General features: G+C 42.9%; 103 protein-coding genes (2 of these 103 cut by a window edge). 59 read left to right on the top strand and 44 right to left on the bottom strand.

Features of this window, described 5'->3' with window-relative positions:
• Both EQO05_RS00195 and EQO05_RS00200 read left to right on the top strand, forming a co-directional pair.
• Window positions 1-281 carry the final stretch of a type ISP restriction/modification enzyme gene (locus EQO05_RS00195; protein ID WP_128502628.1) on the top strand. It extends 4,585 nt beyond the left edge of the window, so only the last 281 of its 4,866 coding nucleotides appear in the window; its start codon lies off the left edge, out of view; it ends in the stop codon at window positions 279-281.
• A gap of 184 nt (window positions 282-465) precedes the next feature.
• Window positions 466-897, top strand: coding sequence for a hypothetical protein (locus EQO05_RS00200; RefSeq protein WP_205793642.1), 432 nt, complete (start codon window positions 466-468; stop codon window positions 895-897).
• Between the two features lie 660 nt (window positions 898-1,557).
• Here EQO05_RS00200 and EQO05_RS00205 read toward each other — a convergent pair.
• Window positions 1,558-1,803 (bottom strand): helix-turn-helix domain-containing protein, encoded by a 246-nt coding sequence (locus EQO05_RS00205; protein ID WP_128502633.1) that lies wholly within the window; start codon window positions 1,801-1,803, stop codon window positions 1,558-1,560.
• A gap of 123 nt (window positions 1,804-1,926) precedes the next feature.
• Here EQO05_RS00205 and EQO05_RS00210 point away from each other — a divergent pair, with 123 nt between their 5' ends.
• Window positions 1,927-3,324, top strand: coding sequence for a homing endonuclease associated repeat-containing protein (locus EQO05_RS00210; RefSeq protein WP_128502635.1), 1,398 nt, complete (start codon window positions 1,927-1,929; stop codon window positions 3,322-3,324).
• Between the two features lie 1,025 nt (window positions 3,325-4,349).
• On the opposite strand, the gene EQO05_RS00215 is transcribed toward EQO05_RS00210, so the two are convergent.
• The 6 genes from EQO05_RS00215 to EQO05_RS00240 form a co-directional block, all read right to left on the bottom strand.
• Window positions 4,350-4,601, bottom strand: coding sequence for a DUF3006 domain-containing protein (locus tag EQO05_RS00215; protein ID WP_370273513.1), 252 nt, complete (start codon window positions 4,599-4,601; stop codon window positions 4,350-4,352).
• Entirely contained in the window at window positions 4,598-6,547 is a 1,950-nt protein-coding gene (locus EQO05_RS00220) for a lamin tail domain-containing protein (RefSeq protein ID WP_240664229.1), read from the bottom strand. The genes EQO05_RS00215 and EQO05_RS00220 overlap by 4 nt, the downstream gene beginning before the upstream one ends.
• Window positions 6,548-7,060: 513 nt before the next feature.
• On the bottom strand, window positions 7,061-7,354 hold the full coding sequence (locus EQO05_RS00230) for a tripartite tricarboxylate transporter permease (RefSeq protein ID WP_370273482.1): 294 nt from the start codon (window positions 7,352-7,354) through the stop codon (window positions 7,061-7,063).
• A gap of 891 nt (window positions 7,355-8,245) precedes the next feature.
• Window positions 8,246-8,392 carry a hypothetical protein gene (locus EQO05_RS15265; RefSeq protein WP_164888415.1) on the bottom strand — a complete coding sequence of 49 codons (147 nt, stop codon included), beginning with the start codon at window positions 8,390-8,392 and terminating at the stop codon, window positions 8,246-8,248.
• A gap of 23 nt (window positions 8,393-8,415) precedes the next feature.
• Window positions 8,416-8,691 carry a hypothetical protein gene (locus EQO05_RS00235; protein WP_164888416.1) on the bottom strand — a complete coding sequence of 92 codons (276 nt, stop codon included), beginning with the start codon at window positions 8,689-8,691 and terminating at the stop codon, window positions 8,416-8,418.
• Window positions 8,692-8,805: 114 nt separating this feature from the next.
• Window positions 8,806-9,717, bottom strand: a complete 912-nt coding sequence (locus EQO05_RS00240) for a pirin family protein (protein ID WP_128502644.1) — start codon at window positions 9,715-9,717, stop codon at window positions 8,806-8,808.
• A 138-nt stretch (window positions 9,718-9,855) separates the two neighbouring features.
• Between EQO05_RS00240 and EQO05_RS00245 the strand changes: the two genes are divergently transcribed.
• Together EQO05_RS00245 and EQO05_RS15270 are read left to right on the top strand one after the other, a co-directional pair.
• Window positions 9,856-10,764: a TIGR00269 family protein gene (locus EQO05_RS00245; protein ID WP_128502646.1), complete on the top strand. Its 909-nt coding sequence runs from the start codon at window positions 9,856-9,858 to the stop codon at window positions 10,762-10,764.
• On the top strand, window positions 10,761-10,910 hold the full coding sequence (locus tag EQO05_RS15270) for a hypothetical protein (RefSeq protein ID WP_164888417.1): 150 nt from the start codon (window positions 10,761-10,763) through the stop codon (window positions 10,908-10,910). Before EQO05_RS00245 ends, EQO05_RS15270 begins: the two co-directional genes overlap by 4 nt.
• On the opposite strand, the gene EQO05_RS00250 is transcribed toward EQO05_RS15270, so the two are convergent.
• Entirely contained in the window at window positions 10,878-11,783 is a 906-nt protein-coding gene (locus EQO05_RS00250; protein ID WP_128502648.1) for a hypothetical protein, read from the bottom strand. The two genes, EQO05_RS15270 and EQO05_RS00250, sit on opposite strands and share 33 nt — an antisense overlap.
• Before the next feature lie 339 nt (window positions 11,784-12,122).
• On the opposite strand from EQO05_RS00250, the gene EQO05_RS00255 reads away from it, so the two are divergent.
• Window positions 12,123-12,650, top strand: a complete 528-nt coding sequence (locus tag EQO05_RS00255) for a DUF523 domain-containing protein (RefSeq protein ID WP_128502650.1) — start codon at window positions 12,123-12,125, stop codon at window positions 12,648-12,650.
• 64 nt (window positions 12,651-12,714) lie between these two features.
• Here EQO05_RS00255 and EQO05_RS00260 read toward each other — a convergent pair whose 3' ends face one another.
• Together EQO05_RS00260 and EQO05_RS00265 are read right to left on the bottom strand one after the other, a co-directional pair.
• Window positions 12,715-13,401: a molybdenum cofactor guanylyltransferase gene (locus tag EQO05_RS00260; RefSeq protein WP_128502652.1), complete on the bottom strand. Its 687-nt coding sequence runs from the start codon at window positions 13,399-13,401 to the stop codon at window positions 12,715-12,717.
• 85 nt (window positions 13,402-13,486) lie between these two features.
• The gene (locus tag EQO05_RS00265; protein ID WP_128502653.1) at window positions 13,487-14,332 is read right to left on the bottom strand and encodes a molybdopterin synthase; all 846 of its coding nucleotides are present in this window, start codon (window positions 14,330-14,332) and stop codon (window positions 13,487-13,489) included.
• Window positions 14,333-14,551: 219 nt separating this feature from the next.
• On the opposite strand from EQO05_RS00265, the gene radC reads away from it, so the two are divergent.
• The 3 genes from radC to EQO05_RS00280 all read left to right on the top strand — a co-directional run bounded on the left by radC (window position 14,552) and on the right by EQO05_RS00280 (window position 18,689).
• A complete protein-coding gene (radC, locus tag EQO05_RS00270; protein ID WP_128502656.1) occupies window positions 14,552-15,241 on the top strand; it encodes a DNA repair protein RadC in 690 nt (229 codons plus the stop codon).
• 509 nt (window positions 15,242-15,750) lie between these two features.
• Entirely contained in the window at window positions 15,751-16,695 is a 945-nt protein-coding gene (mmp11, locus tag EQO05_RS00275; RefSeq protein WP_205793654.1) for a methanogenesis marker protein 11, read from the top strand.
• Between the two features lie 188 nt (window positions 16,696-16,883).
• Entirely contained in the window at window positions 16,884-18,689 is a 1,806-nt protein-coding gene (locus EQO05_RS00280) for an indolepyruvate ferredoxin oxidoreductase subunit alpha (protein WP_128502661.1), read from the top strand.
• 171 nt (window positions 18,690-18,860) lie between these two features.
• On the opposite strand, the gene EQO05_RS00285 is transcribed toward EQO05_RS00280, so the two are convergent.
• Entirely contained in the window at window positions 18,861-21,023 is a 2,163-nt protein-coding gene (locus EQO05_RS00285) for a PGF-pre-PGF domain-containing protein (protein WP_128502663.1), read from the bottom strand.
• 1,257 nt (window positions 21,024-22,280) lie between these two features.
• On the opposite strand from EQO05_RS00285, the gene EQO05_RS15275 reads away from it, so the two are divergent.
• The 3 genes from EQO05_RS15275 (at window position 22,281) to EQO05_RS00300 (ending at window position 27,705) form a co-directional block, all read left to right on the top strand.
• Window positions 22,281-22,445 carry a hypothetical protein gene (locus EQO05_RS15275; protein WP_164888418.1) on the top strand — a complete coding sequence of 55 codons (165 nt, stop codon included), beginning with the start codon at window positions 22,281-22,283 and terminating at the stop codon, window positions 22,443-22,445.
• A 388-nt stretch (window positions 22,446-22,833) separates the two neighbouring features.
• Window positions 22,834-25,215, top strand: a complete 2,382-nt coding sequence (locus EQO05_RS00295; RefSeq protein ID WP_128502665.1) for a DUF3160 domain-containing protein — start codon at window positions 22,834-22,836, stop codon at window positions 25,213-25,215.
• 114 nt (window positions 25,216-25,329) lie between these two features.
• Entirely contained in the window at window positions 25,330-27,705 is a 2,376-nt protein-coding gene (locus EQO05_RS00300; RefSeq protein ID WP_164888419.1) for a DUF3160 domain-containing protein, read from the top strand.
• A 161-nt stretch (window positions 27,706-27,866) separates the two neighbouring features.
• Here the strand turns inward: EQO05_RS00300 and EQO05_RS00305 are convergent, their stop codons facing one another.
• The 6 genes from EQO05_RS00305 to EQO05_RS00330 all read right to left on the bottom strand — a co-directional run bounded on the left by EQO05_RS00305 (window position 27,867) and on the right by EQO05_RS00330 (window position 34,448).
• Window positions 27,867-29,084: a homocitrate synthase family protein gene (locus EQO05_RS00305; protein WP_128502667.1), complete on the bottom strand. Its 1,218-nt coding sequence runs from the start codon at window positions 29,082-29,084 to the stop codon at window positions 27,867-27,869.
• Between the two features lie 470 nt (window positions 29,085-29,554).
• On the bottom strand, window positions 29,555-30,382 hold the full coding sequence (locus EQO05_RS00310; protein WP_128502669.1) for an NAD(+)/NADH kinase: 828 nt from the start codon (window positions 30,380-30,382) through the stop codon (window positions 29,555-29,557).
• Window position 30,383: 1 nt separating this feature from the next.
• On the bottom strand, window positions 30,384-31,190 hold the full coding sequence (locus EQO05_RS00315; RefSeq protein ID WP_128502671.1) for a bifunctional fructose-bisphosphatase/inositol-phosphate phosphatase: 807 nt from the start codon (window positions 31,188-31,190) through the stop codon (window positions 30,384-30,386).
• 181 nt (window positions 31,191-31,371) lie between these two features.
• Window positions 31,372-32,379 (bottom strand): type II glyceraldehyde-3-phosphate dehydrogenase, encoded by a 1,008-nt coding sequence (locus tag EQO05_RS00320; protein WP_128502673.1) that lies wholly within the window; start codon window positions 32,377-32,379, stop codon window positions 31,372-31,374.
• A gap of 815 nt (window positions 32,380-33,194) precedes the next feature.
• The gene (locus EQO05_RS00325; protein ID WP_128502675.1) at window positions 33,195-33,383 is read right to left on the bottom strand and encodes a CooT family nickel-binding protein; all 189 of its coding nucleotides are present in this window, start codon (window positions 33,381-33,383) and stop codon (window positions 33,195-33,197) included.
• A 183-nt stretch (window positions 33,384-33,566) separates the two neighbouring features.
• Window positions 33,567-34,448, bottom strand: coding sequence for a DUF89 domain-containing protein (locus EQO05_RS00330; protein ID WP_128502678.1), 882 nt, complete (start codon window positions 34,446-34,448; stop codon window positions 33,567-33,569).
• 255 nt (window positions 34,449-34,703) lie between these two features.
• Between EQO05_RS00330 and EQO05_RS00335 the strand changes: the two genes are divergently transcribed.
• A complete protein-coding gene (locus tag EQO05_RS00335; RefSeq protein ID WP_128502680.1) occupies window positions 34,704-36,260 on the top strand; it encodes a sulfatase-like hydrolase/transferase in 1,557 nt (518 codons plus the stop codon).
• 159 nt (window positions 36,261-36,419) lie between these two features.
• On the opposite strand, the gene EQO05_RS00340 is transcribed toward EQO05_RS00335, so the two are convergent.
• Together EQO05_RS00340 and EQO05_RS00345 are read right to left on the bottom strand one after the other, a co-directional pair.
• Window positions 36,420-36,677, bottom strand: a complete 258-nt coding sequence (locus EQO05_RS00340) for an acylphosphatase (protein ID WP_240664230.1) — start codon at window positions 36,675-36,677, stop codon at window positions 36,420-36,422.
• Window positions 36,678-36,882: 205 nt separating this feature from the next.
• Window positions 36,883-37,164 (bottom strand): GIY-YIG nuclease family protein, encoded by a 282-nt coding sequence (locus tag EQO05_RS00345; protein ID WP_128502685.1) that lies wholly within the window; start codon window positions 37,162-37,164, stop codon window positions 36,883-36,885.
• Window positions 37,165-37,461: 297 nt separating this feature from the next.
• On the opposite strand from EQO05_RS00345, the gene EQO05_RS00350 reads away from it, so the two are divergent.
• On the top strand, window positions 37,462-38,505 hold the full coding sequence (locus EQO05_RS00350) for a methionine synthase (RefSeq protein ID WP_128502687.1): 1,044 nt from the start codon (window positions 37,462-37,464) through the stop codon (window positions 38,503-38,505).
• A 66-nt stretch (window positions 38,506-38,571) separates the two neighbouring features.
• Here EQO05_RS00350 and EQO05_RS00355 read toward each other — a convergent pair whose 3' ends face one another.
• Both EQO05_RS00355 and EQO05_RS00360 read right to left on the bottom strand, forming a co-directional pair.
• The gene (locus EQO05_RS00355; RefSeq protein ID WP_128503108.1) at window positions 38,572-39,048 is read right to left on the bottom strand and encodes a universal stress protein; all 477 of its coding nucleotides are present in this window, start codon (window positions 39,046-39,048) and stop codon (window positions 38,572-38,574) included.
• A 225-nt stretch (window positions 39,049-39,273) separates the two neighbouring features.
• The gene (locus tag EQO05_RS00360) at window positions 39,274-39,456 is read right to left on the bottom strand and encodes a hypothetical protein (RefSeq protein ID WP_128502690.1); all 183 of its coding nucleotides are present in this window, start codon (window positions 39,454-39,456) and stop codon (window positions 39,274-39,276) included.
• A gap of 676 nt (window positions 39,457-40,132) precedes the next feature.
• Between EQO05_RS00360 and EQO05_RS00365 the strand changes: the two genes are divergently transcribed.
• Window positions 40,133-40,438: a hypothetical protein gene (locus tag EQO05_RS00365; RefSeq protein WP_128502691.1), complete on the top strand. Its 306-nt coding sequence runs from the start codon at window positions 40,133-40,135 to the stop codon at window positions 40,436-40,438.
• 72 nt (window positions 40,439-40,510) lie between these two features.
• Here EQO05_RS00365 and EQO05_RS00370 read toward each other — a convergent pair whose 3' ends face one another.
• The 3 genes from EQO05_RS00370 to EQO05_RS00380 all read right to left on the bottom strand — a co-directional run bounded on the left by EQO05_RS00370 (window position 40,511) and on the right by EQO05_RS00380 (window position 43,406).
• Complete coding sequence (locus tag EQO05_RS00370) at window positions 40,511-40,729, bottom strand: hypothetical protein (RefSeq protein WP_128502694.1); 219 nt, start codon at window positions 40,727-40,729, stop codon at window positions 40,511-40,513.
• A 185-nt stretch (window positions 40,730-40,914) separates the two neighbouring features.
• Window positions 40,915-42,873, bottom strand: coding sequence for an aldehyde ferredoxin oxidoreductase family protein (locus tag EQO05_RS00375; RefSeq protein WP_128502696.1), 1,959 nt, complete (start codon window positions 42,871-42,873; stop codon window positions 40,915-40,917).
• Window positions 42,874-42,878: 5 nt separating this feature from the next.
• Window positions 42,879-43,406: a 4Fe-4S dicluster domain-containing protein gene (locus tag EQO05_RS00380; RefSeq protein WP_370273485.1), complete on the bottom strand. Its 528-nt coding sequence runs from the start codon at window positions 43,404-43,406 to the stop codon at window positions 42,879-42,881.
• Window positions 43,407-43,752: 346 nt separating this feature from the next.
• Here EQO05_RS00380 and EQO05_RS15280 point away from each other — a divergent pair, with 346 nt between their 5' ends.
• A complete protein-coding gene (locus EQO05_RS15280) occupies window positions 43,753-43,929 on the top strand; it encodes a hypothetical protein (protein WP_164888420.1) in 177 nt (58 codons plus the stop codon).
• 1,528 nt (window positions 43,930-45,457) lie between these two features.
• Here the strand turns inward: EQO05_RS15280 and EQO05_RS00385 are convergent.
• The 4 genes from EQO05_RS00385 to EQO05_RS15285 all read right to left on the bottom strand — a co-directional run bounded on the left by EQO05_RS00385 (window position 45,458) and on the right by EQO05_RS15285 (window position 48,192).
• Window positions 45,458-46,375, bottom strand: coding sequence for a tocopherol cyclase family protein (locus EQO05_RS00385; protein WP_240664231.1), 918 nt, complete (start codon window positions 46,373-46,375; stop codon window positions 45,458-45,460).
• A gap of 445 nt (window positions 46,376-46,820) precedes the next feature.
• Window positions 46,821-47,210, bottom strand: coding sequence for a YidH family protein (locus EQO05_RS00390; RefSeq protein WP_164888421.1), 390 nt, complete (start codon window positions 47,208-47,210; stop codon window positions 46,821-46,823).
• A gap of 310 nt (window positions 47,211-47,520) precedes the next feature.
• Window positions 47,521-47,958, bottom strand: a complete 438-nt coding sequence (locus EQO05_RS00395; RefSeq protein ID WP_240664232.1) for a hypothetical protein — start codon at window positions 47,956-47,958, stop codon at window positions 47,521-47,523.
• A gap of 81 nt (window positions 47,959-48,039) precedes the next feature.
• Window positions 48,040-48,192 (bottom strand): hypothetical protein, encoded by a 153-nt coding sequence (locus EQO05_RS15285; protein WP_164888422.1) that lies wholly within the window; start codon window positions 48,190-48,192, stop codon window positions 48,040-48,042.
• Between the two features lie 519 nt (window positions 48,193-48,711).
• On the opposite strand from EQO05_RS15285, the gene EQO05_RS00400 reads away from it, so the two are divergent.
• Window positions 48,712-49,335, top strand: coding sequence for a PKD domain-containing protein (locus tag EQO05_RS00400; RefSeq protein WP_240664233.1), 624 nt, complete (start codon window positions 48,712-48,714; stop codon window positions 49,333-49,335).
• Between the two features lie 102 nt (window positions 49,336-49,437).
• Here EQO05_RS00400 and EQO05_RS00405 read toward each other — a convergent pair whose 3' ends face one another.
• The 3 genes from EQO05_RS00405 to EQO05_RS00415 form a co-directional block, all read right to left on the bottom strand.
• Complete coding sequence (locus tag EQO05_RS00405; protein ID WP_128502708.1) at window positions 49,438-49,923, bottom strand: hypothetical protein; 486 nt, start codon at window positions 49,921-49,923, stop codon at window positions 49,438-49,440.
• Between the two features lie 65 nt (window positions 49,924-49,988).
• Window positions 49,989-51,014 (bottom strand): glycosidase, encoded by a 1,026-nt coding sequence (locus EQO05_RS00410; RefSeq protein ID WP_128502711.1) that lies wholly within the window; start codon window positions 51,012-51,014, stop codon window positions 49,989-49,991.
• Window positions 51,015-51,064: 50 nt separating this feature from the next.
• Complete coding sequence (locus EQO05_RS00415; protein WP_128502714.1) at window positions 51,065-53,044, bottom strand: amylo-alpha-1,6-glucosidase; 1,980 nt, start codon at window positions 53,042-53,044, stop codon at window positions 51,065-51,067.
• 400 nt (window positions 53,045-53,444) lie between these two features.
• Here EQO05_RS00415 and EQO05_RS00420 point away from each other — a divergent pair, with 400 nt between their 5' ends.
• From EQO05_RS00420 to aqpZ, 16 genes are all read left to right on the top strand, one after another.
• Window positions 53,445-54,602, top strand: a complete 1,158-nt coding sequence (locus EQO05_RS00420) for an iron-containing alcohol dehydrogenase (RefSeq protein ID WP_370273486.1) — start codon at window positions 53,445-53,447, stop codon at window positions 54,600-54,602.
• A gap of 101 nt (window positions 54,603-54,703) precedes the next feature.
• Complete coding sequence (locus tag EQO05_RS00425) at window positions 54,704-55,228, top strand: LURP-one-related/scramblase family protein (RefSeq protein ID WP_128502716.1); 525 nt, start codon at window positions 54,704-54,706, stop codon at window positions 55,226-55,228.
• A gap of 18 nt (window positions 55,229-55,246) precedes the next feature.
• The gene (locus tag EQO05_RS00430) at window positions 55,247-56,137 is read left to right on the top strand and encodes a bile acid:sodium symporter family protein (protein ID WP_128502718.1); all 891 of its coding nucleotides are present in this window, start codon (window positions 55,247-55,249) and stop codon (window positions 56,135-56,137) included.
• Window positions 56,138-56,309: 172 nt separating this feature from the next.
• The gene (locus EQO05_RS00435; RefSeq protein ID WP_205793643.1) at window positions 56,310-56,450 is read left to right on the top strand and encodes a hypothetical protein; all 141 of its coding nucleotides are present in this window, start codon (window positions 56,310-56,312) and stop codon (window positions 56,448-56,450) included.
• A gap of 599 nt (window positions 56,451-57,049) precedes the next feature.
• Window positions 57,050-57,757 carry a mechanosensitive ion channel family protein gene (locus EQO05_RS00440; RefSeq protein WP_240664234.1) on the top strand — a complete coding sequence of 236 codons (708 nt, stop codon included), beginning with the start codon at window positions 57,050-57,052 and terminating at the stop codon, window positions 57,755-57,757.
• Between the two features lie 180 nt (window positions 57,758-57,937).
• Complete coding sequence (locus tag EQO05_RS00445) at window positions 57,938-60,295, top strand: arylsulfatase (protein ID WP_128502720.1); 2,358 nt, start codon at window positions 57,938-57,940, stop codon at window positions 60,293-60,295.
• Window positions 60,296-60,410: 115 nt separating this feature from the next.
• Window positions 60,411-60,533, top strand: coding sequence for a hypothetical protein (locus tag EQO05_RS16055; protein ID WP_255420813.1), 123 nt, complete (start codon window positions 60,411-60,413; stop codon window positions 60,531-60,533).
• Between the two features lie 364 nt (window positions 60,534-60,897).
• Complete coding sequence (locus tag EQO05_RS00450) at window positions 60,898-62,004, top strand: AI-2E family transporter (protein ID WP_240664235.1); 1,107 nt, start codon at window positions 60,898-60,900, stop codon at window positions 62,002-62,004.
• Between the two features lie 684 nt (window positions 62,005-62,688).
• Window positions 62,689-63,135, top strand: coding sequence for a DUF1269 domain-containing protein (locus EQO05_RS00455; protein ID WP_240664236.1), 447 nt, complete (start codon window positions 62,689-62,691; stop codon window positions 63,133-63,135).
• A gap of 173 nt (window positions 63,136-63,308) precedes the next feature.
• Window positions 63,309-63,797 carry a DUF1269 domain-containing protein gene (locus EQO05_RS00460; RefSeq protein ID WP_128502724.1) on the top strand — a complete coding sequence of 163 codons (489 nt, stop codon included), beginning with the start codon at window positions 63,309-63,311 and terminating at the stop codon, window positions 63,795-63,797.
• A 176-nt stretch (window positions 63,798-63,973) separates the two neighbouring features.
• Window positions 63,974-65,287, top strand: coding sequence for an anaerobic sulfatase maturase (locus tag EQO05_RS00465; RefSeq protein WP_128503116.1), 1,314 nt, complete (start codon window positions 63,974-63,976; stop codon window positions 65,285-65,287).
• A gap of 20 nt (window positions 65,288-65,307) precedes the next feature.
• Window positions 65,308-66,798: an arylsulfatase gene (locus EQO05_RS00470; RefSeq protein ID WP_128502727.1), complete on the top strand. Its 1,491-nt coding sequence runs from the start codon at window positions 65,308-65,310 to the stop codon at window positions 66,796-66,798.
• 454 nt (window positions 66,799-67,252) lie between these two features.
• Window positions 67,253-67,393 carry a hypothetical protein gene (locus EQO05_RS15290; RefSeq protein WP_164888423.1) on the top strand — a complete coding sequence of 47 codons (141 nt, stop codon included), beginning with the start codon at window positions 67,253-67,255 and terminating at the stop codon, window positions 67,391-67,393.
• A 119-nt stretch (window positions 67,394-67,512) separates the two neighbouring features.
• Window positions 67,513-68,556, top strand: coding sequence for an AI-2E family transporter (locus tag EQO05_RS00475; RefSeq protein ID WP_128502729.1), 1,044 nt, complete (start codon window positions 67,513-67,515; stop codon window positions 68,554-68,556).
• 365 nt (window positions 68,557-68,921) lie between these two features.
• A complete protein-coding gene (locus EQO05_RS00480) occupies window positions 68,922-69,476 on the top strand; it encodes a YqhA family protein (protein ID WP_240664237.1) in 555 nt (184 codons plus the stop codon).
• 399 nt (window positions 69,477-69,875) lie between these two features.
• The gene (aqpZ, locus tag EQO05_RS00485) at window positions 69,876-70,607 is read left to right on the top strand and encodes an aquaporin Z (RefSeq protein ID WP_128502731.1); all 732 of its coding nucleotides are present in this window, start codon (window positions 69,876-69,878) and stop codon (window positions 70,605-70,607) included.
• A 214-nt stretch (window positions 70,608-70,821) separates the two neighbouring features.
• On the opposite strand, the gene EQO05_RS00490 is transcribed toward aqpZ, so the two are convergent.
• Together EQO05_RS00490 and EQO05_RS00495 are read right to left on the bottom strand one after the other, a co-directional pair.
• Window positions 70,822-72,342 (bottom strand): aminoacyl-histidine dipeptidase, encoded by a 1,521-nt coding sequence (locus EQO05_RS00490; protein ID WP_128503120.1) that lies wholly within the window; start codon window positions 72,340-72,342, stop codon window positions 70,822-70,824.
• 433 nt (window positions 72,343-72,775) lie between these two features.
• The gene (locus EQO05_RS00495) at window positions 72,776-74,035 is read right to left on the bottom strand and encodes a hypothetical protein (RefSeq protein ID WP_240664238.1); all 1,260 of its coding nucleotides are present in this window, start codon (window positions 74,033-74,035) and stop codon (window positions 72,776-72,778) included.
• Window positions 74,036-74,530: 495 nt separating this feature from the next.
• Between EQO05_RS00495 and EQO05_RS00505 the strand changes: the two genes are divergently transcribed.
• The 3 genes from EQO05_RS00505 (at window position 74,531) to EQO05_RS00515 (ending at window position 79,354) form a co-directional block, all read left to right on the top strand.
• Entirely contained in the window at window positions 74,531-75,625 is a 1,095-nt protein-coding gene (locus EQO05_RS00505; protein ID WP_128502739.1) for a hypothetical protein, read from the top strand.
• A 165-nt stretch (window positions 75,626-75,790) separates the two neighbouring features.
• Window positions 75,791-76,912, top strand: a complete 1,122-nt coding sequence (locus EQO05_RS00510) for a hypothetical protein (protein ID WP_128502742.1) — start codon at window positions 75,791-75,793, stop codon at window positions 76,910-76,912.
• Between the two features lie 1,821 nt (window positions 76,913-78,733).
• Entirely contained in the window at window positions 78,734-79,354 is a 621-nt protein-coding gene (locus EQO05_RS00515; RefSeq protein WP_128502743.1) for a matrixin family metalloprotease, read from the top strand.
• Between the two features lie 814 nt (window positions 79,355-80,168).
• Here the strand turns inward: EQO05_RS00515 and EQO05_RS00520 are convergent.
• Window positions 80,169-80,435, bottom strand: coding sequence for a hypothetical protein (locus EQO05_RS00520; protein ID WP_128502746.1), 267 nt, complete (start codon window positions 80,433-80,435; stop codon window positions 80,169-80,171).
• Window positions 80,436-80,713: 278 nt separating this feature from the next.
• Between EQO05_RS00520 and EQO05_RS00525 the strand changes: the two genes are divergently transcribed.
• From EQO05_RS00525 to EQO05_RS15865, 10 genes are all read left to right on the top strand, one after another.
• Window positions 80,714-82,108, top strand: a complete 1,395-nt coding sequence (locus tag EQO05_RS00525) for a sodium:alanine symporter family protein (protein WP_205793656.1) — start codon at window positions 80,714-80,716, stop codon at window positions 82,106-82,108.
• A gap of 241 nt (window positions 82,109-82,349) precedes the next feature.
• On the top strand, window positions 82,350-83,669 hold the full coding sequence (locus EQO05_RS00530) for a COG1361 S-layer family protein (RefSeq protein WP_240664240.1): 1,320 nt from the start codon (window positions 82,350-82,352) through the stop codon (window positions 83,667-83,669).
• 54 nt (window positions 83,670-83,723) lie between these two features.
• Window positions 83,724-84,929, top strand: a complete 1,206-nt coding sequence (locus EQO05_RS00535) for an ABC transporter permease (protein ID WP_128503123.1) — start codon at window positions 83,724-83,726, stop codon at window positions 84,927-84,929.
• A gap of 12 nt (window positions 84,930-84,941) precedes the next feature.
• The gene (locus tag EQO05_RS00540; RefSeq protein WP_370273489.1) at window positions 84,942-85,793 is read left to right on the top strand and encodes an ABC transporter ATP-binding protein; all 852 of its coding nucleotides are present in this window, start codon (window positions 84,942-84,944) and stop codon (window positions 85,791-85,793) included.
• A gap of 285 nt (window positions 85,794-86,078) precedes the next feature.
• Window positions 86,079-86,951, top strand: coding sequence for a hypothetical protein (locus tag EQO05_RS00545; RefSeq protein WP_240664241.1), 873 nt, complete (start codon window positions 86,079-86,081; stop codon window positions 86,949-86,951).
• Between the two features lie 16 nt (window positions 86,952-86,967).
• The gene (locus tag EQO05_RS00550; protein ID WP_128502751.1) at window positions 86,968-87,975 is read left to right on the top strand and encodes a MoxR family ATPase; all 1,008 of its coding nucleotides are present in this window, start codon (window positions 86,968-86,970) and stop codon (window positions 87,973-87,975) included.
• Window positions 87,976-88,069: 94 nt separating this feature from the next.
• Window positions 88,070-88,951 carry a DUF58 domain-containing protein gene (locus EQO05_RS00555; protein ID WP_128502754.1) on the top strand — a complete coding sequence of 294 codons (882 nt, stop codon included), beginning with the start codon at window positions 88,070-88,072 and terminating at the stop codon, window positions 88,949-88,951.
• An 8-nt stretch (window positions 88,952-88,959) separates the two neighbouring features.
• Window positions 88,960-90,846, top strand: a complete 1,887-nt coding sequence (locus EQO05_RS00560) for a VWA domain-containing protein (RefSeq protein WP_128502756.1) — start codon at window positions 88,960-88,962, stop codon at window positions 90,844-90,846.
• A 16-nt stretch (window positions 90,847-90,862) separates the two neighbouring features.
• Window positions 90,863-92,047, top strand: coding sequence for a hypothetical protein (locus tag EQO05_RS15860; RefSeq protein WP_240664242.1), 1,185 nt, complete (start codon window positions 90,863-90,865; stop codon window positions 92,045-92,047).
• A complete protein-coding gene (locus EQO05_RS15865) occupies window positions 91,990-93,420 on the top strand; it encodes a vWA domain-containing protein (protein WP_240664243.1) in 1,431 nt (476 codons plus the stop codon). Before EQO05_RS15860 ends, EQO05_RS15865 begins: the two co-directional genes overlap by 58 nt.
• Before the next feature lie 1,366 nt (window positions 93,421-94,786).
• Here EQO05_RS15865 and EQO05_RS15295 read toward each other — a convergent pair.
• From EQO05_RS15295 to EQO05_RS00580, 4 genes are all read right to left on the bottom strand, one after another.
• The gene (locus EQO05_RS15295; RefSeq protein ID WP_164888424.1) at window positions 94,787-94,924 is read right to left on the bottom strand and encodes a hypothetical protein; all 138 of its coding nucleotides are present in this window, start codon (window positions 94,922-94,924) and stop codon (window positions 94,787-94,789) included.
• A gap of 234 nt (window positions 94,925-95,158) precedes the next feature.
• Window positions 95,159-95,458, bottom strand: a complete 300-nt coding sequence (locus EQO05_RS00570; RefSeq protein ID WP_240664244.1) for a hypothetical protein — start codon at window positions 95,456-95,458, stop codon at window positions 95,159-95,161.
• Between the two features lie 89 nt (window positions 95,459-95,547).
• Window positions 95,548-98,400, bottom strand: a complete 2,853-nt coding sequence (locus tag EQO05_RS00575) for a HEAT repeat domain-containing protein (protein ID WP_128502760.1) — start codon at window positions 98,398-98,400, stop codon at window positions 95,548-95,550.
• Between the two features lie 507 nt (window positions 98,401-98,907).
• Entirely contained in the window at window positions 98,908-99,282 is a 375-nt protein-coding gene (locus EQO05_RS00580) for a GNAT family N-acetyltransferase (protein ID WP_128502763.1), read from the bottom strand.
• A 402-nt stretch (window positions 99,283-99,684) separates the two neighbouring features.
• Here EQO05_RS00580 and EQO05_RS00585 point away from each other — a divergent pair, with 402 nt between their 5' ends.
• Window positions 99,685-101,097: a hypothetical protein gene (locus EQO05_RS00585; protein ID WP_128502765.1), complete on the top strand. Its 1,413-nt coding sequence runs from the start codon at window positions 99,685-99,687 to the stop codon at window positions 101,095-101,097.
• Between the two features lie 233 nt (window positions 101,098-101,330).
• Window positions 101,331-101,669, top strand: a complete 339-nt coding sequence (locus tag EQO05_RS15870; RefSeq protein ID WP_240664245.1) for a hypothetical protein — start codon at window positions 101,331-101,333, stop codon at window positions 101,667-101,669.
• A 166-nt stretch (window positions 101,670-101,835) separates the two neighbouring features.
• Here EQO05_RS15870 and EQO05_RS00595 read toward each other — a convergent pair whose 3' ends face one another.
• Window positions 101,836-102,015 carry a CsbD family protein gene (locus EQO05_RS00595; protein ID WP_128502768.1) on the bottom strand — a complete coding sequence of 60 codons (180 nt, stop codon included), beginning with the start codon at window positions 102,013-102,015 and terminating at the stop codon, window positions 101,836-101,838.
• 645 nt (window positions 102,016-102,660) lie between these two features.
• Here EQO05_RS00595 and EQO05_RS00605 point away from each other — a divergent pair.
• Window positions 102,661-102,855: a YwbE family protein gene (locus EQO05_RS00605; RefSeq protein WP_128502769.1), complete on the top strand. Its 195-nt coding sequence runs from the start codon at window positions 102,661-102,663 to the stop codon at window positions 102,853-102,855.
• A gap of 124 nt (window positions 102,856-102,979) precedes the next feature.
• Window positions 102,980-103,789 (top strand): DUF6544 family protein, encoded by an 810-nt coding sequence (locus tag EQO05_RS00610; RefSeq protein ID WP_128502772.1) that lies wholly within the window; start codon window positions 102,980-102,982, stop codon window positions 103,787-103,789.
• Between the two features lie 40 nt (window positions 103,790-103,829).
• Here the strand turns inward: EQO05_RS00610 and EQO05_RS00615 are convergent, their stop codons facing one another.
• Window positions 103,830-104,378, bottom strand: a complete 549-nt coding sequence (locus tag EQO05_RS00615) for a tetrahydromethanopterin S-methyltransferase subunit A (RefSeq protein WP_128502774.1) — start codon at window positions 104,376-104,378, stop codon at window positions 103,830-103,832.
• Between the two features lie 830 nt (window positions 104,379-105,208).
• Window positions 105,209-106,546 (bottom strand): MFS transporter, encoded by a 1,338-nt coding sequence (locus tag EQO05_RS00620; protein WP_128502777.1) that lies wholly within the window; start codon window positions 106,544-106,546, stop codon window positions 105,209-105,211.
• Window positions 106,547-107,203: 657 nt separating this feature from the next.
• On the opposite strand from EQO05_RS00620, the gene EQO05_RS15300 reads away from it, so the two are divergent.
• Window positions 107,204-107,347, top strand: coding sequence for a hypothetical protein (locus EQO05_RS15300; protein ID WP_164888425.1), 144 nt, complete (start codon window positions 107,204-107,206; stop codon window positions 107,345-107,347).
• Window positions 107,348-107,582: 235 nt separating this feature from the next.
• Here the strand turns inward: EQO05_RS15300 and EQO05_RS00625 are convergent, their stop codons facing one another.
• Window positions 107,583-107,909, bottom strand: a complete 327-nt coding sequence (locus EQO05_RS00625; protein WP_128502778.1) for a multidrug efflux SMR transporter — start codon at window positions 107,907-107,909, stop codon at window positions 107,583-107,585.
• Between the two features lie 462 nt (window positions 107,910-108,371).
• On the opposite strand from EQO05_RS00625, the gene EQO05_RS00630 reads away from it, so the two are divergent.
• The 6 genes from EQO05_RS00630 to eif1A (EQO05_RS00655) all read left to right on the top strand — a co-directional run bounded on the left by EQO05_RS00630 (window position 108,372) and on the right by eif1A (EQO05_RS00655) (window position 112,269).
• Complete coding sequence (locus tag EQO05_RS00630) at window positions 108,372-108,593, top strand: CxxC-x17-CxxC domain-containing protein (RefSeq protein ID WP_128502780.1); 222 nt, start codon at window positions 108,372-108,374, stop codon at window positions 108,591-108,593.
• Between the two features lie 309 nt (window positions 108,594-108,902).
• On the top strand, window positions 108,903-109,109 hold the full coding sequence (locus EQO05_RS00635; RefSeq protein WP_128502782.1) for a CxxC-x17-CxxC domain-containing protein: 207 nt from the start codon (window positions 108,903-108,905) through the stop codon (window positions 109,107-109,109).
• A gap of 497 nt (window positions 109,110-109,606) precedes the next feature.
• Complete coding sequence (eif1A, locus tag EQO05_RS00640; protein ID WP_128502784.1) at window positions 109,607-109,930, top strand: translation initiation factor eIF-1A; 324 nt, start codon at window positions 109,607-109,609, stop codon at window positions 109,928-109,930.
• 784 nt (window positions 109,931-110,714) lie between these two features.
• Entirely contained in the window at window positions 110,715-110,918 is a 204-nt protein-coding gene (locus EQO05_RS00645; RefSeq protein ID WP_128502785.1) for a CxxC-x17-CxxC domain-containing protein, read from the top strand.
• 488 nt (window positions 110,919-111,406) lie between these two features.
• Window positions 111,407-111,613, top strand: coding sequence for a CxxC-x17-CxxC domain-containing protein (locus EQO05_RS00650; RefSeq protein ID WP_128502787.1), 207 nt, complete (start codon window positions 111,407-111,409; stop codon window positions 111,611-111,613).
• A 326-nt stretch (window positions 111,614-111,939) separates the two neighbouring features.
• Window positions 111,940-112,269 (top strand): translation initiation factor eIF-1A, encoded by a 330-nt coding sequence (gene eif1A, locus EQO05_RS00655; RefSeq protein ID WP_128503130.1) that lies wholly within the window; start codon window positions 111,940-111,942, stop codon window positions 112,267-112,269.
• A 515-nt stretch (window positions 112,270-112,784) separates the two neighbouring features.
• Here eif1A (EQO05_RS00655) and EQO05_RS00660 read toward each other — a convergent pair.
• Window positions 112,785-114,176 (bottom strand): aspartate ammonia-lyase, encoded by a 1,392-nt coding sequence (locus EQO05_RS00660; protein WP_370273514.1) that lies wholly within the window; start codon window positions 114,174-114,176, stop codon window positions 112,785-112,787.
• 91 nt (window positions 114,177-114,267) lie between these two features.
• Here EQO05_RS00660 and EQO05_RS15305 point away from each other — a divergent pair, with 91 nt between their 5' ends.
• Window positions 114,268-114,411 (top strand): hypothetical protein, encoded by a 144-nt coding sequence (locus EQO05_RS15305; protein WP_164888426.1) that lies wholly within the window; start codon window positions 114,268-114,270, stop codon window positions 114,409-114,411.
• 2 nt (window positions 114,412-114,413) lie between these two features.
• Window positions 114,414-114,590, top strand: coding sequence for a hypothetical protein (locus EQO05_RS15310; protein ID WP_164888427.1), 177 nt, complete (start codon window positions 114,414-114,416; stop codon window positions 114,588-114,590).
• Window positions 114,591-114,847: 257 nt separating this feature from the next.
• Here EQO05_RS15310 and EQO05_RS00665 read toward each other — a convergent pair whose 3' ends face one another.
• Window positions 114,848-115,343, bottom strand: the 3' end of a protein-coding gene (locus EQO05_RS00665; RefSeq protein ID WP_128502790.1) for an acetolactate synthase large subunit. The gene runs 1,139 nt beyond the window's last position; the window shows 496 of its 1,635 coding nt (coding positions 1,140-1,635); its start codon lies beyond the right edge, outside the window; its stop codon occupies window positions 114,848-114,850.

A 115,343-nucleotide genomic window follows, 5' to 3' on the forward strand; every position in this document is an offset into this window, starting at 1 on the left:
ACCAAAAGGACACCATAATCTATAATAGCAAAATCACAATTTCCGAAATACCAGACAAGGCTTATCAATACATAGTAAATGGAAAAAGTGCTATTGAATGGATAATGGAGAGATACCAAATAAAAACTGATAAAGATAGTGGAATTACCAATGATCCTAACGACTGGGCTAAGGAAGCAGGTAATCCTCATTATATCTTAGATTTGCTTCTCAGTATTATTAATCTCAGTGTCCAGACTGTTGATATTGTTAATGGATTGCCAAAACTGCAATTTGAATAAAGGAGGTTTGAAGAGATCAATAAAAAGGCGAATTTTTTAATCACTCTTGCACACATGAGATAGATTGTAATTATTCATTCAGTTCATATTCAATTATTTGATTATATAAAAGCAACTGCTTTTATCTGAAGATAGAGATGTAAAAATATGCTCTTGGAGATATTGTAAGAAAAGTTGTGATATTGTGAATGCAAACAGTGATAACCCTATAGTAGGACGCATGTTTCAAGAACTGTCAACAGTGTTGTTGAGTGAATATTACAATAAACCATTTAGTGCTGACATTGCTATACTCATAGGCGAGCCTGCCAAACAACATAAATTCGATTGCGTATCAGAAGATAAGCAATATGTAGCGGAATGTAAATGCTATAGATGGACAGAAGCTGGAAATATACCTAGTGCAAAAGTGGCAGCCATTAATGAAGCGGTTTTGTATATGCTGTTTCTTCCTGCTGAAACAGTCAAGATAATTATTATGGAAAAAGCTACGCATGTTAAAAAGAATGAAACTCTAGCAGAATACTACGTTAGAACTTATAGACATCTGCTTAAAGGTATTAAAGTGCTTGAGATAGATACAAATAATAAAACAATAAGAGCTATCAAGGACTAAAATTATTTTTCATTATATCTGACATAAGAAATATTGTTAATCCAATTGGGACAAACTCCACAGATATGCTAGTTACTGTTTCTGAACCTGAATTTTAGGAAAATAGGTCCAGTAAGCTCATGTATTATTTGTATTACTGAGTATATAAAGGGTAATACATACTAAAATCAGTGTTTTCAATAGCAATAGACTTCTTTCTAATTCAAATAATACAAATAATACAAAATAATAATAGGTAATTTAAAATTTTAATCTAATATAACTCTATATAATATACTCTCTTATATTCGAAAATTGTATTAATTGTATTATTTTACCCAAAAAGAAGGCAGCCGATTCATAAAATATATTTTTTACCATGTATTTGGGCAAAAAACAAATCGTTATCACTAGACACTTCCCTAATAATACAGGGTTGTATTTTCTGTAATACAATTTATCTCAAACATTCTATACCCCAAACAGTTTTTTCGCTGAAAATACGAAATTTTTTATATTGTTAACCTCTAATTATATAATAGGGGTTTACATAACGGAGTTGCTTCAAGCTGTCTTAATTTATTGTATTTCCTCTTCTTCCCTGAATACATTCTCGAATTTTGATGATATGCGAAGGAATGAAAAAAATAAAAGAAAAATATTTACTCCACGAACTGATGTTTAAGTTGAATCTTCACCATACTCAGCAACTTTTTCTTCATATAATTTTAAAAGCTCAGAAGCTTTCATATCCAGCCCTTTGGCGAGTTTGCAGATGGATGTAAGTGTAGGAATTTTCTTTCCCGTTTCGATTGAACTGATAAATGTTCTATCTAAGCCAGTTTTTTCTGCTAATTTTTCCTGTGAAAGGGATTTATTTTTTCGGGCATCTTTTATTAAGACTCCAAATATTTCCTCATTTTTCATAGACATTTAACTTAGGAAGATATGATTAAATATTATCGACGTCTATAGACTACAAAGTTTGTAGCCTATTGACTACAAAATACATTATATCTATCACATCAAATCTCGTTGAGAGGGGGAAACGTGGACGAGAGAGAATTTTTGATTGCAGAGCTATTGAGGTTTAAAAAAGAACATAACAGGATACCGGGACAAAAGGATTTATGTGCATCAAACGGATATCCCAGTTTTCATAGATATTATAAAGTGTTTGGTTCTTTGCATATAATTAAAGAGACTTTTTATACACAAGAATATAAAAATAAAAAGAAAACTGAAAAAAGAGATTACTTAATTTCGGAAATTCAAAGATATTACAAAGAAAATGGTAGAGTACCTACACAAAGTGATTTTAATCCTAATAATGGATATCCTTCATATAGAACGGTTTCTGATTGTTTCGAATCATGGAATGAGGCTCTTGTATTAAGTGGATATGAAACTAATCGAAATTATAACAGGGACAAAGAATATTTAATAAATGAACTTTTGCGTTTTGAAGAAGAATTTGGTCGTATTCCTACACAAAGAGATATGGGTGCTAAAAATGGATATCCTGATGATTCAAAATATTATAAAGTATTTGGTTCTTTTTTAAATGCTTTAAAAGTAGCTTCATTTAAAAATAAAGTTAAATATTGGGATTGGTCGCCATATCTTACAGAGGAGTTCTTAATTAAAGAATTATTAAGATTTGAAAGGGAGAATGGAAGATTACCTTTACCTGAAGATATGACAAATCAAAATGGATATCCTAGTTCAAATGCTTATATAAAATTTTTCAGTTCTTGGTTAAATGCATTAAAGGAAGCTCCTTTTAAAAATAGAATAGATGAATATTTCTTTAGTTTTGAAAACATGAATTTAAAGAAATGGTATATCGTTGGCTATTTTATTGGCGATGGAAGTATCAGAGGCAATTGCACATCTGTTTCCACAAACAAAAAAGATAAAGATAATTTGATTGACATGTATAACCACATGAATATACAAACCAAAATCAGTATACATAAGTATGAACAGGGTTGGCATGATCGTTATGATATAAATGTTTGTAGTACACAATGGAAATCTGATCTTGCAAAATATGGTGTTGTGCCTAATAAAACCGGACATGAATACATTCCATTGGATTATCTTAAAACTCCCGAAGAGGAAGCTGCTATTTGTAGAGGTATATTCGATGCTGATGGAATGATCTCATATAAGAAAACAGATAAATATAAACCTAAATTTAATGTTGTTTCTGCTGGAAAACAATTATGTGAAAATTATGCTTATTTATTAAAGGAAAATTGTGATTTGGATATTAACGTTGGGAGACATAGTGGTATTTTTCATATTACAACTAGTGGATTTGAAAGGTGTCAAAAAATTTATGATTTTCTTTACGGACATGATAATTTCCACATTAAAAGAAAAAAGGAAAGATTTGAGAAATTGCTAAATGGAACATTTAGTTTAGAAAATGACAACTATTAATTTAATCATTTAGATAAATTTTAAATAGTTTGGAAACTGATAATATCTTGAAGAACCAATCGGCTGGTATCTTCATAAGGGACAGGTCTAGTTGTTTCGACCTGTCACCTCAAGCCAGGGCGGGACTTGTTTCACCCGCCCATCTACATCTTTTCTAAATAGTTAGGAATAATTCTTTATACCAGTGTACTGAGTACAACTGACTGATAAAAAAATTTAAGTATCTTTAGACCAATAATACATTGACGTTTTCATCAGCGTCTGAATTTTTGCATATAACGAGTAGGCTTAACTGCCTGCTCGTTCCCCAAACATGCCTTTACGTCCTAGCTAGTCTATGAATCTAAAGGTTTTTGCAGTTATGTATATAAGCTCGCAATTTACTCCACAAATTTTTTATAACCTTAAGTTCTATTTTTAACATGCCTTCTTCCAGCATTCCGGTGAGAATGTTATCCTATACTTTTGGGTTCATAATGACATGTAGTACTTTTATTTTCTTGATTCCTGGTTCGTTTTGGAAACTTCCTGAGTTGCTCGTTATAATTGGCTTTTGTGCTGTAGATACTCTATGGATAACGGTAGCTAACAAAATCAGGATTTATTTTGGAAGATAAATAGAATTAATATATTTTTGCCGTTGGAGAACCACAGAAATGTGAGACTCAATTTTATGATTATTCAGAATCATCAGCGTTTGAATTTTGCATATTGACGAATGGGCTGAACTGCCTGCTCGTTCCCCGAACTGACAGGTATATTTTTCATTCTGGCTATCTATTGTACTTCGAGCTGTTCATATTCACTTCTGATTCTTTACTTATAGAATTCATAAAATGATTGTATTAGTGCTATTATTTTTCTCAATTTTATTTAAATAAATGACACCGTTTTATTACTTATAGGGACGGGAACATATTCTCATTAATCTGTTAACCAATCCATAACATACACCATCAAGCCAGTTCCGAAAAACGGCTCTCGTTGTCTAGCTATCAAACTAAAATGATTCAAAAAAAGCTTTATTATTCATAGTCAAAATTTGCCTCATTTTTGTTTTTAAGCTTCTCAAGCAAATTGGATGCTCTCTCTTTTGCAGCTTCTGTATCTTTTGCATCTCTGGCAATGGTAATATCCAGAATGTCTCCTTCCCTGCTTCCTACAGGCAGTAAAAAAAGAGGGATATTAATTTTAATTGTTTCTTCATCCCTCACAAGCAAGACCGCAGTATCTTCTTCGATCCTGTCTAATGTAACTTTAAAATTCTCCGTTATTATCTCTCCAGCATGAAAACAAGTTCTCCAGCATTATCATAAAGATACGCAATATCTCCATCATTGTTCCAGACATGCGCATTTTCCGATCTTCCCCAATACAGCGTATTTGCAGTGTTTGTGCCTTTTCCACTATAGAGAGTCACTGTATTCTTAGATTTTAAGGTATAAGAAGACGGGAAAGAATAGGTATGCTTTGCATCTTTGTCTTCAATTTTCCAACCTTTCAGATTTACTGATGTTGTTCCTTTATTTGTAATTTTAACATATTCTTGATTTGCTGTTTGATGAGGAGCACCGACATACAAATCACTGATATAAAGTGAGTTAGATTCACTGCTCGTAGTTATATCTGGTGTCTTTGAATCTGGTGCTGTAACTTGTGCCTTTGCCGGTTCAGATGTTGATGATTCTGTCGGTATTACTTCACTTGTTTCTGTCAATGTTGGATTAGGACTTACAAATGGGGTATCAGATTTCTGAGTAGTTACAGTATAAGTAGACCCGTCCGTTGTGATCGTAACTGTGCCATCTAGGTCTGTTCTGTAAACTTTTGAGGCTGTCTGCAATCTCTCAAGAATCTCAGGATCAGGATGTCCGTAATCATTTTCTGCTCCAACTTCAATAATACCTACTTCAGGACTTACAGTTGAAATAAAGGTTTCACCACTTCCAGATTGGCTTCCATGATGTCCTACTTTAATAATGTCAGATTCTATGTCGTAGCCAGCTTTCATTATATTTTCTTCAGTCTCCAAACCTGCGTCGCCCATGAGCAGGAAAGAAGTATCCCCATAATTTACTTTGAGAACTACGGAGTTTTCATTCAGATCATCTGAATATGTAGTTCCAGGGTTGAGAACTTCAATATCAACAGCAGGATCAAAGTCGATTGTCTGACCGACCTGAGCTATTTCAAAAGGAATGTCTTTCTGATCAATTATGGTCAGCATATCTTCATATGTCTGAGTTGTATGAGGATAACCACTGTCAATGAAATGATCAATTTGGAAGCCATTTATAATATCGCTCATACCACCAATATGATCTGCATGCGGATGGGTTGCAACTATATAATCCAGCGTGGAAATCCCCTGGTCTTGCATGTAGTCTGAAACAATTTCTCCCTGATCACTTTCCCCTGCATCTATTAGCATGGTACTATTGTTACATTCTATCAGGATAGAGTCGCCCTGTCCAACATCAAGGAAATGTATGGTCAGGTTCTGGTCTGCTGGAGTACTGGCATTTTGAGCAGTTGTCTGTTCCAGAGTTACTTCGGAAGGGGTATCCCCATTAAACATATCGAGAATACCTTTAATAAAGTTACTCAGTGTATTCTCTTTTGGCTCATCAGTACTTGATATATTCACTTGCCCGGTTGTATCATTTACCTTTACACATGGATCAACAACTTGCGGGCTTGTCTCCACACATTTAATATCTTTTGCTGGAGTTTCGCATACAACTACATCTGGAGCTTCTTCGCAGACTTCTTCTGCTGGAGTTTCACATACGACTTCTTCATCCTCTTCATCAATTACTTCTTCTTCATCAATTACTTCTTCATCCTCGCCTGTCTGATCATTTGTGTCGTCTGCAATTGTATCATCCGTAGTTTCATCCGTAGTTTCATCCGTAGTTTCATCCGTAGTTTCATCTACATCTTCAGTTTCATCTTCAGTTTCATCCGTAGTTTCATCCGTAGTTTCATCTACAGTTTCATCCGTAGTTTCATCTACAGTTTCATCCGTAGTTTCATCTACAGTTTCGTCTACAGTTGTACCATCTGTAGTATCATCTATGGAACTAGAACTGACAGGATTATCATCAATAGTAGAATTACTGTCAATTGAGCCACCTGCAACTGCAGAACTTATACCAAAACCTGCCATCACTACGAGGAAGGTTACAACCAGAGCTATAAATCTATTTTTTAATTTCCACAAAGTAGAACACCTACACCAATTAATTTTTTAATGCCTTATAGAAAAATCAAATGAAAGAGAGTAAACTTTCTATCTGATTTATTGGTCTGACAATGGCATTAACGAGTGTTTAAGAATTAATTTTAAATATTCACATATAATACAATAGTTTATTATAAAAATGCTAAATCTTAATTATTAATTGAAACGTTCGTTATTATATTTGTGACTTTCTGCAGATAAGTCCTTGGGATATTATTGGTTTCGATTTTAAAAATTATAATTTTCTATAAAAATTGAAGTAAAATAATCATATATATTGGCAGATATAGAGAAACGTAAGGAGGGGAGAGAGTGTCTCTCCCTAGGTTGAGGATAGAAAGGTTCAAACAATAAAATCTGCCCGCCGTCTTAGACATTGAACTCTAAGTTCTGTCAGGGAAGTTTAAATTTTATTGAAAAATGAAAATTAGTATGGAACAAGCCGCCAGTTATATTTTCACAGTACTGCTATTTTTTGGCATACACCCAAACCTATAATATTACCTTATAACATAAATCATCATGAAAAGTCTGAGAGAGTGCATTAGAGAGAATAATCACGGCAATATAAAAGGGAGAAAGCCCTTTTTCAGCCAGGAAAGGTGCAAAGGCTACAAGCGCAAGCGCAAAATTATTGTTATGTATCCCGGGCAGGAGCCCGGAAATTATACCAAGCACGTAACCTCCCAAAACTGATAAAAAAAGTAAGAGTAAAGAGATGTCTTCCGTTGCACCACCACCCTGGGCTTGATCTAAAACTTTAGAGCCTATACCAAATAGATACAATTATTTCTATTTATAGATATTTTAGATCTGGCGTAAAAGTGAATATCTTTAATCAGGAAAAAAGTAGTATACCATAAAATTGTGCGCCAGTATAAACCTGCATATTTTATTGTAAATTTTGTATTATAAAGAAGGAGAAAATTTGGCTTTGTAGAAAACCTATCTAAATCAGCCTCAGGAGGCTAAAAATAAATAAACAAAAACATATCAGGCTACTAAGTTTAAATTTTTTAATACTCGCAATCTCATGGGATTTCTACAGAGCCGAAAATTTTATATTATAAAGAAGGAGAAAATTTTATATTACAAAGAAGGAGAAATTAAGACAGAAAAATTAAGTCAAACGGTCTGGTCAGGAAAGTCCAGTCAAAAAATTAAGTTGAACTGAATAATGGAAAGAAATATAACTCCAGTTGTTGGTGATTCATATTATAAATAGTTTCTGCCTGGAATCAGATAGTTTTTAAGAAAATTGGCTATAAAGGACAAATATCGTCTGACTTGACGATAAGCCTCTTAAAATTTTGCGTGTCCTTTATTACATCAAAGTAAAAAAAAAATCATTTCCACTTATGTTTTATATGTGACCTGTATTCTATATCATGCAGTTCTAAATGCTAATATTGAATGGGGTTCATGAGTAGCATTTAGCAAAAACGTAGAGCAAGGGACACGAGGTTCGCCATTCCTCAACCCTGCCCTTCATAAATCCGAAACCCCGCCGAGTAAAATTAAGACTTCGAGGTTTTTTGCCATTCCTCAAGTCTGTTTCGGGAGAGGTTTCAAAAAGGGAACGGAGACGAGGTTCGCCATTCCTCACTCCGGATTCCCGGAATATCAGAAGCAAAAGAGAAGTGAGAGGCAAATCCCTCTCTAAAGCTATTTTACCTCTCACTTCGAATTTCTTCCAAACTCTCTTCTAAACTCCCTTCTAAAGTTTCTTTTAAAATCCCTTCTAAAATCGGTTAAATTTTTCCCCGGCTGCAGCTCCTCCCTTAATACTGGGCCTTCTTGAGCCTGTTTTTTGTTTCCAGCCAATCTTCTCTTATAAGGGTTGTTTCTCAGCCACTCCCTCTTCCGGGAAGTTCTTCTTTTTTGTCACTACCCCGGTCAGGAGGCTGTTCTTCATCAGTTTCCTTTAACTTTCCTGACCTTCCATTACTTCCCCTATCAGGCTGTTCCTCTTCGACCTCTTCCGAATGCTCCTGCTTTCCATCACTCCCTCTCCGGGGCTGCTCGTGTTCAACCTCCCCCGATTGCGTCCGTTTTCCGTTACTTCCTCTTCGAGGTCGTTCCTGTTTTCTGTCACTTCCCCTTTCAGGCTGATCATGGCTCATGTAGTGCCTCTTTCTCGATGTTTTAGTCTTTATTTTCTTCGATTCAATTTTCCGTTTCTCTTCCGTGGTTTGTTTTTCCCACACCTTACTTTTCATTATTTATTTTTATATTTTTTATATATTCTCACCATTTGCAGGCACGTCAATCAACAGGAATTCCGAAAAGGAAGCCGTTTCCAGGTGAATTGTTTCTTCATCAAGACGGGCCTGGTCGCCCTGTCCGAGCCTTTGCCCATTGACAGAGAGTTCCCCAACCGAGACATATATGAAAACAAGCCTGCCCTCCTCCGTGTTAAAGTGAAGAGTTTTTCCTTTTTCGAGACTGGCGCGGTAAACGGTTGCATCCGCATTAATCTTCAGGGCATTTTCAAAACCCTGCCCTGAAGCCAGGGGGAACAGCCTGTTTTTCCAGCATGAAGGCTCGAATTTCTTTTTAGAATATGCCGGCTCCAGCTTACTTCTGGACGGAGAAATCCAGATCTGGTATAAACGGAGGGGTTCCTTTCCCATGTTAAACTCCGAATGTTCAATACCCCTGCCTGTGGTGATACACTGTATGTCTTCTTTTCCCAGAACCTCCCTATTTCCTATATTATCTTCGTGAGTAATTTCTCCTTCGAGCACTATTGTTGTTATTTCCATTTCGGCATGCGGGTGAGATGAAAACCCCCTGCCTGGCTCGAGAATAAATTCATTAAAAGCGCGCAGACCCCCGAACTGGAGATTCTCAGGATCGTAGTAATCCGAATAGGAGAAAAGAAAATAGCTTTTTACCCAGCCTTTATCCCTGTAGTACCTTGTTTCTCCCGGAATAATTCTTATTGTAAAACCTCCTTGCTGCTGCCCAAATATTATATAGTTAGTTGAATAATATGAAGATTTTACTGGCTCAAAAGGATAATACCCCTGGAAACAGAGATTCTGAACTACATTTATAGGGTCTGGAAGGGATAAACAGAAAATTAACAGAAAGTGAACAAAGAAACTATAAAAAACTGTTTTTCCGTAAAACACATAAAAAGCCATATATATGAACGGTCCCTTTCCTAAAAGAATTCTGGCACAGCAGAGTTAAAAGTAATTTAATCACTGCTTAACTAATATGGTGTATCAGGTTTAATTTTTCAATTGTTTTCAGATAACTGGCAGAAAAAAAGGATTTAAATGACAATCAAATGCAAAAAATGCAATAATGAAGCTATTATTTTTCAGAAGTATTCCGGGATGCACCTCTGCAAGAAGCATTTTGTAGAGGATGTCGAGAGGAAAATCAAACTGACAATCCGGAAAGAGTACAGTATCCGCAAAAATGAAGTGATAGCTGTCGCCCTGAGCGGAGGTAAAGACAGCTCGGTTGCCCTGTACATAATGCACAAAATCCTGGGTAACAGGCCTGACATCGAAATCGTTGCAATTTCAATTGATGAGGGAATACATGGATACCGCCCCCAGTCCCTCGAACTTGCAAAAAGTCTCACCGAGATGCTCGGGGTGCGGCATGTTATAAAATCTTTTAAGGATGTGCATGGGGTAACTATGGACGAACTGGCAGCAATGGACCGGGAAAAAGGAACATGCAGCTACTGCGGCGTCCTCAGAAAAAATATACTCAATAAAACCGCGCTAGAAATCGGGGCAACAAAACTCGTAACCGGGCATAACCTGGACGACGAAGCCCAGACAATCCTCCTCAACCACTTCCGCGGAGATATGGAGCGCATGGTCAGGCTTGCCCCGCCTGCAGCGGTTGAAGGTCTGGTCCTGCGGGCAAAACCCCTGAGGAATATCCCTGAAAAAGAAGTGGCACTCTACGCCCTTGTAAATTCCCTTCCTGTGGACTTCAGCGAATGCCCTTATGCAGGGGAAGCCCTGCGAGGGGAGATAAGGGAGCTTTTGAATAATTTTGAGACAAAACATCCGGGAACCAAGTATTCCCTGCTGAGAGGTTTTGATAAGCTTGTAGGAGCCCTTGCAAAGGAAATGCCTCCTGCAAAGATCGAGAAATGCAGAATCTGCGGCGAGACCTGCACTGAAGACCTGTGCCAGGCGTGCAAATTGCTCGGTCGGACTTGAGAGATAAAAATAAGCCAGAAGCAGGTAAAAACAAAGGAAAAAATCAGGGTAAAGATAAGAGAAAAAATAAAACAAAAAATGAAATAAAAAGTAACCTTTCAGAAACCGGCTTCTCAGAAACTATCCGGATCGGAGAGCAGATCTGAAGGGTTATAAAGCTTTCTTCCTTTCCGGGCCAGGTAGAGGCGTGTCCAGAGGACAGCCGTGAGAGGTTGCAAAACCGCAATCGGCACCAGCGATGTAACTGCTGCGACCAGAATGCTTCCCGAACCTGCAAATTCCGCGATAGAACTGTTGATTAGTGCCAGCCCTATAGTGATGATCCAGATAAGGAAAACATCCAGTTTATTTTTCATAAAAAAGCTGAAGCCTGCACTCAGTGCTTCAAGCGGTCCGAGTTCATCGATCACAAGGGCATATGAGCTCAGGGAAAGTACAAGATTTACTATTACTATGTACACTGCCCAGAGAATGAATCCTATAACCAGCGCGGTCATGCCGTGTAGCGACGTTTCCGGGTTTTCGACCAGTGCGCTCAGGTTCCCTACTGCAAGGGCTCCGGGTACCAGAAATATGATTCCTACAAGCAGGATAAGGGCAATCAGCAGGACTGTAAGGAATAGCTTGAAGATGTTTTTCGAACCCGAAACCAGCATGTCCGAAAGCCTTGCATCTCCTGTCTCGGAGGCTTTCTTTGCCATCCCTATTGCTCCTGCCGTGAAAAAGGACTGTACGAATGCCGCAAACAGGAAAACCCCGAGCAGAAGAAACACAGACAAGCCGAGATTTTTGGAAAATCCTTCCCACATCAGGGCAAAAATTTCCTCGTCTGAAAGGGTAGCAGGATCTATAATAGTCCCACTGCTTGAAGTAAAGAGCAGCAAGCCCATCAGCGCAAAGAAAAGGAAGTAAAGAATCAGGTTAATAAGAAAATTAAGGACATACGGAATACCGATATTTAAATTCCTGACCCAGCTTTTGAATCCTCTATTAATTATTGTTCCAAACTCTTCATGCATGTGCAGTGACCTTCCAATATAAAGGCAGTGCTCCTGCATCCCCTTTGCGACCAGATTCTAACAGATTGCAAAAGTATAGCTGGTATGCAGGGTCACAGATACCATTTTTGAATACATATACCGGAGGATAAATATAAAATCTCTTGTTTTCGCACGAAGAAATCTTCAGTGAATACCAGATGAGTATCGGAAATTACCGGATGAATACCGGAGTTGAAAGGAAAGCAATCAGTAAACATATAGAAGTCGAATAGTAGATACGAAGAGGGCGTACGGCAGACATATAAAAGGCAGATATAGATAGAAAGCGAATACATACGTAAGGCGAACACAGGTGAGATGAATACAGGTGATGACGTGAAAAAGCCGGATAATTACAAATATTCTCAGGTTCCCGAAAACTCCGCTACCGGCGGCGATAAAGAAGAGGTTCTGGTTATAGGTCACTGCCTGCTCAACCCCCTTGCAAGGGTGAAAGGCGTAAAACCAGCCCGGCCTATCGACACGCAGGGCGCAAACGTTATCCAGCTCCCCTGCCCCGAAGCCATGTTTTTCGGCACGCGGCGCCGGGAAATCACTAAAGACCAGCTCGACCATCCTGCCTACAGGCGCTTTTGCCGGGAAATCTTTACCTATATTGCAGACCTGCTCGAAGACCTTTCAGCCAGGGGCGTAAATATAAAAATTGTCGGCGTCCCGAAAAGCCCCTCCTGCGGCGTGGAAATCACATCCGTCGGCGGAGAGCCGGGCAAGGTAAAAGAATTCCACCACAGGCATGAAGCGGGACCAGGGGTGTTTATGGAAGAGATTGTGAAGGAGCTTAAAAAGAGGAATGTAAAGTTTGAGATAGAGGATGCGGGGAAATAAAGAAACTATATATCAACATAAAGTAGAAGGATATAAACGACATAATTTTTAAAAATAAATATGATTATGCCTTATTTCGCACTGCCGATCCAATCATACTTTCAATATCCTCAACCGTATTGATATTCGCAAAAGTCCTCAATTCAGGATCAATCTCCCGAATTTCCGAAACCTCAACAAACACCACATCCTTCATCTCAAAAACCGGCGCAAGTACAGAGCGTTTTCCTTTCTCAAAGGCTTTTTCGATTTCAGGAATCAGTCTTCTGGAATAAACCGCGTGCAGAGGTTCAAAATTCCCGTTTTCCCACCTCGGAAGAGCAGCATCGTGCCCGAGTGCTTTCTCAAACAGCAGGTCTACAACCCCGGAATCCACAAAAGGCATATCCCCCGCGCACACAAAGGAATATTCTGCCCTGGATTCGAGCAGCCCCGCCCGGATGCCTTCAAGGGGACCGGCATCTTCCAGAGTATCAAAACAGAAACGGATTTTGCGGGCAGGGAACTTTTCAAGCACGGACCTGAACTTTTCTTCCTGGGTTTTGTCCCGGACCGAAAGAATAACCTCGTCCACAGCCCGGAAAAGGCTTTCAAGCAGGCGCTCAAGGATTGTTTTTCCTTCAAATTCGAGAAGGGCTTTTTCGACCATGCCCATCCGCCTGCCCCTGCCGCCTGCCAGCACGACGGCGCTTCGGAGTTTTGTTTGTCCGCTTTCGGGTTTTGCCTTGCTAGTTTCTGTTTTTTCGCCCATCTGATCATTTCCGGGGTTTTATGGTTTCGGTTTTTTTCTCAGTTTTATTTCGGTTTTTATTTTGGTTTCAGACCTGCTTTTCATCTTATTCTCTGTCGTGTACCCAGAATTCTTCTTTTTCCGTGAATTCCTTCTTCCAGATCGGAGCTTCGGCTTTCAGGCGTTCTATGGCTTCGCTGAGGGCAGGGAAAAGTTCGGTCCTGTGGGCGGATGCGATAACGATGTATACTATATCTTCTCCGGATTTGATGATGCCTGTCTTGTGGTAGATCAGGACTTCTAGAATGCCTTCTTTTTGTTTGAGTTCTTCCCGGATCAGGTCAAGGGCTTTTGAGGCTTCGGGTTCGTATTTCTCGAATTCGAGCTTCGAGGTCCTCTCGTTTCCTGACAACTCGCGGACTATGCCTGTAAAGGTCCCGATTGCACCTGCTTTTCGAATAGCGGGATTTTTCCGGACTTTCTTTATAAGGGCTTCCAGAGTGTAGCGGTCTGGCTGGGCAAGGGCAACTCCTACAAGGGAAGCTGTAAGTTCCTCGTGCATATCAATATCGTTCGGCAGGCTGAAAACAATGTTGGAAACCCCCTGAAGGTCACCAATCACAATTTTCGGAAGATTGCTTTCCTTAAAGCCTTCCACCACGGCAAAATCAAGCCCCTGGTCGCAGAGCTGGTCAAGCGCATGCTCAAGGTCGGAATCCCTGGAAAAGCTAACAAGCTCGGTACCGGTTGCACCCGTACCTGTTATTCCTATTACTACTTCAGCCCCCGCATCGAAGTGCCTTCCCGTATCCGTATCTGCTGGATTGAGGCGCTGTTCCCCCATATGTTTTACAGTGCCTACGGTCCCGAATTCGGAAAGCTTCCTGACGAGAGCGGAAACAAGGGCGGTCTTGCCCGATTTTTTATACCCGACAACTGAAATGACTTTCATCAAAGAGCGTTATGCACTTTCCGGTATAAGTAAGGGCCGGCACTTTTTACTCCACTTATTTTTCTTCCTTTTTTCTTTTTTCTCATCTTGATTTTACAGGACATTCTGTGAAGATTCAAATACTGAGACTTTGATATTATCTATAGAAAGTCTAATCAATCTAATCTATTTAATCAATTTAAAAATTGTAAATAAGATGGGAAAAAGAGGGGGACACTTATGGAAGTAAATAAAGTCAGGATTCATGATATCCCTGAAGAAGAACGTCCCAGGGAGCGGCTTATTCGAAACGGGCCGGAATCGCTTTCAAATGCAGAACTGCTTGGAATTATCCTGAGGACAGGGTCAAGGGAAGAAAACGTTGTAAACCTGTGCAGCCGAATATTATCGGAATACAATATCAGGCAGCTCAGTCTTGCAAATATTACAAAGCTTACGCAGGTTCATGGAATTGGGAAGGCAAAAGCTGCCCAGATAGCTGCGGTTTTTGAGCTTGCCCGCAGGCTAGAGACTTTTGTGGAAGAGCCGAAAAGGAAAATCTGCTCCCCAAAGGACGTATATGTTCTTATGTACCCTAAAATGCGGGAACAGAAAAAAGAAAAATTTATAACGCTTTGTCTTGATACAAAAAACCAGGTCCTGAAAGAAGAAGTCGTATCCATCGGCAGCCTGAATGCTAGCATCGTTCATCCGCGCGAGGTTTTCAAGTCCGCCCTTCTGGAATCCTCGGCATCGGTAATTATGGTCCATAATCACCCTTCGGGAGATCCGAGCCCGAGCAGGGAAGATATAATGGTAACCGAGAAAATGGTAGAAGGAGGAAAGCTCCTTGGAATTGACGTGCTTGACCATATTATTATAGGAGACGGCAGATACGTAAGCCTTAAAGATGAAGGTTTTGTAAGGTAAAAACGACTTAAAACCCGAAGTTCTCATTGTAGGGCTCTCAAAAAGAGATTTTCATAGTCGTAGAGACCTTGGAAATAGTCGATAACTATTGATTTCCTGGTATTAACGGAAACCCGTGAGAAGATGATAATACCGGATAATAATACTGCAATTTTGGTCAGATCGTTAAAAGGAATGACAAAAGAAGGTATTAAAAACGCGCTCATCTAACTATCGGGAAAAGACCTCACCGGAGTGAGTGATTTTTAGACCGAAACCTGCAAATGTCGATTTCAGGGGCTATAGTCAAATATCAGAATCCAGACTTTATGTTCAGTTTATTATCCGGTCAAATCGATCGTATCGACTTTCATCGAGTTGAACTTACTAAAACTACGATATCTATATATATTTGTAAGAAATGGGCTTTTCGATCAAACGAATTTTCCCTCCCAGTCCCTATTCCCTTTAAAAAGGAGGTCTTTCGAATTACAAAACATATAAACGCCTGTGCACTGGACAACAGAGAGATTGAGGAAATAACCCTGGATGACCCTTATACTGTGCCTTATAAAGGCATTTATGCTATCTGTGATGCGGCAAATGAATATGCGGAGATCGTCGAGCACTCCAACTGTTACAGCGGGGCTGCCTGGTCTCTTTACCATTACGCAAAAGCGCCTCTTGTCCTGAAAGCCCGTTCGACCGGAAATATGATCCGCTATTTAATGAAAACAGGGTTCTCAAACCTTGAACTCAAACCGTCGGTTGCAGCCGCAGGCATTGAGTCCGTGGTCGTGCAGGGGGATGAGGTAGAAATCACTTATGCCGGATTAGGAGGAGGAGGCGTAGGCGCAACCCGCTGCAGAGCATTTGCGGATGGAGTACTTCGTTATAACATCTCCGAGTCCGGGGGCGAGAAGTGCGCAAGGGGAACAGTAACAGTTCCGCGCAGGGATCGTGTGCTCATAGGCATAGATGACACCGACTCAAAAGAAGTAGGAGCTACCTGGACCCTGACTCATAATATTGCAAGGGAACTTGACTGCCAGGAAGCCGTTTATCTTTCCCACGCGCTTGTCCAGCTTTTTCCGGTTCCTGAAAAGACCCAGAACTGCATGTCTACGGTACTCGAATTCGGCTGTGTGGACGAGAACGCAAAATCAAGGCTGGTAAATGCTTTCGAAAAAGCCCTTAAAAAGTACAGTGCTTCAGCTCAGACCGGAATGGTTGTACTTTCGGATTTCTATGCGAAAGGACTATATGAGTACAGCAACCGCTGCAGAACCGAAAGGATCCTGAAAGCTGAGGCTTTGCAGTGCGCCAGAGAAAACGGCGTGGAAGTCGTACTTGATGGCAACGGAGTAATAGGCGCGCTTGCTTCTCTCCCCTGGTTCGCAAGACCTGAAGAGTCTATAATCCCCGGCACGCAAATCAAGCCTCTTGCAATGGAAAAGATTAAAACCGATATCTAAAAAAGCAGGAAACTGTAAGGCAAGAATCCCTAAATATAGACCTCAAACCGAAATTCAAGTCACTAAATTTCAATTTATCAGATTTTTAAATTATCGGAATCTTAAGTATACAAAATTTTGAGCTAATAAAACTTATGTCATGGAATTCTGAATCGGGTATCCCTTAATTCCGGCAGTGTGGGGTCATTTTGAGAAAAGAAAAAGAAGCATTAGAATGCACCGGGTTTGAAGCCCTTTACTTTGCAGCCCTTGATAGTGATGTCAGCCTTATAACAGGTGTCCCCGGGTATCCTGTTACCTCCCTTATGGAACTTTTTTTGAAAAACCCCGGGGAGAAAGAGCCTGTCGAAGCCTCCGGGGCGAAAAACCCGGTTTCCAGCCTACCGGTTTCAGGAATTGTGCGGGATTATAGTGCCAGGTGGTTGACAAATGAGAAAGTTGCCCTTGAAATTGCTCTCGGGGCGTCGGTTTCCGGCAGAAGGGCACTTGTGCTCGTAAAGCATGTCGGGATGAACCTGCTTTCGGACCCTCTTATAACTTCGGTTACACACACCATAGGAGCCGGACTTGTTATAATTGCAGGAGATGACCCTGGCGCAAAAGGCTCTCAGAATGAGCAGGACTCACGCTGGTACGGCCGGATAGCAGAGATAGCAGTATTCGATCCGGCTAACCCCTATACTGCATACAGGGCTCTAAGGCGGGCTTATGAGCTTTCGGAAGAAACTAGAACACCGGTTATCCTGAGGGTCACTGCAGGCCTGGAAAAGAGTAAAGGGAAGATAAAACGCCATCCGGCAGCCTCAGCTCCCTATCCTGAATTCGACCGCGCAATCTGGAAAAACCGGATGGTGGAAAAACACCGCCTTTTTCACGCCAGAACCTACCCAATGCTGGAAAAGGAAGCTGAAGATACTGACCTGAATAAGATAAGGGGAAGAACAACCGAAAACACGGATCCGGGTGAGACAAAAGAAAGGACAGCTGGAAATACGGGGCACGGATCAGGCCGGGGATATGGACAGGTAGGGATTATTTCCTCAGGTTTCACATCCTCGATCGTTGAAGAAATCCTGGAAAGACGGATAAAAACCCGTGACTGGAGTTCCTGTCCTGAGATCTCTCACCTGTCGCTCTCCCTTGTGAATCCGCTTCCCCTTGAGAAAATCAAGGCTTTTCTGGAAAGTAACCGGAGGGTACTCGTTGCCGAAGAGTCCGAGCCCTTTATAGAGGAACAGATCAGGATCGCAGGCAGGGTTTATGGGAAAAAGACAGGACACCTTCCATATGGGGAGATCAGGACCGAAGACCTTGAATTTGCCCTTGAACATATGGGAGAAGAAATTTCAAGCCCTCCAGGTGCCGCTCTCGCCAGAACCGGAGGAAGAGCTTTAATTTGCAGCGATTGCCCCTATCTACCCCTTTACCGCTTGCTAAGCACGCTTGACGTGCGGATTGCGGGCGATATGGGCTGTTCAGTCCGGAGTGCACCCGAGCCCCTTGCGGCAGTAGATGTTAGCTTTGCGCTTGGCTCGGCAGTCTCGGTTGCCTGTGGTTTTGATAAAAAAGGCATTGCAGTAATCGGGGATTTTGCCCTGGCACATTCGGGCATTCTCGGGCTGCTGAGTGCCGCGACTACAGGCTGCAATATGCTTGTGCTCGTACTCCAGAATGAAGTTGCAGCAATGACCGGGGGGCAGACTGCTCCTGATCTCAGGAAAGTGGTTGAGGCAATAACCCCTGACGTTTCAATTTTCGATATCGACACAGACGAAGAGGAAGTGCCGGATAAGACCGGGAAAGAAATAGATAGAAATGAGAAAGTTACCGGTGAGACTGGGAAAATGGCAGATAAGACTGGACATGAGAGAGAGTCAGGGCACGAAATAGAAAACCGGATCCCGAATACCAGGCTCTCGGAACTGATCCGGGCAAAGCTTGAGCTTCCCGGGCTTTCTGTAATATTCATAAAAGGAAAGTGCAGAAAATATTGATCCTGAACTTTTTGTTAATCTATCCCTTGAGCTTTACCTGAAGGCAGGAAAGTTAAAAAAGGTCATGAAGCAGGACTACTGAAATTGTAAGTAAGATGTCTTTTAATAAGCAAAGGGTTTCCTGTCAGAGCTGATGAATAACCCTGGCTACCTGCAATAATTCACTCTTATTCATCTTACTTTATACAGGAATATGCCAAGCAGACCGACTATACAAGAAATTATTTCAAATCCAGGCACGCTCACGCTTTCTTTCCGGGGGATACCCGTGTTTCCTGTCTGCTCAGGCTTTTTTTCAACTTCGTACCCTATACTTTCATTGTTTTGTTCAGCACCCTGAGTGTCAGATTTAGGCGGCACTTCAGTCAAAATCTCGATTTCTGTCGCAGTACCCGTTATTGCAAAGGGAGAGAATCCAGGGGTTCTGGCTACGAAATACAGATACGTATCATCTTCCCCTGACAGGCTGGTTGAAAGCGGATTCCATGTAGTATCATTGTACCTGTTAAGGGTTATTGAGGACTGGTTGATCTTTCTATCCTGTATCCAGGATTTTTCAACTCTGAAACATACAACCGGGTTTTCGATATTATTTGACGTTCCATACCCGCCTTTCCCAACCCAGAGATTAAAGAATTCATAAACCTCTTCAGGAGGTAGGTCTGAAACCAGAGTAGATTTATTTTTTAGCATCTCTACAATGGTTGTTGTCTTACCAACTGTCTTTTTTGCTTCAAAGCCCAAGTAAACGACGCAGGTTGCGTTTTTTGGGAAATCAAACTTAGCATTTTTGTCGTTTGTAATAAATACCTGTGAAACTTCCTTAACCTCAACGTTACTTGCAGGTTCAGGAGAACTACCACTGCCGCCACTGCTGCCACGGCTACTGCTGCCACGGCTATCATGGCTACTGCTTCCGCTACTGCTATTTGACTCATCCAGTTCTGATTTTGAGGCACGCTCCGTATTCCCATACGGACCTATGTTAATTCTATTTCCATTGGGGTGAGGTTCTTTAGAATAATCCGATAAGGAATATCCGGCATCGATACATGGGGAACTTATGTTGTCATTCACCCAGCTACTCCCATCCCAGTGACCTGCTTTTGACTTAAGATGATAGTCGTGTTTATTTCTGTCCGCGTATTGAGGATCTGCTACTATATCCGATGGTGATGCCTGAACATCTGTATAGTCCCCACCTGCGTTGTTATAAAAAAGATTATTCTGAAGGGCAAAAGCGTGAGTGTCTGTGAGCAGGTTACATATTCCAGACCCATTTCCTCCAGCTTCTGATGTTCGGGTATTCGTTATTATATTATTTCTTACCGTAACCAAATACCCTGAACCGGGCGGATCCGAGAAATATGCATCATTCTGCACAATACCAGCCCCGTATGCGCCATCTATCATATTGTTTTCAATGGTAGCATTGAATCCATCGGATAAGATTCCGCCTATTACTTCGCTGCTTGAATCCGTTCCGGTATTATAAATCTGATTATGGTGGATGTGTATATTTGAAGGTGACTCGGAATACGAGCCCTGTGAGAAAATCCAGATTCCTGCAAGTGCAGTTTCGTATATCGTGTTATTATACACCTCAATATCATCCATTATAGGCGTTCCGTCTTTCTGGATTTCAATTCCTGCACCTCCGGAGCCCTCAGATGTTATAACATTGCCAAAGGCATTAACATGGTTTGTGTTATATATTCTCAGGCCACTGTTTGTCCTGCAGCTTATTTTGTTGTTATAAGCTTCCACGTTTGAACATATACTGGCATATAGAGCATCATGCCCTAATGAGTATGCTTCATTATTGTAGAATTCTACCTTAGAACAATTGTCAGTCTTTAAGCCGTCTCCATGGTTGTTGGTCAGGTACATATTATACACACTTATGTTTTGACAATCGCTCAGGTGGATAAGATTATAGTAGCCGCTTCCACTCCGCACATTGGTGTTCCCCTCCCGGTTTCCATCAATAGTAAAACCGCATATAGTAATATCCATACTGTTGGAACTTCTTTCCTTAATCAAGGGTTTGGTGGATGACCAACCAGCATTCCTTACCAGCTTTACTGTTGCATTGGAATCTCCTTCAAGAGTGGTATTGCTGCCGATCAAAAGAGTATCATCTATGACATATGTGAATGGGCCTTTAAGGTAAACAGTTGTATAATTCTGGTTTTCGGTCACAAATTCAAGAGCCTGGTTGATTTGAATGTGATCGTTTGTTCCACTGCAATTAAAATCACCACTACCATCTCCCGCAACGTAGACAACTGGCGGAGGTGTCATGCACAGAACAACAGGAATATGTGTAAGCATTAGGAAGCCCATAAGAGAAAAGATTTTTATTATCCCATTCAACAGCTTATCACCTGTAGATATCTGCAACTTGTCTTATATTCCATAGGTTACTCGGTTCAACTGCACGAATCCTGAAAAGTCTCAAATCCAAATTGAGATTAGATCAATAAGCTGGAATTTATAGAAATCCAAATGTGTGTGACGACCTGATCCCAGGTAAACGCTTAATGGCATATTTCATCCTTGTTAAGTTCAGGTGGGAGTCTCCCCTGTCAGGTGATATGCAACTATTTCAGGATTACGCTTTTTTCTTGAAACTTCAGTCTCAATATCTTCAGCGAACTTAACTTCCATTTTCATTGTCCTTATTCTCAAACACTGAAGATGGGGTGCTGTAATATTCGTTTAAATCCTTACTGTGACCCTGGAAATCAACAAAGATATCCTTTGAGTGGAGGTCTCTGAAAGCCAGGTAAGCAATATATTCATAAGGTTAAGTGTAAGAGTTTTTCCGGCTGAACTTGTTACTCTAATTTATATTTTTTCTCACTGTAGGGTTCTTTCATGTTTTTACTCCACTGTTCAGCCTGGAAGAAACGACTTCAATATCCGTCTTTTATAGGGTTCGGGGACAATTTTTTCATTAATTAGTTTCCATTAATTGCTGGCTAATGGCTTCGTTTTTCAATTCGGTGGCTGGTAATCGCACGTATCTGTTACGCCAGAATCAATAAAAGTCAGCTGGTTCAGGGCAGGCTTGATAGTTACATTTTTGGTTTAGTATAACTACGTCATACTTTATATAAATTTTTATCTAGTTGCGGTATTATACCGAACAATAGAAAAATATGTAAGCATAAGGAAAAAGATTTTTTGTATTCGATTCAGCAGTTCTACCCCCTGTAAATTATATAGGGCTTGAACTCAGTTCTGCTTATTCCTCAGTTCAAAGATAGTCCCGTACTTTTAGATCAGGTTGTGCGGCAATTCTGCAGTGCAAAGAACCTGGCTTTCCTGAAAAAAGTAAAAATTAGAAGATCCTGAACCTTCTCTATTTTAGATTCACATCTTTAGTCATGTAATTTTCCGGTTCACACGAAGATATGTAGAAATATTTTGCAATGTTTGCCGGAGTTTATAAGAAAAAGGCTCCATGTCAAAAAATAGATAATGAAGAAAAATCAATTAAGTTTAGGAAAAAATTTATGGGTGTTTTTAGCACCTGAACCAATATTTGAGAATTAATTACTCAAAAGGGAAACAAGGGGGAAAAATATGGAGAGAAGATCTCAGATATTACTGACAATAGGAGTTTTACTGCTGATAATGGGCACGCTCCTTAATCTTACCAGAAACCCGCTTTTATGGGGCACAGGGACTGTAACTGCACTATTCATGATTGTGCTTTTCAGGATAGATCCTCTAAGTCCAAACGATTAATCGGGAAATGAGGAAAAAAGGAAGAGAGAAATACCCTATTTTTCTTACAGACATAGAAAGTCCAGATGCCTGGACTTAAAAATATTTATTAATCGATCTTTAGCTTTGTTTGAGATTACAATAGACTACATGAAACTGCATATAAGAAAGAAGTAGCAGTTTCAACCGATCTGACCTGCTTCAACCGTTCTAACGTGTTGTACCTTTTATATTTCTAATTATTACTCTCAAACCTGTTTAATCTATTTTCTTAAGCCTGATACGAATTAATTAACAGATCTGAATAGATTAAAATATTTTGTTGTGCAACTCTCTAATAAAATTTATTTCTTGAAAGTCTTGACGCCTTATCCAGGGCTTCAGACGTAAGAGCAACCGGGATGAGACAATGAAACACCGAATAAAACCCTTTGTAACTCGATTAGTCCTTTTAATCCTTTTAGCTTCCTTCCTTACAGGAGGGTGCCTGGATAAGAGCTCCGGGCTAAGCATTGAAAATGAAACCGGAATGAAGGAAGAAATCGACACAGGCAGAATCTCCCCAGTGAGCCGCCTGGTAATCGAAGAGGTGAACCTTTCCGGACCCGGGGCAGAAAACACCTCTATTGCTGGAAATTACAGGCTTGAAGCTCTCGATATTGAGCTAAAAGCGCCTTCCTATGAACTGCCCCTGCACAGGGAAGGAATCTCGAATTATGAAAATTTCTTCGGCAGGATTCCTCTGGATGATTCAGCTTTTGAACTTCTGGAAAGTAAAGGTTTCGTAGTAATCGAAAATCCTTACAATCAAGGGGAAGAAGACATTACTTCAATGTATTCGACATTGAAAGAACAGGAGGTTCCTGTTTTCATTACCACGGATTCCCTATTGCATCTCTACCATATTCAGTTTGATGAGACTCTTCGTCAGATTGAAGAAAACGAGTTCTATAATACGCTCTGGGAGACTGATCTTGCTCTGTTAAACGCCTCGGTCGAAAAGTATAACACTGCTTCAGGGGAAGAAAAGGAAGCTGCAAGAAGAAACGCAGCCTATTTTGCTGTCGCCCTGAGCCTCCTTGAGCCGAAATCTGAACAGCTACAGGGTGCAGAAGGGCCTTATGGCTTTATTAATGAGTCTCTTTTCCCTGCAGGTGCTGAGAAGCAATATCAGTTTGTAATTCCCGATTTCGTAAAAAAAGAAGTTGAAGCCGAACTTGCCCTGATTGAAACTCATGAGGGGTTTGCGCTCTCTCCAATTTTCCTTTATGAGGAAGATTATTCCCAGTACATGTCACGCGGTCATTATAGCCGCTCCGAGAAACTGCAAAACTATTTCAGGGCTTTTATGTGGCACGGCAGGATGAGCATGCTTCTTAAAGGTGAACTGATCAAATCACAGGATCCTGTAAAAGATGCCCGTATCCAAACTATTCAGGCAAGCTTCATTGCTTCTGAACTCCAAAAAGAGCCTGAACTTCTTGGGCAATGGGACCGGATCTACAATATTACGGCTTTTTACGTGGGCTTTTCCGATGATCTCGGACCCTACGAATATATGGAAGCCATGGACTCAGTATTTGGCAGTGAAGAGAGAGTATTTAACGAATCGGCGGTTGAGGAGTTGAAGGTTAAGCTTGCCGAATACCGGGGCCCGAAAATTTACGGCGGCACGGGTAACTGTGTTCTTGAGCCCCCCCTTAGCTCCGAGCAGGCGGACAAGTGCCTTGAGAATACCACAGGCTTCCGCTTTATGGGACAGCGGTTTATTCCGGACTCCTATGTATTCTCAAACCTTGTAGGAGCTTATACAGGAGAATATAAGGAACAATATACTGAAAACGAGCCTCCGTTTACTCTTGTAATGTCAGAAGCCGGGCCTGTTCGCGGCTTCCCGCGCGGACTTGATGCAATGGCTCTACTGGGCTCGGCAAGGGCAGTTTACTGGCTCGATGAACTTAACGATTCAAGCTACGAAAACTACAGTGTGCAGTATGAGAAACTCGATTCGGAATTCTCGAATTTCAGTGCAGCCGAATGGAACAGGAACCTCTACTGGTCCTGGCTTTATTCCCTCCAACCTCTCCTGAAAGATTATGGGGCAGGCTATCCGACCTTTATGCGGACTGATGCCTGGCAGGACAAGGAATTGAGCACTTCACTGGCTTCCTGGACCGAACTCAGGCACGATACGATTCTTTACGCCAAACAGAGCTACACTATGGATGTAACCTCAGCGCCAATGCCTCCTGAAGAAAAACCTGTAGTGGGTTATGTTGAGCCTGTACCTGATTTCTACGCCCGCCTGCTTGCCTTAACAAGAATGACAAACCAGGGACTGGATGAAATGGGCGTGCTCGATCAGGTTTCAAAGGCAAGGCTTACGAATCTTGAAAATATTCTGTCGAGACTTCAGGATATCTCCGAAAAAGAGCTCGAAAATAAGGAACTGACAGCCGAAGATTACGAGTTTATCAAAAACTTCGGGGACCAGCTTGAAGGCACAATAGAGGACGTTGACGAGAAAGCCAGGAAAACCACAGTCGTAGCTGATGTCCATACCGACGCAAATACCGAAACCGTACTTGAGGAAGGAGTTGGATATGTGGACATGCTGGTGGTCGCATATAAGCTCCCGGACGGCAGAATCCTGCTCGGAGCCGGACCGGTTATGAGCTATTACGAATTCAAGCAACCCATGTCCGACCGCCTGACCGATGAAAAATGGAGAGAAATGCTTGAGGTAAATCCACCGGAAAAACCCGAGTGGACTTCCACCTATATTTTTTAATTTTTACCTCAACGGTTTTCCTTTTTTATTTTTTATTTGACTTCGAAGGTAAAACCCATCTTTTGAGCGAGCAAAGCTCGAATCAGACAGGTTCAGAGCGAACGGGATGAGACAATGAAGAAAATAGTGAAGAATCGAACTCAGACAACTGTAACCTTTTTAGTATTTTTTATTTTTTCACTTTCCCTTTTTACGGGAGGATGCCTTGAGCAGAGTTCGGGGTTAAGTGGGGAAAATGAGACAATGCAGAAAGGAGAAGCAGGTAAGAACAAAGACGACCCTTCAGGTCGCCTCCAAACCGAAGCCGTAAATCTTTCCGGTATTGAAGCAGGAAATTTATCGCTTTCAGGGAATTACAGGCTTGATGCTCTTGACATGGAATTGAAAGCTCCTCAATACGAGCTTCCCCTGAAAGAATCAGATATTACAAATTATGGTGAATTTTCGCAGAAGTTTTTGACAGATGACATAGCTCTGGAAAAATTGAAAGAAAACGGATTTGTGGTAATTTCCAACCCTTACAATCCGCGAGAAGAAGATATTACTGCTATGTATGACAGGCTTGAAAACGAAGGACAGCAGATTTTTATAACTTCGGATACGCTTCTTCACCTCTATCACGTTCAGTTTGACGAGAGTATGAGCCAGGTCGAGCAAAATGAATTATATGGTCTCTTGTGGGAACTTGATAAATCACTGCTTAATGCTTCAGTCGAAGAATATAACAGTGCATCAGGGGAAGAAAAAGAAGCTGCAAAAAGAAACGCAGCCTACTTCGCGGTTGCATTAAGCCTGCTCCAGCCCAGAGAAGAACAGATAAAGGAAATCGAGAGTTCTTACGACCCTGAGGCAGGAATGTATTTTGACCCTGCGTCAAAGGAAAAGTATCAGTTTGAGATTCCGGCGTTTGTAGAAGATGACGTCAAAACCGAACTGTCTCTTATCGAGGCTCACGACGGCTTTGATTATTCTCCTATTTTCATTTATAATGAAGACTATTCCCAGTATTTACCCAGGGGACACTATACTCACTCGGAAATTCTGAAGAACTACTTCAAAGCCTTCATATGGCACGGCAGGATGAGCATGCTTCTCAAAGGCAAATTAATCCCTGCAGAAGACCCGGAAAAAGAAGCCAGAATCCAGACTATCCAGGCAAGCCTGATTACTTCCGAGCTCGAAGACAATTCAGAACTCCTCAAGAAATGGGAAAGGCTGTATGCGATTACGGCTTTTTATGTTGGAGTTTCGGACGATCTTGGACCATATGAATATATGGAAGCAATGGAATCAGTATTTGGAAATGGGTCAGGGAATCTTGACGCAACAGCGATGGAAGAGCTAAAAATAGAGCTTGCCGGATATAGGGGCCCTGAGATCTACGGAGGCACAGGAAGTGGAGATCATGAGCCAATTCTAACCGCTGAGCAAGCTGATGAACTTCTTGAGGATACCAAAGGTTTCAGGTTAATGGGGCAGCGTTTTGTTCCGGATTCTTATATTTTCTTCAGGCTCATCGGCCCCTATACAAATGAGTACACAGGAAATCCGGAACAGTTGCCTTTTACCTATATTTATTCCGATTACGGAAATAACAGGGGCTTCCCTCGCGGGCTTGATACTATGGCTCTCCTGGGCTCGGAAAGGGCGGTTTACTGGCTTGATGAACTGGACGATTCAAGCTATAAAAATTACAGTCTCAGGTACGGGGAACAGGATTCCGAGTTTTCAAACTTCAGCGCAGCCGACTGGAACAGAAACCTCTACTGGTCCTGGCTTTACTCGCTCCAGCCTCTCTTAAAAGATTACGGTGAAGGCTATCCGACCTTTATGCAGACCGACGCCTGGCAGGACAAGGAATTGAGTACGTCACTGGCTTCCTGGACCGAACTGAGGCACGATACTATTCTCTATGCCAAGCAAATTTATTGCATAGCGACTTCACTTCCTGTTTTTGAGGACAACCCTGTGGGATATGTAGAGCCTGTGCCCGAATTTTATAACAGGCTGCTGGCTCTTACCAGGATGACAGCAGACGGGCTAGAGGAACTGGATGCACTTGATGAAGATACAGCAAGAAATTTTGAAAGCCTTGAAAGTGTGCTGAATAAGCTTATCGAGATTTCCGAAAAAGAACTTAAAAACGAGAAACTGACAGAAGAAGACAAATATTACATCTTCAAGTTTGGAGAAATAATTAAATTGAGCTTAAGTGCCGATGAAGAAGCCAGGAAAACTACCCTTGTTGCAGATGTCTACACCGAGCCAAATAATGAACTCGTGCTTGAAGAAGGGACAGGGTATGTGGATATGGTAATTGTGGCTTACAAACTTCCTGACGACAGGATTTTCCTGGCTGCGGGACCGGTTATGAGCCATTACGAGTTCAAACAACCCATGTCCGACCGACTGACCGATGAAAAATGGAGAGAAATGCTTGAGGTAAATCCACCGGAAAAACCCGAGTGGACTTCCACATACATTTCATAATATTTTTGGGTAAAATGGAATTAAAAAGTGCGAGCGACATAGAAGATAGTATTAAAAAATATTACAAAGGAATATTACAAATAATGAAAACTAACGAAAAAAATAGAATTGAAAAATAAATAAAAAGACTTAAGGGAGTTTTCAAACAGGTAGGGAAGTTTTTAAATCGAAAACTTCTCTTCTCCCTTTTCTGTTGTCTTCTGTTCCTGCCTGACCTGAGTGATCAGCCTTTCAAGCTGGTCCCGAGAGATGCTTTTATGCTTCTCTTCGGTGCAGACCTTGACTTTCTCGATCAGGGCGCAGAGTTCTTCCCGTTCAAGGCAGAGGCCTATGCTGTTAATAATGCCTTTCAGGGCTTTTTTGCCGGTGTGTTTTCCGACAACGAGGTTGCGTTTTCCTCCAACCATTTCCGGGAGGAAGAGCTCATAGGTACGAGGCTCTTCCAGAATTGCGGCAACGTGAATTCCGGACTCGTGGGTGAAGGCGTTCTGTCCGACAACAGCTTTGTTTACCGAGGGTATAATGCCTGAGTAATCCGAAACCATTCTGGAAAGGGCAGTCAGCCTTGTAGTATCATAGCGGTCGATTCCATACTGCACCCTGAGGGCAACCAGCACTTCCTCAAGGGAAGCATTGCCTGCCCGCTCTCCGATTGCGTTAACGGTTGTATGGAGTTGTTTTGCCCCGGCTTCGGCAGCAGCAAGGGTATTTGCAGTAGCCATGCCAAGGTCGTCGTGGCAGTGAATACAGATTGAGGTATTTACTTCTTTGAAAATTTCGCTAACAAGGTAATGAGTCGTCGTCGGGTTCAGGATACCAATGGTATCAGCAAGGCTTACGTACTGTACTTTATATTCGGCTTCAACTTCTTTAAAAGCCTTCTTCAGGCGGTCAATCGGGGTCCGGCTTGAATCTTCAGCTGCAAAACGTACTTTCAGTCCGTGATCGGTTGCGTACTCAATAGTTTCCTTGGCGCAGTGGAGCATCTCCTCAAAACTTCTGTGATATTTGTATTTGAGGTGCAGGTCAGACATAGCAATGAAAATACTTACAATATCGACATCGCACTCAAGAGCGGCATCCACATCCCCTTTTACTGCTCTTGAAAGGCAGCAGATCCTTGGTTTAAAGCCCTGATTTGCAATCTCCTTTACAATCTCCTTTTCGTTTTCCGAAACCACAGGAAACCCGGCTTCTATTACCTCAACACCCATGGAATCAAGCTCACTGGCAATTGCCAGCTTCTGTTCTTTGGAAAATGCAACGCCTGGAGTCTGCTCCCCGTCACGGAGAGTAACATCACAGATTTCAATATCCAGGGGGCGTTGTTGAATAAAGTCCATAAGATTATTTCTGGAATACTGCTCGCTCTCTAACATGGTTTGCTTCCTTTAGTTTCTTATTATTGTGAGGATTTTTGATTATTTTTAATGATATATGGGTAGTATAGCCAGAGACTAACTCAAAGGCTTGAATAGGGAGGTACCAGGGTTCAAACGCCCCTAAAAGTTAGAAAATCTTGTATCTCGTCAAAATTAAGCATAGCTTTACCTGCACATGTATAAATGTTTTCCTTGAAGGAAGAGAATTTCCGGTAACGGCTTCTCTAGAGAATAAATCAGGGTAGATTAAAATCAGCGACTTACCTTCAGTTCGGAGATTTGACTTGAAAAATACTACAAAAAGACTCAAAAACGCCCATAATAGAGAGGAAGGCTCAGATTAATGATAGAACTATAGGCTTTAAACAAAAAGCATTTTCGAAGTAGATAAAGCCTCTCTCTGTTAATGAATCAGGGCTTTTCTAAGGGAGTGATTAGAAGTTCATCAGGTAGAGATAAGGCTTTTCTCAGGTAAGTTTCCTCTGGACCCTTTCATAAAAACAGGTATCGGAAATCTTTACAAAGCGGGCTGGAAATTTGGATTTTCTAAGTTTGACAATATCATCGGGCCTGATCCTGTAGGATTTCTGCCCGTCAATTGCAATGACAGCTTCTTTTTTCGGAGCCGACAACCTTATTGTGATCTCGCTGTCCGACGGGATAACCCAGGGCCTTGAGGAGAGCTTAAAAGGGGCAACAGGAACAACCACTATCGCACTTACCCTGGGGCTTATAATGGGGCCGCCTGCGCTCATTGCATAAGCGGTGGAGCCAGTCGGGGTTGCAAAGACCACACCGTCCGCGCGCATCGAGTCAAGAAGGCAGTCCCCTACATAAACCTCAAACTGGATGATCTTTGCGGGCTTTGCAGACATTATTGCAATCTCATTCGTTGCAGTCTCAAGCATTTCCCCATTAAGGAAAACATCGACCCGCATTCTATCGATGTACGAAAAACCGTAAAGCACTTCCTCAATGGTTTCAAGGGCGTCTTCAGGCTCGACATCCACAAGAAACCCGAGCGTGCCCATATTAATTCCGAGTATGGGAAGAGGATCTTTCATCTTGGCAATATTACGGAGAACCGTTCCGTCGCCACCTACACTGATAATTAGTTCTACTCCTTCTTCCCTCATTCTTTCAACCGGAATTCCTTCTATTCCGAGCACATCAGCTGTAGGAGTGGCAACAAAGATTTTAACCTTCGAGCTGAAACGGGCAAGAATTTCCCGGACCATTTCAATTACTTCAGGCCTATCGCAGCGTGAAGAAACTCCTATTTTCTTTATCGCCAACTTATCCACCCGAGAGTAATTTTAAAAGCTTTTCGTGCACGCGTCCATTGGATGCGACCATTTCCACTCTGGCTGTAACATTATCAGGAAGCTTAAGGGGGTTTCCATATCCGTCCGTAACAAGCCCGCCTGCCTCTGCCAGAATCAGTTGCCCTGCTGCCACATCTGTTACACGCAAAGCTCTTCGGACATCTACACAAGCATCAAGTCGGCCTGAAGCTACATAGCACAGCTCAAGCGCTACACTTCCGAGCAACCGGACTCTTCGGACGCTGCTGTAGATCTTACGGGTCCTTGCCACATTTCGCCGGTAGCCGTACACGCTTACACACAGTTCCGTCAGTTCCGAGTTAAGGGAAGTCCTGATCTTTTTCCCGTTAAGATAAGCCCCCTTGCCTGCGTCTGCATAGTATTCCTCGCACAACGCAAGGTTACTCACATACCCGAACTTTACATCTGAGAGGTCGTAAGAAGAAACTGCCAGTGAAAGACTATAGAACGGAATTCCCACGGAAGAGTTATAGGTGCCATCAAGAGGGTCCAGCACGATAGAGAACTCCGGAGAGTCCCCCAGTATGAGCTCGCCAAGTTCCTCACTGATAATTCTCATGGACCTGCCATCGTTTCTAAGAACTTCGACAATAGCGTCCTCTGCTACACGGTCTATTCTGGAAGTCGGGGTTCCGTCGGCTCCCATACAAACAAAGCTACTCGCAGCATCCGTACCTCTGATGTCTGCAATCGAGTCGGATGTAGCTTTAAAAGCTTCCCGACATAATTTCAAAAAGCCTGAGTCTGTTGAATTCATATCCTGGTCATTTCTTTAAACTAAACCAGATTCTGCTATTCAGATAAGGAATTATCAGGATTCACAATTTCTGGTTTTTTGTGTTCCATATTTCTTATATAAAGCCGAGAATTCAAAAGCCGGACTCCGGATACTCTAAATAAGTTCCGGAGTCCTGATGGCTTCGGATTTCTCCGGAGCCTTACAGCCCTATGGCTTTATTCGTTTTCTCGATTGATTTCGCACCATCACTTTCCAGTTCCATCATGGCCCTTATAGCATCCACGTTTTCCGGAACTACAATCGATTCCTGATGGACGGCCTGGAAGAAATAAAGCTCCTTTTCGTGTACGGTTACGGAGTCAGGCCAGATGCAATTCTCCCACATGTCGTATCTGGGGCGCCCTATGTCCCGTGCAAATTCAATAATTTCTGCTGTTGACGACATGCCCTGCCCTACAAAGAAAATTCTCGACTGGGAACCAAAGATGTTTTTAACATCTTCTGCCGTACAATCGGTATTCACTTCCATATTCACGGTATGTACGTGCATCAGGGTTGTCGGAATCTTGAGGGCTGCACTTGTAATGTTGATCTGGGGAAGCACGCTTCGTACATCAGGCCCATGATGGGACGGAAGTTTGATAGGGTCGGGTACGATTGCGTTAATTGGCCCTTTCTTTACATCGTTGGGATCTGTTGCCCTCCTCGCAAGAATTGCCCTGACCTTTTTTACCCCCAGTTCCTTATCTATCGGGTAGATAACCCTGCAGAGGGCTGTGGTATTGCATGAGACAACCCTTACCAGGTCACGACCCACAGCCTGCTCGTAGTTGCAAACTGCATTAAACGAGAAACCTGCAAGCGGATGGCTCTCGCCTCCCTGCCAGATTGCCTTTACCCCGGCCTTTTCATACAAGGGCTTATTTTGTTCCCCGATTCCCCCGGGCGTGCAGTCCACAACAAGGTCAGCCTTTTCTACCATGTCCTCAATCGTGCCGGCAGCAGGTATTCCTGCTTTCTCGAAAGCACCGAGATTTGCAGCCGGGGCGAAAATATCATACCCAAGCTGGTGGGCTACTGCAGCTTCATAGTTCGGCTTTGTTTTGGAAACTCCGATAATTTCCATATCGTCCTGAGCCCTTACGGCATCTGCAACTCTTTTTCCTATGGTTCCGTAACCATTTACTGCGATTTTTGCTTTAACCATTTGTATCCTATCCTGTTTAGTCCTCTTCTACCCAACTCGATATATAGCCTAAATTACTAAAAATTCAAATTATTTCCGGATACTGGAATTCCGGAAGGCGGAATATATAAGTCCAGATTGTAGGCATGAATTTAAAGTGTATTCACAGGTTATAACTTTACCTATAATTTAAGCGGGTTTGTTGCAAGCTGCCCGACCCTGATCCAAAATACTGCTCTAGCCAAACTCATTTGAATCTCTTTACTGAATCTGAACCCCAGATCTTGGATTACATTGAGGTTATAGATAAAGACAGATAAATGCTTTTCCCGGGAAGATATAATTAATTAAAGAAACTAGAAGAGAGATTTAAAACTTCAAGAGCTTAAAGCCCCTTTTTCGACAGGTTATGCCTGAAAGCTGAGCAATAAAGAGATTTTAAAGGCAAAAGAAGTTGATTGAGAATCACAGTAACGGCTCGTGATAAAAAGAGTAAGGTATTATAAACCCTTTATACGGTTATCCGGATAATAAATTCAGTGCCATCCGGATAGTAAATTCAGTGCCAATCCGGATAGTAAATTCAGTGCCTTTTTACTATCTGGAAAAGGTCTATTCATATATTATAAGAAATCAGATAGGAACAGACAGGATATCCCAGAAAAGGTGAGAAAAGAGTCCCGGACCCGGAAAACGGGATAAAAAAGTAAAATAAGGAAATGAGAGGAATAATTTAAGAAAGTAAAATAGAAAAATAAAAGGAAATAAAGTGATGAAGTAAAAATAGGTAAATAAAAGGAGATAAAGTTAGAAAGTAAAATAAGAAAATGAAAGGTTCATTTTGCAAGGATAAGAGCTTCTCCGCGTGAGAAGTTAACTTCCTTGATTGAGCCCCCGACGGTCATTTTATCTCCAAGAATCCCTGTAAGCTGGATTGAATCACCTTCAACCAGGATCTTTGCTACGGAATCCATAATTCTCTCACGCTCATCTCCACGAAGCAGGAAGACATTGATTTCACACATCTTTTATTTCTCCTTGAAATTCATTCCGGTTTGTTCAGTTTTATTGATCTTATTCGGTATAAATTATAGTTATGCGCGGGTAGCATTTTACTGCACGGGTTGATTTATCTCTGCGCTATCCATAGACATAACCATTAGTGAGCCTGAGAAATAAGAAGCTTCCGAAAGCTCTCGGGATAAGCTTCAGGGATAGTTCATCAGTTTGGCAACGGATAAGCCCTGTTCAATCCCAAGGTCCTCGGCTACGCATTCACATTTCGTAAGAAGCATATAAGCGATGGGTCCGAAGTTATGCTCGGAAAGAGTCTCGTAATTTGCCATACCCTTGCTGATAATAAGGGTTGCATTTTTCATAGCTTCGAGCAGTTCGGCTGGAGCCTCCTCGATCAGAACACCTACGGCATTTGAGCCGGTAGTCAGGATTCGGTCAACCTTTTTATCAATTTCAAACTCATCTATTTCTTCCAGGGTCACATCTGTGAGAATCGGCCCGCCCCGGACTACAAGAGTAAGCTTTCCACCGAGTTTCTTTATGATATCAAAAACAAGCACATCAAAGAGAATTTCTCCGCAATTATCGGCAATGTAAACGACATCCTGCAGGAGCCCGAGCATTTTAGGCGTATCGTCAACATCAAGCCCGTGTTCGAAATATTTCAGAAAAGCAGCCTCAAACTTATCTTCACTGGCATCAAATCCCATAATTCCGAAATCAAAGTAATTCGCAACCACGGATGCCAGCACTGCCCGCCTGAAAAGCTCACCGTTGTCAGGAGAGCCTTCGTAAATCTTCTCTTTTGCTACGGGCAGGACCTTGAGTGCAGCCTGGCTAATAAGCTTCTTTGTTACTGCATAAGGGTCATTATCATTCAGGACTTCATAGCATTTCCTGTGGATTTTGGTGGCTACGGAGGCGGATACGGCTTCAGGGTCGTAATGCCTGTTCATGACTTCAAGGCACTCTTTGATGGTTTTGCTGATAAGGTCCTCATCATCCGTAGAAAGTTTGGACTGGAAGTGAACTCTTGATAGCAGGCAATAGGTACAGCGTGGGTTCATTTTCATAGGAATATTTCCTGTTTTTTTGATCCGGAAATAGGTTTTGCCAGAATGTTATTAATATTTGCGGCAAATGTAATAAGAACTTACTCTTCCTGATAGAGTAAATATTTAAAAAGGTAACTGAAATCATGAAACGGGACTGAAACCGCAAGAGTTAGAACCGAAACCTGCCTGTTCACCGAGCTGCTCTCAGAATATCCTAAAAAATAGATCCCAGGAAGATAAATTCTTTATAGCTTAAAGATAAAATAATTTACAATGATCCCGGCAATCCGAGCATACAGGGCTTTCCGAATACTATTTTTTCTTGCACTGCTTTCTGTTTTTTTCACTTTTGCAGCACCTGCCTCCGCACTGACCGAAGTGGAGGTAAACCCTGTTAGTACGCCCCAGGGCGCAGTCGTATTAATTGTGGATGGCCTGAGTGCCCCTTTTATCTATCCCGAGCTTACGCCATATGCACTTGACGGCACGCCCCTTGAGAAAGCTGAACTTGAGAATTTACCGGAAATAAACAAAGAAAGTGCCAGACTTCTGGAGTTCCGTGCCCCTCAGACTTTTACCGAAGGAGGGCATTCAGTTCTTGTCACGGGAAATCCGGGCGCTGACAGTGAGCTTGTAAGCTTCAAAGATGCAACCGTTTTCGATATTCTGCACAGCCAGGGTTATCTGTGTATCGCGGTTATGGAAAAAGGAGATTCCTGGTCGGTCTGTGACGAGCAGGATGCTATTCTGAGGGATGAAAATAACTCGATAAAGAACATGGAAATCGTGCTTGAGCAATCCGAACCCTTCCCCGGCACCCCCCGGGTACCTGACGGGCTTTTGCAAGTCATGGAATCGGCGGCTGGCAGAGCACCCGGATATGTTGTATTCAAAGAGACCCGGGACAGATATAACGGGTATAACAGGTGGGGAATCGACACCGCCTGTGAAATCGTGGAATATATGTCCGAAAACAGTCCGGGTCAAGAATACCTGCTAACCGTTAATGCCGGGGCTGTGGATATGAGCGGACATTACAGGGACAACTACGGGTATATAGATTGTATTGAATGCCTTGATTCCGAACTTCTCCGGCTCTACGAACTCTGCAAGAAGAACAACCTCGCTTTTGTCCTGACATCCGATCACGGGATGAGCTTTTCCAGAGCGGATTCCAAAGGAGGCCACCAGTCCGAGAAATTCTCGGTCACTGACGAGGCACAGCTCGTTCCCCTGATAGTACATGCTGAAGACGTTGAGACCGGAATTCTCAGGGAAGAATACTATCAGGAGGATTTTGCTCCGACCCTGCTTGGAATCCTCGACATTCCCGACAGGCCCAGGTTTGCAGAAGGAAAACAGATCCTCCTGACAGACCACGTAAACCTGAAAGTTGAACTCCCGGAAAAAGGCTCTGCCGAACTCCGGAAAGACGGAAATGTTATAGCTGCCCCGAAAAATGATGACCAGTTCCTCTTCCTGGGCCTCGAGCCGGGAAGTACCTGCACGGTCAGGGCTGCGCTTGACTCCGGAAAGAGCCTTGAGGAGCAGGAGAAAAAGATAACTCTTGAAACCGACTCGGTGGTGGAATTCACCGAAAAAGGGCTGAAAAGCGAAGAAAAAAGTGCAGAAAATAAAGAGTCGGGCATAGGTTCCGGAATGGATTCCACTTCTGCCGCAGGTTTTGTTAAAAAGAGCTCGGGAACTTCGGATACGGGTTTAAAGCATCTTATAGGATATCTTGCTATAGGACTGGTAAACCTTGCAGGACTTTTGATTATTGCAAAAATCCTGAAAAAAGCCCAGGCAACCGAAGAAGAGGAAAAATAAGAGTAAAATAGAGTAAAAATAAGAGTCGAATAGAGTAAAAATAAGAGTCGAATCGATATAAGAATTAAATCGATAACAGAATTAATGAATCAAACGGATTTAGGGAACAAAGGATTCAGTATATTTAATGGACTGGTGGATTTATTAATCTATGAAAAATTACATGTCGTATACATTCCCAAAAGCTTCCCTGAATGTGACATCGACATCTTCAACATGAGCGAACGTGGGCCCTCTTCTAAGTTCTTTTATAAAGAGCTTTACAGCTTCGGGTTTGCCTTCTGCAATGACAAAAACCCTGCCATCCCTTAAATTTATGGGATTGGATTCCACACCCAGACGCTCGCCAGCATTTCTTGCAAATCTCCGAAAGCCCACGCCCTGCACCCTTCCTGATACAATAATTTCCGCCCTCACAGTTTCTCCAGATGTCACAAATGGCTATTTCGAAAAACCCTGATTTATAGTTATGGTCCTCATAGTATCAAAAATTAGAGAAAGTAATTTCTGGATAGAAAAATATGGCAATTTTGGTGTACATATGCGGAAAATGGGATTAATGGATTTTTTCCCATAGATAAGGAAGTAATTAAGTGAGTATAGGAACTTAATTATAAACATATCACTTTTTAAATTTCGGTCTCCTGTTATAACCTATGTCAGGATCATTTGATTGAAACTTTTCTATGAACATTACCTCAATTCGATTAAGTTCTTCGATAGAGGAAGCTTCGGATTCCCATATAATTTCTTTCCTTATTGTGAAATCACTTTTTTGATCCCTGGTAAAATCCTTTTCAATAAGATCGTTACTGGCACTTCCAAAATAGTTAATGCTATCCGTCCTATCCTGTCCAATGTATATTTTACCATTAGGATATGTTATTTTGTAAATAACCTGCATACAAATACACCATCAACAAAGACTTTGAATCAAATCTGACGAAAAAGAAAGATAATATTTCTAAAAAGATTTTTCTACTTCTCCAATCGTTCCATGATATGAGCATTCAAAGTAAATGGTTTGTCGCTTCTGGTGTATTATTTTTATATAATTCTTATTTATGTAATTCTTATTTATGTAATTCTTATTTTATGTAATTCTCCATTTTCTGCAACTTTTTTTTCAGCAAGGGAAGCAGGATATGCATCAATTAGACATTCCAATATCTATAAAACTTCAGCTCTCTTAATATCAAGCATGCAGGAGATTGTTTTTATCGATGAAGGCAGCCTTCCCACACCTGAAGGTATCACAAGGGAGTGGGTAAAGGCTGCAGCCGAAAACCGAAATGAGGATGAAGAACTTTTTTCCTTAGTAAGGGAGGCTTTCCGCCGGAAAATCGATGTGGGAGTGCACGTTCCCACTTATCCTCAGTTCCGAGATATGATAGGGCAGTTTCTGGATGTTGTCAAGGATGAAAAGAACTGCTATGAACCTTACGTCCTGAAAGAAGAGAATGCAAAGATTCTTGAACTGGAAATAATTGAAGAGGTTGCAAAACAATACAGGGAAGAGACAGGAGAAACACTTGAAGTCAGGGTCTGTATCGCAGGTCCTACGGATATGTATCTTCAGGCTTTCGGAGCAACAGGTTTTGTGGACGCTTATAATATCCTTGCACTGGATATTGAGAAATTCATAAAACAGGCGTTTGAAACAGCAAAAAATTTCAAAATTAAAGTTATAGCTCTGGACGAAATCAGCCTGGGGTTAAATGATAAGATTCAGTTTTCGGATGCTGAGATCATGTCGGCTCTTACAGTTGCCTCTACCTTTGCCCGGCAGCAGGGAGCAGATATGGAGATCCATCTGTATTCTCCTTTGAAATATGAGCTTATATGCGAGACTCCTATCAATGTTATTGGATTTGAATATGCGGGAACTCCTTCCTACCTCGATCTACTGGACAGAAAAGTACTGGAAGATTCAGATACTTACGTAGGAGTCGGAGTCTCGAGAACCGATATTTTCAGTCTTATAAGCCTGATCAATGAAAAGTATGAGGTCAATGCCTGGAAGGAAAAAGAGTATTTGCAAAAAATTGTAACCGAACTCGAGACTCCGGAGGTTATAAAAAGGAGGCTTGAAACGGCTTATTCCATTCTTGGAGGCCGGATAAAGTATGCGAATCCGGACTGCGGGCTGGCTTTCTGGCCGGATCAGGAACTTGCTTTCAAGCTGCTTGAAAATACTGCAAAAGCCATTAATGAATTTAATGCAGAGAGAAGGAACATTAAATAAATTAGCCTAAAAAGAGCTTATATTTGACTCGTTATACTGATCTGTAACAATAAAATTGGCGGGATTTTATTTGATCTCACACTTCCCCCTTACAACCATAACAGGGACTTTCGAGTGACGGACCAGATTTTCTGCAACGCTGCCCAGAAGCAGCCTGTTCAGTCCTGTCTTTCCGAGAGTGCCCATAACAACAATATCCATCTTTTCCATTTCAGCATACCGGATTAGCTCGTAGGGGGGATTGCCTTCAAGAAGGACAGGTTCCACATTGATTTTTTTCATCTCTCCGAGGCTTTTTACATAACTTACAGCCTGCTGCCCCTGTGTTCTCCATCCTTCGTATACCGACCGCCAGTAAGGATCCAGGCCCAGAGATAAGGAATCTCCATCAATAGAAGCCAGGTTGGCTGTTGGCACGACATAGACTGCATAAACCGTCCCACCACTTAGTCTGGCAAGCTCTATTCCTCTGTCAACAGCCAGCCTGGAACAGTCCGAGCCATCGGTTGCAACCATTATTTTCTTAAAGTTAATGATTTCCATAGCATCCTCAATTACATTATTTCCTGGAAGAGATATAATAGTACCTGGTCTCATAAAGCAAGAAAGCTATGGAACTTTTTGATCTCTGGCAATATATGCTCATATTGAATCTGCATGATATTGAATCTGCATAACCGCACATTATAAACCGACAATTTTATAGGCTATAAGCAGGCTTGATTACGCGCTCGAAAATCATATAAATTGGATACAAATCCCTACAAGTTAGAAATTCAAGTCATATACATTCAGCTTGACCAGAATAGCAATTGTAAAGATATTCAACATTATAAAAATAACAATCGGTATTGCCATGTCTGCCAGCATGCGCGTCCAGGTTCTCTCGATTTTTTTATCCCAGGCAGCGAAATATTCCTGATTCTCACGTTTTGCAGGTTTAGATTGCATCTGTTTTCCCCAATTCCCAGGCACGTTTTGTTTATTTGACCCGGAACTGCTCCGTGATAAAACCAGCAAACAATGCTGTTTACCGGTTAATGCGAGTCATTAAACCATCCATGTTATATAAAGGTAAGGAGGCTGGTTTCACTCAGTTATGGATGAAAGACAACCTATAAATTCAAACACAAGAGTTTATTTAAAACTCACTATTTGCTTCTAGGAACCTCAGGTTCCAGAAGCAATAGAGTTCTGGATCATGTGAAGAACCTGAAAAATCTTAGATAATCCCCTAAGAAATTTAAAAGTTAACTCTCTTAAGCATTAACCTAGCCCTCCAAAATCAAGTTCTTCCTAAGCTTAATTCTCTACAAAGTATGGCTGTTAAGAGTAAAGTGCTTCTCATCTTTTTCTTTTTTTTCGATATAACGGAAAATTCTCCTTAGATCACTCTAACTTTTTCCAATAAAAATAGAAACATTGAGAATTATTTGTTTAATTTCATCGATGCACCAACTTCGCTTTTATTGACTTCCGTAACGTATCGATAAATTTATTATTTAATACAAATAAAAATACTATCAATTCCACTATTTAACTGATTGAAGAGGCTTGCCTTATAGTTGAGGAAAAACTGCTGAAATGAGGTTAATAAAAGGAATTTAACGTATGGGGGAAGAAAATAGTGACTACGAAAGAAGAGATAGACAGCCAGATTATGGATCTCTGGGATGAAATCTTTGATCTTGAAGATAAACTTGGTCAAGAGCTGGATATCAAGTATGCGGAATGGCGTAAGGTAGAGCCATTAATGGATAAGGGTATGGATGCCGAGGAAGTTGTAATACACTTCGATTCTATGAAAGGGGTCAGTGAAGAAAGCATGCTTATTTACAGAGAGGTAAAAACCATCAAAGGTAAATACAAACAGGAGATGGATGAAAAACACGCGAAAATAGACACATTAAATAAAGAAAAGAATATGATATAAAAAATATCACTTACTAATTTTTTAAGAGTTTAGTTTTCTGTTTTTGAGTAAACATTCATTGAAAGTTTACTCTCAGTAACGGATAGGGCTAGAACCATACCTTGTGCCTGTTCGCTTTTCCTCTTTTGCTTTTGTCTCATGTGGTGCAGTTGCACCAGCTGATTTTTCTTCTTCAACCTTTATTTTATGCCACCCACGCGAACTTTCTTTGCGATGCTTAATATGTTTTACAACATAAGCGGCTCCTAATGCTGCTACACCATAACCAACAACTTTCATTAATTGACTCATAATTATCTACCCCGGTCTATTATTGTACCTTATAGTTTATGAAGATACGCAAACAGGTAGAATCGTTGGAACAGGTAGAATCGTTGGTATACTTCGATAGGGGACTGAGAGTATCAACCTGCATATCTGCTTTTCATTTGCATTTCTCCTCCTCGTGAGTTCAAGCTACCCCAAATTTTTACAGCTTACAGCTTTTCCGCAGTCTGGACTTCTATCTGATTTTCCATCTGAACCTTTCTCAGGTATTTTTCACGGCAGGGCTCCAGATCTCTGGCAATGTCTTCCAGACCATATTCCATCAGGACCTCGGGAAGAGGGAAACCTGTCTTCCTATCCCAGCCGCGCACATCGTAGTAGCGGGGAATGAGATCCGCCTCAGGGAAGACCACGCCTTTGTTGGGACCGTCAGGCATTGGCTCCCGGGTAAACCTTTTTGGACAGCGGTCTTCCAGGCATCCTACAAGGAGCCGGTTCCAGTAAGCCCTCTCAAGATGTACAATTCTTCCGCCGGTCCTGAGCAGAGCATCGGCAGAGATATCCATACCCGTAGCTGCAGAGAGCAGCCTCGCCATATCTTCGGGCTGAACGGCAAAAGACCAGTTGTGCGTGAAACTACACTGTGTAAGGCTGTCACCTATTGCCTTGATGTCTTCGGAGTATTTCTCCATTTCCGGCTTTTTAACCGGTGATAAACGGTTTTCTGCTTCCCTGGTTCCCATGATCTTTTCTACCAGGCCGGGATAAAAGCCTCCAGTCAGTTCCAGGCAGGGCAAGCCCTGGAGATGGTCTCCGCCCCTGCGACCCGTGGCAAATCCTATCCCAAAGGCAAAGCCAAGCCCGCGGGGATCGTCCTGGGACATATCGTGTCCCTTTATAGAAATGGAAAAATCTTCACCCCGGTTCATAAGCCCGGCTGCCCTGCTGGACCCCTCAGCCAGAATGTTCCCGAAACCCTCTCTGAAAGCGATCATTCGGATGAGTCGGTCGATTAAGGTCTGGTCTCCCCAATCAAGGATAAGGCCGTCCGTATCTTCCCGGGTTAACAAGCCTTTCTCCCAGCACTCCATAGCCCAGGCGATAGCTCCCCCACAGGAACATGAATCCAGGCCCAGTTCATTGACAAGCTTACTATTGTGGACTACCTTGTCCATGTCAAGAAGACCGATGCGCGGCCCTACGGCTGTAAGAGTCTCATACTCCGGTCCGCCTGTGATTTCACCTGCATATTTGCCTTCCTTTATTTTGCTGAACCTGCCGCATGATATGGGACAGGCAAAACAGCCTTCCCGATGTGAAAGGAAATTATCCCTGTGGTTTTCACCGCTGAGCTTACTGGCATCAGGATGGAAGCCTTTCTGGAAATTGTGCCAGCAGAACCAGCCCTGCTCGTAGTTGGCGGGCATTGTTAGAAGCCAGGTGCCCTGATCATAGAGCATCTGAACCATCAGATCCCGCTTCAGTCTTTCGCGGATGTCAGCACAGACCTGGTAAAACTCATCCGGACGGGAAATAGTTACAGGTCTGGTGCCCCTGACGGCGACTGCTTTTAAATTCTTGGAGCCCATTACAGCGCCAATTCCTGCTCTTGCTGCCGCTCTGTAGACGTCATTCAGGATGCAGGCATATCTGACCAGGTTTTCTCCGGCCGGACCAATCAAAGCGATGTGGATCTCTTTTGATCCCAGTTCCTCTTTAATAATTAAATCCGCCTCCGGGACGGTCCTGCCCCAGAGGTGTCCGGCGTCCCTGACTTCCACATGCTCGTCATCGATCCAGAGGTAGACAGGTTTGTTTGACTTCCCTTCTACTACCAGCTGGTCATAGCCTGCAAACTTTAGCTCCGGACCCCAGTGACCGCCCATGTTCGAGTCCCCAAAACCGCCGCCTAATGGTGATTTAGCAGTCACTGTAGTCCTGCCACTCGAAGGTGCGAAGGTGCCGGTCAGAGGTCCAACGCCGAAGATCAGTTTATTCTCAGGGCCGAGAGGTTCCACATCCGGCCCCACTTCACGGTAAAGAAGCTCGGAGTTGAAACCGCGGCCTCCAAGCCATTTTTCCCTGTAAGGTTTCTCGATTTCCTCGACTTTAACCGTATTCTTGCTCAGGTCCACTCTCAGCCTTCTGCCTGTCCAGCCATCTGCCATTGTTCTCACTCCTGGGCGGCTAGAATTACTTTATCTGCCATCTCACGGCGCCTTTCCATGAGGAATTCATCCACGCTCCGGAACGTAATGGCTCCGGAGGGGCAGAACCTGACGCACTGAGGGTCTCCGCCGCATAGATCACATTTGAAAGCCACCTTTTTTACAGGATGAAAACCCATAAAAGGACAGGCAACTAAACAGGAACGGCACCCTGTGCAAAAGGATTCCTCCACAAAAACTGCGCCGGTACTCTCATTCATTCTGATGGCACCGTGGTCACAGGCTTCCAGACACCGGGGCTTACTGCACTGGGAGCACGCCGAGGGAAAATTCCTTCCCAGAGCCTCGTATTTTACTATCCTAATACGTGAAAGTACTGGACTGCACTCACCCTCATGGTATAAAGAGCAAGCCATTTCGCAGCTCCTGCAGCCTGTACACCGGGAAGTATCTATCAACAACGACCTTGAACTCGTAATAATCACCAACTTTGTACCATAAAGCTCTTTATTGTACTTTGCATGTACCTGCACATCTTATATAACGGTTTGGAAATTGACTGGTGATATTACGGAAAAGGGCAGAATTAGACTGAGAATGCAGGTCCGCGCTTAAGTATTATTCTGGAGCCTGCAGAAGGAATATAACTGTTATTGGAAGTTCCGGGTTAGAAAATCCTGAGATATCCTGGCTGCATTCTGGACAATTGAATGCTTCATGCTGTTGAAACCTCAGTTCAAATGAACAAGCCCGTGAGGATCTTCATGAAAACAAAACACAGGGGATAGGCAGAGAAAAAAGAGGAATTAAATCGAGAAATAATTAGAAAAGGGTTGAAAATTCCTTTGAAGAATAAAAGGCAGGGGCAAATCAAAATCCATGCTTGTCAACTCTCAAGACATGGATCTCCAGTACCTTATCGATAAAGGACTGTCACCACGCTACCTTATATCCAAAAACCGTATCCTGACATCCCTGGCACAGCCCGGAACGCTTGAATTCCTTCATAAATACTTCGTTTCGGAATTCTTTTTTGTCTACTCTATCCGCACATAACGGACATCTACACTCTTCAACTGCTGGAACTTCTCGTCCAAATCTTAGTGATTTCAGAAAACTCTTTTTTTCTATGTTCATGTTATCAACTCTACATATTTAATGGCACAGGATGTTGTTTTTATATAACCACTTCAAAGTAAGAAGCAAAACGCAGGTGGTTCCATTCTCTCAGCTCAAACGCCAGATATTTTGCAACATCCGTTTCAACAAACAATTATAGCTGCAAGGTTTGCAGTTAATGCTTAAATTCTTATTTTGGGAGCTTGTTCGCGGATTTCTATATGTAAAAGAGTAGATCCTTCCAGTGTTTCAAATTTATTTCAGTTAAATGGATCTTATCCGCGTATATAATAGTCTACGAATAACAATATAAATCTATTGATTTTTTTATAACTTCATTTAAATATTCGAATTATCTTATAAAGTGCATAATGTGATTGATATATGGACACCCGGCAGGCCGATCTTCTCACACCTGTTCTTCGGAATGCACTTTGATACTCAAACTAACCTTAAAAACGGTCCCATTTGTAACAATACTTGTCACGGTCATATTACAGGAATAACAATGACTTACCCATGATAGAACCCAGAACAAGAACCTCAAGCCAAAAATACAGGAGACCAGTACTATCACCGGTGTCAAGAAGACCAATTAAATATGAAACTGTAGAATAACTGAAAACACACGAAACAGTTACTCCGCACACATTCAGTGCCTCTAAAATACGTTTACCGGTTACCGTAGAAACAGAAGAATAACTGACTTTTGGAAGTAAGATCCAATAAAATATGGTTGCAATTAGAAATACAATATTAAGTTGTTTAGATATATGATTAGATTTCGGAACAATACTAAAAATTATGATATAGATCCGTAATAACCGGTCTTTCCGGTTGATATTCTTATCAAATAGCTGATCTTCTTTTAGAATCTTTGTTCTACTTTCCATTCCAAATGCAGGCCGTTTCACGCACAACACCAGATCGCTAGCAATTGTAAACGCTCTAAGATGCGATTTTATTTAAATACGATTTTATTCAAAGTATAACCTTAATAAATACGATTTTATTCAAAGTATAATTCTAATAAATACGATTTTATTCAAAGTATAATTCTAATAAATAATATTTATTAAAAATACGATTTCATCCAGATCTGCGTACCCGGTTAAGCTTTGAATATAAACTGCTTGCTTATAAGTATTCTTATTTAGGCTTTTATCGGCTCGTTATCTGCAGTATCAATATGCTTGAAAAAGTAACTTACAATGGATTTATAAAAGCTGCTTGAAACTATAAAAACCACTTTTCATCACCGGGAAAACATCGATCACCTGCAAGATACAATGAAATATACCCTGCAAGCCCCGTTTTTCGGTCTGGGTAACTCGAATCCTTCAGTTATGGACATTAAGAAAAGTGTCATGGGCCTGGAGGGTCGGTGCAAATTTCTTGAAATCGCCCGGAGATTTAAGGTCTGTCCCGTTAAGGCAGATGGCGATAAGGTGCTCATCAACAGCGATTAAGCCTTATTTTTCAAGCCCCTTATCAGTTCTTCGACATCGCCTGCGAACTCCAGACCGGCATTTCTCCCTGTTCCGGAATAGATAAGCTCCGCATAAGGACCATTTTTCCTTAACAGGGTCACATTGATTCTGGAGCGCAGCGACTCATTGACCTTAGCAGTCATTTCACCCAGTTTTGGAGCCGGGAGTTCAACGCCTTCCGACCTATCCGCATCGATGTCAAGCCGGTATATCCTGTTCTCCAGCCGGATCCGAATGTAATTGTCGTTCACGTCGAGCCCGGTGACCTTTGCTCCGGTATACGTCGTAAATCTGTACAGTTTTTTGTCATATAGGAAGCCGAAAATGTAGCCAGTGAAATAACTGCCAAGCCAGGGTATCTTTGCGATCGAGCCCGAGAGTGAGATACCTTCCCTGTCAAAGTGGTTAGTCTGCATCCATATCCAGGAGGAAGGCATTGAAATTCCCCAATCCTTCTCGATATAGCCCCTGCCGCCCGTGAGGTCTATGCCTCTGCCGTCAGTCTCGATAAATCCCTCGATTGCATGATCCATACTCAATATGCCGTGATAGCATTCCATGCCAGGTACGAACGCATACCAGCCCATTACTCCGGGAGACAGTAGCTTCACAGGCCAGGGATATGTATCATTAAAACTAATGCGGGCAGTAATAATATCTCCACCCTGCTCGAGGTTAAGCCTCATTTTGTCGAGGCTGAAAAAAGATCCGCCAATGGTAAGCCCGAACTTTTTATCACTTGCTTCAAGGTCATCGAGCGGATACCTGTAATAACGCATCCGCTGAGCTCTGGCATCCAGGAACATGACAAATGCGTGGGACTTCAAAGGATTTCCGGTTATGGAGACGCCGGGAATTACAGCATAGGCTTGCTTTTCGCTGCGGTCCACCATCTTAAAATACCAGCCCTCGAAAAAATCCTTCTTTTTTCTCCGGCCGTGAAATATTCCCGGTTTCCAGCTATCAAGCATCATATAATGGCAGGAAAGCCATTGTTTAAAATCCTATGGATAATCCCTGCTTTCGCTCAACTGAAAAACCTGATTAAGGGTAAAACCAGGGAGAAGCGTTTTTAATCCCTTTCATTGAGGCGAAAGAGATGGTGAGAAAGAGATGGCGAGATAAAACCAGCCTGAATAGTCCAGACCGGGAATCCGAGAAAAAGGTCAGGGAGGTATCAATTATCTGGTAACGTTCTCCAAACCGGATGCAGCAACAGCAACAGCCGGAGAAACCAGGTAAGCGTATATCTGGCGCTCCGGATTTGACCAGAGGGATAATGCGCCTTGCTGAGAAAGGATTTGAGATGTACGGAAATAGTGTGAAGATTGAGGCACATTACCTCTGGAGCAGCAGGATGAAAGCGATTGCCATTAATCCCAGCAGAACAACGAGCCCGGCCACAACCTGAGCGGATCGGGTGGTGACCCTGAATATTCCAGCTTCGATTTGCTTCGAATAGCGAACATAGCGCCTGGTGCCGTCGACCACCATCAGGATTCCTGTTATCACCATAGTAACGGCGATGCCTCGCGTCAGGGGCAGACCCGGTATGATCTGGCGTGCTAGAAACTGGGCAACTGCAAGACCAAGGCTAATCAGGGCCAGTCCCGTCCTGAGCCAGGCAAGAAATGTTCTCTCGTTTGCAAGATGGGTTCTTGCGCGGCTGTCCATTTCGGTCCGTTTCTGGAGATCCTCCCTGTTCAGTCCCTTCTCATTATGTACCAAATGTTTCACCTGCCTGGGGGAGACACCTGTTAATTCCAGATTTTGCTGCCACTAATCCGATCTGCCCTTGATGCATATATCTCTATCCGACCGGCGACATGAAAATGGTATTCGCTTTTCCGTGAGGCTGTTGTCTTGTCTCTGGTTATCTCAGAGAATGGTGATGCCATCCGAAAAATTACCGATTTGAAAACCCAAAAACTCCTGGGTTGCAACTTGCAGGTATTATGGTAGCCGGTTAGATGGTCAGATCGAACTTAGAGGCAATATGAACGAGTTACTGGAGAGTTCAGTGAAAAAGAAACGCTGCTCAGATATCAAAGTTAACCTTCAGAATCTCACACTCTGGTAAGTTTTTAATGTGTACGCCTTCAGGCGTTCCTGTTATCTCAAGGCTGTCAAATTCATCTGAACCGCACAGTACATCCTGATTCGGGTGTGTGCCGGGTGTGATACTGCAGCTGAGGACAGTCTTTCCTCCGGCTGAAACAACTATCGGAAGCCTTGGGGATGCAGGGTGGTTTTTTGGAAGGACTATTAATGGCGACCGGATTTCCCGGATCATGAAAAGCACACATTTGAGCCCTTTTTCGGTTTTCTCGTCCACAGACAGCGCAGAAGCAACAATCAGGTCATGGGGTTCCAGGCCGAGTACAATTTCTTCGTTCTCGGTTTCCAGAAAAAACTGCCCATGCGGACCGGCTTTTACAATAGCCACTGTTCCTGCCTTGCCGCGCAGGAGAAGCATTTCACTTTCCTTCAGTGAAATGTTTTTAGAAGAAGCCGATTTTTCCATATTAAAAAAGTATCTAAAAAATCAGGTTGATTATCAGGTTTCTGCTACATTGCTGGACTGGCAGGAAGGACATTTCACATTCTTGCCAATACCTTTGAATTTATTACCACAATCTTTGCAAACATAATCTTTAACCGGCAAATTTCCTTCCATATCGATATCAAATGAGTCTCCAACACTGCACATAATTCTCACCTCACAGTCTTATCAGGGCTTCCTGTAAGTATAAACCCACATATAACTACTCATACTTCTCTAATTAATACCTTTCCATATCGGTTATCTCCGGGCGATTCTGACCGCAATCCCTACCAGGGCAACCGCTTCGGTAAACTTGCTGAGAACTTAAAGATAAAACCCATACTCGATAAGTTCACACTTTCGTTTTTAATGACCTCAAACGTTCTTTTTTGACTCGTATAAAAGAAAAAAGGTTTACTGAATTTGAAACCCAAATGGAAATGAAAGTTTAACCGTTACTGTACGAAATATTCAACATTTGGAAACAAATTCTAGCGAAGTTTTCAGCTTTTAAGGCTGATATCCTCAAAATTAATGTTATATTATCAAACTAAGATTCTAAATATATTTATATACATACTAAATTTATTTGGTCCAGTTACTAAAATTTATAATCGAGTTTGACTAAATATAGAAATAATGAGACGAATAGCTATTTTCTTTGTATTAGCTTTACTGGTATTGATGCCATTTTCTGCAATGGCAAGCGCTCCAAGTGCATCGTGTAAAGGGGGAACATGCAGTAATCTGAAAATTACCAAGGTTAATATAAGCCCTGCAGTAAGCAAAACCGCTCCGGCTAAAATCGGGTTCACGGGCTATATATCAGGTCCTGTTAAACTTGTCCAGTATACGGTAATCGATCCGAAAACCGGAAAGGTTGTCGGTTCAACAAGTTCCTACTGTTCAAAGTGCAGGACTAAAGGGATATGCTCCTGCTCGTGTATAATAAAACAGGCTGGAACCTTTGATGTAAAAATAACTGCATACGGTTCTGGAAACTGTTGTGTGAGCATGGTTAAAAAGGCAGCCATAACGATAGGACCTGCAAAAGCACCTGTAAATGACCATGGAAAAATAGTTCCAAGTTTCAAATCCGTAGTCTCTGGAAAGAAAGTAACCTTTAAAGATACGACATCAGGTGTTAAACCTACAAGATGGGACTGGAACTTCGGTGACGGCTACCGATCGACTGCACAGAACCCGACCCACACCTATAAAAAAGCAGGAACTTATACGGTTTGTTTGACCGCATACAGTAATAATAACAATTACAAACTTGTCTGTAATAAAGTAGTTGTTAAATAATAAGGGAAAAACCCTTCCTATTTTTAATCGGATTTTGCTTCGTCTATCACGGAAACAGGTTCACAGGAACTATTTCAGCATTTAAGGTTAAATTTAGGTTAATTATAAATTTCTCTTTTTCCCTTGGAAGTATGATCTCAGTTTCGTTAAAGCTGCAATTCCATGCCTGCATAATGCTTTGAGATTTTCCTGGTACACGACAGCTGCCGGCACCAGGAGTAAAGGCATAGCTGCCGCAGTTTTAGCTCCTTCCGGAACTGGCAGCGCGGCTATAAGACTCGCTCCGGTAGCCCCATAAAGAGGCGCTATGGGAAAAAGCATACCCAGGCCGAATGTCCTTCTGAAATGAATGCCTAATTTAGCAGCCAGGAAACCGTTAGATCCTATGACTACACCAATGCCTATACTTGGTCCTATAGTCTTAAAAGGATTATACGATGGCCCGATATAGAGCCCCAGGTCGACACCAAAAACGGAAACAAGGCCATTGAATTGATCCCTTTCCTGATTGGAATTGCCTCCAAGGCCTGATACAACTATTCCTATGTCCAGTTGCAGAGGCCCTCTTCCTATTCTTTTTCCGTCCATTATATCATTACTTCCCCGGAACGATAAATTATTTCCCTTACTCGGTAAATAATCCGAATGCCTGATTACACGTATCCTTTTTTCGGACCATTAGATTTGCCCTTATTTCCTTCAAACCATCTACAGTAATCTTCAGGGCACTGTTTCTCAGGGCACTCGCAGATATACTTCATAATATCTTTCATTTTTGCACTTGCCAGCGATACCGAAGTATCGGCACCTCCGTAATAAATACGAAGTTCGTCACCTGCTACGACCCACCCGCAGGGAAAAACAACATCATTAACGTCCCCACTGCGTTCATAAGGCTCGCGCGGCCCGAAAACCCAGCCTTCCGACCTGTGAAGCACTTTTGTGGGATCGTCAAGATCAAGGAGAGCCAGCCCAAGCCTGTAACTTGCTTTAGCCGTTGTCTGGCGTACTCCGTGGTACATGATCAGCCATCCGTCAGGTGTGTAAAGGGGCTGCGGAGATAAACCGATTTTATAAGCGTCCCACCATCCCCCTTCCCTGGCGTACAGAAGCACATCATGCCTTTCCCAGGCTCTCATATCCGGAGAAAAGGAAATCCAGATATTTGCTTTCAAGCTGTGAACCGTAGGTGCAGGTCTGTGCAGCATTGCCCATTTGCCATTAAATCTTACGGGAAAAACTGCAGCATCTTTATTATCAGGCGGCATCACAGGTCCTGCCCGCTCAAAGTTACGGAAATCTTCTGTAAAGGCAAGTGCCGGTAAAGGGCCCGAATCCGAAAAAGCCGTATATACTATGGCCCATTTTTCCAGCTCATCTATGTAAGTTATGCGCGGATCCTCAACGCCGTATATTTCTTCAGGATAATTTACAGGATCCGGAAAAAAGGTTGGCTTACTGTCGATCTCCCAGCCATCGATTCCGTTTTCACTCCTGGCTACCGTAAAGTGAGAAAAACCCCTGTGGTCTTCAACCCTGACCAGTAACAGGATTTTACCATCAACTATCGCAGCTGCGGGGTTAAATACCGAATTGGCTCGATAAGGCCAATCTGCAGCTGTAAGTATAGGATTTTTCCTGTGCCGTACAAATAGCTCCCCATGATCTTTCCAGGTCATATTATTCCCCATTCCGCGTACAGGCCGTTATTCCTATCATAATTCCATTCTCAAGGCTTGATCCCGAGTACATCCTCTACGTACGCCCTTAGAATCTCTGCAACACTCCATGCCTGGGCAATGGTACCTCCGGGAGAGTGTGGGTAATCTCCATCAAACACCTCAGAGATAGTGCCAATGCCTGCGGTTTCAAGGTGCTCGTCAAAGCCCTCAAGGAGGGTCTTCATAGATTCGAGATGGCTGTTTGAATAGCCGTGAACCTTCAGATAAGCTTTCACATAGGCTCCGAGGAGCCAGGGCCAGACTGTCCCGTTATGATAGGCCGTATCTCTGTTAAGGGCATCCCCGCGGTACTGACCTTTATATAGGGGATGGTCACTTGAGAGGGTTCTGAGCCCGAAGGGTGTAAGAAGATCCTTTTCAACCCTGTCCACTATGGCTCTTTCTTTCTCAGGGGAAAGCATGGTATAGGGAAGTGACACAACAAAAATCTGATTCGGGCGGATTGCGGGGTCTTTAACTTCGTTTCCTGCCTCGTCCTGAGATATAAGGTCAAAGAGGCAGTTAGTCTCAGGGTTCCAGAAGGCATTCTCAAAATTGGAAACTACCCCGGCTGCGAGATTCTCGTATTCGGAAACATCTTCACCCAGGAGAGTGCCCAGGTAGGAAGCTGTCTTCAGGGCATTGTACCAGAGAGCGTTTACTTCACAGGCTTTACCGGCTCTTGGAGTAACTGCCCACTCCCCGATTTTAGCATCCATCCAGGTCAGTTGAGGACCCTGCCGGATAAGGTAATCAGGATCCATGCCTATTCCGAAATCCGTGCCGCTGTAATAATTATCTATGATCTCATGCACGGTATCCCAGATATCGGAGAGGAAAAGGAAATCCTGTGTGTATGCGAAATATCGGTCCAGGGCATGAATAAACCAGAGAGAAGCATCCACCGTATTGTAAACCGGATCTCCTCCGAAAGCCGGGAAAGTGTTGGGAATCAGGCCTCTCCGGCAGTATCTGGCAAAATTATTGAGGGTGGACCTTGCATCCTCAAAACGGTAGGGAATTAAAAGCAAGCCGGGCAGAGAAATCATGGCATCCCTGCCCCAGTCCGAGTACCAGTGATACCCTGCGATTACGGTATTTTCACCTGTAATACGGTTTTTCACTACAAAAGAATCGGTTGCTTTGAGAAGTTTGAGAGCAAAAGGTTCGGTGAGCTTTGAATCAAGGGCAAGAAGGTTCTGCCGGTTTGCTTCCCTTAAATAGAGTTTATCAACCTGCTCGAGAGTAAGAGAAGAAATATCCCCTGTCGAAGCTGCAATAAAAAAACGGGAAGTTCCGGTTTCGAGTTTGCTCTCAAAATAACCCGGATTGAAATTATCTTCCTGGAAATTAAGCCCACGCTGTTTCTCAGTGTCATATTCCAGGTTATAGTACCATATGGGTTCAGGGTGATACTCGAGATTGGATGAGATAGAGAAAGTGAAACCAGTAGAGCTTGCCAGTTTCACTTCCGAAGTTCCGGCTCTCTGGAAGAAAGAGAGGTATCCTGAGCGGGCAGTAAGGTTAAAATCTCTTGAGCTTACAAGAGGGAAAATTCTGAGTAAAGCTCCTTCTCTCCGGGATGTGATATCGTAGAGAACAAAGGTTGTATTACTATTATGGACCATGAAGACTTTTTTCTTCACGGTAAAATCCCCGGGCTGGTAAACCCAGAGAGGAAATGGGATGCGATTAAACTCAGAGAGGTGCTTGAAGCCCTCAGGAAAAATTTTTTCGGGATATCTATGGATCGCGAGCTTATAAAGTTCTTCATTGATGGAGATTTCCTCATCAAGGGTAGAGAGCAGTAAAAGTCTCCCCGGAGAGTTCTCTGGAGCAGCAACAAGCAGCCCGTGATAAGTCCTTGTCTCTGCCCCAATGATTGTAGAGGAGGCATAGCCTCCAAGCCCGTTTCCTATAACCCATTCTCTTTTTATTCCTTCTTCATATGTTGAGAGAAAATCTACTCCAAACCTGCCCCCATTCATAGATATTTGATTAGGGTTGATTAATTAAATACCTGTACGTTTAGAAAAAAAACGATTACTACTGAAGTTATTCATTCGTTTTATATATTTTAAAAAAATTATATCGGGGTTAGCTCAAGCAGTATATATTTCCGACAAATTATAATAAAAACAAATTATATGCTCAACTCTTTTATTCTTAGCAATTTATCCTCAACCGTTTGTAAGCCTAAGCATTTTCCTTTGTTATTCAATAAGACCTGAAAAATCTGCTTTTATACGCCAGAAAATCTGGCTGATGTTTTAAAAATTCTTTCCGGGAGCAAAACTTTATTAGCTGCATAGAAAAATCATCTATTAATCCATTAATATTATATATTTAATATATTTCAAAAAATTTTATAGCAATTGCTAAGGGGAGTTGGAAGACGTGATATACACCTACCTGAACCCGAAAGTAGCCCTTATGGGACCCGGGTGCGTAAAAGAAATAGGAAGGCATGCAAAAGACCTCGGGGCTACAAAAGCCCTGATAGTCGCAGGGAAAAGTAAGCACGGTGGACAGCTTGCGCTGGATATATATAAAATTCTCGAGGATGCAGATCTGGAAGCCGCAATCTATGCAGGAGCAGAACCCAACCCGACCGATACTTCAGCTATGGAAGGAGCGGAAATTTACAGAAAAGAAGACTGCAACATAATAGTAGCTGTCGGAGGAGGGAGCCCGATGGACTGTGCAAAGGCAATCGGCATCGTGGTTTATAACGGAGGGCTGATCAATGATTTTGAGGGTGTGGGCAAAGTTACAAGGGGGATTCCTCCGCTCATCACAGTAAATACTACTGCCGGCACTGCGAGCGAGATGACGAGTTTTACGATTATTACGGATACGAAAAGGCATATCAAAATGGCAATCGTCGACCCGCGCATCACCCCTGATGTAGCGGTTAATGACCCGGAACTTATGGTAAGCATGCCGCCAGCACTTACGGCTGCAACCGGCATGGATGCCTTAACCCATGCTGTTGAAGCCTATGTTTCCACTATGGCTACGCCTACAACGGATGCAGCTGCCATCAAGTCCATAGAACTTATCTCAAAATACTTACGTGAAGCTGTCATCCACGGGGAAGACGTGAGAAACAGGGATATGATGGCACATGCGGAATACCTTGCAGGTATTGCTTTCAACAATGCAAGCCTGGGCTATGTGCATTCCATGGCGCACCAGCTAGGTGGGCTTTACAACCTTCCTCACGGGGTTTGCAATGCAATTCTTCTACCCTATGTGGAGGCATACAATAAGCAGGTCGTCCCTGAACGCTTTGCCGATATCGCAAAAGCAATGGGGGAGAATATAGAAGGGTTGACTCCGGAACAGGCTGCCGACCGCGCCATAGAAGCCATAAGAAAGCTTGCGTCCGATATCGGGATTCCATCCGGGTTAAAAGAGCTTGGCGCAAAGGAGGAAGACCTTGAACTCCTGGCTGAACATGCTATGCAGGATGTCTGCCGCCTGACAAACCCCAGGGATCTTTCAAAAGAAGATATTATTGATATTTACAGGAAAGCCCTGTGAAAATGCCTGGGAAAAGCACCTGAAATTGAGGATTCAAAGATTAATAAGCCACTTCTTCAAGAGAAGGTATCAAGACTGCATAAATAAAGGGAGTGATTTTGATGAAATTATTTGGGGGCCGTGGAGGCCATGAAGAAGCGAGAGGACATGTCTACAGAATGAACGAAAAACTCGTTTCCATCGGAGACGACTACTGGATAGAAGACGAAACCGGAGAGCGAGCGTTCCATGTTGACGGAAAGGCTCTCCGCATTCGCAACACCCTGATTTTCAAAGATCTGCGGGGAAATGATCTCTATAAAATCACGGAGAAGTTACTCAGGATCAGAGACACGATGGAAATCAAAAGAGCCGACGACGGCCTGGCTGCGACTGTCAAAAAAGATCTCATTAATATTCTGCGGGATAAATGGAAGGTTGAAATCCCTGATGGGCCTGATATGGAAATCCGTGGAAATATTCTGGACCACGAGTATGAGATTGAGTCTGAAGGGAGGAAGATTGCAGAAGTCTCAAAAAAGTGGTTCCGCCTCCGCGATACCTATGGAGTGGAGATTGAGCCCGGACAGGATAATGCACTCATCCTGGCGATTGCGGCTTCACTCGATCAAATGGCACATGATTGAGAATAAGAGGTTCGAAACGTGGTTGAAACTGAAGCTTTCACGAGCCTTTTCCAAACCACCGGTTACATTGCTACACTGGTTTTTGTGCTGGCAAGCACATTTTCAGCTGGACTTTCTCTTACGGTTCGGCAGATTCTTGATCCACTGCATAATATAAAGCTGGTACTTCTCGCGCTTTTAGCAAATTTTATACTTGTACCTGCGCTTGCACTGGTCTTGCTGTATGTATTCTCACTTCCACGACCACTGGCAATCGGGCTTTTTATTCTTGGTACTGTTGCAGGGTCTCCTTTCGTCCTGAAGCTCACGCAGGCAGCCAGAGGAGATGTTGCTCTTGCATCAGGCCTGATGATACTCCTTATGGTTGTAACAACTTTTTATTTGCCTGTCGTTCTCCCTATATTTTTTCCCAGAATCGAGACCAGTGACTGGGATCTTATCAGATCTATGGCTGAGATAATACTTATCCCGCTGGCGCTTGGTCTTCTGGTCCGTGCAAGATACGGTGAACTGGCAGAAGAAATGCGCCCTTTTATTGGTGAAGTGAGTAGCCTTGCCTTCCTCGTTCTGATCATATCCTACATTCTAGCTTACTTACCTGCCATGATGCGTATTATCACTGAGACCTATGCACTCTTTGCAGGAATTATATTTACAATTGGGTCATATGCACTTGGCTATTTTCTGGGAGATCCTGATAGATCACACAGGCGGGCATTAGGCTTCGGAACTGCCCAGCGCAATATCTCGGTAGCACTGGCAATTGCAAGTTTAAATTTCAGAGATCCTTATGTTACAATCATGATCTTTTTCATATCAATTGTTGCTGTGATATTGCTGATGGTTTTTGCGCAGGAAATTGGTTATCATCACAAAAAGGGGGAAAAAGCCACTTGGGATGAGGAGTAACTTCTTGAACAATAGTTTTGAAGAGCACATGATTGAAAAAATATTTTCAAATAACCATGAAATTCTCCTGTGAGTCAGGTAACCTCAGAGAGATATATAACTTATATTCGGTGATCTGCTGGCCCTATGAATGTTGTAGCTAAAGCTCAGGATAAGCAGCAGGAAAGAGCCCATGGTTGAAGAAAGCACAGCTTTTGTCATTGCCTTTGGAGTACTGCTTTTTATTTTCAGTTTAATATCAAGAAAAATTTCAGGGTCGATGGTCACAAACCCTATGATCTTTGTCTTCGGCTTGCTACTATTGAAAGTTTAGCTTAGTTTTCTAAAGAGGCATAGATAAAAGGTCACTGAAGGCATGAGCCAGTTAAATGTACATTAACCGGTTGTGAAAGAAAAGGACTGATTAAACTGTAAACTTAGAGGTAGAATTTTTATGGTGAATGGAGTACTTTGAGACTTTACGGCAGGGAGAGATTCTGGAAAAGGAGGGGGGTAATGTGTGGTTAATATCGAAAATACTGAAAACATACTAATTTTTAGCAAGTTGTTTGTGCAAATTGCTATTATTCTCGTAGCCACATTTAGTGCCATACTGATAAGCAGGTTTATCCTTAAGCGGTGGTTGTGGCCGGCAGTCGGAAAAACCAGGACAAATCTTGACAACCTGATTCTTAGATTTTTGCAACGTTTTCTTCTGATTACTATCTTTCTACTGGGTCTCCAGGCGTTAATAAGGCTGCTCGAGGAGTTTATCAGCCCGTATATCGAATACTTAGACAAACTTTTTTCTTTTTCTACTGGATTATAACAGTCTATATCATTTTTCACCTTATAAATCTCGTTTCAGACCTTTACCTATTTCAATTTCCCCGGCGAGAGGGTGAAGTTATCGATAAGCGCGTAGTTCAAACTATGAGAAACATTCTACTGCTGGTCATCGGCCTTTTTGCTGTCATTGTGCTTCTTGAGTACTTCGGGATCACAGGTGCTGCAATTAATACATCCCTTGCTGCACTTGGCGTAGGAGGTATTATTTTGGGCCTTGCGGCTCAGTCGGCACTGAGCAATATTATATCAAGGATTGTGCTTTTAATTGATCGCCCTTTCAAAGTGGGGGATAGGATCAGAATCGAACTGCTTGACACATGGGGTGACCGGTTAGGGATCAGCTGGAGGTCAACTCGTATTCTTACTAGAGATAACCGCCTCGTAGCAATCCCCAACTCAGTCATAAGTGAGGATCTTATTACGAATTACTCCACACCCGGCAAGATGTTTTGTGTCGAGACTGATGTTGTCGTATCCTATGGCGCTGATATCGAATGTGTGAGAAGCCTTATCCTTAATGCGCTGAAGCAGGAAAACTGGATAATGCATGAAGAACCGGTACAGGCACTCTTGCTCGAATTTTCAGATTCAGGAATGAAGTTCAAAGTCAGGTGCTGGATAGAGAACTATGTAGATCTCCGGGTTTCGCTAGATCAGCTTAACACGGCAATTTACAAAGTTCTTCATGCTGCAGATATTGAATTGTCGGCTTACAATATCGTTATTGGTTCTACTGGTCCGAAGACCGGGTCTATAGTATCTAATTGCCGCAAAAATTCCAGGAGTAAATAACTTTGCTTCAATAAGCTTATTCAATATAATTTAGATCAGTAAACCATCAAAAGTAAAATAACATGTATATTATTTTATACATGACGAAACGATATGATCTTAAACTTCGAGTTCTGAGGAGTTCTCGCAGTTCTGTAAAGTGGAACTTTTACTAATGCCAGAGCATCAGGGGGGAAATAGATGTCACTGAAAAAATATAAGCCTGGATTTCCTTTTCCAGGGAAAATAGGGCGTACGATAGATAGATCAGAACCGGCCTGGCCGGCACAACGACGAACAAAAGATGGCTCACCCAATGTACTGTTCATTGTGCTGGACGACACAGGTTTTGGACAACTCGGTTGCTACGGCAGCCCTATTCACACACCAAATCTGGATAGCCTGGCTGATGGAGGACTTCTCTATAATAATATGCATACGACTGGACTGTGCTCTCCATCACGCACATGCATACTGACCGGTCGAAATCACCATTCAAACAATATGGCTGCCGTAGCCGATAATTCTACAGGTTTTCCCGGTTATAACGGGTATGTACCCTTTGAAAACGGTTTTTTGTCGGAAATACTTCTGGAACATGGATACAATACCTATGCTCTTGGCAAATGGCATTTAACGCCTCTAGAACAGATTTCGGCAACAGGACCTTATGATCGATGGCCTCTGGGGAGAGGGTTCGAACGCTTTTACGGTTTTATGGGAGGCGACACGAACCAGTATTACCCTGAGCTGGTTTATGATAATCACTATGTAATTGCTCTCCCGAGGGCTCCCGAAGAAGGTTATACCCTGAATGAGGACCTGGCTGATAGGGCTATCCAGTTCATTGCTAATACCAAACAGATCGACCCAAACAAGCCTTTTTTCCTGTACTACTGCCCTGGAGCCACGCATGCTCCTCATCATGTTCCTAAAGAATGGGCAGATAAGTATAAAGGCAAATTTGATGACGGCTGGGAAGCTTATCGGGAGAAAACGTTCGCGCGGCAGAAAGAACTTGGTGTTATCCCGAAAAATGCCAGATTATCCTCCCATGATCCGGATGTCCCGCACTGGAACGAGTGCTCTCCTGATGAAAAGAAGATCTACTCTCGAATGATGGAGGTTTATGCCGGGTTTCTGGAGCAGACTGATTACCATATAGGCAGGATAATACAGTTCCTGAAAGAAGCTGGTGAGTTTGAGAATACCCTGATCATGGTGATTTCAGACAATGGAGCCAGTGCCGAAGGCGGTTCCACGGGAACAATCAATGAGAACCAGTTCTTCAACAATGTGCCCGGTTTAATGGAGGAGAGCCTTGAATACCTGGATAAACTGGGAGGGCCGGAGACGTTCAGCCACTATGCCTGGGGCTGGGCATGGGCAGGAGATACGCCCTTCCGTCGCTGGAAACGAGAGACCTATCGCGGTGGCGTCAGTGATCCCTTTATTGTCCACTGGCCAAGAGGAATGAAAGCCAGAGGCGAGATTAGAAACCAGTACGCCCATGCTATCGATATGGTACCAACAGTCCTGGATTGCCTGGGAATAGAGCCACCGCTGTCTATTAAGGGAATAACTCAATCAGCTATTGAAGGAGTAAGTTTTGCACATACCTTCGACAATGCCGATGCGCCTACCAAACATCACACCCAGTACTTTGAGATGATAGGAAATCGTGCTCTGTATTACGATGGTTGGCGCGCCGTATGTCCATGGCCCGGGCCTTCATTTGCTGAAGCAGAACATGTCTTTGGCTCGCCGATCACGGCAGATATACTGGTCGAGCTGGATGCAAAAGGCTGGGAACTTTACCATGTGGACAAAGATTGGACAGAGACCGAAAATGTGGCAGAGGAGAAGCGGTCCAGGTTAATCGAAATGATCGCCATCTGGTATACAGAGGCCGGAAAATATAATGTGCTGCCTATCGATAGCCGTATGGTGCAACGCCTTAACGAAGAACGCCCTTCCGCTGCACCTGATAGATCGGTTTACAAATATTATCCCGAGACTGAGCCGGTAATCCTGAGTGCGGCAGTTAATGTGCTCAACCGCTCACACCTTATTACAGCCCATGTAGATATTCCTAAAGGAGGTGCTGAAGGGGTCCTGCTAGCCAATGGCACTGTCGGCGGCGGCTATTCGTTCTATATGAAAGATGGAAAGTTGCACTATGTACACAACTATGTAGCCAGAACTCTTCACCATCTGGAATCCTCGGAGAATGTCCCAGAGGGACGGCATCAACTCAGCTTCGAGTTCAAGGTGACAGGTAAGCCAAATCTTGCCAGAGGGGAGGGCGCACCAGGAATAGCGCAACTCTTTATAGACGGAAAATCAGTTGCCAGGGCTGATATACCTGTAACGATCCCAATTACCCTTGGAATAACCAGCGGGCTCACCTGCGGTTCAGCCCCTGCATCGCCAATTACACCTGACTACAAGCCTCCCTTCAAGTTCACAGGCAAGATATTTAAGGTGACTGTGGACGTAAGCGGCAAGTTACACGAAGATAAGGAGGCTGAGATGCGTATGATCATGGCGCGGCAATAAACAGATAAAGCCTGGCAGATCTACAGTCATACCTTTTAAGGTCTGACAGGCCACAAACCCCGGGAATTCGCAGAAATGGTGAAGATAAATCTGATGATGAGAACCGGGAATCTTCGTGACAGGATTTGCGAATAAGGACAATATTGCAGGCAAGGGCAAAAGCAAATATGTTTTTGATAACCGGAACCAGGATGGTACTCCACCTATAATGCTTGCATTTTATAAGTATGGGCCTTGAGGTGCTCTTGATCTATTGTCATTACCTTTGCTGTCGACGCGCTTATAGAGAATGTAATTTTCCCGTCACTTGCGAGGTAAACCTGCAATTCTCTGCTGCTTTTTTGTTTCCTGGCCTTATTTACCGGAATTTTGCATTTGGATTATGGAGTATGCTGCTTTCAATTCTTCTTACAATCGTTTTGAAGATTTTACTTAAGGGTTTTGAAGAAACAGCCAGATTAATGGGACCAGTGGAACACATAGATAACAATTAAAAACTAGTCAAACTGCTTTTTTCAAATCCTAATTTTAATATTATGTATGATAACTCATATATATCCTAAATTTTATATTCTTTATAATATAATGCTGCAACTATTTTTTTGACGCAAAGTTCTCGGATAGGGAAGAGAAAGTTTGGGGATGTAAGCATAAACACAAGTACCATTTCAACACCAGCCAAAATCCTGATTTACAGTACTGCTGCGGTTCTCCTTACACTCGGTATGAAAGCGATTTCAGATATACTGGTACCGGTTTTTTTCGCGCTTTTTGCCTTTCTGATCTTTTCTCCTCTTGTTCACTGGCTCATGAGGAAAGGGGTTCCGGGAAAGATCAGCGTTCTTGTGGTGATCCTTTTGTTCATGTTTGTTTTTGTTGGAACCGCAATTCTCTTTGCGAGCTCTTTACTCCAGCTCAGTGGCAGGATACCAAGCTATGAAAATCAGTTGCAGAGTATTCTGAACAGTATTTCAACATATTTGCCTGAAGCCGGAGTATCGTTGGAATCGGCTTTGCGCGATATTTCGGCATTTGCTTTCGGTGTAAGTACACAAATTATTACAGGAGCCTTAAGTGCAGGGTCAACACTTGTGCTCATTTTTATCACGACAACATTTTTGCTTCTGGATGCTGCAGGTGCGCCAAAAAAGGTACAGAGAGAAGCTGAAGGGCAGCCAGTCCATGTTTCGCGGTTTACTGAATTGAGCAGAACTGTCGTAAGCTATATGCTCCTGAGGACTGAGACCAATCTGTTTGGGGGCATTGGAGTTGCTATACTTCTTCTTATTGGGGGCATAGATTTTGCTCTTCTCTGGGGTCTCCTGTTCTTCCTGTTCGGTTATATTCCTTATCTGGGCTTTTATCTGGCAGCTATTCCACCTATTTTACTTGGCCTGTTCAAATATGGGGTTATAGGGGCAGTAGGTGTCCTTATAGCCATCACCCTTGTCAACTTGCTCGTGGAGAATGTCGTTTTCCCGTCTATTGCGGGAAAAGGCCTCAAACTATCTCCGACGCTTGTGTTTCTTTCTTTATTTTACTGGTCTTACGTACTGGGGACAGCAGGTGCGCTCATTGCCGTACCCCTTACAATAGTTGTAAAAATAGTTCTGGAAAGTTCCGAAGATACACGCTTGATGGCTAAACTCATGGAATCAAGTGGGGATAGAGATGAGGATGAGGAAAGGATTCTAGAAAGTTCGCCCTGAAGTTCTAAAGCCCTGTGATTCCGAAAATACCAGCTAGCGGCATTGACAGCTATCTATACCCGGTTATGGCTGAGAAATTCAAAATAAATCAATGCCTCCTCCTGATTTCACATTACATTTTCTGATCTAGGTGATGAGCTGGCAGTTTTCGTATATGGTAAAGATTTGAAAGAAAAACAGGATTGGCTAAAGAAGAAAAGTACCCCTGATTTTAAAGAATAATCCTGCTCAGCAGACCAGATAAAATTAATCAATATGCATAGGATGATATATATAAAAGAATAATTATATAAAGTGGATTATTGAACGCCGAGCCTGGGAAATCTCGAGGATTAGTTGGGGGTTGACAGAGTAATATTAACCGGTAGATACCTGGTAAGCGGTTCTGTGATAAAACATTTGATAAATCTCGGCACCCAGGTTGAAATCGATAGTATCCAAAAAAGGCCATCTTAATTAATTCACATACCTCTGAATAGTGCAGTCTGTTGAAGAATAGACGCGATACTCCGGTTTTTCAGGATTTAAAAACGGTAATGGAGACGATCGTTTCGCTTTCGTTGCCGAACTGGCTTGAAAACACAAAAATCAATAAAATCCATGATATAAAAGGAGGTTTGAGTTATAGCAACTTTAACTGTTCTGAAGTTTGAAACTATTGACGGTGCTGAAAGGGCACTTCATGTGATTCAGGATCTGAGCAAGCAGAATCTGATTAATCTGCATGATGCAGCCATAGTTACCTGGCCTGCGGACAAGAAGAAGCCTAAAACCAAACAATTATCGGATCTATCAGGCGTAGGATCAATGAGCGGCGCTTTCTGGGGTTTGCTGTTCGGTCTTATCTTCTTCGTTCCTATATTTGGCATGGTTGTCGGTGCCGCATTGGGTGCACTCACCGGTTCCATGGCAGACGTCGGGATTAGTGATGACTTTATCAAGTCTGTCCGCAGCAAAGTGACTCCTGGTACATCAGCTCTCTTTCTTATGACCAGCGATGCCGTGAAAGATAGGGTTTTCGAAGCCATGCAGCAGTTCAATTTTGAGATAATTGCCACCAACCTGTCCAGGGAAGAAGAAGAAAAACTGCGCGCTGCCTTTGCCGAAGAGGAAGCAGCTCCAGCACATTGAATTCTGACCTGAAAGCCGCCCCTCCAGAAAGCAAAATTAAGGAGAACAGCGGTTTCTCAAAAACGATAGGAAGGTGGAGGAAAGGAGCAAAAGGTCGGTTCCTTTCCACATTTTTGCTTTTATTTATTTTTCAGGAAAAAAGGCTGGTAGGAGAATAAAAGGGGTTTTGAGGAATGGCAACTCTAACAGTTCTGAAGTTTGAAACTACCGATGGTGCTGAAAAGGCACGTCACGTGATTGAAGATCTGAGCAAGCAGAATCTGATCACCCTGCATGATGCAGCCATAGTTACCTGGCCTGCGGATAAGAAGAAGCCAAAAACCGAGCAGTTGAAAAGTGAAACAGATAAGGGGATACTTAGCGGCGCTTTTTGGGGCATGCTCTTTGGCCTGCTTTTCTTTGTTCCTATATTAGGCCTGGTCGTTGGAGCCACAATGGGTGGAATGGCAGGGTCCATGTCCGATGTGGGCATTAACGATGAGTTCATCCGATCCGTCCGCAGCAAAGTGACTCCAGGTACGTCAGCCCTTTTTCTTATGACCAGCGATGCCGTCAAGGATAAGGTTTTCGAAGCCATGAGGCAGTTCAATTTTGAGATAATTGCTACCAACCTGTCCGAGGAAGGCGAAGAAAAACTTCGGGAAGCCTTTGCTGAGGAATAATCCCGAATGAAAAATCAGACCTTGCCAGAGAGTTAACTCTCTGAAAACCTCATTCAGTTTCTTGAAATTGGCAACAATATAAGAGTTATGGATTTTAAAAAGTATCTTCTGCCTGCTAGATCTTTATCGCAAAAATGTGAAAAACTGCTGAAGAACAATCCCTATAGTGAATGGAAATGATAGAAAACCATCTTCCTCCTCGAATTCATGTGCTGGCCAAGCCAACAGGAGCCATCTGCAACCTGGCCTGTTCCTATTGTTTTTTTCTTGACAAGGAACTGCTCTATCCCGGCAGCAGGTTCCGCATGTCAGACGACGTTCTGGAGAATTACATCCGGCAGCTTATCGAAGCCCACCGCAGCCCGCAGGTAACTGTTGCCTGGCAGGGGGGTGAACCTACCCTGATGGGAATCGACTTTTACCGGCATGCAATAGAGGTGCAGGAAAAGTACAGAAAACCGGGCATGACGTTCGAAAATACTATGCAGACAAATGGTACGCTGCTTGACAACGAATGGTGCCGGTTCTTTAAGGAAAACGGTTTTCTCATCGGGATCAGCATCGATGGCCCTCGTGAACTGCACGATGCCTACCGGGTGGACAAAAAAGGGGAAGGGACTTTCGATAGGGTCATGAGGGGGCTTCGCCTGCTACAAAAACATGGCGTGGAATATAATGTCCTGACAACAGTAAACAGGGTCAATGCCGATTATCCGCTGGAAGTCTACCGCTTTCTGCGGGACGAAGCCGGAACAGACTGGATTCAGTTCATTCCGGTTGTAGAGAGGATAAATGAGGAGGGACACTCCCTTTATCAGAAAGGGGACACGGTCTCGGACCGGTCGGTGCAACCAGAACAGTTTGGAAGCTTTCTGAACCGTATTTTCGACGAGTGGGTGAGAAATGATGTGGGCAGGGTCTTCGTGCAGACTTTTGAGGCTTCTGTACGCAGATGGCTGAACATGCCTTCAGGCATGTGCGTTTTTGAAGAGACATGTGGTATGGGGCTTGCTCTGGAGCACAATGGCGATCTCTACTCGTGCGATCATTTTGTGGAGCCGGACTACCTTCTTGGCAATATCATGGTAAAAGAGATTTCTGAGCTTGCTGCCTCGGAAAAGCAGTACAGGTTCGGTCAGGACAAACATGATACTCTGCCGCAGGAATGCCGTGAATGCGATGTGCTCTTTGCTTGCAGGGGAGAATGTCCTAAAAACCGCTTTCTTGCCACTTCTACCGGAGAAACCGGCCTGAACTACCTTTGCGGAGGCTGGAAAGCTTTCTTCCATCATATCGACTTTCCGATGCAGATCATGGCAGGCCTGATGCGCAGGGGTTATCCGGCAGAAGAGGTCATGCGAATACTGGTCCTGGAAGACGCTTTTGCCCGTGCAGGCCGAAACGACCCCTGCCCCTGTGGCAGTGGGCTCAAGTTCAAACGCTGTCACGGCCTCAAGAAAAAGGGGCCCAAAATCCGAAATATCAATTAATCTATATAATGGGGATAAAAATGACAGAAAAGAAACCAAACATACTGGTCATCTGGGGAGATGACATTGGCATTAGTAACCTCAGCTGCTACAGTGACGGTCTGATGGGGTACACAACACCAAACATTGACCGGATAGCTAATGAAGGCATAAGGTTTACGGACTCATATGGGGAGCAGAGCTGCACCGCAGGCAGGGCATCTTTTATTACAGGACAGAGTGCCTTCCGCACAGGTTTGAGTAAAGTAGGCATGCCCGGAGCAAAACTTGGAATCCGATCCGAGGACCCGACTATAGCCGAATTATTAAAGCCACTTGGTTATGCCACGGGCCAGTTTGGAAAAAATCATTTTGGAGACCGGGATGAACATTTGCCTACCCGCCACGGTTTCGATGAGTTTTTTGGCAACCTTTACCACCTTAATGCTGAGGAAGAACCGGAAAATCCGGACTATCCACCTGAGAAGGATTTTCCAGATTTTCGGAAAAATTATGGTCCGAGGGGCGTAATCCGGAGCTATTCTGACGGCCGCATTGAAGATACAGGCCCGCTAACACGAAAACGCATGGAAACCGTAGATCTGGAATTTCTTGAAGCAGCAACCGATTTTATTAAGCGCCAGCATGAGAATGGGAAACCGTTCTTTGTCTGGTTCAATACTACCTGGATGCACTTCAGGGTCCATGTCCCGGAGAAAATAAAGGGGCAGTCCGGGCGCTGGCAGTCGGAATATCATGATGCAATGATCGAGCACGATCGGCAGGTCGGTATGCTATTGAATTTGCTGGATGAACTTGGAATTGCCGATGACACTATAGTTGTCTACAGCACGGACAATGGGCCCCATATGAATACCTGGCCCGATGCTGCCATGACCCCGTTCCGTAACGAGAAAAACTCCTGCTGGGAAGGAGCTTTCCGCGTTCCCGAAATAATGCGCTGGCCTGCTAAGATCCAGGCAGGCAGGACTTCTAATGAGATCGTGAGTCATCTTGACTGGCTGCCCACTTTCCTTGCAGCCGCCGGAGAGCCGGACATTAAGGAGAAACTCAAAGAAGGCTATAAAGCAGGAGACAGAACTTTCAAGGTGCATCTTGACGGCTATAATCTGCTTCCATACCTTACAGAAGAAGAAAAGAAATCCCCACGTACCGAATTCTTTTACTTTTCCGACGATGGGGACCTGGTAGCTCTCAGGTACGATAACTGGAAAATGGTCTTTATGGAGCAGCGCGTAATTGGTACCTTACAGGTCTGGGCTGAACCTTTTGTCCAGCTTCGCGTACCAAAAATCTTCAACCTGCGCACTGACCCCTATGAAAGGGCAGATCAGACCTCAAACACCTATTATGACTGGCTGCTGGATCATGCCTTCCTGCTGGTGCCTGCCCAGGCTATTGTGGGTGATTTTTTAGCAACTTTCAAAGATTACCCTCCACGCCAGAAAGCTGCAAGTTTTACCGTGGATCAGGTTATGGACAGGCTCTTGCAGGGAATCGGGAGCACCTGAGTGTGAAGGAAGCAAAAAGAACAAATCGGGCTAATTGCCTGTTAATTCAACCTGAATATCAGAACTGAGACAAGCGGGAAACAGGTTTTAAACGCTGGACAGCTGGATTTTAAGCGAATCAGGTGATCTATGCCGGTAATTTTGGAAATCTCCAAAATGTACAGGGTGTAACATGTGCATGGGTATATACCCATGTGATACTTACAACCCTTCTTCCTCTATTTTTACAACCCTTCTTCCTCGGTTTTTAAACCCTTTTTCCTCGATTTTTACAACCCTTTTTCCTCGATTTTTGCCGTACTCTAATTCATACCTTCGTGGGCACCCTTGCTGTTCCTACCATTTTTATGATTGTGAATATGTTTTTGGAAAATCCTGTTATCCCCTCATTAACAGGGAAGGGGCTCAATTTATCTCCTCAATATCTCCCGCAATCTTATTTTTCCCTGCTCTAGTGAAACCACTTACTGGGAAGGACAGGTGTGATACTGTCAGTATCACTTACGATATTTTGAAATTCGTATCTGAAAGGTTTGATGAAATGAGATGGCTTGCCAGGTGGATTGTTCCCGCTGAAGATCCTGAGCACAGTTAAAAAAAGCAGAAAAAAGCCAAGAACACGGATGGACAAGAAAAATTCGAAACTCTGTGAAAATTTTTTTATACCAGTAGTTGAATGTTAATTAATGGGTATAAAGGTGTCCGGGAGCCTAAATGAATACAGATCAAACTAATAACGGTAGCTATTCAGTACCTGCCAGGATTCTCCTCTACGGTACGGCGGCAGTCATCCTGACAATCGGGATGCGGGAGATTTCAGATATACTTGTGCCTGTTTTTTTCTCGATTTTTGCATTTCTGATCTTTGCCCCGCTGGTTAACTGGTTCCAGAGAAAGGGCATACCCGGTCCAGTAAGTGTAGGGCTGGTAATTTTCTTCTTTATTATTGTTGCCACAGGTGCAGTCCTTCTTGTTGCAGGCTCCCTGTTCCAGCTCAGCGGCCAGATTCCGGGTTATCAAGCCCAATTTCTGGAATTTATACAGAATTTTGAGCAGTATTTGCCCGCATCAGATGAATTTTCCTTTGAAGGAGTTCTACGTGATATAGGGGCATTCGTACTTGGTCTGACTGCAGGAATTCTTACAGGAGCTCTGAACACCGGAACAACAGCCGTGCTCATCATCACCACTACAACGTTTTTGCTGCTTGATGCGGCAGGCGCCCTTAGAAAGGTGCAAAGGAAAGCTGAAACTCAACCAGTGCTATTTTTAAGAGTTATCGAACTTGGCAAGAGCCTGGTGAGCTACATTCTTATCAGGACTGAAACCAATCTGATTGCAGGCACCGGAACAGCCATAATTCTCCTTATCGCAAGAATCGATTTTGCAATTCTCTGGGGAATTCTCGCCTTCCTGCTCGGTTATATTCCGTTTCTCGGCTTTATTCTGGCATCTTTTCCACCTGTACTGCTTGCACTACTTAAGTATGGACCTCTCGGAGCGCTTGCAGTTCTTGCCGGGATCTGGCTTATAAACGAGTTTGTGGAAAGTATTGTTCTTCCGGCTCTTGCAGGAAAAAGCCTGAAATTATCTCCATCAATAGTATTTCTTTCTTTATTCTACTGGGCTTTTGTGCTGGGTCCCTCAGGTGCGCTTATAGCCGTACCCCTTACAATGGTTGTTAAAATGATTCTGGAAAGTTCCGATGATACGCGCTGGATGGCAAATATGATGGAATCGGGTGAAAGTAAAGAGTAAACCCGGAGGAAAAAACAGGCAAATTTTTTTTTTAAATAACTGGGAGCAACTTAAAAAACATTAAAGGCCGGACTACTATAACCAGATATCTCCAGAGAATATACCCTCTGAATATGATTTTAATTTTCTCAAAGCTAATAGCTATAAACTCGCAGCCATAACTGACAATCACAAGCCGGGAGTAAGGCAAGAAAACAATGGGGTCCGATAAAAGACTGTAAAATAGGACAGAACGGTACTGTAGATTAAAATATCTATGAGATTGATTCCGGCTCATAGAATAAATCAAAATATAAAAAGAATAAATATAAAGATAGAAATAAAAAAACAAAGCAAAGCTGGGAGGGGGGCTTCCGATCAAAGTCGTGAGATTTATTGCAGGAATGCGCTTTTTCGTACTGATTCCGGTGATCGGGCTGGCGATTGCCACTTGCGCTTTGTTTATTAAAGGCGGCATCGATATTGTTCATTTTATGGTAGTACTGATTACAGGAGTGGCAGAGACAGATCCAGAGATGAATATCATCGTTGAAATCGTGGAAACTGTCCATCTCTTCTTAGTCGGTACAGTACTCTTTCTTACTTCTTTAGGGCTCTACCAATTATTTATCCAGCCGCTCCCTTTCCCGGGATGGCTGAAAATAAATGATATTGAGGAACTGGAGTTAAACCTTGTTGGGCTCACCATTGTTGTGCTGGGAGTTAACTTCTTGAGCGTGATCTTTGAACCGCAAGAAATAAACCTGGCTGTTTATGGAATAGGCTATGCCTTACCCATTGCAGCTCTGGCTTATTTTATGAAAGTTCGTTCACGCATAACCAAGCGGAGTCGCGAGGAAGGTGAATGCCTTGCAGCCATAGGGAAGGTGGTCACTGAAGACAGCGAATCGAGCTGGTTATCAGACGAAAGGAAAGACTGAAACTGAATTCATTGATTCTCCCACTTCTCTTTATGTTTACTCTTACAGGATGCTACGTCAGATCCTTACGTTAAATCCTTAATAGTTTTTAATAAACTTTAGCCGAAGATATAGACTTTCTCAATTGAAGGAATAACAACTTTTTTTATTTAAGTAGAATGATTCCTTTTTGCAGGACGATTCCTTTTTGCAGGACGCTATTTTGAAAAAACAATAATTTCAAATGCGGGCAAAGGAGTCAATAGATAAATAAATTAGAAAATATAAAAGTAGATTTATAAACGTAGGGGATCAAATAGATTAAGATAAAACCTGAGCAGTGAGCCAGGGAATGGGGTTACAGATTCTGAAAATGAGCAGACAGTTACTGGCGTTCAGAATTAAAGAGAGGGGATTCTCATGGATTTAACTCGTCGATGTTTGGCAGAATTAATAGGCACCTTCTGGCTGGTTCTTGGCGGGTGCGGTAGTGCAGTTCTGGCGGCTGGTTTCCCCGAGATGGGCATAGGCTTTGCAGGCGTTTCCCTGGCATTCGGACTGACCGTCCTGACGATGGCTTTTGCTATTGGCCACATCTCAGGCGCCCACCTCAACCCAGCTGTCACAATCGGTCTTCTTGTAAGTGGCCGGTTCTCCGCAAAAGATGTCATCCCGTACATTATCTCACAGCTGGCTGGAGCGATCATTGCGGCTTTCGTGTTATGGCAGATCGCCAGCGGTCAGCCCGGCTTCAATCTGGTTGAAAGCGGTTTCGCAGCTAATGGATACGGGGAACACTCACCCGGCGGGTATTCACTATATGCAGCTCTTATTACAGAGCTTGTAATGACCTTCATGTTCCTCATCATAATTCTCGGTTCGACCGACTATCGGGCCCCAGCACACTTCGCGCCAATCGCAATTGGGCTGGGACTGACACTGATTCACCTGATCAGCATTCCGGTGACAAATACCTCAGTAAATCCTGCCCGCAGTACGTCCCAGGCATTGTTCGTCGGCGGCTGGGCAATTCAACAGCTCTGGCTGTTCTGGATAGCTCCAATTGTTGGAGCGATCCTTGCTGGCATAGTCTATAATTTTGTTGGACGTGAAACCGAGTTGAGGGTGAGAGAACAACTTAGAGATGAATGAAAGTTGCAGAAAAAAGATATGAAGTAAGGGTAACGGTAGGGTCGGCAGGACCAAACATTATATGCTATCCCTGGCTGACCCGCTCAATTATACCTCTGGCATCCCGGACCAGTTCTAAAGTTTGACCTGGCAAGAATCTTAAGCGGAAGCTTTATGCGTTTCCGCCCGAAAAAAACCTGAGGAAATGAATATTCCGCATAAAAAGAACTTTTAATCAGCGATAACTTCTTAGAAGGTTCTCCAGGAAGATCCAGACTTTCTCGATCGAAGGAATTAAGATCCTTTCCGAAGGACAGTGCGGATCTTTAATCGTCGGCCCGAAAGAAATCATCTCCATGCCCTCATGGACCGAACCGATTACGCCACACTCAAGCCCTGCATGAATCACTCTGATTTCGGGTTCTTTTCCAAAAGTTCCGGTGTAAACCTGCCTGCACTTCGTGAGCAGTTCGGATTCTAGATCGGGCTCCCATGCCGGGTATCCAGGCTCATGCTCAATCCAGGTGCCTGCGAGCTTTGCCACGGCTTCCAATTTTCCGGTTATTTCAGCCAATCTAGGATTGTTAGAACTGCGCTGGCTTGATACGATTATTATTTCATTTTCAGCTGTCCGTACCGTTGCAAGATTGTTTGATGTCTCGACAAGCCCCTGAATATTCTCCGACATCCTGTAAACCCCATGCGGCAACTGCAGGATCAGCTCAATCAGTTTTTCTTCGGTCTCCGCTGAAAATACCCGGATGCGGGACGCTTCTTTTTCAGGGATCCTATCCCCTGCAACTTCAAAGATTATTTCCCTGCCAATCTCCTCGAGGCTCAGGATAAGCCCGGGATCGGTCTTTGCATACTCAGCCTGAAAAGCCTTCCTCATACCTGATACGGCTTCCCCTGCCTGCTTAAGTTTTTCCCTGCGGAGTGCAATAAAGGCTTCGGCAGTACTGGGAATTGCATTATGGACACTGCCCCCGTTTATCAGGACAAGCCTTAAATTTTCCGCCCCCAGCCTGTCCCTGAGCCCGGCAAGTGCCAGGGAGAGCAGTTGTATCCCATTTGCACGCTGTTTATTGATCTCAACCCCCGAATGCCCGCCTTCCAGCCCTTCAACCGAGAGCCTGAAAAACCCGAATAAGCTTTCCTCTTTAAAATCAAGCAGCTCCCACTCAACAGGGAGTGTAATCATCGAATTCTGCCCGCCTGCGCATCCTATTACAAAAACGCCTTCATCCTCGGAGTCAAGGTTCAGAAGTACCTTTCCTTCAAAGAAACTGGGTTCAAGTCCCTTCGCTCCTGTCAACCCTGTTTCCTCATCTACCGTAAAAAGCAACTCAAGCGGCGGATGTCCGATTTCTCCGTTTTTTCCTGCTTCTGCCAGCACCAGCCCGATTGCAAGTGCAATCCCATTGTCCGCGCCTATGGAAGTCCCGTCTCCCCTCAGCCATTCTTCATCATAAACACATCTGATAGGGTCACTTGAAAAGTCGTGCATGCACTCCCTGGATTTTTCGCAGACCATATCCATATGCCCCTGCAGAATAAGCGTGGGAGAGTTCTCATATCCTGATGATGCAGGGATTTTGATAAGTACATTGTTCAGGGCATCGGCTTTTACCTCAAAGCCTCTTGACCTGCCCCACTCCTGCAGCCAGATGGAAATCTGTGCTTCCTGTTTTGAGCGCCTCGGGATCTTATTGATCTCTTCAAAGACTTCGAGAATCTGTTGAGTTTTCGGGTGCATAGGGATCAATTTTTATTTTCTTCCTGGGTTGTTTTTCAGAGGTAGTTAGGGGTAATTATTAGTTTAGTTTACTGCACCACATATTGTTATAATTTATTGAAAACAGTCATGCAGTCTGAAAAATTTAAGCGATATTAGAAATCCGTTTAACAGAAAGGCTAAAAATCTGTTGCAAATTAACGGAAGATGAGTCAGTAAATGTAAGTAAAAATATATAAATTCTGAGAAACATCGAAGAAATAGAATTTAAGAATAGGTTCTACCGGATAACCGGAATTAAAAAATTACATAAAATTGCCTGGATTAAAAACAGATTATCTCAAACACTTAAATCAAAAAATGGGCGTATAATAACGCCCTGTATCTCAGAACAAAACAGTTTTCCGTATTTTAAATTAAAAGGCACCTTACAAAATACCCTGAAAGAGATTATTCAGGGATGTGGCATCGCTGCTCCCCTTTTTGAAGACATTACGTTTTCTGTGCGCTCGGATAGCTGATTCTTAAACTGCTGGATATTTTTAGCCTGATCCCGCTGAGCCAGTTCGCGGCTTGCTTTTCTGGTTACTTCTTCACTTGGCACGCCAGCCCCGTTCATCTTCCACTGGAACTTATAGCTGGACCAGGTATCAGCCAGTTCACTGAGCCGCTTGTATTCCATGCCATCCGGCATGAGATCAAGCTGTTCATCAATTACCTTATTTACATACTCTTTATTCGGCTCGAAAACGACAAGAGGTTCGATAACATCAGCCTTTACGATATCCCTGATATCCCTGCCTTCATATTTTTCAATGAGGCGGGCACAGCCCTCAAAGTGTGAGATTTCCATTTTTGCGAAGTTTTCCCAGATGGCTTTTATCCTGGAATCGGTTTCGGTCTGTGCATTGGAGAAATAGATATACGCCTCATTGAGCTGCATGAGCGCAGCTTTTTCGAGCATTGTCTCACGCGGGTCGCCGAGCAGCCCGTACTGTGTCACATGTTCTTCTTCAACATCGGCAATCTCGGAGTAAACCTGCCTTGCAAGTTCATCCGAATACATGAAACCATGGGATTTATAGTAAAGCTCGGTCTGCTGTTCGCCTGCGACAATGGTAAGATAATTCATTTTGGTTTTAATGTCGGCGGTGTCTTTATCGTAGTGTTTGCGCATGGTGTCGTCAGGATGGCGGTGGTGACCAACTGTCGGCCTTCCTGGTTTTACCTCGGTCTTACCCTGAACAATAAACTCTGGGTCGCCATCTTCCATGTAATCATAAAGGCAGCTGTAGCGGTAAAGGTGGTCGAAGTCCTCAAGCAGAGCGAAGTCCAGGGTCTGCTTTACATAAGGATCAGACTCGTTTTTGGCAAGGTTTGCAGTAAGGTCGACAGCCACCTGTTCATAGCCAAGTGTGGTCTCTATAACAGTCTGGTTAGCCGGATTCAACCAGTTTATCGTCTGCTGCTGCATGGAATCCACACGCCTCATCGCTGCCATCTGGCGTTTAATCTCAGGATCGACAGTCATTCGCTCCATCTCGTGTGACATAAGGACTGAAGCATTCTCAATCCCATTCATCAGGATTATACGGGTACGGGTGTATGCATCGACCGACTTCTTATCATATGGAGGTTTGACGATCTCCTTCCAGTTCATAAATTGCTCTTCTATCGGAATACTGTCCATCTCAAAAGGTCTGAATTGTGCCATTACTGTTTCCCCCGAATTTTATCAGTTTTGCCCATTGTGCATTCCCATAATCGGGCATGATTCACCTGCCTGATACAGAATTCTACAAAGAGCGGGACATTCATTTTGCAAATAGTATCTTCTCAGCAGAGTACCCCAAATATCTGCAATACTTCTCGCCTTAAGCTTCAATGACCCCGGCTGCAGGCAAAGTAGCTGGTATCTAGCTGGCCATTTTTTAATTATATTAATAGAATATATCTATAAACCTCACCTATATAAAAATAAATCATATATTAAGTTTGAAATGAGTAGCTCAGTTTCAATATAAGAATAATAGTCGAAGCAATCGAAAGCTCTAAGATTAATAAAAATAATATAATAAATAAGGGATATAATAGTACTAATTTATTAATTCAAACTTATAATCGGGTTTGCAGTACTAATTTCCGGATCTGGTATCCAGACAGGAAAGGGAATCAGACAGGAAGATTTCTAAAAGGGGGGAGATATAGCGTGCCGGATACGTCGGATATGTTAATTTTCTGGGCCGTAGTTATGATGCGCTTCTTTGTACCGCTCGCTATTCCCAGATATCCTCTTCCAGCGGTAATAGCTGCTCTGATCCTTGATATGGTAGACCAGACGATTTTTCAGCTGTTCACGAGTTTGCCCCTTGAAGGCTACCAGAGCTATGATAAGGCTCTTGACAATTACTATCTGGCAATTACCTATCTTTCAACCATGCGGAACTGGTCAAATCTCTTCGCCTTTAAAATAAGCCGTTTCCTTTTCTATTACAGGTTAGTCGGTGCAGCCCTTTTCGAGCTAACGCACCTGCGAGAGCTGTTGTTTATCTTCCCGAACACTTTTGAATATTTCTTTATCTTCTATGAGGCAGTTCGCCTGAAATGGAATCCGATGGTGCTTACAAAAAGCAAACTGATCACTACCACGGCACTCATCTGGATCTTCATCAAACTGCCTCAGGAATACTGGATTCACATCGCTCAGCTGGACACGACCGACTGGATCCGGGAAAACCCCATGAACGCATTGATTCTTATCGGATGGGTTTTATTCCTTCTTGGCATGGCATGGTGGCTGCTGCGAGATCTCCCCCCCATGAGATCCGGGTTTTCAGTTGCAGCCGATCCTATCTCTGGAGCCCGGAAAGAAAGGCACGGACAGGGAATCGAAACCAATCTCCAGGTGGCGGATTCTTCGGAGCGTTTTTTCAATAATGCACTGTTTGAGAAGATAGTACTTGTTTCCCTGTTAAGCATAATCTTTGCCCAGATTCTTCCCGGAGTAAGGTCGACTAATCTTCAGCTGGCACTTGGTATGGCTATTCTCATAATAATAAATACGGCATTGAGCCACTGGCTTGCAAGGCGCGGAACTCACTGGAAGTCTATTATCCAGGAATTTGTGATAATGTCTCTGGTGAACCTCGGCATAATCCTTCTATTCGATTTCCTGCTGCCCAGATACGATGGTTCGATCAACCTTTTTAACACGCTCTTCTTCGTCCTCCTGCTGACCCTGAACGTAACGCTCTATGACAGGTATCGGACAGTGCATATCAGGAACCATAAAGGAAGCAATTGATTCCTGTGGATAATACTCTTTGAGAGAGCTCGTGAGAAATATAAATACTGGAGGATATAAGTTAATTAAGAGTATTTCAGGGTGCTTTGAAAGCAGTTTTTCAAGCAGGTTAGTGATGCGAAGATACCCGGCACTCAACCGGGACGTGAAGGGAGCGAACTCAGAATGCCGGAGACATCGGATCTGTTCATTTTCTGGGCTGTGGTCACGGCTCGATTTCTGATACCGCTTACCATTCCCGGTTACCCTCTTCCGGGCATTATACTTTCCTTAGTCCTTGATATGGTAGACCAGACTTTATTTCAAGAGTTCACAAACCTGCCCCTGGAAGGTTACCAGGACTATGATAAGGCTCTTGATATTTATTACCTGGCAATTACCTATCTCTCAACCCTGAGAAACTGGTCAAACTTCTTTGCCTTTGAAGCAGGCCGCTTCCTCTTTTACTTCAGGCTGATAGGCGTAGCCATTTTCGAGATAACACACCTGCGCCTGCTATTGCTTATTTTTCCCAATGTCTTCGAATACTTCTTCATTTTCTACGAGCTTGTCCGCCTGAAATGGGACCCGAAGGTGCTTACGAAAGAGAAATTGATTACTACTGTGGCTTTTATCTGGGTCTTTATTAAACTGCCGCAGGAATACTGGCTCCATATTGCCCGGATGGATACCACAGACTGGGTGAGAGCCAATCCTTCAAATGTAACAATCCTTATTGGCTGGGCTGCTCTTCTTATCTTCCTGGGCTGGTGGCTTTTGAGGGACCTGCCCCCCATGAGGCCCGGTTTAATTGTTGCAGCCAGTTACAGGCACTTTCCTTTTTATAGCCTGCGGGCGAAGAAAATAAGGGATAATTATACGAGCCTGAGGTTTTTTGACGATTTTCTCCACTACGAACTGTTCGAGAAGATTGTGCTTATTTCCCTGCTGAGCATAATCTTTGCACAGATCCTTCCCGAGGTCCGGGCAAGCAGCCTTCAGGTTGCAATCGGGATAACGGTTCTTATCATAATAAACACCGAGCTGAGCCAGTGGTTTGCCAGGCGAGGAACCCGCTGGAAATCAATAATCCGGGAATTCATAGTAATGGCTGCTGTAAACTTCGGGATAGTGCTCGCATATGATTTCCTGATAGCCAGGTTCGCGGGTTCGATCAGCCTTCCAGATACTTTATTCTTCATCCTGCTTCTTACCCTCAATGTCATTCTTTATGACAGGTACAGGCGGTGGCAGATCTGGAATCAGGCAGAGACAGTTGTTTTTGCAGGGCTGGGAGTGAAAAAATAAGAGATCCTGGAGCCAGGGGGCTTTTTAATATGGCTTTAATGTTTATACGGGACAAGATAGAAGCTTATATGAAACATATAAAATTAGCAGAATGAGTAAGATAAACTCAATTTCTTTATTTTTAAATATTGAATGGAAAAAATAGCGTAATAACCTGGAATTTTCCCTATAATAAGCTGTATATAAATATCCTAACCGATTCGATCTGGAAACTTTATAATTGATTTCTGAATAACTTCTTTTATTATGAGGAGTTTAATTTTTATAATTTCCAAAAATATCAGTCTTTACAGACTGTTCTCCTCTGCTTATTAGAATTCAGATCTGCATTATAAGTACACCTGTAACATAATTCAAATCTTCAAAGGCTGAAAAAGTAAAATTTTCCTGCGGAATAAGGCGCAGTATTGACAATTTTAAACAGATGAAAAAAATTAAATAGGATAAAGGGATTATATAAGCTTATGGAAACACAGTTCAGAAAAGATTTGATTTCAGCTCTTGGTTGGCTTGCTCTCTGGATTATCATCCGAACTTATGTAAACGCCTGTGCACCTTAACTTCGGGGCTCTGAAAAGTTTTTGAATTATCGAAGGCTGTATTAAAGAGGCTGTATTAAAGAATTTTTCGATCTGGTCTTATTATACTCGATACAACATTAAAAAGAATAATGAGTATAGGAAATAAATTCCTGCGAAGAGTTGATGTTGAAGTATTTTCTGCTGCTTGTTTACTGGAAAAATTGGATAGGAAAAATCGGGTAAAATAAATTGCAGCAGAGCGCCCTATTTAGAGAAGAGTAATGTTGGACTTGAAATTTTCTATGTCAATCAATTTTTTGCTTGAAAGCAATTTTTGATATAATTTATTTAATATAATTTATGCTATTACTATGTGCTAGAGTTGGGGAACAGGGCTGGGGTATCATCAAAAAGAATTTCCCGGGTTGCTGATCCTTCTTCGAATTACTTGCTTGGGGGAGCATAAGTTCGAAGATACTGTGTTGGGGGACACAGTAGATACAGCGCCTCCGGGATTCTTCTGTATTAGTTTACTGGACTTAATTAAAAAGCAAAAGCAAGAAAATATTCCAGGAAGCAAATTTCTCTTCTTTCTTTATATTTCCCATCAAATTACCTGATTATACTTTTGACTCCACATGCTGGCTCATTCATATTGAATCATGCATTTATCGAAGTTAGTGGACAGACTCTGGATCGTTGTTTCCATTATTCTATGTATTATGTGTCTGGAATAAGCTATCAGTAGATAAATCATTTAACGAGCAGATAAGATCTACAGATGGGATGTGCTCAGTCGTATCCTCGATATTTATATATGATGAAGTATATTAGAGTCCTGGGCATCTGGAAGGTCATTAAAGACTTGTTCTTAACTCTTTTTAATAACCACCCCATACCCCCCAACTCCCCAATATCCAGATGCCCAACCCCCAAATATCGTTGACAATTCTTTCTTCAGCCTGTTTTAAAGCCTGAATTCTGACTTATGCTCTCCCTAATTTTTAAAAAAAGAATTCACTGATTGGAAGTCACAATCATCTACGAACATTAAAAGTACTTGCTGTAAGGATTTTATGCTAGAAATTAATACTATTGTATTGATAGAGATTAATACTATTGTATTGATAGAAATTAATACTATTATATTGATAGAGATTAATACTATTGTATTGATAGAAATTAATACTATTGTAGAAGTTTTTAGAATCAATTAGCTAATAATATAAAAATATGGAGGCAGGTCTGTATTACCCAAACCGATAGGTCTGGAATAAGATTGCTCATTTCAATATTATTGATGGCACTTGTTTTACCCCTTGCTTCGGCGGCTTCCGAGCCTGATTATCCAAGAATTTTAGGCCATCCCTGGGATCATTCCCCTATCACCGTATACATAGATAATAAAACTGTGCCTCCTCATTATAGTCCTACCTATTACGCACAGGTACAGAAAGCTCTGAATTACTGGGAAGAAGGGGGAAACGGAAAGCTTGAGTACACTCCTGTTTTTAAACTTGTGGGTTCCGAAAAAGCTGATATAAGGATAAAATGGGTCGAAGACCTTCAGAAGGAACAGGGTGCTCCTGAAGGGGTTGCAGGCGTTGCAATTCCATTTGTTACCAACGGGCGATTTATTCGTGTAGATATAATGCTTGGAGTTGGGAATTATCAGTGGACGAAGTGGGTTCCCTATAGTGATAGTGCAATGCTGGCCATTTCAAAGCATGAATTGGGGCACGCCCTGGGATTGAATCACAGCAGTGACAAGCAAGACATCATGTATCCAAAAAACGAGCAGATAGATAACACAAATCCTGTCCTGAGTAAATACGGTTCCCTTTTACTTATAGTGGCTTATGCTACTCTTGCGATTATCGTTTTTCTCTCTGTTTACTGGCTACTTAGCAGGAAAAGGTGAAAAACAGACTCCCAGGGCAACATAATCCTTATATCGTTGCACTAATGTACTGCAAATACTTCAATGGCACCTGATTGACAGACATTTAAGAACTCATAGACCATTGTACACTACCGTACCCAGGATTCTGTCAGGTCTTCTATTACCTTTTTTCTCTGAATTAATAATTCATCAGCCAGGATTTTTTTAAATTATTCTCCACTGTAATATATTCAGATATCTACTTAATGTCATTACCGTAATGTCATTACCGGCAGCATTTTCTTTTACTACTATATTTAGGAAAGTTAGTCTATCAGATAATTGTTGTAAAGGTTGATTTTATGCAACAGAAGTATTTTGAGTAAAGGAATTGATACTGCGAGAATCAGAAGAAGAACTCTAAAGATCTCAAATAAGTTCAAAAGAATTAAGAAATTGTAATTAATAATTACTGAATAACACCTTCACGCGAATATGTAAATACTTTTGAAAACGAGCAGTAATTAGCATAAACCCCTTCAAATCTTTGAATATACACAATTTATGCAGGGCAGTGGAGATAAAAGTTATTCATGCTCTCAGGAAGAAGCTCGTATTTGCTTGTATGGTAACTAACTTCAATCAAATCGACAGCTGCCCAGTACTGCAATGTCATATATAAGTATGCAACCTGCAGAGAAAGAAAACTTCATAATTTTTCAAAAAATTATCCATAATGATACAGTGAAAATTTTCAGCTTTTTCCGGAATTAAAGAGAACTCAGAAGGGAAATAATTTAGAAAAGAAATTGGAAGGAAAAGAATTAGCTTTTGGGCAAGTTATAAACTGGAGTCAGGCAGTTTCAATCTCCATTTCGATGCCTCCCACCTGCTTTGCAATGACAGTATATATTGTACCTATAAGAAATCCGGCTATTGCTCCCGCAATTCCGTAGAAGACAACAAATAATACAATTACAAATATTCCCTCAGTAAGACCCGTCCCGTCCATAGTCGATACGAGAAGCAGAAACGGCGAGAATACAATAGCAAGAGTGAGATACATAAGACTCAGCACTTTTGCCAGAGACATGCTGTTTAAAGACGTAATTCGCATCATATTAAATCCCCCAGGATATCTAAAAGGCATATAAGTATAAAAATTTATTCTGTTAGACGATTGAAAGAAGTCTTTTTTTACTTATGAGAAGATTTTTCAATTTTTGATCTTGAGAAGATTTTCCGAATGTTTTCCCTGATACCCAGAGCCAGAGAATTGGGTTTTATGCTCCCGAGCTCTCAACGTGAACGTTTAAGATCTGCCCTGAACAAATATTGAGCGTAACTATTTTCTTCAAAAATTATCTCTTTGTCTTACGGAGGCTGGCTTCAACGGAACTGGCGGGTATTGACATACTTGGCATCCTTACAGAGATAGATCAGGCAATATGGGGGCTACCGCTTCTGGTCTTACTTGTAGGGACCGGGATCTTTCTGACCTGGAAACTAGGGCTGATCCAGATCTTCAGGCTGCCCCTTGCGCTCAGGTACGTGCTTAACTCGAGAAAAGCCGAAATTGGGGTACAGGGTGACGTTTCAAGTTTTGCGGCGCTTAGCACTGCGCTGTCCGCAACTGTAGGAACCGGGAATATAGTCGGGGTTGCAACTGCAATAAAAACGGGGGGTCCCGGCGCTCTCTTCTGGATGTTTCTTGCAGCTTTTTTCGGAATGGCAACCATGTATTCCGAATCCCTGCTTGCAGTAAAATACAGGACTGTTGATGCAAACGGGCAGATGTCAGGAGGGCCCATGTATTATATCAGGAACGGGCTGGAGGGAAAAAGGTACAGCCGCTTTCTGGCAGCCGCTTTTGCTTTCTTTGGGGTAAATGTAGCCCTTTTCGGGATAGGCACTTTTCCTCAGGTAAATGCCATTGTCGATTCAGCAAAGATTGCTTTTGATATTCCTGAAGTTCTGAGCGCGGGTGTAATAAGCCTGCTTGTAGCATTTGTTACGCTTGGCGGAATCCGGAGGATTGCAGCCGTGGCTCAGCTTCTTGTGCCTTTCATGGCAACAGGCTATGTGCTGGGCTGTCTGATAATTATTGGGTTAAACCTTGAGAAAATCCCGAAAACCCTTGCCCTGATAATAAATTCCGCATTTACTGGGACTGCTGCACGGGGCGGTTTCCTTGGGGCAGGGGTAATGCTTGCGGTCAGGATGGGAATTTCGCGGGGAATTTTTTCAAACGAGTCCGGCCTTGGGAGTGCCCCGATAGCTGCGGCGGCTGCAAAGGTAAAAGAACCTGCCAGGCAGGGGCTTATTTCCATGACAGGAACTTTTTTCGATACAATTGTTGTCTGCTTCATGACCGGAACCGTGTTGATAATAACGGATTCATGGACAGGTGACCTTGCGGGTGCCTATATGACAAGTTACGCCTTTTCCATCGTACTTGCAGAAGCCGGGAATTACATCGTAACAATCGGGCTAATCTTCTTTGCCTTTACAACTATCCTGGGATGGAATTACTATGGTGAGCGCTGTACGGAATTTCTCTTCGGGGTAAAAGGAATTCTCCCTTACAAGTTAGTCTATATTCTGATTATTGCTTCAGGCGCCTTTCTCACCCTCGATGTCATCTGGGTGCTTGCAGATATCGTAAACGGGCTCATGGCCATCCCGAACCTTATTGCCTTGCTGGCGCTGCGAAAAGTAATTGACGCCGAAACCAGGCAGTACTTTGAGAAACTGGAGGCTGAAACCTCAAATCCCATTGAGTCACCAAAATAACCAGTTGCAACACGAGTAATCACGAGATCATAAAGGACCCATGCGTTTGTGGACAAACTTTTTTGAAAAAGTTTGCGTTTTCGCTCAAGCCTTTTTTGAAAAGGCTTGCGATCGAAAAATACAACATGTCAGAGGTTGCAAATAAAGTGCAAACATTATAAACCAGGTATAAGGACTGTTACCTATGAAGCCCGTCTATCCAGAGAAACGTTCCTGCCCCGGGAAAAAGAAGCGTAAGCTGATGTACCGAACATCAGTAGAAAAAGGACCGGTAGACAGTGAAAAGCTGAGAGACAGAAAATCGACATACAGAGTGCTGGCAGATAGACTACCGGCATCATTTCTCCGGTTTACAGTCGCTTTACTGATGATATCTATCTTTCTGACAGGCCCGACGTCGGCAGTTGTAGTGTCCGGAAATACCCAGCTTGGAGTTGAGGTCTCGGAAATCACCCCCAATCCTGCCAGTCCGGGTGAAGACCTGCTCATAAGGGTCAATATACAGAATATCGGGGACGAGCCCGCAGAAGACGTGATTATAGGAATTGAGGAAATTCATCCTTTCATTTTCAAGTACAGCACTTCAGAAATTTACGGTTCCGGGACCAACCTGGAGCGAACCTTTCAGATTCAACAGATAAGGCAGCGTTCCAAGGTCGAACTGAATTTCTATTTCAGGATAGATCAGGAGGCTGAATCCGGGGTCTATCAGCTCGAATTTACCATCAAAGATAACAGCGGGACAAGTTTTTCGAGAAGAATTCCCGTAATGGTGGAAGGAAACCCTGACCTTGTGCTTGCAGGCACTAACATTTTTCACGTTGACGAAAATAATTCCTCTTCAGGAGCCATAGTTCCCGGACAGGAGTTCTATCTCAGGACAACAGTTAAGAATGCAGGAAACGGAGACGCAAAAAATGTCAGGGTAATGCTTAACCTCAATAACTCTTCGCCTTTGATCCCGCTGGAAGATAATGTACGTTTTTTTGAGAACCTGAGTGCAGGCAGTTCAGAAAACCTGTCTTTCAAACTTCTGCTCGGCAGCAATGCCGATGTGCAGCCCTACAGGATTCCCCTGCGAATAACAGCCTCGAATAGCACCGATACCTTGCAGATAGATAAGATCCAGGAAATTGGAATTAACGTGCTTAACCGGGCGAAAATCGATGTTTCAAGCCTGAAATTCGATCCTGGGATGCCTGTGAGAGGACAGCAGGTATCCATGACAGTCCGGCTTGAGAATGTTGGAGAAGGGGAAGCCCGTTCAGTTAAAGCCAGGCTTGAGGGGCTTGAAGGTTCGGGTAGTACAGCCGCCTTCCTCGGGCGCCTGGATAAGGATGACGATGCCCCTGCAGTTTTTACTTTTACCCCTGAGAAAACAGGTGATCAGGAAGTAACCCTGCTGGTTGAATATGAGGATGATTTCGGTAAACATCAGCTTAGCGAGGATCTGACATTCAATGTGGAAAGACAGAAGGGAAGCATTGTTCCGCTTGTGCTCGGAGCAGCCTTCATTCTTGCAGCTATAGTTTTTTATATGAAAAAGAAAGGCAAAATCTGAGATGCGGAGATTAAAGAAGCCGAAAAGCGGAATTAAACCTAAAGGATGCCTGTTATGCTCGAAAAAGCGAGAGTTTCCTTCTTCCTTGCCAGCCGCTCCATAGGCAGGGGTAATAAAGGAATTACGATTTTTACAGTCTTTGTCCTGACCCTGATCTTTATACAGCTTGTGCTTTTTTCAAGCATGCTTGCAGGAGTTACGCTCAAATTCAATGAACTCATGGTTGACTTCCAGACCGGAAATGTTGTGATCGAACCGAAGACCGAAGCACGGTTCATTGAAGATGCTTCAAGCCTTCAAAAAAAGATAGAAAGCCTTCCGCAGGTAGTAGGAACCTCGGCTCGCCTGAAAACGACCGGAAACTTCCGTTATAAAGAAAAGGAAATGGGAACTACGGTTTATGGGATAGATCCTGCCGATGAAAGTTTTGTAACAGATCTTGAAGACGCTATGATAAGCGGGGAATTTCTGAGCAGGCCTGATAGGGGAGAGGTAATCCTGGGCAGGGAGGTCTCAGGAGGTTTCGGGGCTCTTATGGAATCAAGATCACTAGGAGATGTGGAAGTTGGAGACACCGTTGAACTCACCATAGGGGGCGTGACACGGCAGTTCAGGGTAAAAGGAATCTATACAACCCGCTACTTCATGGCTGATGCTTCAGCCTATCTAACCAGAGCTGACCTCGAAGCAATGCTGGGTATTGAAGACAGGGATTTTGCCCAGGAAATAGCCGTTAAAACTACGGACGGCACACCTGAATACGATACAAGAACTGCGCTCCTCTCCCTCGGCATAAGTGAGAATATCCGTACCTGGCACGAGTTTGCAGGTATTCTCCGCCTGATCGAAAATACGCTCGGCATGATCCGGAATATTATGAATGCGATCGGCCTGCTAATTGCTTTTGTAATAATTTTTGTGGTTATTTACGTAAATATAGTAAACAAAAAGAGGCAGATAGGGGTCCAGAAAGCTATAGGAATCGAACAGAATGTGATAGTTGCATCTTTTGTGCTCCAGGCCATGCTTTATGCCGGCGCGGGCGTTATACTTGGCTATGCTTTTATGCGCTTTGGGCTTGCGCCTTATACAGTCTCCCACCCTGTAGAGATCCCGCTTGGCACCATGAGCCTGAAGCTGGACAGCGCCGAAGCCTTAAACCGCGCAGTCCTTCTTTTCCTGGCTTCCATTGTCGGTTCGGTAATTCCTGCATACAAACTGGCGCAAAGAGACCTTCTTGATCTTATCTGGGGTAAATAAGGAGTGAAAAGCATGGAAATAGACCGAAATCAGGTTGAAAGTCTGGTAAAAACCGAAGGCGGGAATCTGAAAAAGGGAGCAACGCGAAAAACAACAGGACAACCTATAAACTCCAGACAGCCTGGTGATTTTAGACAGTCTGGCGACTCTATAAAGCCATCCGGCAGCCTATTTGACAGTTCAAGCATAGAAGGTATTATTATAGAAGGTATAGATATAGTCCGGACCTTCAGGATGGGAGAGGTACAGGTTCGAGCCCTGCGCGGAGTAAATGTAAGAATCGCGCGCGGAGAGTTTATTGCGATTATGGGCCCGAGCGGCTCAGGGAAGACCACCCTCTTAAACCAGCTCGGCCTGCTTGACACCCCGAATTCGGGAAAAGTCATTATAGAAGGCACGGATACCTCCCGTATGTCCGACAGCGAAAAAGGCAGGTTCCGGCTGCATAACCTGGGCTATGTCTTTCAGGACTATGCCCTTCTTCCCGAACTCAATGCTTCGGAAAACGTCTACATCTCCCTTATGATGCAGGGCAAAAGTAAAACCGAGTACGAAACCGCAGCCGCGGAAATCCTTACCGCAGTTGGCCTGGGAGACCGCCTGCAGCAACTTCCCTCCAAAATGAGCGGAGGCCAGCAGCAAAGAGTTTCAATAGCCCGGGCTCTTGCCCACTCTCCGGAAGTCCTTTTTGCAGACGAGCCCTGTGCAAATCTGGACTCCCAGACTTCAAAGGAAGTCCTTGAACTCTTTAAAAAATTCAACCAGGAACAGGGACAGACCATTGTAATGGTTACCCATGAAGGATGGCATGCCGAATATGCAGACAGGATAATAAAGTTGAAAGACGGGATAATCCAGGTGTAAAGCACAGGCTGGGCTTAAAAATATTCACAGGATCTCCTGCTTTTTACTTCCTGATTTCTGATCTCTTTATTTCTCTTTTCCTAATTTGTAATTTGTTAACTTCTAATTTCCTATTTCTGATTTCCTGCTTTTTAATCTCTTAATTCTTGGTCTCCTAATTTCTTAGTTTCCGGGAAAGAAGGTTCTGTCACTGCAAAATATTAACTTCTTTCATCCCACAAGTTACTAAAATTATTGGAAAAGTTTTTCAGTAACATCTACAATATAATTAGCATAAAATTGCAAATGTGGGAAAAGATTTACATGCTTTTTGAGCCGTTGCTGGATAAATATAAAACTTATTTAAAGCAGTTTTACGGCATTCTCAGGTTTTTACAGGTAGCCGAGAGGTTTACCCTTCTTTTCCTGTTAATGATTTTATTTAATGCCTATGAATTTTTTTACATTGTCCCCGGAATGGAAGACTTTTCCAGGAACCAGAAGTATATCGATCCCTACTGGTTCAATATTATCTTAATGGCTGCGGGAGCGGTTATACTTATTTTTTTCGCAGCCGCCTGCGGAAAATTGCTCAGGGAAAAAAGAGAACTTAACCTCGTAAGCACGCTTGAGGGTAATTTTCCAGAACTCAGGACAAAATTGAGTACGGCATGTGACAATAAACAGAATTTCAATATAGTTACTGATAAGCTCTTTAAAGATGTTTATGAGCAGCTAGCCGATGTCAAGATTAAAAAACTCATTCCAGGCAGGCAGATCCTCAGTGCATTTTTAGTTCTTTTACTGTTCAGTGGATCGATTGTTTTCTGCATAGTTGAAGGTTTCAGCTTTGGCATCTCTCCCAGCCACCTGATCGAGAAAATTCCGGATTTGCCGGAAGGTAAAGCTTCAGGCCAGTTAGAAAACGAATCTTCTGAAGAGATCGACTATGGCGTGGAAACCGTCATAATAAAAAATGGGGAGCAGATTGAAATGGAGATCAACCCAAGCCTTGGGCTTGGATTTACAAACCGGATAGATTCAGGAACAGCCGGAGAGTTTTATGAAAGCTCAAACGGCTCTAAAAAAGGGTTCAGGTACAGCCAGACATATACCGAAGACCTACCAGAAGAATATGAGCCATTGATAAAGCAATATTTTGAGAAACTCTCATCTTAAAAAGAGAGGAATTCCAATGAGAGAAATACAGGAAATCCAGCTTGAAGATTCGGAACTTGATTTAAAACCCACCTATGAAAAAGCCCGTCAGATCTTTGAGGTCATTTTTAAAGAAATAGGCAATGCCATAGTCGGCCAGAAAGAAATGATAAGGCAGATCCTTATAGCCATGCTGTGTGAAGGGCATGTGCTGGTGGAAAGCAATCCCGGACTTGGTAAGACCCTGACCATATCCACTATTTCCCAGATTATGAATATGAAATTCAGCAGGATACAGTGCACTCCTGACCTCATGCCCGCGGATATTACAGGCACTGACATAATCGAAGATGATGAGAAAGGCTCCAAACACTTCAAGTTCAAGCAGGGCCCGGTTTTTGCAAATATTGTGCTTGCCGACGAGATCAACCGTGCATCTCCGAAAACCCAGTCTGCGCTGCTTGAAGCCATGCAGGAAAAGCAGGTGACTGTAGCAAATACGACATACCTGCTTGACAAACCCTTTTTTATACTCGCAACCCAGAACCCGATTGAGATGGAAGGGACTTATGCTTTACCCGAAGCCCAGCTTGACAGGTTTTTAATGAAAATCCAGCTTGAATACCCGGACAAAGACGAGGAGTTTGAAATTGTAAACCGGTATGCAGAGGCATTCAGGCCGACTGTCAGGCAGTGTATAGACAAACAGACCTTCCTTGAGCTCCAGCAGATCACCCGGAGAATTCCGATCTCCAACAAACTAAAAAAATATGCAATAGAGATCGTGAACCAGACAAGGAACATGCCTGAAATGATAGAAGCCGGTGCATCGCCCAGGGCTTCAATAGCCCTGATTCTCTGTGCGAAGGCAAATGCGTTCCTTGACAACCGGGGGTACGTCGAAAGAGGAGATATCGACGCTATGGTGCTGCCTGTCCTTCGCCACAGGATTATTCTCTCATTTGAGGCTGCACGTAACAATACTACAGGTGATAAAATCATACAGAAAATCCTTGAGGAGAAAAAACAGCTGCATCTTGAATAGGAACGCGGCATGAGATTGTTATAAAACATGGTAGAGGCAGGTACAAAGTATGGCTGGAGGCATGATTGAATGCGGCTGGAGGTACTGACAGGATATGGAAGGCTCAAAACATAAGATCGACACAACATTCCTTACTCAGCTCGACAGATATGCACTTCCGGTCAGGAACAGGGTAACAGCCATTCACTCGGGCAGCCATCTCTCAACAAGAAAGGGATCCGGGCTTGATCTTATAGACCATAGAAAATACAATCCGGGAGATTCGTTAAAAAAGATCGACTGGAACCTTTACGCCCGTACCGAAAAACTCTATATACGCAGGTTCGAAGAGGATAAAAACCTGAATATGGTAATACTGCTTGATGCCAGCGGCAGCATGCTTTTTCCTGAGAATAGTCCGAACAAATTCGAGTATGCATCAACCATAGCCATAGGAATCTCTTACATTGTAATGCGGTACAACGACCAGTACAGGATTGCAACCTTTGCGGATAATGTAAATTATACTAAAGCCCTTAAAGGAAGGGAGGAGTTCCTCCGGACCATTGATAACCTGTCCCGAATTTCAGTAAATGGAAAGACGAAGCTTGCAGATTGCGCAGATTCCATATACCCGAGAATAAAATCAAAATCGGTGGTTTTAATAATTTCGGATTTCCTGGATTCTCCGGATTCTATCCGGTATGCCGTCCACAGGCTGTGCAGGCATGAACTCGTATTTATACATCTCTATCACGAAACCGAAATCAACCTGCCTGAGACTGTAGACGGCACCGTCAAATTTATAGACAGCGAGACAAACGAAGAGTTGAGCATTTCCGTAGGCCAGCAGTTTAAAAAGGAATACGCTGCCGAATATGGGAAGCATATGGCTGAACTGGACAAAATCACACACGATTTTAAGGTTCCATACTTCAAAATCAGTATTGACAATCGGCCGATTGATGCTATTCTCACGATCATAGGTGAAAGGTGACCCTGCCTATGGATTACGAATTTCTTCCGGGTCTGGCTGCGCTTGCAGGTATAATTCCCCTGGTCATAGTTTACTTACTTAAACCCCGCCCGAAACAGGTAATCCTGCCGTCTCTGATGTTTGTCCGGAAAGTAGTCAGGGAAACATCCGATTCCAGGCGTAAAATGAGTAAAAGAATAACAGACCCGCTTTTTTTCTTACAGCTAATTGCCCTGATTCTTATGGCTATTGCAATAGCAGGTCCTTTAATTGAAAATATTGAGGAAGATTCGGAAAAAGTCGTGGTTATTATAGATTCGTCTGCCAGCATGTCAGTACCTGACCGGATCAATGAGGCAAAATTCATAGCAATGGAAAGCCTGGGGAAGGAAAATACGGTTATTGCTGCCGAAAGCATGCCTCTGGTGCTTGCAAAAGCGGTAGAAGCGACCGATGCAAGAGAGGTAATTAACAGCCTGGAAGCCGGGGGTACTCCTGGCGGCCTTCCTGAAGCTATTCTGACAGTTATAAACGATGAGGGAAACCGGAAGGCAAAAGTTGCTGTGGTATCCGACTTTGAAAATTGGGCAGGAAGACCGCCTGAGACATATGCCAGAATAGCCAGAGCAAAAAATCTTGAGCTTGAGTTCATGCAGGTAGGAAGGGAAACTCCAAATTACGCAATAATAGACGGGTACCTGAAAGACCGGAATGACGGAACTTATGAATACACCTGTACTGTCAAAAATTTCAATAATAAAAGCGTAAAACTCGATTTGTGGCTGGAAAGCAAATCAGGGCTTCTTACCACGCGAAGCATTAGCAAGCCGGTATCACTTGGGGAATTCGGAACCCAGCAAATAAAATTCTCCAGCATCCCTCAGGGCACATCGACTGTGGAAATTCTCAATAAAGATGCGGTGCCCTGTGATAACATTGCCCGGATCTCTATTCCTGAAATCAAACCCAGACAAATGCTTATGTTAACCGACATTGATCCTGAAATATATAAATCTCCGCTGATAACAGCCCTATCCCTTATACCCGGGCTTACGGTCGATGTGCAGCATGCTCTTCCGGCAGATACTGGAAAATATGATAGTATCGTCATAAATTGTGAACATGAACCCCTGGCAGCTTCCACTATAAAGGAAGTTATTGCTCATGCGGGAAGCGGGAAGAACATTATAGTTATCGGAAACGGGTGCCTGTATAATTCTTCGGGAATGCGTGAGTTATATCCAATCCTGCCTGTAGAGATCAGATCGATCGAAGAAGATAACAGCCATACGCTCGAAACTGCAGGAAGCGGCACACAGCTTTTTGAGGGGATCTCTTTTGACGAAGTGCATATTCGAAAATACCTGGTTGCGGTTCCACGTGAAAATGCCTCGGTACTTGCCGAACTCAAGGATGCCGGGCCTGTAGTCTGTACCTGGAAACCTGACAATGGGACAATTACCTATGTAGGGATCAGCGATATTGCCGGAAATGAGGCATGGAATAATTTCCCTACCGTTCCTGCGTATCCGGTATTCTGGGCAAAGCTTCTCAAATACTTGTGGGGAATCGGGGATATCCGTGAAACCAATGTAAACACAGGAAGATACCAGGCTTTTGACCGGAACATAATGATCGAAAACCCGAAGGAAACAATCAGCAGCAAGTCCGTTTACTACGATAAATGCGGATTTTATAATCTGGACCAGAAAACTATTGCAGCTAACCTCTACGATTCTACCGAATCAAATACCTTTACTGAGAACCGGTTAAACCTGACAGGCGGAAGAGAAGATGTCCAGAAAGAAGACCTGCATAAGAAATCGCCTGACAGGCTCCGGGAATACCTGATTTACTCCCTGCTGCTTCTTCTTATTCTTGAGAACCTGATCATGTTCAGGAGGAAAATAATATGAGTGGGAGAAAGATAATATGAGTTTTGGCTTTCTGTATAAATCCGAGTTGCTGCTCCTGCTTCCTCTGGCGGGCTTCCTGCTTTTAGGGCTGAGTAAAAAAGCCAGTAAAAAGCATCTGTTCTTCCACGTACTTATCGCATTTCTTCTGATTCTGGCACTCGCAGTTCCATATTCCGCAGAGATAGCTTCCCCGAAAACCAATCAATCCAGAATAACCATAATCTCTGACGAGACAGCAAGTATGGAACTACTTCAGAAGGGGATTCCGCAGAATATATCCGGAAAACTTGGCAGCAAGGTTCCTGTTACGATTACAACCATATCAGGATCGCACACCTCGCTCGGGGATGCTATTATGCAGCAGGCGTCCCCTGAGAATTATGTGCTTATAGTTTCGGACGGGCAGAGCAACTCGGGTACTTCAATTGAGGATGCGCTTTCCTATAGCTACAGGAATGGTTTCCCTGTAGCTGCACTCATTCCGCATACGCTCAAAGAAGACCTCAGCGTAGAAATTGAAGGAGAAAATGAGCTCGTAATCGGGAACGAGGCTCCTTTCAGGGTTTATGTTCGAAAATCAACTGAAAACGAGCTGAAGTACGAACTGAGAGTTACAGTTGACCATAAGCAGGTAATGAGAAAGAAGATTACCCAGACCGGAAGAATAGAAAGTGTCGATTTCAACCATACTTTCGATACACTTGGACCGCATACGTTAAAAGCAACCCTTCACCCTGCAAGCATAAACGTTAAAGGCATGGACTATTTCGAGAATAACAACCAGTACATGAAAAGCGTATATGTGACACCAAAGCCGAAAGTGCTTTTTGTGACAGATGAGCCGGATTCGCCTCTGGCAGCCATACTTTACGAGGTTTATGAAGTCCATCGTGCATGGTCTCCCGGCTCCCTTGAAGGGATGGATGCAGTCGTAATCGATAATCAGGCTGCATCGACAATTTCAAATTCGGAAGTCGAAGCCCTGAGAAAGTATCTCATTAATGGCGGCGGCATGGTAGTGGTGGGAGGCAATACTTCTTTTGATTATCCTGCAGAAGGTACCTATAGCACACGCAATTCGAAACCCTGCTGCCGGTCACGTCCAGCCCCTCAAACTGGAGAGGCGGCAGGAACATTGTCCTTATGCTTGACGTTTCGCCCAGCACCCTGCAAGATAACAGGGTCGGAGGGCATGTTCTAGACGACATCCTTTCCAATGCTATTGTCCTGCTTGAGAGCGACCACCTGAAAGACGCAAGAGTAGACGTAATCACGTTTGGGAGCAAGGGAAAGGATATTACAAACGGGTTCGTGGATATGTCCAAAGAATATAACAGGATATGGCTTGAAGGCGAGATCAGCAAAATTACCCCTTCGGGAGACTCGACTTCACTTGAACGTGGTTTGTTAACTGCGCGCAACCTGCTTAGAGGGCAGAACAATAGTGCAGATGCTGAAATAATAATCGTTTCTGACGGCGGGATAGGCAGTAAAAGCGAGGGAGATAAAACGTTTGCACAGGCAGTAAATTGCGCAGATTCACTTCGTGAAGAAGGAATAGGCATTCATTTTGTCCATATTCATTCTCCAAACACCCAGCGCCAGGTCAATCCCAATGGCAATTACTACGCCTATCTGCTGATGAATAAAATCGGCTTATCGAAAAACTATAACAGGATCGAACCCGGACAGCGGATAGATGTCAGTTTTTCCGAGAAATCGGAAGAATCGGAGGGAATTGAAGAAAATTATTCAGGCGGTGCGCTGATAGTCTATGATCCGAGGCATTTCATTACAAGAGAAATTTCCGAAATCACGTACGATCTTCGGGGCTATAATGAAGCAAGTCCGAAGCCGGAAGCAAACCGTCTCTTAACAACCAGACTTGGCAAACCCGTAATCACGGTCTGGAGACTTGGTCTCGGGCGGGTTGCAGCGATTACCACCGATAATGGATGCGGCAATGGGATTGCGTGGGCTCCTTCCCTGTATACAGGCAACGACAGCCTGGTAATTACAAGAACCCTGAACTGGGCAGTCGCAGAGACCGAAATGTCCGGGAGTATGCAGTTAAAAGTTCCTGACCTTAAAGTAAACCAGCCCGGCAGAGTCCTTATTACAACCAGGGATGAGGGAGCTCCTGAACTGTATTTTGATAAAAAGCCTATGGAAATAACTCCTATCGGAAACAGGATGTATGAATCATATATCACCCCGGCTACCTTCGGGCTCCATAAAATCTCAGAAAAGCCTGCCGGCGTAAACGAGACTGAGGAATTCATGCCTGAGACCATCGGTGCTGAAAACATATCCTGGAGACCTGCTTCTGCAAACTGTCCTGACGAATATACCCATATCGGCGAAAACCCCTTATTCCGAACCACCCTGCTGGAAAACGGTGGAAAAATCTATACTTCAGCCGATATTTATTCCCGGATAACAACCGACTCAGTGACCCATACCGAAAAACAGGCTGTGACAAAAGTAATCTATACGAAATATATTCTTGTGCTCGCCTTTCTCATCTACCTGATATATACCGTGTATCATACTTACAACACCCGTATGAAGTAATCCGTATTACAGGACAATTTCATCTGCCATTGATTTTTCCGGAAACCTTATATTTTCAAATTTTTACGGTTTGGAGCTATTCAATTTCGGAATTATTATTCTAAACCGGTTTCCATACTTCCTGATAAGGTTTTCATTCCGTTTAGAGTGCAATTCGTGTAATAATATAATTGATAGATCGGTGAAATAAGCATTCAATCAATGAACGAGGTTAGAGAGTTAGACAAAAAAAGTTGAATGAAATGAGATTAACTCTTAAAAATTTTATATACAATAAACACATAGTATAACTTGCGTTCTCATCCTTTCAACACCCCACTAGCAAACAACACCTACTACAGAACATTACTCCACAGTAAAGGGATAGAGAGAAACTCACAACCTATCAATCAAAGTACCTCAATATCTCTTCCCCAACTTAGAACAGGTGAGTCTCTCAAATACCGTTTAGAACTCCCAGGTTTTCTCGGGTGAGGGCGCTACCTCATTTTAAATAATTCTAAGAAATATCGTGCTCCACATAAGTAAATAATTTACTTATACCACCTGATTTTAAGGAATCTAATTTAATCAACCGTTGACCCGCGACCGTTGCGCCGGTCGATCACGCTCCGGTTATACCGGTCTAGATAAAGCATGAGTTTTTGATAAAACCTTTTCTCAAAAAGTTTTCGCTCAAGCCTTTTTTGAAAAGGCTTGCGTTGAAACCGTTGCGCCGGTTTATCACGCTCCGGTTACACCGGTTTCGATAAAGCATGGTTTTTGATAAAACTTTTTTGAAAAAGTTTTCGCTCAAGCCTTTTTTGAAAAGGCTTGCGGTCAAGCCATTTAGCAATTCGGGAAGGACAGCATCCTCCTGAGACGGGACTCGGGTAGTTCAATGCTATAAGGTTAAACCAATGGAGAAAAATTAGATCTTTATAACAACAGAATATAGTTAAAATAACATTATGTGTTAAAAATATTATATATGGTGCGAACATAGTATAAATTGCGTTCTCATCACAAGACCACATAGCAAGACCTATTCCACAAGAAATACTTCAACGCCTACTCCGAAAAATCTACTCTAAAAGCGAAGAGACAAGATAAGAAGCTCGCAACCCGTGAGTCCAGTACCAAACCTCTTCCTGAACAAGACCTGATAAGTGCCGTTCGGAACTTCCAGAATTTTACAGATGGGAACGCAATCTTTTCTCCAGGCAAAATATTGCTAACAGCCTTCAGTATACAAAAAGATCCTAAAACATCAAAAGGCAATAGAAGTGGAAAAGATCGAAAAAAAATAAGAAAATTGTCAGGACTCAGTAAAAAAATAGTAAAACAGTATTAAAAAGATGATAAAAGATAGTAAAAAACAGAGTTATTATACGGATATTACCTCACTTTTTTGCCGTTTGAATATCCCGGTTACTTTGCCATCCTGATCGATATCGTTCCTGATCAAAATAAGTTCCCAACCCTCGTTTCCTATTCTTTCGAGTTCGCTCATCAACTGTGGCATGTTTAAGCCATCAAGTTTGCGAGAATCATATTCCCATAGATGTATCGTTTAATACCCCTCCAGTTAACGATAAAGATAAATTTTTTAATGTTTATATTGGAATAAAACTATAAATAACCCGAACAAAAGGAAAAAAGCAATCAGGTACTTGCCCCGGATGAGGCTACATCTCTTATTCTTCAGGCTCATTTACCCGATTTCCTCTTCTTCGGGCTTTGTTTTTTAAAGCGAACTTTACTGAGTCTTAGAATCGGATAACTCCGGAATATCAGACCGAAAAAGTACGCCCATTTCATACCTGAGCCTGCGGATTCTCTCCTTTGCCATAAAATCAAGTACCAGTTCAATCTCAGCAGGGTAGCGTGCACCAGGAGGCAGGGGTATGAATGGTTCCGAATTTTGCCTTGCAAGGTAAAACATGTTTTCGCCGAAATAGGTAATAGAACCAAGCTGAAATTTGTCAAATACAAGGCGAAGGAACTCTTTTGAGAGAGGAGGTTTTGCAAACTCAAAATCCGCATCGCTTACTTCCATTCCTGCCTCGTACATAAAAAAAGGATGTCAGGATAGGATATAAATTAACGGGAAACAGTTCGCAAGCGTTTTAAACCTCTCACTCTGGGTCAGAAACCCTTTTTCTTACGGTCTTTTATTAAAGATAACTTTTTTTTCTCAACCCTTTCAAGAAGGTCTTTTCCAAGGTTCGAGTACTCTTTTTTCGCAGGTTTTTCTTTTTTCATAGTTTTTCTGGTAAAGATAATTTCTTCCTCTTTATTCTCAAAAAGGGCCGAATAAGTGTTGAAAATATCAACAGAGGCTTGAAGTAGCTTCTTTTGCCCGGACAGATCGCCCTGTCTGAGTTTTCCTGCATGCATGAGAAGTTCTGCAAACTGTTCGAAAATATAAAATAATTCTTCTTCTCCGCCTTCATCGCCTTCTTCCCTGACCTCTTCAGCCATTTTTGAAAGGTACTGCTCACTCTCAAGTCTTGCTATGCCAGGCCTGTTACTGAAAAGAATGAATAACAGAGCCTGATAGAAATGATAATAAAATTCAGGAATATGGAAGCCAACCGATGCTTCGGATGCCTCTTTAAAATAATTGACAGCCTCTTTTAACCCGAAAATATAAGTGGCTTCGTCTTCCGCCCTCAGCGACCTCCAGAGAGAAGCCCTTCCAAGGGAGCGGAGAGCGTACTTCCGAACATAAAAATAAGGACTTTCAGTAAGCGCCTTCAAATCTCTCCAGGCCTGGGTTTTATCCGGCACATGGAAAAAAGCAGATCCAAGCACCTGCGTTGCTATCCTCTGTACAAAACTATCGCTATGGTCTGAGAGCCTTACCAGGTCCATCCAGACCTTTCCTTTATCGGGAACTTCTGTAAAGCCCGAAGATAAGGCAAGAACAGCCCTTTTCCTGACCTCCCGGTCTTCAACGGATACGAGCCTTATAAGTTCATTCCAGGCTGCCTGCTTATTATCAGAATAAGCAAACGCAGCAGCCAGAAGTTCTGCCGCTCTCTTACGGATCTGGGCATCCTGGCTTTCAGTGAGTTTGACAAGGTTATAGAAAACTGCAGACTTCTCCTCGACCGCTGGAAAAACATCCGAAAGCAGATCTGCAGCATCTCTTCTGGTGCCTGTATCCTCATCTCCTGTCAAATTAAGGAGTTCGTTCCAGATATCCTGCGTTCTACCGTTGTATCGGGAATAAGCCGCAAGCAAAGCCCCGATTCCGCTTTTCCGTCTCTGGGGATCCGAATCCGAACCCAGGTAAATTAGCCTGCTTACAATTTCTTCTCTGTCAGGAAGGGCAGAGCCCGACCTGGCAAACAGGTCCGTGGTATCTTTCTTCTGTATATATATCCTGCTATTTGTCTCAGGCCCGGAAAGCTCAGAGGCGGGCTTTTTTCCTTCTTTTTCTTCAACCTGCCGGTTACCGGTTTCTTCTTTTTCCTCAGAAAAGACAGAGCTCAGGGAATCAATTACATTCTTTCGAGGAAAAGTATTCTCTTCCGGCAGAGGCTCAGAAACTCCCCAGGGCTTATCTCCTTTCTCGGGTTTAACCCGTTCTCTGGACTTATCTTTTTTTCTAAAGATATCGCCCCCTTCCGAGTTTCGCTTTTCTTCAGATTTCCGATCTTCTTCAGGTATTCGGCCTCCTTCGAATTCGTAATTTTCTATGGATTCACATTTCTCCCACTGTTTGTCTTTCTCCCGGGAATTACATTTCTCCGTCGCTTCCCGCCCCTTTTCACTTCCCTCACGCTCATTATATAATTCGGGATAGGCAAAGGCAAGTCTGGCTACAGCCTTTCGGAGTACAGGACTATCCTTTGCTTCAGCCAGGAGTACAAGTTCGGAATATGTCTCTCTCCTGTCGGAAGTATATGGAAAAACCCTCATGAGAACGTTAGCTGCACTGGTCTGCACATTCTCGTCCTCATTTCCAGCGTATCCGGTAAGTTCACGCCACAGGATATCTTTATTATCCAGAACCGGAAATAAGGACACAAGAGCATCAGCAGCTGCATTCCTGACATATTCGTCCCCGGCCCCTGTCAGGCTCAGGAAATCAGCCCAGACCTTTTTCTTGTCGGGCATATCAGGAAATATAAAAACAAGGGCATCTATAGCCTTTTTTCGGATATACCCGTTTTCATCACCCGTAAGCCTGAGGATGTCTTCCCAGGCTTTTTTATTATCCGGAATGTGAGAAAAAACCGACGGTAGAGCCAGAAGGGCCTCCTTCTGGACCTCAGAGTTTCCCGATACTGCAAGTTCCAGAAGGGTCTCAAGGGTCTCATCCTTCATCTCGTCCGGCATCAGCGCGTAAACGGTTCCAAGAGTGCGCGCAGCTTGCTCCCTTACCGTCTCGTCCCTGGACTCGGTAGCCTGTTCCAGTAACTCGTTCCAGGCTTTTTCTTTTTCCTCTTCCGCCAGTTCCGGAAAAACAAGGTTTAAAAGTGAAGCCGACTTCTCTCGCACATAAGAATACTCCGAAGCTCCCATTGCAAGCAGGTCTATCCAAACCTGCTGTTTATCAGGGATTTCTTTTATTAAATAGTAAAGCGAGCTGACAATTTTACTGTTTACGTCTTCCATACTTGACCTTGAACTTATCAACCCGGCAATGTCCCTCCACGCCTTAATCTTGTCCGGCATGAGGGGAAAAACGCTGACCAGGGCATTGGCTGCAGCCGTCATTACCGATTCTGCCGGATAAGCTGTCAGATTAACGAATTTCTCCCACACAAGTTCCCTGTCCGGAACATTAGGAAAAACCGTTACAAGGGAATTGATAGCTTCTTCCCGGACTTCATTATCTCTGTCAGAACAAAGTCTTAACAGATCCTCAAAAGCCTGCTTCCTGTCAGGAAAAACCTCAAAAAGCTCTCCAAGCTGCCTTGCAGCCTTTATTCTCTCATCCGAAACCTTACTGAAAGTTTTACCATGTATCTCTGGCTGCTTACTCAAGAACTCCCACCAACTTCTGCTCTAATACTGTCCTATCTACAGGTTCTTATCTACAATCCCAATCTGGCAGGTTTCCTCATATAACTATTGATTCTGGATTTTAGCTGGCAGTAAAGAAGAATTAAATGTCAGATTGAATGGATAACCGGACAAGCCAGTTTCTGAATCAGGATTTCCTGAGGCTAGCGGCAGGATATAATCTCCTTTTCTGTGGACCGGCACATTCACGACCTCAAAACGAGAAGCATTTTCGGGAAGCGTTTTTTATAGTCCTGAAGGTTTTTGGAATAAACTGTCAAAAAGGAAGATTCTTCTGTTTTTCAGTCCAGGATCGAAAATCGATAAAAAAGAAGTAAGAAGCGGAACATGATAGCATCGGATCTCTAGACTCCTCTTTAGATTTCTCCTGTTGATGAATATTGTAGAGATTTTTGGAGTCTGACCGGATTTTCTCATAAAATATATCGTTTGGCTCTTACCGGAACTCTTTAGCCTTAAACATTTTGTTCAGTCCGTGCCAGAATTTTCTAGCTGCCATTCCCAGAATTTGCCATCTTCAGTGTGCTCCAGTTCAGCAACGAAGTGGAAACCAAGCTTCTTCAATACGGCAGTTGATGCATTCTCTCCGGGAAGGATCTGTGCGGCAATTATCAGTCCAGGCACGGCATCGAAGGCTATCCGTAAAAGCGCCTGAACCATGCGTGTAGCCACGCCCTGCTTTTCAAACTCAGGAAAGGTAAAATATGCAATTTCCACCCGATTGCTTTCCGGGGTTGATTTAAATGCACATGTACCTGCGCACTTCTCTTCTTCAAGCGCAAGGTACCCGATCCAGGGCAGGAAATAGCCTGCTGCCTCATATAGCCCGGCTGTTGAGCTCATTATCTCTTTTCCAGGTTTGTAAGATTGTTAATCGGGACCGCAGCTGTGCCGTTTTCGTCTATCTCAATAAGTTTCATTATACTAACCTCTGTTTGCCCGATTTATAAAAACAGATCCCATTTTAGAGAAATATTATTTCAATCTTTTTTTATTCAATTTTCCTTTTATTCAATTTTCCTTTTATTCAATTTCCCTTTATATCTCCGGCAGAACATATTATATCTAAGTGTGAGGAGAATCATGGGCTTATATAACTGTTTAATTATATACTTTGATGCAGATATCACACTCGTCTATCAAGGTATTATAAGGCTAAACGATAAAGGATAAAGATAAATTATAAAAAATGAAATTAAACTATAGAGAGAAGATTAATATTCTATTAAATAAGAGGATGGAACCATGCGGCAACAGGGTATAGTTTTCAGGCTGGCACAAACAGTAACAGATTTTATTGAACCTGTACTACCTTATCTGATCATTGGATCTAAAAAAGCGGCTGAAGAAGCTGGCAAAAAAGTAGGACCCGATGTCTGGGAAATTAAGAGAGAACTGTGGAGAAAACTATATTCGAAAGAAAGGCCTGAGTTAAAAGAAGCCGCAGGAAATATGGTTATTGCACCATACGATTCTGAAGTAAGACAAATTCTGGTTCAGGAAATTTCTAAATGTTTTGAAAAAGATCCTGATTTATCCAAAGAAGTCTCATTTTTTATGGAAGGCAAGGAAGTACAGAGGATAATGGCCGAAGAGGTACAGAAGTCAGTGGCTGAAGAAGGTTCAATTAAGTATACAAAGCAAGCCTTAATAGATAAAGCAAAGGTGTATGCAGAGTTTAATAGAATGTTTGAAGAGTTCATTGAAAGAAAGAGTACTGGTCAAGGCCCGGAAAATTTTGAAATGTCAGGTACTGAAGAGACCGTATCCGACCAGACAATTGCATTCGAGAATGCTGTCAAAAACCAGCGGCAACCTTACATGCACATCCAGCTAAACCAGGGAATCACAATAGAAGGTAGTCCCAGTTCAATAAGAATGGCAAAAATTGCAGATTTTAAACAAATCGAGTCCAGGATCCAGGATGAATCTCAAAGGTTAAAGAATCTCCTTTCACAGTTTGCTCAGCTGGAGGGACCGGAAAAAGAAGAATTTATGGAAAAAGCCCTTGAGTTTGCCTCGAATGTTCAATATGGTGACCTGAGATCAAAAATTCTTACCCTCATGCTTCCTATTCTGGATGGGCCAAGAAAAATAGAACTTATAGAAAAAGCTCTTTACTCTGCCTCTAATATTCAGGATGGGAACGAAAGAGCTCTTGTTTTTTCCTCACTGGCTCCGCATTTAAGAGGACCTGGAAAAGTAAGACTTATTGAAGATATCCTTGCCTTTGCAATCTTTATTCGTTATGGGGATGCAAAATTCCAGCTGCTTTCTTCACTTGTCCCTCATCTCTACGGATTAAAAAATGAGAAACTTATTGAAAAAGCCCTTGAACTGGTGACAGTGATCCACTCCGACTATCAAAAGATACAGGCTCTTTCTTTTCTTATTACATACCTGAACGAGGAGAGACAGCAGGAAGTTATAGAACAGGCTCTTGAGATGGCTTTCAATCTTAAGGACAAAGATATGAGACCCGAAGCCCTCTCGTATGTTCTTCCGTATCTGGATGAATCACGAAAAAAGGAAATTCTCGAAAAAGCTCTTGATATGGCATCCGGGATTAAGTCCGAATACCAGAAAGCTGAAGCCCTAGCCTCACTTGCTCCATACCTTGATGAGCTGGAAAAAGAAGTGCAGGAAAACCCCATCTGAATCCGGATTCAAAAGCCTGTAGATATTTAAGATTCCTTGATTTTCTGAAAACCGGACTAAATAAATGCTTAAATGAAATTCGATACTTAAAAGGGGTTAAATATATAATACACCATTTATTATTAAGCATATTATATTTAATTCAATATTTCAATTCATTTGCATCAGTCTATTCATTTGATTGTATCCGGATACCGACTGAAAAAAAGCCGAAATCGGAAAGGGGGTAAGGGATGAGAATGAAATTGATAATTTCCCTGCTGGTACTGTGCCTGATTCTTCCTGCCGGGCTGGCTCAGGCGCAGTTTGGAGGAAGCGGGTGTGACCCCATAAAATTTATTAACGTCACGCCCGAGAGGTTTGAATGCATGAAGGATAGGCTTCAGGCTGAAGGCATTACAGTCCCACCAGGAAACGAGGGAGAGCTTTCAGGACAGGGATTTACAGCAGACTTCGAATGGGATGGGCAGTCAAATCTGACAATTATGATCACGGACAAGCCTTTCTTCGTAAGCTGTGAAAACATAGACCAGGCACTGATTAATTTTGTAAAAGAATGCGATGGTACATGAAGGAAAGCCCCGGTGAAGTTTCCGGGCTGGTAAATAATTACTGGAAATCAATAAAAGAGCTATAGCTTTCTTCTCCCCTGTTCCATTGTCAGTTCCTGGTCATAATTAAGAAATATTCTGCCTGGGATAAGAGGCAGCCGGAAGCGGGCGCATACCGCGCCGCTCTTTACTTTCCAAACACTTTCTTGATTTGACCTTTCTTTTCCTTTGCCTCGCCTTCGAGCTTTTCAACGCTGCCTTCGGCTTCCACATCTGGTTTATCGCTTACCTTCCCGACAGTTTCCTTGATCTCCCCCTTTGCTTTGCGAAGTTTGCCTTCTACCTCGTCCTCAGTGCTTGATTTCATGGTATTCCCCCTTTTCTAAAATTTACTTTTTAGTTCTGAAGAATATCACAGACATGTCACTTTTTCAAAAGATGTATACGTTTTCAAAAGGTGCAAGCCGAACAGAAGAAGTCAGAAAAATTGTCGGCGTTGATGGCTGTGATACCCCCAATTGATACTATTATATTAATGTGCTAATAATCCTAAAACCTTTTCCAGATAGTATTTATTTAACCCTTCCAGATAAGTTTTGAACTGTGTCTTAGGGCGTTAAATTATCTTAATTTCGATTTTGGGTACCAACGTTCTCACCGGCTGTAGAGCAGCCGGCATGCCCGAAAAAAGAAGATAAAAAAGTAAGTTTTAAAGTGATGTCAAGCTTTCTTTTTTCTGATATTTCTCTTCACTTATCTCCGCAAGCAAAACCTCCGCCGTCTCATAATCCCTGCCTTCCCTTCTTGCAATCTCAGCCTCGGTCTCAACAAGTTGACCGGAAAATGCCTTTGCAAGAATGGACTGCCTTAATTTCTTTGTTCTTTCTCTTGCCGCTGCAACTTTGCTTCAAGGAAAAGCCGGCATGCAGTAGTGTGTTTATAATTTATCAGATTCAAAGTCTACTTTTTTTCAAACGTACACCTTTATATAATCCTAAATTTACCTCCCACCATGAGCAATGGTACTGTCAGAGCAAACATTAAAGAAGGGATGAAGGTAGGCATCGTCTTAAAAGAAGATCAGAGAACCGGAAAAATTACCCTGGGCGTTGTAAAAAGGATTTTAACCAACTCTTCGACCCATCCGCACGGAATAAAAGTCCAGTTAACAAATGGGCAGGTTGGAAGAGTCAAAGAAATCTATTAAATGTTGCAGGATCAGTTATTCGTTGAGAATTGACTTTTAATGACTCAACTCCAGATTCCAGCCGCATCTTTAATTATCCAGGTCACCAGTTCATTCAATGGAAAGGCGCAAACAGGAGTAAAGCATGCTGAAAGCTATTGCTTCAAATATAATTTTAATTGCCACTACGAAGCTCGGGAGGGAGATCCAGAAAGTATTTACGCAGCCTCAGGAACAGAAGCCGGTGATTGTCACGGAAGATATGCTGCAAAACCTGCCGGATCCGGTAAAGAGGTATCTTGCGTATACCGGAGTGGTTGGCAAGCCGATGGTCCAGAAAGTACGGCTCAAACAGGCTGGAAGAATCCGGAAGGATGCAACAAAGCCGTGGATGAATTTCAGGGCTAGCGAATACTTTTCCGTAAGCCCGCCGGGTTTTATCTGGATTGCGTATATGAAATTTTTCGGCTTGCCGCTTATACGGGTGCGAGATTACTATATGGAGGGCAGGGGCAATATTCTGGTGAAAGCGCTTTCATTATTTACAGTTGCGGACTCCGGTGGGGAGAAAATGGACCAGGGCGCAATGATGCGTTACCTTAATGAGATGATGTGGTTTCCGTCGGCTCTTCTTGGAGAGAATATTTCTTTCGAGCCCATAGATACAGGTTCGGCGAAAGTAACCTTGAGAGATTCGGGCAAAAGCGTAACTGCGACCATGTACTTTGACGACGAAGGAAAATTGACAAATTTCATGGCTCCGCGTTACAGGGATATAGGCAACAACATGTTTGAACTGGAAAACTGGTCAACTCCGATTAGGGAATACGGTGAATTTGAGGGATTGAAGCTTCCCATAAAAGGGGCAGGTGTCTGGAATTTAAGAGAAGATGATCTGGAATATATTGATGTAAAAGTAACGGATTTAGAGTATAATCCGGAAGGTCCGTATTGAGGAAAATAGAAGTAAGCCAGAAATAGGGCGGCACGTTCAATTATACTTTTTTTAACTTTGACATTACGTTCTGCTTCACCAGTTTTTCATACTTTTTCCAGGCGTTTTCATCAACTTCAGGCATTGAAACGATGTGAGCCTCGCTTCTTGCAGGGGCGGTGCAGGAGTCTATTGCCTTCTGGATGGCAGCTAAATCGGTGTTTCCGACCATATCTATTACCTTTATTTCCCTGAGGAAGCGGGAGATTGCAGTCATAGGGATTTCATTCAGATAGGGCAGGGAGGCATGTGAACCGACAATCTTTCGTGAGCCTGCCATTGTGGAAACCCCGCCTTCCGCGAGTGCTATAAGGGATTGACCTGACAGGTGGGCGCTATCCTCTCCGCAGACGATCAGGCAGCTTATGTTCGGGTTTGCAAGCACATTGACAATTACTTTTTCAACCCCGAAGTTTTCGGAAAAGCAGGTTCCGCAAATTGCGTAGTTTTTCAATTCCCAGTTCCTGTAATCAGAGGCAAGCGTTACCACGGCTACGCTTGAATTTACATTCCCTATTACATAATCCCCGGAAGTTACAGGCCATTCCATGATACTTGCTCCTGCTATAGCTCATTATTTAAAATCGATAGATTAATACTATTTTTTTGTCTTTGACATTTTCTGGAACTCATTTTATTAGCTCCTGTTGAAAAAAGTTTCTTTTTTGTATTATTTCTTTTTTGTATTATTTCTTTATTTTTTATTTCTTTTTAGTAGACGAGATGGAGAAGGCTGCTTCCTTTTTTTGTGAAATAGATTTTTAGTTGACTAATTTTTCACTGGCGTTGATATGATGCCATTACCCATTAAATCCAGGCTTCTGGCATTAGGAGCGGTAAATGAAGTGGAGAAACTGCAAAAATATTGGTTCATTCAGTGTCCTGTTCCATGCTGCAATCTAGAATGGATCTGATGTCTCCTATCAGGAAATATCCAGCTCCCTACATCTCCTTTACGGAGCATCCTCAACGGGATTCAATAAGGGTTCAATTAAGGGAAAGGTCCCGATCCCCTGGGTCGTGAGGTTGTCCGAGATTAGGCTGCCGCTAACAGTCCCGTCATATATGATCTCCATACTCAGCGGCGTGATTACCAATGTCCTGAATGAGAACCGGTTACCTTCAACCGTGCCCTCGACTATCCTCGACTATTCTCCGGTGTTCGCTGCCCCATTCGTGATGTCAGTTTCGGGCCGCCGAAGTGCTGGCGATCGCTGGGAGCTGGCAGTACTGAGATAGGCGGTCATCCATACTTCTATCACTCTGGCTTCAGTACGATGTAAGGCTCTTCCATGCTTTTCAGCTTTTCACGGTCAAATATTATAGATTATTGAATTGTCCACTGGTCTTATAAATTAAATTGCTACCTAAAGCTTCAGCTCAAAGATTTTTTATCTCAGCCTCTGCAAGTCTCCGTTTTTCGATTTTTAAAAGCCTGAAAGAGAGAAAAACGACCGTATATATGATTGCGGCTGCTATCAGGAAAGAGATTGCTCCCACCTGTGTGTAAAGCAAGCCTCCTGCGAGCAAGCCTATTATGCTTGCAAGGCTGCTCGCGCTTATGGCAAATCCCTGCACCGAGCCCTGATATCTGCTGCCTGCAAATTTCGAGAGAATAGAGAGGACACAGGGCCACATAACTCCGTTTCCAAGCGCAAAAAAGACGGCTGCCACATATATTAGAAGGAGATTTCCGGGCACGATCAGGATGAACTGCAGGCCGAGAATGAAGCCTCCTGCAACAATAAGGATGGACTCCCTGTATGACTTAGCAAGTTTTGCCAGCACAGGACCCTGTACAAATGCCATAAGTGCACTGATTACGGAAAAATAAATGCCCAGTTCGGCAGGGTTCCAGTTTAGGGCAGCGACCGAAAAGATAGGAAATGCCGTATAATAAATATTGAAACCAAGGAAAATGAGAAAATACAACATCAACATAAAAGGAATGTATTCAAGCTTGAAAACTTCGCTGAAAGTTATCTTTTCTCCTGCTACGTTGTAGCATTCTTTATGTTCCTGTCCAAGCACCTTTCTGAGATTTTCTGGTTGGGAATAACTTTCGGTTACGCAGGGCTTCGTATCCGGGAGAAGGAAAAGCACGATGAGCGTTCCTACAACTGAGATAAACAGGGCTACGGAAACAGGAAGAAGTTCACCATAAATGGTCGTTCCGAGGATGCCTGCAAGGGCAGGGCCAACTACATATCCAAGATTTGAAGCAACCGACATCCTGCCGTAATTCTTGTTCCTATCTTCTTCAGATGTTAGGTCGGCAAGATAGGCGTTTGCTACGGATACATTTCCTCCGGTGGCACCGTCAAGAGCCCTTGCAAAGAACAATGCAAACAGAGGCAGGGTAACTGTAAAGGCACCAAGAAGACCGGATTCTACCTTTATCAAAGGGATTACAGGCAGGAACAGGGCAGCAAGAAAGATTACCCAGGCAAGAAGGGTTCCTAGCTGGCTCAGTAACAGGATCTTTTTTCTGCCGTAGAGGTCAGACCACCGCCCAAGGATAGGGGCTCCGATGAATTGAAAAGCCGGATAAGTAGAAGCTAGCAGGCCGTAGATCAAAGCATTTCCCCCGTAGTCTGTCACAAGGAAGACAAGAAAAGTGAGAATAACCCCGAATCCAAGAGTTCCTATAAAGGTGATAGTATAAAGAGGAATTAGTGCCTTTCCGTCCGTGGATGAAGGTTCCGAATCCCGAATCATCCGTAAATGATATGCATATTCTATGCCTTATATTATATCTCCATTAAATTCTCCCGGTCCAGCTCAATCGCAGACAGCTTACTCGGGGCTTTTATGTAGTTTTGAGGTCGAGTATTGACCCTGGAGGTTATTGAAAAAGATTTATCGGTCCATTTGCTTTTCCAGAGCCTTTAGGAGATATGGCTGATATTAAGGGGATAGGTAAGAATTGAAAACCTTCTCTTGCACCCTCAATATCTTTTTTTAATAATATGCACGTTTAAAGAAATTATTTTTGAATTCCTGGTTATCTTCATCTTTTATAAAGGGAAATAAAGTATCATCAAGTTTTAAAAGCCTCGACCCAGAAAAATGTATGGATTATTGCAAAAAGTATACTTATATTTTAATTTTACAATATGAGATTTAATCCCAGCTTGCCTCCCTGAGAAATAAGTCGAAAATCGGGAAGCGATAAAAGGGAACTTAAGGATCTTTAGAATTGAAGGAATGGAGATCTTGAAAAATAGAAGGGAAATTAAAAAACGGGTGGATGCTTCGAGACTTTGAGAAAAATGGACTTCAGGGAAGTTCGAACAAAAACTGCGGCACCTGCTGCTTTTATATTGTCGTCGCGCACTCTGATTCCTTCCGGAGTAACTGCAGCAGGAGTCGCTAATGAATCCCGTACAGGCAACCTGTCCTGCAACTCTGATATGTTTCAGGAAGGGCAGTTGGATGACAGCAGAAATTGCGGCTGTCGTATTTCCTGTAGGGACTCAACCTGCAGGTAGACCTGTAAGGATCGGCTGCGGAAAGTAAAACCCGAAATACAGCGGTAGCAAGGCGGTGCCTGATACCGTGTGAGTGAGGGTTAGATTCCTTACACGAAGAATCTTTCAGGCAGTTCCTGAGGGCGGATTTCAGGGGCTTCCTGAAATATCTTTCTTATTTTTAGCTTTTATTCCAGGAGAAGAGTATCTACCGAAAAAAATTGTATCCCTGCTGGCATATTTCGGATTAGACACCAGCTGTTTAAGGTTTATTCAGGTTTGCTTCAGGTTATTCTGTCACTGAGATTAAGCCCTATTACTCCTGCCACGACAATGGTAAGAGAAATTATTTTCACGAAATTGGCAGGTTCCCTGAACCAGAAAATCCCGACAACAGTAATCAGAGCTGTCCCCAACCCTGCCCAGATCGCGTATGCAATGCTGATATCCATACCTTTAAGGGCCAGGGTAAAAAAGAAAAAACTGAAAGCATAAAAAACAAAAATCAAAATTGAAGGAAAGAATTTTGAAAAACCCTGAGAAAGCTTCATACATGTAGTTCCGCAGACTTCAAACAAAATTGCCAGTAAAAGCAGATAATAAGAGTTCATTAATCACTATTTTTCGTTTCTTTATTTTAATAGTTTCTTTATTTTTATATTTTCCTCAGCATTTGCCTCTCATTCAGCTCCTTTGTTTCTCAATCTGAATTCACCGTTTCCTGACAAGTATTAATCGGCACAATTTCTAGCCCCGATTTTACGGTCTATGTCTTTCCTGAATCTCCTGAAAGGCAGTTACCATATCTGGCTGGTACAGCTGCATTTTTCAATTGAAACTGCAATTGATGGTCCAGAAAGTTTTATTTCGTTTGCAGATTTTTATCGTTGTAACCCGGATTTTTTACAGGTAAATTTATATATGATAAGAACCACGGACATATTGGCAGTAAAAATAAAGAGTCATATAATCTGTTATTAAAAACTTCATTTTTGTTTTTAATAAAAGAATGTATAGATCTTATTTTTATAGCAATCTAAACTGTATCCGCTATAAGCGGAGGTGAAACGAGAATGAGTTTTAATGACAGAGGGAGCTCTTTCAGGGGAAGAGACAGCAACCGGGGAAACAGAGACGGAAACCGTGGAGGTTTCAGAGGCGGCAACAGCGGCCCCAGGGAAATGCACAACGCAACCTGTTCAGACTGTGGTGTAGAGACCCAGGTCCCATTCAAGCCAGCTGAAGGAAGACCGGTTTATTGTAGAGACTGCCTACCAAACCACAGGAAGTTCTAAGTCCAGAAATTTCAGAATTTTTCGATTATAATCATACCGGAAACCTCCCTGAAAAGGGGTTTCCAAACTCCTTTTATTCTTACATATAACCAGTCACGAAAGAGCCTTTTTTTCTGAGGAAGCCGCTTATATTTCTCCCGCCACGGTGGGGAAATCTTATATAGCATGAGAAGGGATATACTTTCAGTAAAAATAATGAGACATATAATCTGTTATTAAAAACTCCATTTTTGTTTTTAATTAATAAGTTATATCCGATCATGTTTTTATCCGGTACATGTATCCTTTATAAGCGGAGGTGAAACGAAAATGGGTTTTAATGACAGAGGAAATTCCTACCGTGGCGGCAACCGAAACAACAACCGCGGAGGCTTCAGAGGCGGCAATAGCGGCCCCAGGGAAATGACTAAAGTTACCTGTTCGGACTGCGGTGTTGAGACCGAGGTTCCATTCAAGCCGACCGAAGGAAGACCTGTTTACTGCAGAGACTGCCTGCCTAACCACAGGAAATTCTAAACTAAGAATTCTTAAAGTGAAGTGTTGATCTAAAAGTTATTTATATCAACACCTGCTCCACTTTTTATTCTATGTACTCTTACTTATGGCAGGTGAGGGGCAGAGAGCCCTATTTTTAAATATTTATTTAAATATTTAATTTCATTCAGTAAGTGGGGGATAAATAGAATTCACTGCATTTTTATAACTCATTTAAATAATATAAAAATGCTCAAAAAGGTTTTAAAGCAACTCTCAGTCTACGGTATGAAGAGTAAATGAAGGTCTTTAAAAATCTTTAAATTGTAAATCTCCTGAGATCTCAGGTTTCTCAGTGATTAAAGGTTTCTTGGAGGTCTTTTAATTCCTATCCCTTTATTAACCTTCACATCAGAGTACCTGAAGCCTCGATAGGCGCAGAAAGTCTGAAGACGAAGGTAGAATAAGAATATATTGTAATAATATAATTTAAATTAATAACACTAAGAGGAATAAACCTGGCGAACTATAGAAGCAATATAAGGAAAAGAAAAGCAGGAACCGGAAGTTCCGCGCCCTCCACTCAGGAAGTAACACGGGTGCGTACTCCGCGCAAGGAAAACCACGAGGTCCTGGCAACCGTATCAAGCCTCCTGGGTTCAAAAAGAGTTACATTACAGTGTATGGACGGGGTCGTCCGGATGGGCAGGATTCCAGGGTCCAAAAATAAGAAAATGTGGATTCGCGAGGGAGATGTAGTAATTGTCGCTCCCTGGGATATTCAGGATTCCAAAGCCGATGTGATCTGGAAATATACAAGGCCCCAGATTGAATGGCTTGAGAGGAAAGGGTACCTGAAATAAGTACCCGAAATAACAAAGAAAACTTAATAAACTGTATTATCCTGATTATACTCCGGTTTTAACCAGCATACGGTTGAACCTTTCTCCCTTTTCCTAACTCCCTTTTGAAGCAATATTGCTACCACTTCAGCTTACTTAAGCTCGCTAACTAACCTTTAACCTTCCGGCTCATATCTAATCTTTTTAACTCATTTTCAAACGATTAAACTTATATTTACTTCTCTAACCTTCTAATACCCAAGACTACTCTTAGTCTCTTCAGCTGATATGAGCCTCGCTAATTACTGTTTGACCTTTTAATTTGCCTCAAAGGCATATTTGATTTCAACTGACAATACAAGTTCTGTCAGTAATCATTGCCTGGAAGTAATTCCAGAAATCTTGTGGTCCAAGAAAGAAAATTGAGAGCAAAAGTTAATTTTTAATCAAGATTTTTTCAAAAAAGCTTGCAGTTAAACCATAGTAACTCAGAAAGCAATTAATTTTTGGTCAAGCTTTTTCCTAAAAAGGTTGTGGTCAAGCTTTTTCCTAAAAAGGTTGTGGTCAAGCTTTTTCCTAAAAAGGTTGCAGTTAAACCGGAATAGCTCAGTGGCAGGAAGGATTTTTGCATCATCGTTATTTTTATGAGTAAAACTTATATAATTTGACTGTATACTAAGAACATTAAAAATAAAGAGATGTATAATCTGTTATTAAAAACTAGTTTCTGTTTTTAATCAAAGAGCAATATACAGTCTTATTTTTAAACTATTGACTATCCGCTGTAAGCGGAGGTGAAAAGAAAATGGCTTTTAATGACAGAGGAAATTCCTTCAGGGGAAGAGACAGCAACCGCGGTGGCTTCGGAGGTCCCAAGGAAATGCACAACGCAACCTGTTCGGACTGTGGCGCTGAAACTCAGGTACCTTTCAGGCCTGACCCTGACAGACCAGTCTACTGCAGAGAATGTCTTCCTAACCACAGGAAACCCAGAGAAAACAGGTATTAATAGTGCCAGGTTTGCTCAATAAAATTATAATTGACAGATTATGTCCGTTTCGTTCAGCTTGAGCATGCCAAACGGACCCCCTTCTTTTATGGTATTCTTATCGGACAGTACTCTTATTTAACAGAATTTTATTAAACAGTACTCTGTTGAATGATTATAGCTTTCTCTTCTTATTGATTAGGACGTCTCTTCTTATTGAGCAGGAAATTGAGCTTTTTGTAACATTCTAAACCAGGAAGACAAAGCCTTATATTTATAGAAACTTGTTACTGAAAAAGATTTTTAATTGATTTGATTTTTACTACTCTTTTGGGCACTGGTTCATAGAAAGAGTTATATAATTAAATAACTATGTCGATGTAGTTGAAAATAAAGAGACGTATAATCTGTTATTAAAAACTCCATTTTTGTTTTTAATCAATAATTTTTATACAATCTTATTTTTACCCTATAATTAATTATCCGTTATAAACGGAGGTGAAACAAAAATGGGTTTTAATGACAGAGGAAATTCTTACCGTGGCGGCAACAGAGATGGCAATCGCGGAGGTTTCAGAGGCGGCAACAGCGGCCCCAGAGAAATGACTAAAGTTACCTGTTCGGACTGCGGTGTTGAGACTGAAGTTCCGTTCAAGCCAACCGAAGGAAGGCCGGTTTACTGCAGAGATTGCCTGCCTAACCACAGGAAATTCTAAAAATAATCTATATTGAGTGTTAATTTAAAGACATGGCCAACTTTAAGGTTCATTTTTTATTGATACTCAATTCATTTTATTATTTATTTCTATTCTCTTTGTTTTTTGCCTTTTATTCAGGGGATTCCTGGGGAATTAAGAAAATAATGGTTAAATCAATGTATTAAAAATACAAAAGGTCTCAAAATAGCAAAGATCTTTAAAGACATCCTGGAAGAAAGAAAAAAAGCGAGTTGAGAGAAAACAGGAAAAAACCATTTGAGATCGGAACTATCAAAGTAAGAAACAAGTATTGGAGGAATAATTTGGCTAATTACAGAAGCACCATAAGAAAGAGAAAAGTAGGATCAAATAAACCTGTAGGCGCAGGAGACACCCCGGAAATAACAAGGGTACGCACTCCTCGTAAGGACAGAAATGAAGTCCTGGCAACCGTATCAAGTTTACTTGGTTCAAAAAGAGTTACGTTACAGTGTATGGACGGGGTCGTCCGAATGGGCAGGATTCCGGGTTCCAAGAACAAGAAAATGTGGATCCGCGAAGGCGATATAGTCATAGCAAACCCCTGGGAAATTCAGGATTCCAAAGCCGACGTTACCTGGAAATATACAAGGCCCCAGATCGAATGGCTTGAAAGAAAAGGTTACCTTAACTGAGGATGCCTTAAATCCCTTATTCAAATTATACAGATTACCTTAACCTGCACTTAAATTAACCTGGGGTTAACCCGTGGTTTTGAGAAATCAATTTATCAGGCATTGAAACACAATCTTAAAAGAGATTGAAATTTAGAAAATAAAAGCCTGAAACTCAAATTAAAAAGCACCGGCACGGTATGACTGAAATATCTATTTGAAGATCCATAGTCAGCCCTAATTAACGTGGCAGAAACCTCTGGTGTCAATTTTCCTGACCGTACTTCCTGAGTTTATTTTGTTAATTTAAAAGCTTTTAATATCATTTAACACTTTTAATCACATTTTACCCTTTGATCTCATTTTACTATTTTAATCCCATTTTACTATTTTAATCCCATTTTACTATTTTAATCCCATTTTACTATTTTAATCCCATTTTACCCTTTGATCTCATTTTACACTTTAATCACATTTTACACTTTAATCACATTTTACATTTTAATCACATTTCGCACTTTCCTGAGTCGGGAGAATTATAACAGATTTTCAATTTTGAACAGTTCATCAGCTTCTTCCTTGCTTAAAAGTCCTCTCATTACCAGGACTTCCTTTACGGGAATTCTCTTATCCAGTACTTCTTTTGCGATCTCAGCGGCCTTAAGGTACCCGAGCCTTGGGACAAGGAAGGTTACAAGGATAGGATTCAGCTCAAGGTAGGCTCTGCAACTATCTTCGTGCGCTCTAATCCCTTCCACGCAGCGATTCTGGAAAATCGGCAGATAGTTTGTGAGCAATGAAACGGACATAAGAATATTGGAAGTTATAACAGGGGTCATAACATTTAGCTCAAGCTGCCCTGCCTGGGCTGCAAGCGCCACTGTGGTGTCGTTGCCTATGATCTGGAACCCTATCATGTCCAGGCATTCGGCCATTACAGGGTTATATTTTCCCGGCATCATGGACGAGCCAGGCTGCACAGCCGGAAGTTCGATTTCGGAAATTCCAGAGGTCGGGCCGGCGTTAAGGAGTCTCAGGTCATTGGCTATCCTAATAAGTTCAAGCGCGAGTTCCCGAAGAGCTCCCGAAAAGGCTGCAAACTGGGACCGGCTCTGCAAGATCTCGAAACTATTGCTTGCCTTTCGAAGAGGCAATTCACAGAGTCCGGAAAGTTTCGAAATTACAAGCTCTCTGTACCCCGGAGCGGTATTCGCCCCTGTCCCGGTTGCAGTCCCTCCTAAAGGAAGCTCAAGGAGATTGTTTCTTCGCTCTTCTATCCTGCGCGATGCCCTTACCAGCGCGGCAGCATAAGCCCCGAATTCATCGCCAAGGGTTACAGGCAGGGCATCCATGAGGTGTGTCCTGCCTGATTTTGGGATCCCCGAAAACTCCAGGGCTTTTGCCCGAAAAGCTTCCGAGAGAGAGGCAAGCACATCGAGAAGCCTGTCAGCCGCGAAAATCACAGCTATGCAGGAAGCGGTCGGAAAGGTATCATTTGTTGACTGCGCTTTATTTACGTGATCATTAGGGCTCAGGAAGCCGTAATCTCCCCGGTCTCGGCCCAGGATTTCAAGAGCGCGGTTCGCAAGTACCTCGTTAACGTTCATGTTAAAAGAAGTGCCTGCCCCTGCCTGGAAAACATCCACAGGAAACTGGTCCGAGTACCGCCCAGCAAGCCCGGAAAGTACTTCATCAGCTGCCGATACAATGGCATTTCCTCTCTCCCGGTCAAGTGCCCCGAGTTTCAAATTGGTAAGCGCTGCTGCCTTTTTCACCAGAATATACGCTTTGATAAACTCCGGTCTCGCCCTGTGCCCGCTCACAGGGAAATTACAGAGAGCCCGCTGGGTCTGGACACCATAATAAGCACCAACGGGCACCTCCATTTCCCCAAGGGAATCCCTTTCGACCCGACTATTCAGAGTAATAGGTCCACCTCAGAAAATCTCATTTGAAAGGTTTCAGAATTTTTGCTCAGGTTTAATTCCAGACTTTTTAATCTGCCTCCTGGCTTTCCCAATGCCTTCAACAGGTGGAACGCCTTTCGGACAGAACAGTTTTGCGGTTGGCATGAAACTCACAGCCCTGCCAGCCGGATTTGCTGTGGCAAGCCTGAGCTCGACTTATTATCGGCCTCACGGGGCTGGCATGGAACCTGTATAGTTTTGCAAGTGCTGCTGGACCCAGGAAATTCTTTTCTTTTCCCGAGACAGGGCAGGCACATCTGCCCGAAGCGCCAGGGATGCACCGTCCCCGGTGTTGATCAGGGGGTTTGTGGAGCGGTCAAAGAGCCGTCAAGACCTCCAGTTGCAGGAAGCATGGAATGGCAGGTAAAACCGTGAAGGCTTCCATCAGTGATATTCAGAGCAATACAGCTGCAAATCTTTCTTCATTCTCTGAACGTTTTTCAAACAGGGCTTTTCCAGACTTTGCCAGAGCGGTTACAAAAAATTCTTCCTAAAACGTCAAATGAGTGAACAGGATATCCTGCCTCATTTCCTTCTCATAATTATTTTCTTCATGGCTTGATTTCAATAGTGGAGAGCCTGAATGGATTTAACCTGCAAACCCGGTTTTCCGGACAGAATTTATATATTCGTCAAAACTTACACGCAAGTTTTCCCAGTTCTACCGAAAAAGTCTCATAGTTTACGGAATAATCAACCGGGCATTCAATAACTGCCACCCTTTTCAGGTCAAAAGCCATCTCAAGAACTTCTGCAAGATCATCATCTTCCCTGACCCTGAAACCCGCAGCTCCGAAGCTTTCGGCAAAGCGAGAAAAATCAGGATTTCCATAGTCCAGTCCGAAATCCTCAAAACGCATTTTTTTCTGTTTCCATTTAATGAAACCGAAACCATTGTCATTGAGGATAAGAATAACAACAGGGATATCATAGCGGACTGCAGTTTCGAGTTCCTGGCAGTTCATCATAAAACCTCCATCCCCGCAGATTGCAAGCACACGACGTTCAGGGTGAAGAAGTTTCGCGACAATCCCCGAAGGAAGACCTGCTCCCATAGTGGCAAGCGCATTGTCGAGGAGTACGGTATTGGGTGCATACGCCTTATAAAGGCGAGCAAACCAGAGTTTG

The organism is Methanosarcina sp. MSH10X1, assembly GCF_004099695.1.
Taxonomy (GTDB): Archaea; Halobacteriota; Methanosarcinia; order Methanosarcinales; family Methanosarcinaceae; genus Methanosarcina.

Bases quoted from the DNA above. Each gene is read 5' to 3' on its own strand.
- EQO05_RS00205 (WP_128502633.1), bottom strand. From the start codon at position 1,803: ATGAAAAATGAGGAAATATTTGGAGTCTTAATAAAAGATGCCCGAAAA.
- EQO05_RS00235 (WP_164888416.1), bottom strand. From the start codon at position 8,691: ATGAGCCATGATCAGCCTGAAAGGGGAAGTGACAGAAAACAGGAACGA.
- EQO05_RS00240 (WP_128502644.1), bottom strand. From the start codon at position 9,717: ATGGCTTTTTATGTGTTTTACGGAAAAACAGTTTTTTATAGTTTCTTT.
- EQO05_RS00245 (WP_128502646.1), top strand. From the start codon at position 9,856: ATGACAATCAAATGCAAAAAATGCAATAATGAAGCTATTATTTTTCAG.
- EQO05_RS00250 (WP_128502648.1), bottom strand. From the start codon at position 11,783: ATGCATGAAGAGTTTGGAACAATAATTAATAGAGGATTCAAAAGCTGG.
- EQO05_RS00255 (WP_128502650.1), top strand. From the start codon at position 12,123: ATGAATACAGGTGATGACGTGAAAAAGCCGGATAATTACAAATATTCT.
- EQO05_RS00260 (WP_128502652.1), bottom strand. From the start codon at position 13,401: ATGGGCGAAAAAACAGAAACTAGCAAGGCAAAACCCGAAAGCGGACAA.
- EQO05_RS00265 (WP_128502653.1), bottom strand. From the start codon at position 14,332: ATGAAAGTCATTTCAGTTGTCGGGTATAAAAAATCGGGCAAGACCGCC.
- radC (WP_128502656.1), top strand. From the start codon at position 14,552: ATGGAAGTAAATAAAGTCAGGATTCATGATATCCCTGAAGAAGAACGT.
- EQO05_RS00285 (WP_128502663.1), bottom strand. From the start codon at position 21,023: ATGCTTACACATATTCCTGTTGTTCTGTGCATGACACCTCCGCCAGTT.
- EQO05_RS15275 (WP_164888418.1), top strand. From the start codon at position 22,281: ATGGAGAGAAGATCTCAGATATTACTGACAATAGGAGTTTTACTGCTG.
- EQO05_RS00295 (WP_128502665.1), top strand. From the start codon at position 22,834: ATGAAACACCGAATAAAACCCTTTGTAACTCGATTAGTCCTTTTAATC.
- EQO05_RS00300 (WP_164888419.1), top strand. From the start codon at position 25,330: ATGAAGAAAATAGTGAAGAATCGAACTCAGACAACTGTAACCTTTTTA.
- EQO05_RS00305 (WP_128502667.1), bottom strand. From the start codon at position 29,084: ATGTTAGAGAGCGAGCAGTATTCCAGAAATAATCTTATGGACTTTATT.
- EQO05_RS00315 (WP_128502671.1), bottom strand. From the start codon at position 31,190: ATGAATTCAACAGACTCAGGCTTTTTGAAATTATGTCGGGAAGCTTTT.
- EQO05_RS00320 (WP_128502673.1), bottom strand. From the start codon at position 32,379: ATGGTTAAAGCAAAAATCGCAGTAAATGGTTACGGAACCATAGGAAAA.
- EQO05_RS00325 (WP_128502675.1), bottom strand. From the start codon at position 33,383: ATGTGTGAAATCAATGTCTTCCTGCTTCGTGGAGATGAGCGTGAGAGA.
- EQO05_RS00330 (WP_128502678.1), bottom strand. From the start codon at position 34,448: ATGAAAATGAACCCACGCTGTACCTATTGCCTGCTATCAAGAGTTCAC.
- EQO05_RS00335 (WP_128502680.1), top strand. From the start codon at position 34,704: ATGATCCCGGCAATCCGAGCATACAGGGCTTTCCGAATACTATTTTTT.
- EQO05_RS00345 (WP_128502685.1), bottom strand. From the start codon at position 37,164: ATGCAGGTTATTTACAAAATAACATATCCTAATGGTAAAATATACATT.
- EQO05_RS00350 (WP_128502687.1), top strand. From the start codon at position 37,462: ATGCAGGAGATTGTTTTTATCGATGAAGGCAGCCTTCCCACACCTGAA.
- EQO05_RS00355 (WP_128503108.1), bottom strand. From the start codon at position 39,048: ATGGAAATCATTAACTTTAAGAAAATAATGGTTGCAACCGATGGCTCG.
- EQO05_RS00360 (WP_128502690.1), bottom strand. From the start codon at position 39,456: ATGCAATCTAAACCTGCAAAACGTGAGAATCAGGAATATTTCGCTGCC.
- EQO05_RS00370 (WP_128502694.1), bottom strand. From the start codon at position 40,729: ATGAGTCAATTAATGAAAGTTGTTGGTTATGGTGTAGCAGCATTAGGA.
- EQO05_RS00375 (WP_128502696.1), bottom strand. From the start codon at position 42,873: ATGGCAGATGGCTGGACAGGCAGAAGGCTGAGAGTGGACCTGAGCAAG.
- EQO05_RS15280 (WP_164888420.1), top strand. From the start codon at position 43,753: ATGCTTGTCAACTCTCAAGACATGGATCTCCAGTACCTTATCGATAAA.
- EQO05_RS00385 (WP_240664231.1), bottom strand. From the start codon at position 46,375: ATGGTGGACCGCAGCGAAAAGCAAGCCTATGCTGTAATTCCCGGCGTC.
- EQO05_RS00395 (WP_240664232.1), bottom strand. From the start codon at position 47,958: ATGCTTCTCCTGCGCGGCAAGGCAGGAACAGTGGCTATTGTAAAAGCC.
- EQO05_RS15285 (WP_164888422.1), bottom strand. From the start codon at position 48,192: ATGTGCAGTGTTGGAGACTCATTTGATATCGATATGGAAGGAAATTTG.
- EQO05_RS00400 (WP_240664233.1), top strand. From the start codon at position 48,712: ATGCCATTTTCTGCAATGGCAAGCGCTCCAAGTGCATCGTGTAAAGGG.
- EQO05_RS00405 (WP_128502708.1), bottom strand. From the start codon at position 49,923: ATGGACGGAAAAAGAATAGGAAGAGGGCCTCTGCAACTGGACATAGGA.
- EQO05_RS00410 (WP_128502711.1), bottom strand. From the start codon at position 51,014: ATGACCTGGAAAGATCATGGGGAGCTATTTGTACGGCACAGGAAAAAT.
- EQO05_RS00415 (WP_128502714.1), bottom strand. From the start codon at position 53,044: ATGAATGGGGGCAGGTTTGGAGTAGATTTTCTCTCAACATATGAAGAA.
- EQO05_RS00425 (WP_128502716.1), top strand. From the start codon at position 54,704: ATGAAATTATTTGGGGGCCGTGGAGGCCATGAAGAAGCGAGAGGACAT.
- EQO05_RS00435 (WP_205793643.1), top strand. From the start codon at position 56,310: ATGGTTGAAGAAAGCACAGCTTTTGTCATTGCCTTTGGAGTACTGCTT.
- EQO05_RS00440 (WP_240664234.1), top strand. From the start codon at position 57,050: ATGAGAAACATTCTACTGCTGGTCATCGGCCTTTTTGCTGTCATTGTG.
- EQO05_RS00445 (WP_128502720.1), top strand. From the start codon at position 57,938: ATGTCACTGAAAAAATATAAGCCTGGATTTCCTTTTCCAGGGAAAATA.
- EQO05_RS00460 (WP_128502724.1), top strand. From the start codon at position 63,309: ATGGCAACTCTAACAGTTCTGAAGTTTGAAACTACCGATGGTGCTGAA.
- EQO05_RS00465 (WP_128503116.1), top strand. From the start codon at position 63,974: ATGATAGAAAACCATCTTCCTCCTCGAATTCATGTGCTGGCCAAGCCA.
- EQO05_RS00470 (WP_128502727.1), top strand. From the start codon at position 65,308: ATGACAGAAAAGAAACCAAACATACTGGTCATCTGGGGAGATGACATT.
- EQO05_RS00475 (WP_128502729.1), top strand. From the start codon at position 67,513: ATGAATACAGATCAAACTAATAACGGTAGCTATTCAGTACCTGCCAGG.
- aqpZ (WP_128502731.1), top strand. From the start codon at position 69,876: ATGGATTTAACTCGTCGATGTTTGGCAGAATTAATAGGCACCTTCTGG.
- EQO05_RS00490 (WP_128503120.1), bottom strand. From the start codon at position 72,342: ATGCACCCGAAAACTCAACAGATTCTCGAAGTCTTTGAAGAGATCAAT.
- EQO05_RS00495 (WP_240664238.1), bottom strand. From the start codon at position 74,035: ATGGCACAATTCAGACCTTTTGAGATGGACAGTATTCCGATAGAAGAG.
- EQO05_RS00510 (WP_128502742.1), top strand. From the start codon at position 75,791: ATGCCGGAGACATCGGATCTGTTCATTTTCTGGGCTGTGGTCACGGCT.
- EQO05_RS00515 (WP_128502743.1), top strand. From the start codon at position 78,734: ATGGCACTTGTTTTACCCCTTGCTTCGGCGGCTTCCGAGCCTGATTAT.
- EQO05_RS00520 (WP_128502746.1), bottom strand. From the start codon at position 80,435: ATGATGCGAATTACGTCTTTAAACAGCATGTCTCTGGCAAAAGTGCTG.
- EQO05_RS00530 (WP_240664240.1), top strand. From the start codon at position 82,350: ATGTACCGAACATCAGTAGAAAAAGGACCGGTAGACAGTGAAAAGCTG.
- EQO05_RS00535 (WP_128503123.1), top strand. From the start codon at position 83,724: ATGCTCGAAAAAGCGAGAGTTTCCTTCTTCCTTGCCAGCCGCTCCATA.
- EQO05_RS00540 (WP_370273489.1), top strand. From the start codon at position 84,942: ATGGAAATAGACCGAAATCAGGTTGAAAGTCTGGTAAAAACCGAAGGC.
- EQO05_RS00545 (WP_240664241.1), top strand. From the start codon at position 86,079: ATGTGGGAAAAGATTTACATGCTTTTTGAGCCGTTGCTGGATAAATAT.
- EQO05_RS00550 (WP_128502751.1), top strand. From the start codon at position 86,968: ATGAGAGAAATACAGGAAATCCAGCTTGAAGATTCGGAACTTGATTTA.
- EQO05_RS00555 (WP_128502754.1), top strand. From the start codon at position 88,070: ATGGAAGGCTCAAAACATAAGATCGACACAACATTCCTTACTCAGCTC.
- EQO05_RS00560 (WP_128502756.1), top strand. From the start codon at position 88,960: ATGGATTACGAATTTCTTCCGGGTCTGGCTGCGCTTGCAGGTATAATT.
- EQO05_RS15860 (WP_240664242.1), top strand. From the start codon at position 90,863: ATGAGTTTTGGCTTTCTGTATAAATCCGAGTTGCTGCTCCTGCTTCCT.
- EQO05_RS15865 (WP_240664243.1), top strand. From the start codon at position 91,990: ATGCTTGACGTTTCGCCCAGCACCCTGCAAGATAACAGGGTCGGAGGG.
- EQO05_RS15295 (WP_164888424.1), bottom strand. From the start codon at position 94,924: ATGCCACAGTTGATGAGCGAACTCGAAAGAATAGGAAACGAGGGTTGG.
- EQO05_RS00570 (WP_240664244.1), bottom strand. From the start codon at position 95,458: ATGGAAGTAAGCGATGCGGATTTTGAGTTTGCAAAACCTCCTCTCTCA.
- EQO05_RS00580 (WP_128502763.1), bottom strand. From the start codon at position 99,282: ATGAGCTCAACAGCCGGGCTATATGAGGCAGCAGGCTATTTCCTGCCC.
- EQO05_RS00585 (WP_128502765.1), top strand. From the start codon at position 99,685: ATGCGGCAACAGGGTATAGTTTTCAGGCTGGCACAAACAGTAACAGAT.
- EQO05_RS15870 (WP_240664245.1), top strand. From the start codon at position 101,331: ATGAGAATGAAATTGATAATTTCCCTGCTGGTACTGTGCCTGATTCTT.
- EQO05_RS00595 (WP_128502768.1), bottom strand. From the start codon at position 102,015: ATGAAATCAAGCACTGAGGACGAGGTAGAAGGCAAACTTCGCAAAGCA.
- EQO05_RS00605 (WP_128502769.1), top strand. From the start codon at position 102,661: ATGAGCAATGGTACTGTCAGAGCAAACATTAAAGAAGGGATGAAGGTA.
- EQO05_RS00610 (WP_128502772.1), top strand. From the start codon at position 102,980: ATGCTGAAAGCTATTGCTTCAAATATAATTTTAATTGCCACTACGAAG.
- EQO05_RS00615 (WP_128502774.1), bottom strand. From the start codon at position 104,378: ATGGAATGGCCTGTAACTTCCGGGGATTATGTAATAGGGAATGTAAAT.
- EQO05_RS00620 (WP_128502777.1), bottom strand. From the start codon at position 106,546: ATGATTCGGGATTCGGAACCTTCATCCACGGACGGAAAGGCACTAATT.
- EQO05_RS15300 (WP_164888425.1), top strand. From the start codon at position 107,204: ATGAATCCCGTACAGGCAACCTGTCCTGCAACTCTGATATGTTTCAGG.
- EQO05_RS00625 (WP_128502778.1), bottom strand. From the start codon at position 107,909: ATGAACTCTTATTATCTGCTTTTACTGGCAATTTTGTTTGAAGTCTGC.
- EQO05_RS00630 (WP_128502780.1), top strand. From the start codon at position 108,372: ATGAGTTTTAATGACAGAGGGAGCTCTTTCAGGGGAAGAGACAGCAAC.
- EQO05_RS00635 (WP_128502782.1), top strand. From the start codon at position 108,903: ATGGGTTTTAATGACAGAGGAAATTCCTACCGTGGCGGCAACCGAAAC.
- EQO05_RS00645 (WP_128502785.1), top strand. From the start codon at position 110,715: ATGGCTTTTAATGACAGAGGAAATTCCTTCAGGGGAAGAGACAGCAAC.
- EQO05_RS00650 (WP_128502787.1), top strand. From the start codon at position 111,407: ATGGGTTTTAATGACAGAGGAAATTCTTACCGTGGCGGCAACAGAGAT.
- EQO05_RS15305 (WP_164888426.1), top strand. From the start codon at position 114,268: ATGCCTTCAACAGGTGGAACGCCTTTCGGACAGAACAGTTTTGCGGTT.